We start from the raw sequence: 111353 nt of genomic DNA, 5'->3' as shown, positions 1-111353 counted from the left end.
AGTACGAGATCGACGCGGCCTTCAAGAAGGTGAAGGAGCTGAAGGCTAATTTGCTGAACGTCTATACCAACGCACCGCAGGCCATCAACCTGATGGAGCAGGGCGAAGCCTGGATGATCGGCGGACAGTTTTCCGCCTATACGCTGATCCGCAAGGCCGAGGGCTCGCCCGTCGATCTCGCCGTGCCGCAGGATGGCGGTTTTGCCATGCCCTCCGGCATCGCGAGGGTGGCTGGCGGACCGGCCGGCGATCTTGCCGACGCGGTGATCGACTTCTTCCTCAGCCCGGAAGCGCAGACCATCCTCGCCGACAAGGCTTTTGTCGCACCGACCAACAAGGGCACACCGACGCCCGCGGGTTTCCCCGATCCCGCCTCGCTGTTCGCGCCGGACTGGGCGTTCGTTGCCAAGAACCGTGCCGCGTGGGTCGACCGCTGGAGCAAGGAGATGACATGAGCGAGAGCAGCCCGCATCTCGTCGTCCGCGGCGTCTCCAAGCGGTATGGACCGACCAATGTCCTCGATCATATCGATTTGACCATCCGCCGCGGCGAGCTGGTGACGCTGCTCGGCCCCTCCGGCTGCGGCAAGACCACGTTGCTGCGCGCCATCGCGGGGCTGGCGCAACCCGACGCCGGCAAGGTTGAGCTCGCCGGCCGCGACATCACCAACGTGCCGCCGCACAAGCGCAATGTCGGCGTCGTGTTTCAGAGCTACGCGCTGTTTCCGCATCTCACCGTCGCCGGCAATGTCGCGTTCGGGCTGAAGGTGCGCGGCATGGCCAAGCGCGAGATCGACACCGCGGTCGAACGCGCGCTGTCGCTGGTCCAGCTCGGCCATCTCGCGAGCAGGCGCATCTCGGCGCTGTCGGGCGGACAGCAGCAGCGCGTGGCGCTGGCGCGTGCCATCGCGGTCGAGCCCGATGTGCTGCTGTTCGACGAGGCGCTCTCGGCACTCGATCGCAAGCTGCGCGAGGAGATGCAGGTCGAGCTGCGCCGCCTGCTCCAGGAGGTCAAGGCGACCGCGATCTTCGTGACGCACGACCAGGACGAGGCGTTGACCATGTCCGACCGCGTCGCGGTCATGAACAAGGGGCGGATCGAGCAGCTCGCCGAGCCGCGTGAGCTGTATCTGCGCCCCGCAAGCCTGTTCGCGCTCAATTTCGTCGGGCTGTCGACACGCATCGCCGGCACCGTGCTTGCCGCTGACAGGGGCAAGGTCGATGTGCAGACCAAGATCGGCCGCCTCTCCGCGCTCGGCAATTTCCAGGCCGGCTCCCCCGTCATCGTCGCGGCGCGGCCCGAGCAGCTTCGGATCAGTGAACGGGGCGAGGCCAACTCCGCGGCCGGCCGCGTCCGCTCCGTGGTGTTCCAGGGTTCGCGCACGCTGGTCGAGGTCGATGCCGGCGCCGGTGAAAGCCTGCTCGCCGAACTCTCCGGGCGTGACGGCACGATCCCGCGCGTGCATGACGAGATCCGCCTGAGTTGGCCTGTTACCGAGACCTTTGCGTTTCCGATGGAGGCGCAGGCATGACCGAGGCGGCCCTTCCTGCGCCCATGGCGGCGCCCCCGGTCGATCGCGAGCGGCTGGCGGCGATCGGATTCGTGCTTCCCTCGTTCCTGATCATCGCCGGCGTGTTCGCGCTGCCGCTGGTGCTGCTGCTCGGCGTCAGCATCGTCGATGCCAGCGGCCTGACCTTGGCGCACTACAAGCGCCTGCTTGGCACGCCCTATTATCTCTGGGTAATCTGGAATTCGCTGCGACTGGGGCTACTGACCACGCTGATCGCGTTTGTGATCAGCTATCCCGCCGCCTTCGCTCTGGCGCGCGCCCGCGGGCCCTTGCGCTCGCTGCTGCTCGCCACGCTGTTCCTGCCGCTGGCGGCCAGCGTCATCGTCAAGGCGTTTGCCTGGACGATCCTGCTGCGCAGTGACGGCATCGTCAACGAGACGCTGATCGCACTCGGCGTCATCGAAGACCCGATCCGGATGATCTTCACTGAGAGCGCGCTGATCGTCGGTGCCGTCAACATCTTCCTGCCCTTCATGATCCTGCCGATCTACGCGATCGTCGCGCAACTCGATCCGCGCTATGCGGAGGCGGCTGCGACGCTCGGCGCCTCGCCGGTCGGGACGTTCTTCCGCGTGATCCTGCCGCTGACGCTGCCCGGCATCATCGCGGGCGTCGCGCTGGTATTCTCGTTGTCCGTTTCCGCCTATGTGGTGCCGACGCTCCTGATCGGCGAGAGATATCCGACGCTCGCGACCACGATCGCAAAGGCCTATCTGCTGGCGCGGGAGCCAGGCTTCGGCGCTGCGGCCGGTGTCGTGCTGCTCGCCATCGCCATTGCCGTGGTGGCGTTGAGCGCGCGGCTGTCGCGGGAGCCGAAATGATGACGCGCGCCGCAATCGTTGTCTGCTGGGTGATGGCCATCGCGCTGGCCCTGTTCCTGCTCGCGCCGCTGCTGGTGATCGCCGCTGCTAGCTTCTCGCCGACGCCCGTGTTCGACCTGCCGCTCACGGGCGCATCGACGCGCTGGTACGGCAAGATCGGCCGGCTTGACGGCTTCTGGCCGTCGCTGTTGCTGTCGCTTCAGATCGCGCTGCTGTCGACCGCGATCTCGCTGGTCTCAGGCACGCTGGCCGCCATCGCGATCGCGCGCGGAAAGCTGCCTGGCGCAGGTGTCTTTGCCACCGCGCTGGTTTCGCCGCTGATGATGCCCGGCCTCGTGCTCGGCATCGCACTGCTGCAAGGCTTTCGCGCCGTCGGTTTCACCGCGCCGTGGGCGACGCTGCTGGTCGCGCATCTCGTCATCACGCTGCCCTACGTCGCCCGCACGATGATCTCGGGGCTCGCGCGGTTCGACTTCACGCTGATCGAGGCGGCGCGCACGCTCGGCTGCACCTATCCCGGCAGCGTGCTGCGGGTGATGGTGCCGGCGCTGGCGCCCTCGTTTCTGATCGCCGGGATCTTCTCGTTCCTGGCGTCGTTCGACAATTATCCGGTGTCGATCTTCCTCGCCGATGTCCGCACCAAAACGCTGCCGATCCGGATGCTGCAATATATCGAGGAAGCGCCCGATCCAACGCTCGCCGCACTCTCCACCCTCATCCTCGCCGGCACTGTCATCCTGCTGTTCGTCAGCGACCGAGTCGTCGGCTTGCACCGCATGGCCGGAACTTCGGACTGATCCATGAGCGAAGCAAAACAACAACCCGTCTCTCATCGCGACTTCGCTGGTTATCGTGGCAAGCCGCCGAACCCGCATTGGCCGAACGGCGCCCGCGTCGCGGTGTCGCTGGTGGTGAATTTCGAGGAGGGCTCGGAATTCTCCGTCAATGACGGCGACGCCGGCAACGAGGCGATCTACGAGGTCGTGCACCGGCTCGACGGCCCGGACTCCTGCATCGACAGCCATTTTGAATACGGCACGCGCGCGGCGTGGTGGCGCATCATGGACCTGTTCGACGCGCATGGCGTCAAGGCCACCGTGAGCGCCTGCGGCCGCGCGGTCGAGCGCTCGCCGGAACTGGCGCGCGATGCCGTCGCGCGAGGACATGAGGTCTCTGCCCATGGCTGGCGCTGGCAGAGCCATGCCGAGATGGACGAGGCCAGCGAGCGCGAGGTCATCGCCAAAACGGTGGCGGCGATCGCGCGCGTCACCGGGCAGCGCCCAGTCGGCTGGCACACGCGTTCGGCGACCTCGCCGAATACGCGGCGACTGCTGGCCGAGGACGGCGGCTTCCTCTACGACAGCGACGCTTACAACGACGACCTGCCTTATTGTCTGGACATCGCCGGCAAGCAGCACCTCGTGCTGCCCTACGCCTTCGACACCAACGACATGCAATATTACAACGCCTCGCGCTTCAACGGCGCCGACTTCGCCGAGTACGTCATCGACGCCTTCGAATGGCTCAAGCGCGAGGGGGAGACGGCGCCGAAGATGATGTCGATCGGCCTGCATTTGCGCATGATCGGCCGCCCGGGGCGGATCGGTGCGCTGGATCGGATTTTGGCGCACATCACCGGGAGTGGCGCGGCGTGGGTCGCGCCGCGGGCCGCGATTGCGCGGCATTGGCGGGAAGTGGTGCCAGCGGGGAAGTGATCGACATCCTCGTCGTCCCGTCGAAGGCCGGGATCCATACCGCGAGGTCCATCTCTGGGGCACCGCGCCAATCCCGAACGACCAATCCTCGCCAAACTACTCCCTGTGGCTATGGGTCCCGGCTTTCGCCGGGACGACATTGGGGAAGCGTATCGCCTCGACAAACTCGCACGGGCCAGGACGACACCGGGACTAAACCCCCGCTACCGACGACCACAGCTCCGCAAGCTTGCGCCGCAGCGCCTGCGTGCGCGTCAATGGCGCGGGCGTTTCCTCGTCTTCCGGCAGACGCAGGCCGACGAGGTTGACCCGGCCGCCGGAGATGCTGCGGGCGACGAGCACGATCGGATCCAGCGCAAGCTCCGCGCCCTCTTTCGGCGCGCGGTCGAGGTGGACGTCGAAATAGTCGGCCAGGGTCAGCTTGCTCTCGTCTTCGCCGGCCTTCACGCCATAGATCTCGGCGAGCTCGGCGAGCGTGTGCTCGCCGGAGACCATGAAATCGCCGAGCAGATGCGGATCCGGCGCCGAGCTCGGCTGCATGTCGACGAAGAAGCGGTCGAGCGATTCGGCCTTTTCCGGCGGCGCCAGCAGATAGATGTAGTCGCCCGGCGCGATCGGCTCGGCTTCCGCGGGCGTCAGGATGCTCTCTTTGCGGATCACCAGCGTCGGCTTGGACCAGGACGGGATCAAGCCGCGGCGGAAATACAGGCTCTTGGGCCGCACCGGATAGCCGACGAGTTGCTGCTCGAGCTGGCCGGGCAGATCGAGCTCGACGCGGCGCGGGCCGCGCTCGGCGCGCGGCAGCGCCACATGCAGCTTGCGCGCGGCCGGCGCCAGGGTCCAGCCCTGCAGCAGCAGCGAGATGATGACGACGACAAAGGCGACGTCGAAATAAAGATAGGCCTTCGACAGGCCGACCAGCATCGGGATCGAGGCCAGGAAGATCGCGACCGCGCCGCGCAGGCCGGTCCAGGCGATGAAGATCTTTTCGCGCCAGTTGAAGCGGAACGGCGCCAGGCACACGAACACCGCGATCGGACGCGCCACCAGCATCAGCACGAAGGCGACACCAACCGCCGGCAGCACGCTGGCGCCAAGCCGGCTCGGCGAGACCAGCAGGCCCAGCAGCACGAACATCACGATCTGCGCCAGCCAGGTCGCGGCGTCCAGGAAGGCCACCACCGAATTATGCGCGCGCGTCGGCCGGTTGCCGATGATGATGCCGGCGAGATAGACCGCAAGAAAACCCGAAGCGTGCATGATCTGCGAGCCGCCGAAGATCACGAGGGCGGCCGTCGTCACGAAGGGCGCATGCAGGCCCTGCGGCAGCGCCACCTGGTTGAGGGCGATGACCACGAGACGTCCGCCGATCACGCCGACGACGGCACCCAGCACCGCCTCCTGGATGAACTCCATCAGCACATGGCCGGGCGAGCTCGTTCCCAGCGAGATGTATTCGACCAGCATGAGCGTGAGAAAGATCGCGAAGGGGTCGTTGGTGCCGGATTCCGCTTCCAGCGTCGCGCCGACACGCGGGCGCAGGCGCAGTCCCTGGGTGTGCACCAGCAGGAACACCGCGGCCGCGTCGGTCGAGGCGACGACGGCGCCGACCAGCAGCGACTCCGTCCAGTTGAGGTCGAGTGCGTATTTCGCGAACGGCGCCGTGATCAGCGCGGTGAGCAGCACGCCGACGGTCGCGAGTACCACGGAGGGCGCGAGCACGGTGCGAATGCTGGCAAAACGGGTCCTTAAGCCGCCGTCGAACAGGATCAGTGCGAGCGCGACGGACCCGACCAGATAGGTGGTGCGGACGTCGTCGAACTGGAGCTGTCCGGGACCGGAATCGCCGGCCAGCATGCCGATCGCAAGGAAGACGAGCAGCAAGGGCGCGCCGAAGCGTAGCGCAAGCAGGCTTGACAGGATCCCCGCCAACACCAGGACGGCGCCGAGCAATATGGCGAGGCTGACAGAGTCGAGGGAGGCCATCCACCTTCCGGGTACAAATCGCTGGAATTGCATCCTTATCGTCGGCGGACTCCCACGCCAACCCATTTTCTCCCGGTCGCGGCAATCTGGCCGTATTTTGCGGCCTTAACGCGCTTCACTTCGCGGTGTATCGGTGGTCGGGCCGCGCCCTTTGTGGGATTCTGCGGCGCCCTCGAATCAAATCCTCCCACCCGCTTTCCCGACGAGACCAATGGACATGGACCTCAAGGACTTCATGGAGTTCGTGCAAACGACCGCGCGAAGCGTCGGGGCGGAGATCTCCTCGCCATGGTTCTACCTGCAATTTGGCCTCATTCTGGCCGCGGCCGGCATCGCCTATGCCGCGGAGGCCGCCGTCCGCAGCCGCGTCGACATGACCTCGCTGGCGATGCGCTGGCCGCTGCCGCTCCGGCACTTCGTCCGGGTGATGGTCTCCAGCGCCTCGACGGCGGCGTTCACCCTGCTCGTCATCGTCTCGCGCGTGGTGATGTACCACGCGACCTGGCCGAGCCGCAGCTATCTGCTGATGGTCGCTGCCAAGCTGGGACTGGCCTGGCTCGCGGTCCGGCTGCTGACCTCTGTGCTGCGCAACGCCTTCATCGTCAAGCTGGTGTCGATCACGGCCTGGTTCGTCGCGGCGCTCTCCATCCTCGGCCAGCTCGATGCGACGGTCGACCTGCTGGATTCGTTCGCCATCGTGCTCGGCGGCCTGCGGCTGACGCCGCTGCTGGTGATCAAGGCGGGCGCGCTCCTGCTCATCGCGCTCTGGCTCACCAACATCGCCAGCAATTTCGCCGAGAGCCGGATCAACGCGACCACCGATCTGACGCCGTCGGTGCAGGTGCTGCTGGTCAAGATCATCCGCATCGGGCTTCTGGCCATCGCAATCGTCATCGCGCTCGGCTCGGTCGGCATCGATCTCTCGGCACTCGCGGTGTTCTCCGGCGCGGTCGGCGTCGGCATCGGCATCGGCCTGCAGAAGATCGTCGCCAATTTCATCTCGGGGATCATCCTGCTCGCCGACAAATCGGTGAAGCCCGGCGATCTCGTCACCATCGGCGACAACACCGGGCGGATCAGCGCGATGAAGACGCGCTATATTTCGGTCGCCGCCGGCGATGGCCGCGAATTCCTGGTGCCGAACGAGGATCTGGTGACGCAGAAGGTCGTCAACTGGACCTACACCGACAAGAACACGCTGGTGAAGATCGCCTTCGGCACCAATTACGACGCCGACCCGCGCCTGGTCTGCAAGCTCGCCGCAGAGACCGCAGCCGCCCATCCTCGCGCGCAGAAGGGCAAGCCGCCGAACTCGATCCTGACCGAGTTCGCGGAAGCCGGGATGAAGTTCTCGCTGACCTTCTGGATCGCGGACCCCGACGGCATGGACAACGTCAAGAGCGACGTGATGCTGTCGCTGTGGGACGCCTTCAAGCGCGAGGGCATCCGGGTTCCCTACCCCGTCCGCGAAATCCGCATCCGCGGCGGCGCCCTGCCGGTGGAAACCACCGTGGAAGTCCCGAATTAGGCCCGTTTACGGGCGCAGGGCAGGCACGCTTAACTTGCAAGAAAGCCCGCGATCATTAGATTGGGGCCTGAAATCAAGCCTTTCCACCGATATCGAGCCCACCTCAGAAGATAGCGACCGCATGAGCTACGTCGAAGCCTCCGATACCTCCCTGCGCAAGACCGGACAGATCAAGCTGCATGGGCCGAGCGCCTTTGCCGGCATGCGCAAGGCGGGAGCGCTGGTGGCGAAGTGCCTCGACGAGCTCACCGACATCGTCGGGCCCGGCGTTCCGACCGAGCGCATCGACCAGTTCGTCCGCGACTTCGCCTTCAGCCACAACGCCTATCCGGCGACGCTGATGTATCGCGGTTATCGCTATTCGACCTGCACCTCGCTCAACCACGTGGTCTGCCACGGCATGCCCGGCGACCGCCCGCTGAAAGAGGGTGACATCGTCAACATCGACGTCACCTTCATCGTCGACGGCTGGTACGGAGATTCCAGCCGGATGTATGCGGTCGGCCCGATCGCGCGCAAGGCCGAGCGACTGATCGAGGTGACGTATGAAGCGATGATGCGCGGTATCGCTGCCGTCAAACCCGGCGCCACCACCGGCGACATCGGCCACGCCATCCAGAGCTTCGTCGAGCCGCAGGCCATGAGCGTGGTGCGCGATTTCTGCGGCCACGGCCTCGGACGCATGTTCCACGACGAGCCGAACATTATCCATATCGGCCGGCCCGGCGAGGGCGTTCCGCTCAAGCCCGGCATGTTCTTCACCATCGAGCCGATGATCAATCTCGGCAAGCCGCATGTGAAAATCCTCTCCGACGGCTGGACCGCCGTCACCCGCGACCGCTCGCTGTCGGCGCAGTTCGAGCACTCGGTGGGCGTGACTGCAACGGGCGTCGAGATCTTCACGCTGTCGGAGCGGCACGGCGAGAAACAGATCGGGTAGTCTTTCGCTTCGACAGGCCGTCGGTCGAAGATGCCCGTTGGGCGGTCCTTTGGACCGCCCATTGCGATGACCCTCACAATCCTCTGCCAAGATCAGGCATGGTTGACCTCGACGACCTCGCACAGGATCGTCTCGGCCTTCGCCAGCGCTGCAAGGCTTTGGACGTACGGCACAAATCTCGGATCATTGCGAAAATCGTCGATGTCCCTCGAACTTCGCCATTGCGAATAGTTGATCGCGTGCCGGCCCTCCTTGCTCGTGTGGACGCTGGACGAGATGAATCCGGGCTGCTTGCTGAAGAAGGACTCGGTGCCCTCCTTCAGGAGCTGAACCAGCTTGTGCTGGTTTTCCGGTTCGACCGTGAAGACGTTGACAAGGGTCGTGATGTCGCCGCCGACGCGGATGGTGGCTTGCATTTTCGAACTCCCGTTCTGGCTATGGGACGGGCTCGCCTGAGCGGCGAGCAGAGCGCCGGCTCCGGCACCAGTGGCAACGAAGGCGCGACGCGATAATTCGGGTTTGGTCTCGCACATCAATCATCTCCATTATGAAATCGTGGCTGGCCGCGCGAGGCGGGCCCATGCTGAGACGAACGAGGCGGGGCAATCGAGACAGCCGCTGAGATTTTTTTTCGCGGAGTGCACCGAGGATGCCGGGCCCGGCTCTACCGCCGGCGGCGGAATGACGACGGCGCCCGCCTGTAGGTGGCGGCGAAGGCATCGTTGAACCGGCGCACGCTGCCGAAGCCGGCCGCAAACGCAATCTCCGCCAAGCTCATGTCGGTCTGGTCGATCAGGCGCTTCGCCTCCTGAACGCGCCGGGTCGCTGCGATCTCGCTCGGGCTCGCGCCGGCGTGGCGCATGAACAGACGCAGCAGATGGCGCGGCCCGACGCCAAGCGCTTCCGCAAGCTCCGCCATCGATGCCCGATCCAGAAAGCCGTCATGGATCAGACGCATGCCGCGCGCCACGGTGGTCGCCGTTCCCATCCAGGCCGGCGAGCCCGGCGCCGTTTCCGGACGGCAGCGCAGGCACGGACGGAAGCCGGCGCGCTCTGCGGCGGCCGCGGTCGCATAGAAGGTGACGTTCTCGGAGCGGGCGGGGCGGACGGGACAGACCGGCCGGCAATAGATGCGCGTCGAGCGAACACCGGAGAAGAACAATCCGTCGAAAGTGCGCGCACGCGCCAGCCGCGCCCGATCGCAGGTTTGCCAGTCGAGATGCGGTGGCAGCGTTTGCCGATGCGCCGAGCCTGTCGCCATGGCGAAATCATAGTTTCAACGCGACACGCCGAGTAGCTGAAATCGGACTCGGTCGGGCGATGAGGTCCGAATTCAGCCAGCCTCTCCCTGCGCTCCCGATCATGGTGTCGATCGCTTCAGGAGCAAATCGCATGAGCACACAGGCGCAACAAACGACGTCAGGAAAAACCGGTCTCGCATTCGAGATCGGGCTCCTGCTGCTGCTCTCGCTGATCTGGGGCAGCTCGTTCACGCTGATCAAGATCGCGATCCCGACGATTCCACCCCTCACGATGGTCGCCGCACGGGTGACGATCGCGGCCATCCTTCTGGTCCTGGTCGCTCACGCGCAGGGACACGCCCTTCCCCACCGAGGATCGGTGTGGGCGGCTTTCTTCGTACAGGGGCTGCTGCAAAGCGCGCTGCCCTTCACCCTGATCAGTTGGGGCGAGGCGCATATCGCAAGCGGACTCGCCGGCGTGCTCAATGCAACGCCTCCGATGTTCGTGCTCGCGATAGCGATGATGACCGGGCGCGGGCGGCAGGCCATCAACGGCCGGAAGACCATTGGTGTCGGCCTCGGCCTCGCGGGTGTCGCCGTGACCATCGGTGCCGACGCGCTCTTGGGGATCGGCACGGCCGCTCCGCTGGCCCAAGCGGCCGTGCTGTCCGCGAGCCTCTGCTACGCACTCGCACCGATATGGGGGCAGCGCTTCTCGGGCCTTCCGGCGATCGTCACGGCGGCTGGGGCAATGAGCTGCGCCGCAGTGCTGATGCTCCCCGCGGCAGCCGCCCTCGAGCAGCCATGGACATTGCCACCAGCATCCGCGGCGGCGACAACAGCGGTCATCATGCTTGCGGTCGTCTGCACCGCCTTTGCGATGGTGATCTATTTCCGATTGATTCACACGCTCGGCCCGCTTGGCACGACCAGCGGAAGCTATTTGCGCGCGGGCTTTGCCGTGGTGCTCGGCACCGCGTGGCTCGGCGAGCGCTTTACCTGGTCCAGCCTTGCCGGGATGGTGCTCATTCTCGCCGGTGTGGTGGCGGTCACGATGCCTCTGCCCGCGCGGAACAGAACGCATCCGGCCTGATGACCGGCCCCGGCGTTGCCGATGCGAGCGATCCTTGCTATTCAGACCCCGCCGAAAAAGGCATGGCCGGATTGGTAAGCCCGGCCTGTTCCTGATTTTCAGGAATTCTGCCACCGTCTCCACGGTAGGACCCACGGCCGGACAGAGTGACGCGATCGTCACGCTGCTCGGCGGGTCGTGTCATCGTGTGTTTTCGGCCGCCGCCGGTGTGAGATGCCGCTCTGTCCGTTCCTTCATCCTGAACGGAGAGCCTACATGCGACTGCAACATCTCAATCTTACCACATCGGACGTGTCCGCCCTTGCCGCCTTCTTCGAGCGATTCTTCGGCTTCGAGCCCTATGCGGCTCGCGGCGATGCGCTCGTCGTGCTGCGCAATGGGCACGATTTCATCCTGACCGTGATGCGCGGCAAGACAGGCGAGCCAGCCGACTATCCCGCCAATTTTCACATCGGCTTCTATTACGACGAGGCGATCGAGGTGGAGGCCAAGCACGCCGAGCTGTCGGCCGCCGGCCTGAGCCCGAACAAGATCGCCTTCATGGACCGCGGCGGAGGCGCGCGCATCCCGCATTTCTATTGCGCCGCGCCGGGTAACGTTCTGATCGAGGTCTGCACCCCGCCGGGCGGCCTCGCGCCGTAGGCAGGTGACGAAGACCCGGCGGCCACGCGAACGAGCGAGCCGCCGGGGCCAGACACTTCTCGGTTGCAAAACGCGCCCGGTGCGGCATGGTTGTGGCCGATGCCCGCCAAAACCGACCATGACAAGAGCAAGCCGGAAGACGCGCCGCACTATCTCGGCCATCGCGAGCGGCTGCGCGAGCGCTTCTACAGCGCGGGGGCGGATGCGCTCAGCGACTACGAGCTGCTGGAGATGGCGCTGTTTCCGGCATTGCCCCGGCGCGACACCAAGCCGCTGGCGAAGACGCTGATCAAGATTTTTGGCTCGTTTGCCGAGGTCGTGCACGCGCCGGTGGCGCGCCTGCGCGAGGTCGAAGGGGTGGGCGAGGCCGCGATCCACCAGCTCAAGCTGATCGCGGCGGCGGCGCATCGCATCGCCAAGGGCGAGGTCAACAGCCGCAACGCGCTGTCGTCATGGAACGAGGTGATCGACTATTGTCGCACCAGCATGGCGTTTGCCGACAAGGAGCAATTCCGCCTGCTGTTCCTCGACAAGCGCAACCAGCTCATCGCCGACGAGGTGCAGCAGACCGGCACCGTCGACCACACCCCGGTCTATCCGCGCGAGGTGATCAAGCGCGCGCTCGAGCTGTCGGCAACCGCGCTGATCCTGGTGCACAACCACCCCTCCGGCGATCCCTCGCCCTCGCAGGCCGACATCCAGATGACGAAAGCGATCATCGACATCGCAAAACCGCTCGGCATTTCCGTGCACGACCACATCATCGTCGGCAAGAGCGGGCATGCGAGCCTGCGCGGGATGCGGTTGATCTAGGGCGTCGAATCACACGACAAGGACAGCATGAGCGACTGGCTGCACAACCTTCCGGTGTCCGTGATGGCGCTGGTGATCTTCGGCTTCACCTACCTGGTCGCGATAGCCATCTTCGCGGCCGTCGCGCTGGTCGCGACGGGGGAGCGCGCGAAATCGCTGAAGGCGATCTCGCCGGGCATGCTGCCGGTGCTCGGCATCATTTTCGGCCTGTTCGTCGCCTTCACCGCCGCACAAGTCTGGGGCGACAGCGACCGCGCCGGCGCCGCGGTGAGCCGCGAGGCCAGCGCACTGCGCAGCTCCGTGCTGCTGGCCGCCGGCCTGCCGGCGGAGCAGGAGACAAGGCTGCGCGGCCTGGTGCGCGACTATGTCGGGCAGGCCGTCGCGGTGGAATGGCCGATGATGGCGCATCGGGAGGTGTCGCTGAAGGTCACGCCGCCCGCGCTCGCCGAAGCCCTGCAGCTCGTCGTCACGTTGACGCCGCAAGGCACGGGTCAGGCGAATGTGCAGCGCGAGCTCATCGCCGCGCTGGAGCAGGCGCTGGATGCGCGGCGGCAGCGGATCATCGTCAGCCTCGCCGCGGTGAATCCGGTCAAATGGTGGTGCCTGTATCTCCAGGCGGCTTGCGCGCTCCTGGTGATCGGCCTCGTTCATTGCGACAACCGCCTGGGATCGGCGATCGCGATGGGCCTGTTCGCCACCGGCGTCGCCACCTCGGTCCTGCTCATCGCCGCGCACGACCGGCCGTTCTCCGGCCAGATCTCGATCCAGCCCGAGCCGCTGCTCCAGATCATGCCGGCGGCGGCAGCGAAAAGCTGAGACGCGACGGCTCGTCTCGATCTCAGTAACAATATCGCGGATCGACCGGGACGTAGGAGCCGTCCCGGCGCTGCAGGTAGCAGCCGCGCTGATACGCATAGTATCCGGAGCGGCGGCGTTCGCCCTCGGAGGCGATGGCCGCACCCGTGCCCGCTCCGACGACCGCGCCGATGGCGGCACCGCGGCCTCCGCCGAGCGCGCCGCCGAGGATCGCCCCGCCGACACCGCCGATGATCGCGCCGCCGACGGCATCCTGCGCCGCCGCCTCACGGACCGGCATCGCCATCGCAACCGCAACCGCAACCGCCAGACAGGCCGCGATTCCAAAACTTCCAATGCGAAGACCTCGAAGCATCGTCCGCCCCTCCCTGTGGTGAGGTAAGTGTTAGCGCCGGACATGGATTCGAGCCAGACAAATTGCGGCCGCCGCGGCTCACCACGTCATGCGATGGCGTCGGAAGCGGAGCGCGACGGCGGCTTAACCATGCCGCTTGCGATGCGCGGACCGGCTCTCGTCGCGCAGAGCTGCCGTGCCGGCGTCCACGACGGCATCGGGATCGATCAGGCAATTCGCGACGTCGTAACCCTCGCGGATGGGGCGCCCGGCGCCGATCCTGCCGCTGATTTTCCCGCCGAAGCTGTAACCCACTTCACACGCGGCGAGCCGGCGGCCTGCCAGATTTGCGGGATCACGCTGGCGTCACGGCCTGATCACGGCACCTGGTTCACCCTGACTGACACGGAGTTGCGATAATTCATTCATTGCGGGAGCGGAAAATGGTCTCATTCGAGAGTCTGAAAAGCGAGTACGAGCGGAATTGGGCCAATCTCGAGATCCGGCCTTCACGCCTCTCCGACGCGAACGCGGTCGCACGCAAGGCCATCAACGGCAAGGCGACCTACCAGCAGATCGAGCGGTTGACCGGCGTCCCCTGGTATTTTGCTGCCCTTTGCCACTACCGCGAGTCCAATTTCGATTTCGACACCTATCTCGGCAACGGAGAAACGCTTCATCGCACCACGACCGTCGTTCCGAAAGGGCGCGGCCCGTTTGCCACGTTCGTGGACGGCGCCGTGGACGCGTTCAGAATCGAGAACTTCGTCGGCGCTCACGACTGGGGTATCGCGCGGATTCTGTTCCGGCTCGAGGCGTTCAACGGCTTCGGCTATCACGCCAAGGGCTGCAACTCGCCCTATCTCTATGGTGGCTCGACACTGTACGGCCCGCCCGAGGCCAGAGCCGGCAAGTTCGTCCGCGACCATGTGTTCGATTCGAACCACGTCGATTCCCAACTTGGCACCGCGGTGATCCTGCACGCGATGATGTCGCTCGATTCCTCGATCACCCTCGACGGCAGCCCGCAATTCGCGAGCCGCATCGAACCGGAGGACGACGCGGCTTCGACGATCGTTCTCATGCAGCAGGCGCTCAACAGGCTCGGGGCCAATCCGCCGCTCGACGAGGACGGCATCAGCGGACCCAAGACCAAGACCGCGATCTCGCAGTTTCAGCAGCAGAATGGCCTGAGGGATACCGGACTTCTCGACGGCGCCACGGTCGCGGCCCTCACGCGCGCGGCACAGTCGGGCCCCACCGGGCAGCCCGGTGATCTCACCCAGATCCTCAAGCGGCTGGAAGACCTTGGGCAGCTGCTGCATCCACCGGCCGGCAGCGTGATTCCGGCAACGACGACACCTGGCAACACGCTGCCCGTCACCAACGATCCGATCAGCCTGTTCGAACGGCTCTTTTCCCTCGTCAACAAGACAGCCCCCATGCCAGGACCCGTCAGCCCGATCAGCCCTGCGCCCGTCGATCAATTGAAGCAGGTCGTCGACCTGCTCGGCACCCTGCTCAACAAGGGCGACAAGCCCGTGCTCGGCCAGGTCAATGGCGCGCTCGGCGACACCATCGGCAAGATGCTCGACGGCAAGAAGACCGCCCTCGGCATCGGCGGCTCGCTGATCACCGCGCTGCTCTCGTCGGTGACCGCGAGCCCCAACGCAGGCGGTATCGCCGGACTGCTCGGGACGATCGTGTCGGCGGTGCCGGGCCTCGGCCAGTTCGCGATGCCGATCTCCCTCGCACTCACGGCCTGGGGCGTGCTCGGCAAGCTGGAGAAGTGGGCGCAAGGCACCGCGCCGCCGCCGAAGCCGACGACGTAATTCGGATCTCCGCGGCCAAAGTGGCGGCGCCTATTGACGCAGCATGATCAGGGGATCGGCGGTGTCGGGGATGCGCCGCCATTGCGCGTTGTCGTCGGCCTCGAACTGCCAGGCCTCACCGGCCTTCGACATCAAAATGATCTGGCCGCGCTCGAGCCGCCATTGCGTCGGGTTGAACTGCGCGATGGCCGCATCGCATTTCGGCTTGAGGAAGACCTGGAAATTGTCGGGCCCGGCTTCCGTGTTGGTCAGCGTCAGTCCGCACACCGGCTGGCCGTTGCCGCGCACGATCGACCAGTCGCCGATCATCTGGTCCATCGACTTCGCCATCGAGCGGGCGGCGGCGAGATCCTGCAGGATGTAGACGCCCTCGCCCTGCCGCAGGCCCTCGAAGATGCCGGCCTCGACCTCGGTGAAGTCGATCACGGACTCACCGCTCGCATCCTGCAAGCGGACGATGTCGAGACCCCTGACGCTCCAGGCGACGATGTCCTTGGTGAATGGCAATGCGGCCTTGCAGGCCGGCTCCAGCTCCAGCTTGAAGCCCTGGCCTGCGGCATCGCTCTTCATCGTGACGACGCAGGTCTTGCTGCGCTCGGTGGTCGAGAGCTCCCACTGCCCGACCATCTCCTTCTTCAGGGTCGTCGCATCCTGCGCACGCGCAATGCCGATCGCGGCCAAGCAGGCCGCGACGGCGAATGCAACGACCCGAAGAACTGGCATCAGCGCCCCTTGAACGGCGTTTCGGCGACCGGCGTCAACGGCGCCTTGCCGGCGAACCAGGACTTGAGGTTGTCGACCACGAGCTGGTCCATCGCGTTGCGCGTCACCACCGAGGCCGAGCCGATATGCGGCAGCAGCACGACGTTCTGCATGGTCTTGAGCTCGTCCGGCACGTTCGGCTCGGCCGCGAACACGTCGAGACCGGCAGCGAGGATGGTGCCTGATTTCAGCGCCTGGACCAGCGCCTGCTCGTCGACGACAGAGCCGCGCGCGACGTTGACCAGCACGCCGCGCGGGCCGAGCGCCTTGAGCACCTCGGCATCGACCATCTTTTCGGTAGCGGCGCCGCCGGGCACGATCACCATCAGCGTATCCACGGCCTTCGCCATCTCGATCAGGTCAGGGTAGTGCTTGTAGGAGACGTCCTTGGACGGATTGCGCGTGTGATAGACCACCGGCACCAGCGATGCGTCGAGCCGGCGCGCGATCGCCTGGCCGATCCGGCCCATGCCGACGATGCCGACCTTGCGGTCGCGCAGCGAGCCGACGCTGAGCGGATAGTTCTGGGTCTGCCAGAGGCCGGAGCGCACATAACGGTCGGCCTTGATGAACTCGCGCACGGTGGAGATCAGAAGGCCCATCGCAACGTCGGCGACCTCCTCGGTCAGCACGTCGGGCGTGTTGGTGACGATGATATTGTGCTCGGCGGCGTATTTGGCGTCGACATGGTCGTAACCGACGCCGAAGCTTGCGACCATCTCGATCTTGGGCAATTGCGACAGCAAATCCTTGTCGGCACGCACCATGTGGTAGGTCACCGCCATGCCGCGGATCTTTTCGCGGATGGCCGGCGTCAAACGCTCGAGGTCGCCTCGGGTCTCGGCCTTGTGCACGACGAAATGATCGGAAAAACCGTTCTCGAGGATCGGCCGGACCGGCCCATAAATCAAAAGGTCGATCTTTTCGGACGAAATCGAACCGGTGGTCATCAGTTGTCCTTTCCAAGCGCGCTCTCGTGCCAGCGCCGTAAAACGAGGTGGGAAACTAGCGCCAGCACCCCATAGATGACAATCCCGGCCAGCGACAACAACAGCAGCGCCGCGAACATGCGGGGTATGTTCAATCGATAGCCGGATTCGGCGATCCTGTAGGCCAGCCCGGAGCCCGCGCCCGCCGTTCCCGCCGCGATCTCGGCCACGACCGCGCCGATCAGCGACAGGCCGCCGGCAATGCGCAGGCCGCCGAGAATATAGGGTAGCGCCGCCGGCAGCTTGAGAAAGCGCAGCGTCTGCTGTGGCGAGGCGCCATAGAGCTGGAACAGGCCTGAAAGGTTGCGATCGACCGAGTTGAGCCCGAGCGTGGTGTTGGACAGCACCGGGAAAAAAGCGACGATGAAGGCGCAGATGACGACCGCGGTCTGCTGCTCCAGATAGATCAGCAGCAGCGGCGCGATCGCGATGACAGGCGTGACCTGAAGCACCACGGCATAGGGGAATAGCGACGCTTCGACCCATCTGGACTGGTTGAACAGCAGCGCCAGCGCGATGCCGCCGACGCTGGCTGCGACAAAACCTTCAAGCGTGGTCAGCAGCGTCGCGGCGAGCGATTGTGACAGCACCGCCCAGTCCTTGATCAGCGTCAGGAATATGATTGAGGGCGCCGGCAGCACGTAAGGCGGGATGTCCTTGATGCGGACCACGAGTTCCCAGGCGAGAAGTCCCGCCGCGAATACGATGACGGGCAGCACGAAGCGCAATGCGCGTTGTGCGCCGGACGGTTTTGCGCTGACGGCAGCTTGCGCGTTCATAGCGTCGACTGCCCCGAATAAGATGGCGCCAGCGCCGCTGAGACCCTGCGGCAATAGTCGGAATAGGCGGCAGAGGTGCGAAACTCCTCGGCCCGCGGCTCGACCGTCTCGATGCGGATGTCGGCCTGGATGCGGCCGGGCCGCGCCGTCATGACCACCACGCGCTGCGACAGATAGACGGATTCGAACACCGAATGAGTGACGAAGATGACGGTCTTGCGAAGGCTGCGCCACAGCGCCAGCAGATCGTTGTTGAGACGGAACCGCGTGATCTCGTCGAGCGCCGCGAACGGCTCGTCCATCAGGAGGATATCGGGATCTGTGACCAGCGCGCGCGCCAGCGACACCCGCATCTTCATGCCGCCGGAGAGCTCCCGCGGGAAAGCCTCGGCGAAATCGGCAAGCCCGACGCTGGCCAGCGCCGCATCGGCGCGCGCGCGCGACTCGGCCTTGGGCACGTGCGCAAGCTTCAGCGGCAGCCGCACATTCTCGCGCACGCTGGTCCAGGGCATCAGGGTCGGCTCCTGAAACACGAAGCCGATGCCGTGACCTGGCTGCTCGGGTCCCTGATGGCGTGCCACCCGCACAGCGCCCGATGACGGCGCACTGAGCTCGGCGATGATGCGCAGCGCGGTGGACTTGCCGCAACCGGACGGACCCAGCAGCGAGATGAACTCGCCCTTGCGCACCGCAAGATCGAGCGGGCCGAGCGCCATCACGCCGTTATCATAGGTCTTCGTCACGCCGCGCAGGCTGACGGCCAGGGCGGTCAGGCCGGACTCGACCCCGGGCGAAGTTTTGCGCTCTACCATTGATCGTTGGCTGTTGCGGGGCTCGGTCGCGACGCCGCCGCATCTCGGATAAATCTCGGCATGCGTTACGGCTTGCTCGGGCGCAGCTCGACGCCGACGCCCTTGTTGACGAAGCGCAGCGTGTAGGATTTGCGGAAGTCGAGATCGCCCTTCACGACGCCGGCCTTCACCATCTTGTTGAAGAAGGAGGTGTAGCGCTCGTCGCTCATCGCGCCGATGCCGTTCTTCAAGCTGTCGCCGGAATCGACGATTCCGTATTCCTTCATCTTGGCGACGGAATAGGCGAGCAGATCGTCGGTCATCTCCGGATTGAGTTTCTTGATCATGGCATTGCCCGCGGAATTGTCGCGGTAGATGTAATTGTACCAGCCGACCATGGAGGCATCGACGAAGCGCTGCACCAGATCCGGCTTCTTCTCGACCACGTCGCGGCGGGTCTCGATCAGGGTCGAATAGGTGTTGAAGCCGGAATCGGCGAGCAAAAGCACGTTGGGCTTGAAGCCGGCGGCTTTCTCGACCGCGAAGGGCTCGGAGGTGACGTAACCCTGCATCGCGCTCTTGGGATTGGCGATGAAGGGCTGTGGATTGAAATTGTAGGGCCGGACGTTCTTCTCGCTGAAACCGTATTCGGACTTCAGCCACTGGAAATAGCTGGTCATGCCCTCCTTGGAGACGAACAGCGTCAGCGGCTTGAGGTCCTCGATCTTGCCGACCTTCGCATCCGGCTGCGTCAGCATCACCTGCGGATCCTTCTGGAAGACCGCGGCGATCGTGACGACCGGAACGTTGTTGGCGACCGCGTCGAACGACATCAGCGTGTTCGCGGCCATGAAGAAATCGATCTTGCCGGCGATCAGCAGCATCCGGTTGTTCTCGTTCGGACCGCCGGGGACGATGGTGACGTCGAGCCCGTATTTCTTGTAGGTGCCGTCGGCGACGGCCTGGAAGAAGCCGCCATGCTCGGCCTCGGCGACCCAATTGGTGCCGAAGGTGACCTTGTCCAGCGTCTCGGCACGCGCCGGGGCCACCGAGACGAAAGCGGCCATCAAGCCCGCCGTTAACGCTCGCCGCAGATGGGAGGGGCTCATGATGGGACTCCGTCGATCACTTCTAGCCGATGCCAAGCCAACGCGATAAAACCGCAAGATATCAGGGGACGCGAGCCGGCCTGGCCCGCGTCCCCTGGTAACCCCAAAATACGTGACAAATTCGGGCAAAGAAACCTCGATGATGCCTTCTCGCGACTGGACCGAGATCCGCTGGGCCGCGACGGCCCCCTCGGAACCGTCGCGCTGGATCGCGGTGCTGCCGCTGGCGGCGACCGAGCAACACGGCCCGCATCTGCCGCTCACAACCGACGTGCTGATCGCGGACGTCTATCTCGCGCGCGTGCGCGAGCTGTTGCCCGCGGACGTCCCGGCGATCTTCCTGCCCGTTGAACCGGTCGGGATTTCCACCGAGCATATCGACTATCCCGGCACGCAGACGCTGCCGACTGACATCGCGCTGAAGCGATGGACCGCAATCGGCGAGGACGTCGCGCGGCGCGGATTGAAGAAGCTCGTCATCATCACCAGCCATGGCGGCAACAGCGCGGCGATGATGCTGATCGCGCAGGATCTGCGCGCGCATCACAAGCTGTTCGTGGTGACGACGTCGTGGTCGCGCCTGTCGGGCGCGGACAAACTGTTTTCGGCCGATGAAGTCCGCCACGGCATCCATGGCGGCGCGGTCGAAACCTCGATCATGCTGGCGCGCTATCCCGATCAGGTGCGCGTTGATGCGATCGCGGATTTTCCCGCGAGCAGCATCGCGATGGAAAAGGAATATCGCTGGCTGTCGACGCAGCGGCCCGCACCGTTCGCCTGGCAGGCCCAGGATCTCCACGCCAGCGGCGCCGTCGGCAACGCGACGCTGGCCGTCGCCGAGAAGGGCGAGCAGCTGATCGACCAGGGCGCCCACGCCTTCTGCGAGCTGCTGAGTGAAGTTGATAACTTCGACGTGAACAGGCTCGCCAAAGGCCCCCTCGGCTAGCTCCCATCCATCTGGAATCATTCGGGAAAGAGCCGGGCTCCACGAGCGGATTCGTGGCCTTCGAACCGGATTCGGGGAGCCTCCGTCCAACTGGGCACGCGGGCCACAACGGACCGCCTCAACCCGGATGGAGTTTCACATGTCGATCAAGATCAGGATTGCCGCCGTCGCTCTCGCTGCCCTCGCTGTCACCGGCAGCATCGTGTCCACCACCTCGCAGGCCGAAGCCAAGCCGCTGGGCTGGGGCGTCGGTGTCGGTCTGGGCATCGCCACCGCCGCCGTCGTCGGCAGCGCGATCGCGGCCAACAATGACCCCTATTACTACGGCTATCACCGCTGCGGCTGGGTCGCCCAGTACAACGCCTACGGCCAGTTCATCGGCCGCGTGCGCAGTTGCTACTGATCTAGGTACCTGAGGCCGATCTCACGTGGATCCTGCGTCCGACACGGGCGCCTCATCCACCCCGTGTCGTGCCCCCGACCCCGCCCGGCTGTCCCCCCGGGCGGGGTCATTCATTTTTGGGCCTCGGGAATTTGTTGCAGTCGCGTCACACCGAGATGCGAACCATCCTCTGCGGCAATCCGCGTCAGTTGCTATTGCGAATTAATCGCAATAAGGTTCGCAACAAGCTCAGGGGCTTGGGAAGAAACCGCGCCGGATCGAGATCATCTCGGCCGATCGCGGGCGCACCTGAGACCTGATGACAGGGTCGCCGCGAATCGGCAGGGATATCGCGGCGGGTGGGACACATCTGCGTTTGGGGGCGTGGGTTTTGACGTTGAGAGGTCACCGTTACAAGTATTTGCAGACGGCCGCGGCGATTGCCTCGGGCGTATTGGCTTTTCCGGCCGCCAGTCGCGCGGCTGATCTGCCGTTGAAGGCACCGGCGCTGAAGGCCGTCTATGACTGGACCGGCCTCTACATCGGTGCGCATGCCGGTTTCACCCGGGGCACGTCCTCGGCCACGCTGACCGATCCCACGGTCGCGACCGACAATCATGGATTCACCGGCGCGACCGGCGGCGTACAGACCGGCTACAACTGGCGGCTTAATTCGGGCTTCCTGCTCGGCGTCGAAGGCGACATCTCCTTTCCCAACTATCTGCCTTCCAACCATGTGGTGTCGTCGGCTGCGACCGCGCTGTCGAGCGCGGAGGAACGTTGGGACTATGTCGCGAGCCTGCGCGCGCGGCTCGGCTACACCAGCGGCGCCTTTCTGTTCTACGCGACCGGCGGCGCCGCTTTTGCAGGTGAGCGCTTCCTCTCGACACCTGCAGGCGGCAACGAGGAAAAGGTGTTGAACACGCGGTTCGGCTGGATCGCCGGCGGCGGCGTCGAATATGCCTTCGCGCCGCACTGGAGCGCCCGGCTGGAATATCTCTACAGCAAGTTCGAGAACGCCCACGTCACCTTCCCCTCCGGCGCGCAATATTCGTCCTCGATGGATTTCCAGAGCCTGCGGATCGGCCTCAATCGCAAGATCGACTGGCCGGGCGTGCCGACCTACAATCCGAAGTCGGATGTGACGGACACCGAGTCCAGCCGCTGGGAGATTCACGGCCAGTCGACGGTGCTGGGGCAGGGCTACCCCGCGTTCCACGCGCCCTATACCGGAACGAACAGCCTGCTCCCGTCGCCGGACTTCCAGCAGACCTGGAGCAACTCGCTCTATCTGAATGCGCGGCTGTGGGATGGGGGCGAGGTCTATTTCAATCCCGAGCTGCTGCAGGGTTTCGGCTTCAACAACACGACGGGCGCCGCGGGCTTCCCCAACGGCGAAGCGCAAAAATCCGGCTTCCCCTATCCGCATTTCAACCCCTCGCGACTGTTCGTGCGCCACACGTTTGGCTTCGGCGGCGAGCAGGAGGAGCTTGCCAGCGGCCAGTTTCAGCTGGCCGGCAAGGCCGACGTGTCGCGTCTGACTCTGCAGGTCGGAAAGCTCTCGGTGGTCGACGTGTTCGACGGCAATTCCTACGCGCACGACCCGCGCAAGGATTTCATGAACTGGTCGATCTGGGCCTCCGGTGCTTTCGACTATGCCGCCGACAAGCTCGGCCTCGGATACGGCGCCACCGCCGAATTGAACCAGAAGCAATGGGCTTTGCGCGCCGGCTACTTCCTGATGGACGCGGTATCCAACTCGAACAATTTCGACATGAACATCGGCCGCCGCGGAGAATATGTCGTGGAGCTCGAGACGCGTTACTCGCTGTTCGGCCAGCCCGGCAAGCTGCGCACGCTCGGCTTCGTCAACAGCGCCTATTCCGGCAGCTATCGCGACACGCTGGACAATCCGGCGTTCGGTGTCGACATCCGCCAGACCCGCCGCGGCCGCCTCAAATACGGCTACGCGCTCAATGTCGAACAGGCCGTCACCGACGACATCGGCGTGTTCGGCCGCTGGAGCTGGAACGACGGCCGCAACGAGATCATGGCCTTCACCGACATCGACCGCAGCCTGTCGCTGGGCGCCTCGGTCAAGGGCACCAGATGGGGCCGCCCCGACGACGTCGTCGGCATCGCCGGCGCCATCAATGCTCTGTCGCCGGACCATCGCGACTTCATCGCCGCCGGCGGCTTCGGGCCCTTGATTGGCGACGGCCAGCTCAACTACCGGCGCGAACGGGTGCTCGAGACCTATTACGCCTATGCGCTGAACAACGCGCTGACCTTCACCGCCGACTATCAGCTCATCACTAATCCCGCCTACAACGCTGATCGCGGCCCGGTGTCGGTATTCTCGGGACGGCTGCACGGCGAGTTCTGATCGGATCAGAACAGCAGCGCGACGCCCGAGATGAGCAGCAATGCGAGCACGATCTTCCGGAACGTGGTCTCGTCGATCCGGCCGAACAGCTTGAGCCCGAGCCACGTGCCGGCGAACAGGAACGGCAGGCCGAGCGCGAACAGCTTTGCCGTCTCGAACGTGATCGCCCCCTTGGCGCCCAGCAGCAGCGCCGCCACGGCGAACACCACGACCGCGACCGGCTGGAAGGTCGCACGCTGGACGTCCTTGGGCAGGCCACGCAGATTGCACCAGATGGTAATGATGATGCCGCCAAGGCCGGTCAGCCCGCCGACCAGGCCGTTGACGAAACCCACGGCCATATCGGCAGCAGGCGGCACGACGGACGAGATCTTGAGCTGCGGGCGCAGCAGCGCATAGAGGCTGAACGCGATCAGGATCGTCCCGACCGCGATGCGGACGCTTTTGGGGTCGGCCCAGGTGAGAAGCGACACCCCGGCTGGCACGCCGAGGACGGCACCAGCCATGAACGGCCATAGCCGGCGCCAGTCGAGCGCGCTGCGCAGCTTCCAGACCGAGTAGCCCTGCACCAGGAGGCCGAAGCCGACGATCAGGCTGGCGCTCTGAAGCGGCGTCAGCACGTAAAGCCACAGCGATGCCGCGACGAGGCCGAAGGCAAAACCGGAGAGGCCGGCGACGAAGGCGCCGGCGAAGGTGGCTAACAGGAAAAGCGGTAGTTCGATTGTGATCCCGTCCATTGCTCGCTCCAAACGTCAGCGAGCAGCGCTTGCGTGGGATCACCACTTTACGGGGAGGCTGCGACATCCCCGGTGCTGCGAGCCTAGGTGAAGCCGCTTCCCTCGACAATGACCTTCTTAGGCGGCCCGGATCGCGTCCAGAAATTTCCCGACCTCGACCTTGAGGCGGCTGCTCTCGCCGGACAGTGACCTCGCAGACGCAAGCACGTTGGAGGACGCCGATCCGGTCTGGCTCGCACCGCGCTGCACATCGACGATGCTGGCGGAGACCCGCTGGGTGCCGTGCGCCGCCTGTTGCACGTTGCGGGAAATCTCCCGCGTCGCCGCGCCCTGCTCCTCGACCGCCGAGGCGATCGCCGATGCGATCTCGGACATGCGGGTGATGGTGTCGCCGATCGACTTGATGGCGCCGACCGAATCCTCCGTCGCCGTCTGGATCCCGGTAATCTGCAGGCTGATCTCGCCGGTGGCCTTGGCGGTCTGCTCGGCCAGCGCCTTAACCTCGGAGGCGACCACGGCAAAGCCGCGCCCGGCCTCGCCGGCGCGCGCCGCCTCGATGGTGGCATTGAGCGCCAGAAGATTGGTCTGGCCCGCGATCTGGCTGATGAGTTCGACCACGTCGCCGATCCGGCCGGCGGCCTTGGCGAGCTCGCCGACATAGGCGTTGGTTCGCCCCGCCTGCTGCACCGCTTCGCCGGCAACGCGCGCCGAGTCCTGGACTTGCCGGCTGATCTCGTCGACCGAGGACGCCATCTCCTCGGCCGCCGCAGCAACGGTCTGCACGTTGGTGGAGGCCTGTTCGGAGGCGGCCGCGACGGTCGCGGTGACCTTTTCCGATTGATCGGCCGTGCTCGTCAGCGTTCCCGCCGACACTTCCAGCTCCGAGGATGCCACCGACACGGTGTTGATCACGTCGCCGATCATGGCTTCGAACTCGCGCGCGATCTGGTCCATGCGCTGGCTGCGCCGGAGCTTCGCCTCGGCTTCGACCGCGGCCGCCTCATCGGCGGCCTTCTTGGCGACCAGCGAATCCTTGAAGTGCCGGAGCGAGCCCGACACCTGGCCGATCTCGTCATTGCGGCCCGTCGCGGGAATCTCGACCTCGTGCTGTCCGGCGGCGAGCGTTCCGATCACATCCGCGAGCCTGCTGAGCGGCGTCACCACGCGGCTGCGCAGCATCATGGTCACCCCACCGAGCGTCCCCAGCAGCGCCAGCACCGCGACGCCCGCAAGCGCGAGCATCGCCAGCGCGCCATCGCGCGAGGCCGAGGCGCGCTCGGCAGCTTCCCCAAGCGCGGCGTCGCGCACGCCGTAGAACATCTGGATGGCCGGCACGATCACGCGCGCCAGCTCGTCGGCGTTGATTGCGTATTTGCCGTCAGCCCGTGCGGCGGGCATCTCCTTGTCCACGGCGAGCGCGGCTTTTCCGAAATACGATTCGGTCGCCGCCTTCAGCGTGGTGACGAGGCGGGGCGGGCTGCCGAGCTGGTCGATACCGGCCTCGATGCGCTCGCGGTCGGCCTCGACACGCCCCTGCATGCGATCCATCAGCGACAATTCGGCCGCGTTGAGCGGCCGGCGTGCGCTCAGCGCCGGCGAGAGGCTGGCGGCGCGGCTGCCGGCCGAGACGCGCAGATCCTGTGCCGTCCGCGCCAGGCCCAACAGCGCCGCAAGCGAGGAATCGGAATTGATGACCTTCGCTTCGAGCCGGTTCATGATCGGCTCGATATTGCCGATGACCTCGGCAACGCCCGGAAGGAAGCCCTTGATCACGGCGCTGTCGCGCGCCGCCAGCGGAACGCTCATCGCGCGATCTGCCGCCGTGGTGATGTCTTTGAGCCGCCGCGCGGCGCGGTCCAGGTTTTCGAGCATCGGACCGGAATCATCCAGCACCATGATTGCGCGCCTTGCCCCCTCGACGGCGGTATCGGCCGCCTTCGCAGCCTTCGCGGCAGCTTCGATCTGGGCCGGTGTCGCGGGGTCGTCCTGGAAAATCGGGGAGATGTAGGGGGCGCGCAGGCCTGCGACATGCTGGCTGACCATCAAGGTCGTACCGAAAGCCTCGACCGTCTTGATCGCGTCGGAGCGGTTCGTGAAGATTCGCGTCTGGGGTACGAGCACCTCGGCGCCAAGGACGACTGCAAAAACCGTCACCGTCAGCATCGACAGCGCGAAGAGTTTCCCGATCCGCATTCTGGTCCCCAATACATTCCTGCAAATGTCGAAACTTAGCTGGCCGCCACTAAGGGCCGGTTAAGCAACGGCATGCCCGTAGTTCCGCGGGGTGGCATGGTCGGGCCTTCGGAAAGTGTCGCCTTGGGGTTCCCTGGCGGGGCCGGATGCGACAGAATCGTCGGCAATTCTCCCCGAATACCTATATCAATACCTGTGCCGCCATCTGGCCACACTCCCTTACCTCGGAACGTCAATGCTCTCCGTCGAACTCGCTATCGTCGTCGTCCTGATCGTCATCAACGGCTTGCTGTCCATGTCCGAGCTGGCCGTGGTCTCGTCACGCCCCGCGCGGCTGTCGATGCTCGCCGCCAAGGGCGTCCGCGGCGCCGAGCAGGCGCTGACGCTCGCGGCCGATCCCGGAAAATTCCTCTCGACGGTGCAGATCGGCATCACGCTGGTCGGCGTGCTCTCCGGCGCGTTTTCGGGCGCGACGCTGGGGCAGCGGCTGACGCTATGGCTGCTCGAGCTTGGCCTGTCCGCAGGGATCGCCGACGTCGTCGGCGTCGGCATCGTGGTCACGCTCATCACCTACGCCACCTTGATCGTCGGCGAGCTGGTGCCGAAGCAGGTGGCGCTGCGCGACCCCGAGAGCATCGCGGTCAAGGTCGCCCCCGCGATGCACGTTCTGGCGCGGGTCTCGCTGCCGCTCGTTTTCCTGCTCGATCTCTCCGGCAAGCTGATCCTCTCGCTGCTCGGTCGCGGCGGCAAGGCCGAGGAGAAAGTCTCGGAAGACGAGATCCATCATCTCGTCAGCGAGGCCGAGAGCGCCGGCGTGCTGGAGTCGGGCGAAAAGGAGATGATCGCAGGCGTGATGCGGCTCGGCGACCGGCCGGTCGGCGCGATCATGACGCCACGAACGGAGGTCAAGGAGATCGACCTGCGCGATGCATCTGAGAGCATTCAGGCGATCATCGCCAAGAGTCCGCATTCGCGCTTTCCCGTATCCGACGGCGATCGCGACAAGCCGATCGGCGTGCTCCAGGCCAAGGACCTGCTGGTCGCCTACATGAACGAGCGCACGCCGGATTTGCGCGCGCTGGTTCGCGAGGCGCCTGGCATCCCCGCGTCCGCGGATGCCCGCGACGTGCTGGCGATCCTGAAGGCCGCGCCGGTGCATGTCGGGCTCGTCTACGACGAATACGGCGCCTTCGAAGGCATCGTGACGACGGCTGACATTTTGGAATCGATCGTCGGCGCCTTCCATTCCGAGGAAGGCCCGCCGGAACCGGCCTTCGTCAAGCGCGCGGACGATTCATTTCTGATCTCGGGCTGGATGCCGGTCGACGAGTTCGGCGAGCTGCTCGGCATCGAAGTGCCGCCGCACCGCTACAACACAGTCGCGGGGCTCGTGCTGCAACAATTCAACGTGCTGCCCGATGTCGGCGACGCCTTCGACCTCGGCGGCTGGCACGTCGAGGTGGTCGATCTCGACGGGCGGAGGATCGACAAGATTCTGGCGAGCCGGCTGAGTGAGGTGGAGACGGGGTAGTTTGAGTGATAGAGCGAACCAAAACCACCGCTGTCGTCCCGGCCTAGTGCGCAATTGCGCACGGGGGCCGGGACGACAGTTGAGTTTGTTGCGCGAACTCCCTCAAACGCCAAGCCTCACCCGAACCTCACCCCGATCCGCTTTTCCTTGCGCCAGATCACGGTGCACGACAGATGCTTACCGTCGGCCTGGACGAAGAGGATGAAATGGTCGGGGATGCCGACGGGGCTGGTGACGTCGAGCGCGGCGCCGGTATCAGACAGGTTGCGAATGGTGCAGTCGATCGCGCCGCCGCCGAACTCGATCGTCCCGGCCTTCAGCACGCGATGCCTGGCTTTGTCGCGCCGCTCGTCCATCGGGACAATTTACACCCAAAGCTGACATTGACGTTAAGCCGCAACCGGGCCTGCCGGAGAATTTACATCCTGGCCGGGTGCGGCGGTATCATGCGGCGGCGATGCCTTACACCGCCGGCTCGAATGTCGTCGCCCGGGCCATCCGCCAGGCGTCGCCGAACCGCGGATCCTCCGTGCCTTCGAGCAGCTCGCCCGGGCGCAGCGAGGGATAGAGCTGTGCGAAGGATCTGACCTGGGTTGTCGAGGTCCGCTGGCTGAAGTGGACCGGGCGCAATTGCTGCGGATGCGTCAGGCCGGCGGCGGCGATCAGCTCGGTCAGCGAGTGCAGCGTGGCGTGGTGATAATTGTGCACGCGGTCGATCTTGAGCGGCACGTAGAGCGCCCGCGCACGCGTCGGGTCCTGCGTCGCGACGCCGGTCGGGCAGCGGTCGGTGTGGCAGCTCAGGGACTGGATGCAGCCCAGCGAGAACATGAAGCCGCGCGCTGAATTGCACCAATCGGCGCCGATCGCCATCGCGCGGGCCATGTCGAAGGCGGTGGCGATCTTGCCGGATGCGCCGAGCCTGATGCGGTCGCGCGCATTGATGCCGATCAGCGCGTTGTGCACGAAGTTGATGCCCTCGCGCATCGGCATGCCCAAATGGTCCATGAACTCCAGCGGCGCGGCACCCGTGCCGCCCTCATTGCCATCGACCACGATGAAATCAGGATAGATGCCGGTCTCCAGCATCGCCTTGCAGATCGCCAGAAACTCCCAGGGATGGCCGATGCAGAGCTTGAAGCCGGTGGGCTTGCCGCCGGAAAGCCTTCGCATTTCGGCGATGAACTGCATCATCCCGATCGGGGTGGAGAAGGCGCGGTGCGAAGCCGGCGAGATGCAGTCTTCGCCCATCGCGACGCCGCGGATCCTGGAAATCTCCTCCGAGACTTTTGCCGCCGGCAGCACGCCGCCATGGCCGGGCTTGGCGCCCTGGCTGATCTTGAGCTCGACCATCTTGATCTGGTCTTCGCCGGCGACGCGCGCGAAGGCCTCCGGATCGAACGTGCCGTCGCGATGGCGGCAGCCGAAATAGCCGGAGCCGATTTCCCAGATGATGTCGCCGCCCATTTCGGCGTGATAGGGGCTGAAGCCGCCCTCGCCGGTGTCATGCGCAAATCCGCCCTTCTTCGCGCCGGCGTTCAGCGCTCGCACGGCGTTCGGGCTCAGCGCGCCAAAGCTCATCGCGGAGATGTTGAACACCGAGGCCGAATAAGGCTTCTTGCAATCGGGGCCGCCGATGGTGATGCGAAACCTCTCCTCGGCATGCGCCTTGGGCGAGACCGAGTGATGCATCCACTCATAGCCCTCGCGGTAGACGTCCTCCTGGGTGCCGAACGGACGCTTGTCGAGCTGCATCTTGGCGCGCTGATAGACCACCGCGCGGATGTCGCGCGAGAACGGCATGCCGTCCTTCTCGCTCTCGAAGAAATACTGCCGCATCTCCGGGCGGATCTCTTCGAGCAGGAAGCGGATATGCGCCGAGATCGGGTAGTTGCGCAGGACCGCATGGCCCTTCTGCATGAGGTCGCGGACGCCAAGCAGCGTCAACGCGCCGAAGATCAGGATCGGGATCAGCAGGATGTCGAAGATCTTGCGGTCGGCAATGCCGATGCCGATCAGCAGCGCGGTGACGACCGCGCAGATCGTCAGGATGATGAAGCGCGGCGAGAATGGAAGCAGCAGGGTTTCCATGATCCCCTCTTCCGCCAGCGGCAGCCGTTTGGGCGATCCGTTGGGCGCTCCGTTGGACGATTCCTGCGTCTTAATCTCGTCGGCCACAATTCCCATCCTCTCGCCAGCATGAGGCGATACGATACGCCCGCGCCTGTCATACGGATATGACGCGGCCCGTGTTTCACGCTAGCGAATTCGGCGGGGACAAATCAATCAGCCCGATGGGCGGGCTGCTGCGGTGCAGCAGGGCCGGGCCGACGACCACACTCACCGCGGTCGTCCCGGCGAAGGCCGGGACCCATAGCCACAGGACACGGTTTGGCGAAGACTTTGGGGAACGGCAATTGTCCGCGAGTCGAGAAACCTCGCGGTATGGGTCCCGGCCTTCGCCGGGACGACCAGAGAGAGCGCCGATCAGCGTTCGACGAAGGCCTTCTCGATCACGAAATGGCCGGGCCTGTTGCCGGAGCCCTCGACGAAACCGCGGCCCTCGAACATCACTTTCAGCTCTTCGAGCATCCCCGGGCTGCCGCACATCATGATGCGGTCGGTGGCGATGTCGAGCGGGCCCTGGCCGATGTCGTTGAAGATCTGCTCGGAGCTGATGAGGTCGGTGATGCGGCCGCGGTTCTTGAACGGCTCGCGGGTCACGGTCGGGTAGTAGATGAGCTTGTCGGCGAGCAACTCCCCGAACAGCTCGTCCTCGCGAAGGCTGGCGACGAGCTTCTCGCCATAGGCGAGCTCGGAGACCTGGCGGCAGCCATGCACCAGCACGATGCTGTCGAACTGGTCGTAAACCTCGGGATCCTTGATCAGGCTGGCGAAGGGCGCCAGGCCCGTGCCGGTCGAGAGCAGCATCAGCCGCTTGCCGGGGATGAGGTTGTCGGTGATCAGCGTGCCGGTCGCCTTGCGGCCGACCAGGATGGTGTCGCCTTCCTTGATCTTCTGGAGACGCGAGGTCAGCGGACCGTCCTGAACCTTGATCGAGAAGAACTCGAGCTCTTCCTCGTGATTGGCGCTCGCCATGCTGTAGGCACGGAGCAGCGGGCGACCCTCAACCTCGAGGCCGATCATGGCGAACTGGCCGTTCTGGAAGCGGAAGCCGGAATCGCGGGTGGCGCGAAAGCTGAACAGGGTGTCGGTCCAATGCTGGACGGAAAGAACCTTCTCTCGGTAAAACGCGCTCATGATTTTCGATATTCCGAATAATTGCGGTTTTAAGGCAAAAGCATTGCCCAGCCCTGAAAGCGGGGCGCACACCATTGCCATGGCGGAGGATTTCTCGTGTGTGATCTACGCGATTGAGACCAATAATCAACCTCGTTCCGGATGCAATCGATGCCGGTCGAACCGGCATTTGCAGCGGAAATGGTCACATCATTGGTGAATCTGCTGCGGGACGCGCGCGGAGGGCAATTTCTTTTCCTTCCGAGGCTTCATTGCAGCACTTAATTTCCGTGGCGCTCGCGAGAATTTCATTAAGAATAGCTCTGGTTTTCACCCTGGTTGGCGCCGTTTCCCGCATCTTTGCGGCTTTTGGCGCCAGAAACGCTGAAACAGACGAAGCACATGACGGCGAGCGGCGAGCGGATCTTCGTCCAGGCGATCAGGCGCTATTGCGCTGAGCACGGCATTGCAGTCGACGTGCGTTCGGGTGGCTGGCTGATCGCGATGCGCGGGGGCGGGACGCGCCACTTCGCCTTCGGCTACGACATCGGCCTCAACAGCGCCATCGCGCATCGCCTGGCCAATGACAAATCGGCCACAGCCGAAGTGCTGGCGCTGGAGGGCGTGCCCTGCATTCCCCATCACCTCTTCCTCAACCCAAAGCTAGGCCTGAATGTTGTTGGCCCCACCTGGCGGGATGCAATGCTCAAGCTGCTTGCCGACCATCCGCAAGGCGTGGTGGTGAAGCCGAACGAGGGGACATCGGGACGTTCGGTGTTCAAGGTGACGACGGAGGCGGAGCTCGACCACGCGGCTGGCGAGGCTTTTTCGATGAGCGCAGGGCTCGTGATCTCGCCCTATGTCGCGATCGAGGAAGAGGTCCGTGTGGTGCTGCTCGATGACGTGCCCCTCGTCGTCTACAGCAAGCAGCGTGGCTCCGATTGGCGGCACAATCTCGATGCCGGCGCAAAGCCGGTGTTGCTGGAGGACGGCGAGGCGCGAACGGCTTGCGTGAAACTCGCGACCGACGCCGCGAGCGCCATCGGCATCGCCTTCGCCGCGATCGACGTGGTGCGCGTGGATGGCACGTGGCGGGTGCTCGAGATCAATTCCGGCGTGATGATGGAAGCGCTGGCGAAGCTCAATCCGGAGCTGGTGCAGGCGACGTATGACACTGCGCTGGATCGGGTGTTTGGGAAGACGCGCCGCGAGCCCTGATCCATCGCCGTCACCCTGAGGCGGCCGCTTCTTCAGCGGCCCTCGGAGGGCGAACGGCCCGGCTGCAGCAGTGCAGCCTTCATCCTTCGAGGCTCGACCCGCGATGCATTCGCATTGCGGGCCTCGCACCTCAGGATGACGGAATTTACACCGCCAACCCTTCGACGAAGAGCGTTGTCTAATTGTTCGCGCTCGCGGAATCGTCCATCGCCTTGAAGGCTTCCTCCAGCTGCAGCGAGATCGGCACGTTCATTTTTTCGCCGGTCGGCATACGCGCGATGAACCATTTGTTGTAGAGCGGCACGAGGTCATGGTTGGAGCCGAGCTTGCGGAAGGTGCGATCGACCACGGCTGTCAGTTGCGGCTCGCCTTTTCTGAACATGATGCCGTAGGGATCGTAGGACAAATAATCGCCGGTGACGCGAAACTTGTCCTGCGCCTTGTGGCGCACGATCAGGCCGGAGAGCAGGATGTCGTCGGTCGCGAACGCATCGGCCTTGCCGTCCAAGAGCATCTGGTACGATTGCTCGTGATCGGCGCCCACGGCGATCTTCAACCCCAGCGAGAGCTTCTTGTCGGCCGCCTGGATCGCCTGCTCGTTGGTGGTGCCCTTCGTCACCACGATGGTCTTGCCCTTCAGATCGGTCAGCGACTGGACGCTGGACGCCTTCGGCACCATCAGCTTGGTGCCGGCGACGAACATCAGCGGCGAGAAGGCGACACGCTTGCCGCGCTCCGCATTGGCCGTGGTCGAACCGCATTCCAGGTCGATCTTGTTCTGGAGCACCGCATCGATGCGATCGTCCGAGGTGACCTTGACGTAGTCGATCTTCAGATTGGGATCGTCGACCTCGACGCCGATCTCCTCGACGATGGCCTCGCACAATTCGAGGCTATAGCCGATCGGGCGTCCCGACTGGTCGAGGAAGGAGAACGGCGGGGAGCTTTCGCGATAGCCGAGCCGCACGGTGTGCGCAGTCTTGATGGCTGACAGCGTCGGGCTAAGCCCTTCGCTGCCGCCGGTCTGGGCGGAGGCACCCGTGGCCAGCAGGCACGCTGCCAACAACAGGCCGCCCGATATCGCCATTGAAAGGCGCATGTTGCACTCCGATCAATGGCCGGCCATCGCAGGCACTTCGCCGGGGATCATGTCCCCCGGCACGGCGTCGCTCGGGCCAAGCTCGTGCTCGGGCCCGAGCTCGCCTTCCCACTTGGCCACGACCGAGGTCGCCAGCGTGTTGCCGATCACGTTGGTGGCGCTGCGGCCCATGTCGAGGAAGGTGTCGATGCCCATGATCATCAGCAGGCCCGCCTCGGGGATGCCGAACTGCGACAGCGTCGAGGCGATCACGACGAGGGAGGCGCGCGGCACGCCGGCGACGCCCTTCGAGGTGATCATCAGGGTTGCCAGCATCGCAAGCTGCGTCGAGAGCGACATCTCGATGTGATAGGTCTGCGCGATGAAGATGCTGGCGAAGGTGCAGTACATCATCGTGCCGTCGAGATTGAAGGAATAGCCGAGCGGCAGCACGAAGCTCGAGATCCGCGACGAGGCGCCGAACTTGTTCAGTCCCTCCAGCGTCTTCGGGTAGGCCGCTTCAGAACTCGCGGTGGAGAACGCGATCATCAGCGGCTCGCGGATCAGCTTCAACAGATGGCTGTAGCGCGGCCCTATCACGACGAAGCCCACGACCACCAGGATAGCCCACAGGATCATGAGCGAGAGATAGAAGCCGCCCATGAAGACGATCAGCTTCCAGAGCACCAGCAGGCCGTTCTTGGCCACGGTCGCGGTGATGGCGGCCCACACTGCGATCGGCGCGAACAGCATCACATAGCTGGTCACCTTGAGCATGATGTGGCCGATATCGTCGATCAGCGCCAGGATCGGCTTGGAGCGCTCGGGCATCGAGCCCATCGCCACCGAGAAGAACACGGCGAAGATCACGATCTGCAAAATCTCATTCTGCGCCATCGCGTCCGCGATCGAGGTCGGGATCAGATGGGTCAGGAATTTCTCGATCGAGAAGGCCGACACCGGCAGGCCGGTCGACTGCCCCGCCGCAGGCAGCGTGCCCGGGAAGTTCGCGCCGGGCTGGAGCAAATTGACCATCACGAGGCCGAGCAGCAGCGAGACGAAGGACGCGCTGATGAACCAGCCCATGGTCTTGGCGAAGATGCGGCCGAGCTTGGAGCCCGAACCCATATGGGCGATACCGCCGACCAGGGTTGCAAACACCAGTGGCGCGATGATCATCTTGATCAGGCGCAGGAATATCACGGCGATCAGGTTGATGGACGAGGCCCAGTCTCCGCGCGTATCGGGCATGAAGTTGTAGATCGCGGAGCCCATGATGATGCCGAGCACCATCGCGGCCAGAATGTATTGCGTAAACCTGTTCGACATTGAAGACCCCCCACACCACCGACCGCTTCATGATGTCGCAGATATGACGAGTACGCAACACGCATTGCGTGCGCCCGCTTGGACGGATGTTCCCGTTGCGAAACCGACGCCCGCGATCTAGCCTTCACGCAGCGCACAACGGATGCGGGTTGCACGTTTTCTTTGCGACGGCTGCATCAATAATCGTCAAACAACGGAGGAGGAAACGCCATGAGCGGCAGCATCAATCGTCAGATTCTTCTGGTAGAAAAGCCCAGCGGCAAGCTCGGTCCCGAGCACTTCAAGATGGTCGAGGGTGCGATGCCGGAGCCGAAGGACGGCGAGGCCTTGCTGCGCGTGCGTTACATCTCGCTCGATGCCGCCAACCGCGCCTGGATGCACGGGGCGACCTATCGATCCGCCGTCGAGGCCAACAGCGTGATGGCCGGCGGCGCCATTGCCGAGGTCGTCAGTTCGAAGGCGCCGGAGCTTGCGCCCGGCGACATCGTGTTCGGCGACACCGGCTGGCAGGAATATGCCGCAGTGCCGGCAAGACATCTCACGAAGATGCCGAAGCTCGAACCCATGACGCATCTGCTCAGCGTGTTCGGCATCGCCGGCCTCACCGCCTATTTCGGCCTGCTGGAGATCGGCAAGCCCCGGGAGGGCGAGACGGTCGTCGTGTCCGCAGCCGCAGGTTCGGTCGGCTCGATCGTCGGGCAGATCGCCAAGATCAAAGGATGCCGCGTGATCGGCATCGCCGGCGGCGCCGACAAGTGCAACTGGCTGACCGCCGAGCTCGGCTTCGACGCGGCCGTGGACTACAAGGACGGTGCGGTATTCAAGGCGCTGCGCGCGGCCGCCCCGAAGGGCATCGACGTCTATTTCGACAATGTCGGCGGCGACATTCTGGAAGCCTGCCTGCCGCAGATGAACAATTACGGACGCATCGCCTGTTGCGGCGCGATCTCGCAATATGACGGCGCTCCCTCCGCGCACGGCCCGCGCGGCGTGCCGGGGCTGATCGTGGTGAAGCGGCTCGTCATGCAGGGTTTTATCGTGATGGACTACATGAAGGACAGTGCGCGCGCACTCGCCGACCTCCAAGGCTGGGTCAAGTCCGGCAAGTTGAAGGTGCAGGAAGACATCATCGATGGATTGCAAAACACGCCCAAAGCGCTGATCGGATTGCTTGCGGGCGAGAACCGCGGCAAGCGCATGGTCCGGCTCTGACGACGTAGTTACGTCGCAATTACCAAGGCATAATCTACTTGCGGTTGAGGTCGAAGCGGCCAATGATGCCGCGCGCGGCATCACCCGCGACGATTGTTTGCATCACATTTAAAATATCGTCGGCATTACCGACAGGGCAGGAATTCATTCAGATGTTCAACACGTTGAAACATGTATCAACGCGCTCGGCGTTGCTGGCGGCAACTCTGTTCGCAACTGCAACAGGCGCGTTCGCGCAAGCCCCCACCGAGGCGCAGAAGAGCGCCATCCGCTCCGCATGCCGCTCGGACTTCATGGCGCACTGCTCGAGCGTCACGCCCGGTGGTGTGGAGGCGTATCAATGCCTGCAGAAGAACATGTCCAGCCTGTCATCGGGATGCCAGACCGCGGTGCGCGCGGTCGAGCCCGCTGCGGCGCCGAAGACTGAAGCGGCACCCGCCAAATCCGAACCGGCAAAGACGGAAGCTGAGCCGAAGCCGGCGGCCGCAACCGCTCCGAAAGCCGCCGCCGCAAAGCAGCCGAGCAGCGCGCAGGTCGCTGCGGTCAAGAGCGCGTGCCGCGCCGATTATCCAAAAGTGTGCGCCAGCGTGCCGCCGGGCGGCGCCCCCGCCCTCGAATGCCTCGAGAAGAACAAGGCGAAGGTTTCGCCGGCCTGCGAGAAGGCCGTGAGCGCCGCGGCGGGCGGTGGCAACGCAGCAGCAACGGCAGCGCCTGCGGGCGCAGCTCCGGCGGCTGCCGCACCGGCGGCTGCGCCCACCGTGATCGTTCTGCGCCCGCTGCGGCCGCGCGAAGAGCTGTTCATCGTGCGGTCCGCCTGCGGCGCCGACATCCGCACGCTCTGCGCCGGCGTCGCACCCGGCGGCGGTCGTATCGTGCAATGCGTCGCCAGCAATGCGGCGGCGCTGTCGCCCGCCTGCAAAGACGTGCTGGCACCGTTCGCGGCGCGTTAGGGCAGCACGCAACTCACGCGCCATCGCGCGCTTCGAAATTCGGCGGCGCGCGTAGATGAATTTTCGCGCGGCCTGCAACGACAGACCTTTTGCGATATCCGATTTCAATCACGACAAGACCGGAGAACGACATGCGCGCCTTCCTGCTTATCGCTTCTGCTCTCTTCGCCTTCGCGGCCACCATGACGTTTGAGACCACCGATGCCAATGCGGTGGTGTGCGCCCGCGGCGTCTATCGCGCCGGCTGTGCCGGGCCGAACGGGGCCGTCGTTGTCCGCAAGCCGGTTCCTGTGGTCCGCTGTACCAGGGTGTTGGTGAACGGCGTCTACGTGAAGCGCTGCGTCTGACGGTGCGGATGGCCAAGCCCGCGTGGTTTGGCTATGCTTCGCAATGTCACTGCTTCGGACACGCGCCAAACGCGTGTCCGAACGTGAGTTTCGGCGCGCCTGGCGCTGGCGATAATTCCGCTGGCGCGGCAGGCCGGAGCACATTAGGCTACCCCTAGATAGTAAGTATACTGTCAATTAGGGAGGCAGAATTTGCGGATCGCCGTGATTGGCGGGGGGCCCGGTGGGCTCTACTTCGCCTATCTCTGGAAGAAGCGTCACCCCGAGGATCAGGTCGACCTGTTCGAACAGAACCCGGCCGACGCGACCTGGGGCTTTGGCGTCGTGTTCTCCGACCAGGCGCTGGAATTCCTGCGCGCGGACGACCCCGAGACGGTCGATGCGATCGCGCCGCATATGGAGAGCTGGGAGAACATCACGCTGAGCCTGGGCGGCGACAGCGTCGCCATCGATGGCGTCGGCTTCTCCTCGATCGGGCGGCTCGAGCTCTTGCAGTTCCTGCAGCAGCGCGCGCTCGATGCCGGCGTCACGCCGCGCTTCGACACGCAGATCCATGCGATCGACCAGCTCAATGGCCACGATTTGATCGTCGCCGCCGACGGGCTGAACTCACCGGTGCGGCGTGCCTTCGAAGGCGATTTCGGGACGTCGCTGTCCTACTCCTCCAACAAGTTCGTCTGGTACGGCACCTCGAAGCGCTTCGACACGCTGTCGCAGACCTTCGTCAAGACCGACCGCGGTGTCTTCAACGCCCATCACTACCGCTACTCGCCGACCATGAGCACCTTCCTGGTCGAATGCGATCATGCGACGTGGCAGGCCTACGGTTTCGCCTACAAGGACGTGGAGCAGTCCAAAGGTGTCTGCGAGGAGGTGTTCGCCGACACGCTCGGCGGCCGCTCGCTGGTCTCCAACAAATCGGTCTGGCGCAATTTTCCCTGGGTCTGGAACGAGCACTGGTCGTTCAAGAACATGGTGCTGCTCGGCGATGCCCTGCACTCGGCGCATTTCTCGATCGGCTCGGGCACGCGGCTCGCGATCGAGGACGCCATCGCGCTGGTCAAGGCGCTGGAATCGGACGCGCATCTTTCGACGGCCCTGCATCGCTACCAGGCCGCGCGAAAGCCGGTGGTGCAGAAGCTCGTCAACGCCGCGCGGACCAGCGCTTTCTGGTACGAGCACTTTGCTCAGCACATGCAGCAGGGCCTGATGGACTTTGCCTATAGCTACATCACCCGCTCCGGCCGCATCGACGACTCCCGCCTGCGCGCGATGTCGCCGGCCTTCATGGCGCGCTACGAAGCCGCCAAGAACGGGGGAGATGAGGCGTGAGCGACCAGATTCACGACCAGGTGCCCGCCGACTGCGCGGGCGCGCGCGAGATCGGCTTTTCCGTTCCGCAGGTCTACAACGCCAGCCGCGCGCTGTTCGACAATCTGGGCAAAGGCCGCGGCGATAAGCTCGCGCTCATCGGTCCCGCGGGCACGCGGACCTATGCCGAAATCTGCGCGGAAGCTTGCCGCTGGGGGAACGGTTTTGCCTCGCTCGGCCTGAAGCGCGGCGATCGCGTGCTCTTGTTCCTCGACGACACGCCGGCCTATCCGGCCGCGTTCTTCGGCGCGGTGCGCGCGGGCTTCGTGCCGCTGCTGATCAACACGCTGACGCCGCCGGATTTGCTGCAGTTCTATCTCGCCGATTCCGGCGCGGCTGTTGCGGTGACCGAGTCCGAATTCTGCCCTCGCTTCAATGCGGAGGCCTGCAGGGACACCGGCTTGTGCACGCTGATCGTCGTCAATGGCGCGGTGGGCGATCACGCTGCGCCGAACGCCCTCTCTGCCGCCGGCTGGCTCCCGCAATTTCCGACCGAGCTCGCGGAGGCCGCCACGCACCGCAACGAATTGGCGTTCTGGATGTACTCGTCCGGATCGACCGGCCGACCGAAGGGCATCGTGCATCTCCAGCACGACATGGCCTATAGCGAGGTCGCATTCGCGCAGAACGTCTTGAAGCTGACGCCGGATGACATCTGCTTCTCGGTGCCAAAAATCTTCTTCGCCTATGGCTTTGGCAACTCGATCACCTTCCCGTTCTCGGCCGGCGCGACGACGCTGCTGTTGCCGGGCCAGCCGAAGCCCGCGGCGATCTTCGCGGCGACCGAGCAGTACAAGCCGACGGTCTTCTTCGGCCTGCCGACGCTCTACACGTCGCTGACCAAGGCCGGGGGAGCCGACAAAACCGACTTCTCGTCGCTGCGCATGGCGCTCTCTGCCGCCGAGGTGCTCTCGGCCGAAGTCTTCAACGGCTGGAAGACGCTCACCGGGCTCGAGATCGTCGAAGGCCTCGGCTCGACCGAGGTGCTGCACATCTATCTCTCCAACCGCCCCGAGCGGAAGAAGCTCGGCGCCGCCGGCTTGCGCGTGCCCGGCTACGAGGTGGCGCTGCGCGACAAGGACGGCCGCGACGTCGCCGATGAGGAGGAAGGCATCTTGTGGGTGCGCGGCGATTCCAACACGCCGCTGTACTGGAACCGGCCGGACAAATCCGCCGAGACGATTCGGCAGGGCGGCTGGATCTATACCGGCGACCGCTTCGTCCGCGATGCCGACGGCTTCCACTTCTTCCGCGGCCGCGCCGACGATCTCATCAAGATCTCCGGCCAGTGGGTCTACCCGCTCGAGGTCGAGCTGTGCCTCGCCGACCACCCCGATATCCGCGAATGCGCGGTGTTCGCGGCCGAGCTGCCGGATCGCCGTATGACGCTGAAGGCGGTGGTGGTGATGAACAGCCGCACGGCCGACCAGGGCGAAGCGACGCGGCGGCTACAGGACTACGTCAAGGGCAAGCTGCTGCCCTACAAATATCCGCGCGAGGTGATCTTCATCGACGAGCTGCCGAAGACGGGGACGGGGAAGATCGATCGGCAGGCGTTGTTGCGGATGTGAGGGGACGGCGTAGCTGCATTCTCCGTGTCGTCCCGGCGGAGGCCGGGACCCATAACCACAGAATTAAGTTTGGCGAAGATTGGTCATGACCATCTCGCACCACAATTCCCACCCGGCGTATGGGTCCCGGCCTTCGCCGGGACGACGGCGGAGCTTTTGGGTGCAAACTGCCAAGCCCCCTCAGCCGGCCTTCCCCAGATGCTCCAGCGCGTCCTCCGCCCGCAACGGCACCCGTGACGCCTCGTTGTTGAGATCGACGAGCTGCACCAGCAACCCCATCAGCGCCTTGCGGTCGGCCCGCTTGAGCGGCTCCAGCATCCGCGCCTGGGCCCGTTCGACGGCCGGGATGATGTCGCGCAGGATCGCCGCGCCCGACTTGGTCAGGTACAGCAGCTTGATCCGCTTGTCCTCGAGCGCCGGCCTGCGCTCGACAAAATCCTTGGCCTGAAGCCGCTCGATCACGCTGCCGAGCGTGGAGCGGTCGAAGGCGATCACCGCCGACAACCGGGTCGCGTCGATGCCGGGATGGGTGTGGATCGCAATTAGTGCCGCGTACTGCACCGGCGTGAGGTCGAACGCCTTGCACTCCTCCATGAAGATCGAGACCGCGATCTGCTGCATGCGCCGGAACAGATAGCCCGGCGCGGCATAGACCGCGTCGATCGTGATCGGCGCAGGCTTACTCGGCATCGGGCTGCTTCTCCGGTGCAGCATTGGCAAATGCCGGCAGCGCCTTGGCGGCGGCTTCCGCCCCAAGCAGGCGCGGATAGGCCGAGACGTCGACGCCGAAGCGGCGCGCATTGGCGAGCTGCGGCACCAGGCAGAGATCGGCGAGCGTCGGCATATCGCCGAAGCAGAACGGGCCCGCCTCGTCCCAGATCAGCGTTTCGCAGGCCGAAAGCCCCTCGCGATTGACCCAAGCCGCCCAGTCCTGAACTTTCTCTTCGGCAAGGCCAAGCTCCCGCAGCCGCGCCAGCACCTTCAAATTCTGCACCGGGTGGGTGTCGCAGGCAATCGCCAGCGCGAACGCCCTCACCTTAGCGCGCTGTAACGCATCCTTCGGCAGCAGCGGCGGGTTAGGACAGATTTCCTCGAGCCATTCGATGATCGCGACCGATTGGGTCAGCACTACGCCTGCATCGTTCTCCAGCGCGGGCACCAACCCCTGCGGATTGATGGCGAGATAGGCGGGCGCGCATTGCTCGCCCTTGCGAAGATGATGCGGCAAATGCTCGGCGCCGAGGCCCTTAAGGTTCAGCGCAATCCGCACCCGGTAGGCGGCGCTGGAGCGGAAATAGCCGTGCAGCTTCATCAAGACCTCCCGTTTTCGTTGTTGTTCGCGACATTGACGCTACCTAGATCGTAAGTATACTGTCAATCAACAAAACGAACGGGAGCCGCACCATGGAAGCCGTGACCAAGACGCCGGAACGCGAGGCGTTCTACAAAAAGATCGACGGCGAGAACCTCACCGCGCTGTGGACGGTGATGAGCGACCTGATCACGCCGGAGCCAAAGAGCGCCTGCCGGCCGCATCTGTGGAAATTCGAAATCATCCGCGACTACATGACCGAAGCAGGCAAGCTGATCACCGCGAAGGAAGCCGAGCGGCGTGTGCTGGTGCTGGAGAACCCGGGCCTGCGCGGGCAGTCGAAAATCACCACCTCGCTGTATGCCGGCGTGCAGATGGTGGTGCCGGGCGACGTCGCACCCGCCCACCGGCACAGCCAATCGGCGCTGCGCTTCGTGCTCGAAGGCAAGGGTGCCCACACCGCTGTCGACGGCGAGCGCACCGCGATGGAGCCCGGCGATTTCATCATCACGCCGTCGATGACCTGGCACGATCATTCCAACGAGACAGACCAGCCGATGTTCTGGCTCGACGGCCTCGACATTCCGCTGGTGCAGTTCTTCGACTGCTCGTTTGCGGAAGGCTCCAAGGAAGACCAGCAGAAGATCACGAGACCGGCCGGCGACAGCTTCGCGCGCTACGGCCACAATCTCCTGCCGGTCGACGTGAAACGGAGCTCGAAGACCTCGCCGATCTTCAGCTATCCCTATGCCTACACGCGCGAGGCACTGGAGAAGGCTCGCACGAGCCAGGAGTGGGACGCATGTCACGGGCTGAAGCTGAAGTTCAGCAACCCCGAGACCGGCGATTTTGCGATGCCGACCATCGGCACCTTCATCCAGTTGCTGCCGAAGGGTTTCAAGACCGCGCGCTATCGGTCAACCGATGCGACCGTGTTCTGCCCGATCGAAGGCCACGGCCGCAGCCGCATCGGCGATGCAACGTTCGAATGGGGCCCGCGCGATCTGTTTGTGGTGCCGAGCTGGCAATGGGTGACGCACGAGGCCGACATGGATGCGGTGCTGTTCAGCTTCTCTGATCGACCCGTGCAGCAGAAGCTGGATTTGTTCCGCGAGGATCGCGGGAACGCGTGAAGCCGAACTATTGGCCGCACTCTCCGCTGTCGTCCCGGCGAAGGCCGGGACCCATAATCACAGGGAGAAGTTTGGCGAAGGCTCTTAGTTGTTCTTTGGTACGAACACTGCGATCCCTCGATAGATCACGCGGTATGGGTCCCGGCCTTCGCCGGGACGACGGCGGAGTAAACTTCACCGCCAGTGCAATAGCCGCGTCTCCAGCCAATTGATCACCCTGCCCACCGCCAGCCCAAACACCGACAGGATCACCACGCCCGCGAGCAGCTGATCCGTCTGCATCAAATTGCCGGCCTGCAACACGAACGCGCCGATGCCGTACTGGGCGCCGATCATCTCGGCGCTGACGACGAGCAGCAGCGCCACCGAGGCGGTGATGCGGAAGCCGGCGAGGATCGCGGGCAGCGCGCCGGGCCAGATCACCTTGCGCACGATGGTGGCGAACGGCACGTTGAAGCTCTGCGCCATGCGGATGAGGTTGCGCGGCACCGCATCGACGCCGCTATAGACCGAGATCGCGGTCGAGAAGAACACCCCTAACGCAATGGTCGCGATCTTCGGCTCTTCGCCGATGCCGAGCCAGAGGATCAACAGCGGTAGCAGCGCGATCTTCGGGATCGGAAACAGCGCCGAGATGAAGGTGATGCCGACGCTGCGCGCCAGCCGCGACAGGCCGATGGCAAAGCCGACGGCCACGCCGGCCGCCGTGCCGAGCAGCCAGCCGACGCCGATGCGCAGGAGCGAAGCCGACAGATGCTGCCAGAGCGCGCCGGAGGCGGCGAGCTCGTAGAGCGCGCGTACAATCGCGAGGGGTGCAGGCAGGAACAGCGGATTGACGACGCCGGCGCTGCCGGCCGCCTGCCAGATCGCGATGACCAGCGCCAGCGCGATCCAGCCGCCGAAACGGCTGCTCGCCGGCACGAAGCCGGCGCCGCGAAAGAGGACGCGCCGCGTCGCTTTATCCTTCGCAGTTTCAGGTGCCGCGCGGTCAAGCATGCTGAACCTCGCGCTCGGCATCGATCGCCTCGTTGCGGATCAGCGACCAGATCTGGTTCTGAAGCGCGAGCAGCTTTTCGCGCGCCGCCGTCTCGCCGCGCTCAGTGCGCGTCATCGGCACGGTCACGACCTCGCGAATGCGGCCGGGACGCCGCGACAGCACCACGATGCGGTCGGCGAGCCGTGCCGCCTCTTCGAGATTGTGCGTGACGTAGACCGCCCCCATGCCGCCATCGGCGAGCAGCCGGACGAAATCCTCCATCAACAACTCCCGCGTCTGCGAGTCCAGCGCGGAGAGCGGTTCGTCCATCAGGAGAATGGCGGGGCGCACCGCGAGCGCGCGCGAAATGCCGACACGCTGGCGCATGCCGCCGGAAAGCTGTTTTGGATAGGCCTTGCGAAAATCGGTCAGACCGGTGCGGCGCAAGGCATCGTCGACCAGCGCGCGGCGCTGCACGGCCGAGAGCTGCGTGTGCAGCAGCGGGAATTCGACGTTCTCCTCCACATTGGCCCAGGGCAATAGCGCAAAATCCTGGAACACGAAGGTAAGCGGATTGAGGCTGTCCGCCGGCGGCGCCCCGCGCAACTCGGGCGCGCCGGAGGTCGGCAGCAACAGCCCGCCCAGAATCGACAACAGCGTGCTCTTGCCACAACCGGAGGGACCGACGATCGCCACCACCTCGCCGGCCCTGACGGTGAAGGAGACATCGTCGAGCACGGCGAGATCGCCGAAGCGATGGCTGATGTGGTTGGCGATCAGGTCCATGTCACGGCCTCAGTGTCGTCCCGGCGAACGCCGGGACCCATACGCCGATTGGCAGTTGTGGCGCAAAATGGTCATTGCTTGTCTTCGCCAAATTCAATTCGGTGGTTATGGGTCCCGGCCTTCGCCGGGACGACACTGAGGGCTTGGCAACAGTGACGGCCCCGCTACATCCTGGCCGCTCATCCTTCGAGGCTCGCTTCGCGAGCACCTCAGGATGACGGTAATAGAGAAGAGCGCGCATCATCAATCCGCCTTCACAAAGTCCTTGGCGATGATCGCATTGGCGTCAAACCCCTTGTCGGCAAAGCCCTGCTCCTGCAGCCATTTGATCTGGTTGTCGACGTTCTTCACATCCAGCTTGCCGTCCGGATCGACATAGGCGCAGTTGCCGACCACCTGCTCGAGCGGCAGGTTGGTGTATTTTGCGATGATCTCCAAAAGCGGTTTTGTCTGTTCGTTGATCGGCGCGACGCCGTCCTTCATCGCGGCGAGGATGACGTCGTGATATTCGCGATCGGCTTTTGCCAATACGCCGAGCAGTTTCGTCACCAGCATCTTGTTGGTCAGCGTCTTCGGCGAGGCGAACACCGCGCCCAATTGCCAGGGCGTCTCGTCGCCGACCCAGCCCAGAAACTTCGCGCCGCCCTCGTCCATCAGTTTTCGCGCGGTGGAGATGGGAAGGAGCGCCGCCTCCACAGTCTCGCCCTTCAGCGCGGCGGCCGCGTTCGACAGCGATTGCAGCGGGATGATCTTCACGTCGGCGAGCTTGAAGCCGTATTTGTCGGCAAGCAACCCCAGCGAATAATGAAAGGAGGAGCCGACCTGCGTCACCGCCACGCGCTTGCCCGCGAGGTCCTTCGGCGTCTTCAAGCCGGCGGCGTAGGCCTTGTTGCTGGCGAAATAACCGATCAGCGGATAGCCGGCCTTCTCGCGGCTCATGCCGCCGATCACCTTCAGCACGCCCTTGCCGGCGAGATTGTAGAGGCCGGCCGTGAAGGCGGTGACGCCGAAATCGATGTCGCCGGAGGTGGTGGCGACCGCGATCGGCTGCGCCGCGTCAAAGAATTTCAGCTCGACCTCGAGGCCGGCCTCGCGAAAATAGCCCTTGTCCTGCGCGATGAAGACAGGCGCGGAGGACGACAACCTGAGCACGCCGATTTTCGCCTTCAGCGCATCCTCGGCTTGCGCCGGGCCAATCGCCATGAGCGCCACCAAGCTCGCCAAAGCGAACCGCGCAACCGCACCCATCCGGCTTCCTCCGTCTCGTTGTCTTTACATGCCCTCAGGCACGGTCTGGTCCCGTCCGATGAAGGCACCTTGTTGTGTCAACGTTTCCTGCAATGTTTCAACGGGGATGTCACGCGGGATTCGGTTGCCGGACAGCGCCAGCGCCGCGGCGGAACCGGCCGCCTCCCCCATCACGAAACAGGCACCGGAGACCCGCGCGGCCGACTGGCCCTCATGGGTCATGGAGGCGCAGCGGCCGGCGACCAGCAGATTGTCGACGCCTTCGGGCACCAGCATCCGGTAGGGCAGCTCGTTATAGCCGCGCGATTCCGGGATCGGCGGGAAGGTGAAGACGACGTCGCCGGAAACATGGGCCTCGATCGGCCAGCCATTGACCCCGATCGAGTCCGCGAACGACGCGCAGCCGAGCACGTCCTCGCCGCTGAGCTGGTAGCCGCCAGTGATGCGGCGGGTCTCGCGGATGCCGAGCTGCGGCGGCAAATCGACGATGTAGGATTTTTCAAAGCCCGGCACGGTGCGCAGGAATTCGAACGCGGCCAGCGCCTGCTTGCGGCCCTCGATCTCGCCGCGGGTGAGATCATCAGGCTCGATGCCGTTGATGGCGTGGCCATCCTCGCGCGCCACCTGCGTGAAATTCACGCGCCATTCGATGCCGGACTTTTGCGGCCGCACGATCGCACTTTTGCGCGGGAATGTGTGGGTGCCGGCGGCGAGCGCCTTTTCCATCAATTGCGGGATGGTCCGCCAGGCATCGCCAGCCTTCTCCGGATCGATGCCGTTGAGACGGAGCATCATCGAGGGGTACATCGGATGGCCGTGCTCATCGCCGATCTCGAAAGGTGCACCCGCCCACACCGCGAGATCGCCGTCACCGGAGCAATCGATGAAGATCTCTGATCGCACCGCCTGCCGGCCGGCCTTGGTCTCGACCATCAGCGCGTCGATACGGCTGTTATCGCCCATCACGACGCCGGCGCCGAGCGCATGGAAGAGGATGTGCACCTTGTGGCTGGCGAGGAGCTCGTCGGCCGCGATCTTGTAGGCCGCGGTGTCATAGGCTTGGGCAAAGACCTTGCCGAGGATCAGATGCGGCGCGTTGAGGCCGTTCAAGCGATCGATCCGCGCCAAGAGCTCGGACGCCATGCCCTGCACCAGCCGGTGCGCCTGGCCGTAGACATTGCCGTGCAGGCCACAGAAATTGGTGACGCCGGCCGCGGTGCCCATGCCGCCGAGGAAACCATAACGCTCGATCAGCAGCGTCTTCCGGCCCCCGCGCGCGGCAGAGGCCGCCGCGATAATGCCGGCCGGTCCGCCGCCGAGCACGACGACTTCATATTCGCCATAGAGCGGCACCTGGCGCGCCGGTTCGTCGATCGTCGTGGCCCGCATGGCGCGTCCTATCCCTGAAATCTCTTGCTTGGGCCGGACTATGAATTAACGCGGGCCGGGCTACAATCCACCAAAATACGCGATCAGCTTGCGCGAATCGAGAAAGGTCGACATGGACATCCTCGTGAACCTGCAGGCCTTCCTCGCCGCCGCGGATGCGGCCGGCTTCTCCGCCGCCGCGCGAAAGCTCAACGTCTCGACCTCGGTCGTGGCCAAGCGCGTCACGCAGTTGGAGGCGCGGATCGGTACGCCGCTGTTTCACCGCTCGACGCGTCAATTGCGCCTGACCGCGGCTGGCCAGGAATATGTCCACCGGGCGCGGAGCGTGGTCGCCGATGTCGGCGATCTGCTGTCGCGCATGGGCGAGAAGGGCCATGATCTTATCGATCATCTGCGGATCAAGGCACCGACATCGCTGACCATCGCCCGGCTTGCCGATGTGTTCAGCGCGTTCCAGACCCAAAACCCGAAGCTGAAACTCGAAATCGTCCTGATCGACCGTCCCGTCGATCCGGTGACGGAAGGCTTCGATATCGCCATCGGCGCGTTCCCGCATTCGTTCGGCGGCGTGGTCGACGAACCCCTATGCCGATTGAAGCGCTTGTTGTGCGCGTCGCCGGCCTATCTCAATGCGCGCGGCATGCCAAGACACCCGCGCGATCTCGTCGATCATCGTTGCCTGAGTTTTCTTCCCACCGGCCCGGACTGGGTGTTCGATGGGCCGCGCGACCGCATCACGGTTCAAGTGCGCCCGCTGTTGAGTTCGAATGAGGGCCACGTGCTTGTGAAGAGCGCGATCGCCGGCAACGGCATCGCCTTCATCTCGCACTACCTTGCGGAAGAAGCACTCCGCCAAGGCAAATTGCAAATCGTGCTGCCGGATTTTCCAATCCCCGATTTATGGGTCAAGGCAACCATTCCCGAGCGACGGGTCCAGGCTGCAGCGGTTCAGGCGCTCTTGCGCGAATTGAAGAGCTCGCTGTTGCCGGTGCTGTAAGGCCCGCGGCGTTTGCACCCGCGGCGCCGCCGATTTCTCCGGTAATTCAGGCCGCCGAGCGGATGGTGTGGAGGAAATCGTCGACGTTCGACTTCATGGAATCCGCCTGCTGCTTCAGGGCCGCCGCGACCGAAAGGGCGGCTTCGGCACCGGCGTCGGTCTCGCCCGCCACCGCGCGCACCTGACCGATTTCCTGCGTCACCGCCGTGGTGCCGTTGGCCGCCTCTTCGACATTGCGCGCGATTTCGCCCGTTGCCGCGCCCTGCTGTTCGACCGCCGCGGCGATCGCGGTGGCGATGTCGGCCATTTCCTTGACGGTGGTACCGAACTGCCTGATCGCCTGGACCGATTGGCCGGTCGCACTCTGGATCGTCGCGATCTGGCTGGCGATCTGCTCGGTCGCCTGCGCTGTCTGGGTCGCGAGACTCTTGACCTCGCTGGCGACGATCGCGAAGCCCCGGCCGGCGTCACCGGCGCGCGCCGCTTCGATGGTCGCGTTCAGCGCCAGCAGATTGGTCTGACTGGCGATGGCCTGAATCAATTGAATGATGGTGCCGATCTTTTCAGCCGCATCCGACAGCCCATGGATCAAATCGGAGGTGCGGTTGGTCTCGTCGGTCGCCCGGTTCGAGACCGCGACGGAGCGGTGCACCTGGCTCGAGATTTCGCGGATCGATGCCGCGAGTTGCTGGGTGGCGGAGGCGACGGTCTGCACGTTCATCGATGCCTGCTCGGCGCGGGTCGCGACCGCTTCGGCGAGCCCGCGACCACGCTCGGCGACCTTTGCCAACTCCTCGGCGCTGCGCCCCATGTCGTCGGCGCGGCCACCGACACCGGCAATCACCCCCTGCATGCCCTGCTCGAAGCGGCCGGCAAGATCCGACATCATGCGGGCACGATCGGCCTCGGCGGCTTCGCGCTGCGCCGTAGCCTCGCCTTCCATGCGACGAACCGCCAGTGCGTTTTCGCGGAACACCTCGACGGCGCGCGCCATGCGGCCGATTTCGTCGCGCGAGTCGCCGCCCGGAATCGGCTCATCGAGCTCGCCCGCCGCCAGCGATTGCATCCGGTCCGTCATGCCGCGAATCGGGCCGGATACGCTGGCTCCGATCAGCCATGCCAGCACCGCTCCCAGCAGCAGCGCACCGGCCGCGGTCGCGATAACGGTCTGCTTGGTTTGATCGACCGCTGCCGAGGTCTTGTCACCCTGCTCGGCACGCACGGTGCCGAGCTTCGCGTTGATCTTGTTGACCTGGTCGTCGATCGCCGCACTCGCCTTCTTCAATTCGGCCTGCCTGGCGCGCAGATCGGCGGCGACCTTGATGACCTCTTCGAGCGCCGTCGTGTCGGCGGCGATCGCGGTTTTGAGTGCTGCGACCAGCGTCTTCAATTTGGGAGCGTCCGCTACCGCCAGCTCAGCCTCGGTGTCTGCGATCGCCAGCTGGGCGTAGGACAACGCCTGCTTGGCGTCGTCAGCATCGCTCGTCGACAAAGTGGATCCATAGCGCATCACGGTGACGCGCAGCGCATCGACGACGCCGGCCAGGCGCATCGGGTTGACAAGCCGTTCCGCATCATCCGAGCGATTGGCGAGCGCAACCTGAATGCCGCTGACATTGAGGCCCGCGGCCGCGCCCTGGGCGTCGGTCTTCGTGGTGGCGGCGCGCAGCCGATCCGCGGCATCCGCCGCCGCGGTGAACGACGAACGATAGGTTTCCAGCGCGGTCTTGACCGGGCCGATGCCTTCCGCGATCGCTTGCAGTTTGCCGAATTGCCGGTCGGCCTGATCGGCGAGTTTGCCGACGCCGTCGATCGCCTTGGCTGCGGCATCCTTGTCGCCGACATTCCAGGTTCGGATGAATTTCTCGACCGCCGAGTTCGCTTCCAAGAGCGCGGCGCGCGCCTGTGACATGCCGGCGTCGCCAGCAGCGCTGGTCACGAGCTCGTTGACCGTTCCGCCGATCCGCTCGACCTGGACCACGGCGAAGCCCGCGAGCAGGACCAGAAAGCTGAGAACCAGCGCGAAACCACCAAACACGCGCGGACGAACACCGATCCGGGACATCATGTGCGATAATTTCATGGGGATTCCGAAATTCTTACTGAGTGGACCGGATGGTGGCGAGCAGTTCCTTGCCGAACCGCTTCTCGAATTCCTGATCGAGCGGCTTGACCGCATCGACGAAGGGTTGACGATCGAATTTCTCGATCACGTCCATGCCGCCGCTGCGCACCTGCTCGAGCGACGCGGCATCGAGCTTTGCCTGCCATGTCGCTTCCGCCCCCACCTTTGCCTGCGCGATCAGCGTTGCCTGGTCGGCCGGAGTGAGCTGCTCGAACATGGCGCGGTTGGCGATGAACACGACCGGCGCGAAGAAGTGGCCGGTCAATGTGAGGTATTTCTGGACTTCATAGAGACGGGAGCCGGCAATGGTCGGCACCGGGTTTTCCTGCCCATCGAGCCGGCCGTCCTTGAGCGCGGTATAGACCAGCGGAAATTCCATCGGGACCACTTCGGCACCGAGCGCCTTGAACGTCATCTGATAGATCGGATTCGGGATGACGCGGATCTTCAAACCCTTGATATCCTCGGGCGTGCGCACCGGCCGTTTGGAATTCGTGACGTTGCGGAAGCCCTGCCGGCCAATCGCCAGCAAGGTCAGCCCCTTGTCGCCGAACTTGGCGGCGATTGCCGCGCCGGCCGGACCTTGCGCCACGGCCTTGGCGTGAGCCGTATCGCGGAACAGGAAGGGGATGTCGAACACGCCGAGTTCGGGGACGACCGCACTGACCACCGAGCCCGACAGCACCGCCATATCGACGGCGCCCGCCTGGGTCGCCGCGAGAATGGCGTTCTCGCTACCGAGTGCGTTGGTGGCGCGCTGGTCGATCACGATGGGCTTGCCGGGCAATGCCACCAGCTTCTGGCGAAATTCATCGGCCCCGATCTGCTGCGGGCTCCCGAGTTGGGAATTGAACGCCAGAGAGACCAGCCGAGGTGAAGCGGCAACCGGATGCAGGACCAGCAGCGTTGCCGCTGCGACAATCGATCCGGCCTTCCAAAATCCCAGAACTTCTCTGCGCATTCGACACCATGGCCTGACAATTGTCGTAACCATAATGGCCGGGAATGATTGAACTCTTAAGGAAACCCCCGCGGAATTACGGGGATTCGAATCGATCCCGCGCCGGCGAAATTTGGAGATGGTGCACGGTGCTGATCGTATCGGCTTGCTGCTGAGCGGCGCGCGCTCAGGCTTTGCCGCCACTCCAATTTCCCGCCCGCTTCTCCGCGAACGACGCCAGCCCTTCCGCCGCCTCGGCGCTCTGGCGCTTGAGCGAGTGCAGGTGCACGAGCCGCGTGTAAGCCGCATCGTCCACCGCCATCCCGCCGAACGAGCTCTCCAGCGCCAGCCGCTTGGTCTCGGCCATGGCCTCCGGTCCGTTGGCGAGCAACTGCTCGACCACCTTGGCGCCGGCGGCTTCGAGATCGGCGAGCGGCACCACTTCATGGACGAGGCCGATGCGGCGGGCATCTTCGGCGCCGAAACGTTCGCCGGTGAGCGCATAGCGACGGACTTGCCGCACGCCGATGGCATCACAGAGTTGCGGGATGATGATCGCCGCCGTAAGGCCCCAACGCACCTCGGTGATCGAGAACAGGGCGTTGTCCGCCGCGATCACGACGTCGCAGGCCGCAATCACGCCGGTGCCGCCACCGAAGCAGCCGCCCTGTACCAGCGCGAGCGTCGGGATCGGCAGCGTGTTGAGCCGCTGCACGGCCTCGAACGTCGCCCGCGACGCGGCCTCGTTGGCCTCGGTCGATTGCGGCCGCACGCCGTTGATCCATTTGAGATCGGCGCCGGCCTGGAAATGCTTGCCATTGCCCCTGAGCACGACGACGCGCAGGTTCGGCTTCTTAGCCAGCTCGTCCACGGCCGCGAGCACCCCGGCGATCAAGGCGCCGTCATAGGCGTTGTTCACTTCCGGCCGGTTCAACGTGACGGTCGCAACCCCACGCTCATCGAGGGTCCACAGGACGGGGCTGACGGTCATTGGCGATCCTCCGGTCGTTTGTTTGGCGCGCACTATGGCTGAGGCCGCTCGTCCTGATCCATATCTTTCCGGCGTAGGGCGGCCGCGTCCATCGCATGGCGGCTTGTGTCATGGTGCTGCCGGGCGGCATCTAAGGGATCAGGGACGGGACATCACACCATGCGCATCTGCATTTTCGGCGCGGGCGCCGTCGGCAGCCACATTGCGGTTCGGCTGGCGCGCGCCGGCCATGAGATCTCGTGCGTGATGCGGGGGGCGCATCTGGAGGCGGTGCGGGCCAACGGCCTCAAGCTGCGCGTCGGCGATTCCGAGCTCAGCGCCAAGGTGAACGCCACGGGCGATCCGGCCCAGCTCGGTCCGCAGGATGTGGTGATCTCTACGCTGAAGGCCACCGCGCTTCAGGGCCTGGTCGCCAGCCTCAAGCCACTGCTCGGCAGCGACACCGCGATCGTGTTCGCGCAGAACGGCATTCCCTGGTGGTACGGTATCGGCCTGCCGCCGCGGCACCCGACCCCGCCTGACATTTCCTTCCTCGACCCCGGCGGGCGCTTGCGCGCCTGCATCCCGAAGGAGCGGATCGTCGGCGGCATCGTCTTCTCTTCCAACGAGGTAATCGCGCCCGGATTGGTGCAAAACCTCACGCCAGACCGCAACCGCCTGCTGATCGGCGAATGCGACGACCGCAATTGCGAGCGCATCACAAAGCTTCGTAGCGTGCTGAACGAGGCGCGACTGGACTCACCGCCGGTCGCCGATATTCGCGAAGCGATCTGGTCAAAGCTGCTGACCAACATGTCGCTGTCGGTGCTGTGCCTGCTCACCGGTCAGACCGCGCGCGGCGTGCGCGACGATCCGGCCTTCGCCGAGGTCATTCCGCGGATGCTGAACGAGGCCAACGAGATCGCCCAGCACTTCATTCCCGAGGTCAAACGGGTGTCACGGAGCGGTCCCGCCCCCAACCACAAGCCGTCGTTGCTGCAGGATTACGAGCTCGGCCGCGCCATGGAGATCGACGTGCTGGTGAGGGCGCCGGCCGCTTTCGCGCGCACGGCCGGCCTGTCGACGCCGACGCTCGACCTCATCGCGGCGCTGGCGATCCAGAAGGCGCGCGACAAAGGGCTTTATTCGGCGTGACCTTCAGACGAGTTCGTCGATCCAGGCCACCAGCGTATCAAGCACCTCCGTCAGCGCTTCTTCATTGGTGCGACCGGACTTTTTCAACACCGCGAAGGAGTGATCGCCGCCTTCGACCTCATGCAGCTTCGCCTTCGGCCCAAGCCTCTCGATGAGCGGTTTGAGAAGGCCGAGATCGGCGAGCCCGTCGCGCGTGCCTTGCAGGAACAGCATGGGGATGTCGATATGGGCGAGATGCTCGGCGCGCTCCGTCGACGGCTTCTTGTCAGCGTGCAGGGGAAAGGCGAGGAAAGCGAGCCCTTCGACATCAGGCAGTGGAGTCTTCGACTGCGCCTGCGACGTCATACGCCCGCCGAAGGATTTTCCGCCCGCAACGAGCATCACACCGGGGCAGAGCCGCGCGGCTTCCTCGACTGCCGCGCGGATCGTGGCGTGGGCGACCGCCGGCTGGTCGGGACGGCCCTGCTTCTTCTCCATGTAAGGAAAATTGAAGCGGAACGTCGTGATGCCGCGATCGGCAAGGCCTTCCGCAATCTTGTCCATGGATGAATGCCGCATCCCGGCGCCCGCACCATGCGCCAGCACGTAACAGGCGCGCGCCTTGTCCGGCTGCGTCAGGATCGCCGAGACCGTGCCGATGCGCTCGATGTCGAGCTTGAGCTCTTGAGTTTTGACAGCCACAATCAGACATCCCGACAGACGCTGGTCCGGCCTCCTTGGTAGCGTCACCGGCGCAGCCTGAAAACACAATAATTGCCGCGGTCGACTGGCCTACCAAGCCGGAAGCCGCACCAACTGAGGTGACCATGCCCTACCGCTCCTCCTGGATGACCGAAGAGCTCGAAATCTTCCGCGACCAGTTCCGGAAATATCTGGCCAAGGACCTGGCACCGCATGCCGAAAAATGGCGCGAGCAGAAGATGGTCGACCGTTTCGCCTGGCGCGGGCTCGGCGAGATGGGCGCGCTGCTGGCGAGCGTCCCGGAGGAATATGGCGGCCTGGGTGCCACCTTCGCCTATGATGCCGCCGTGCTCGACGACCTCGAAAGCACGGTGCCGGAGCTGACGACCGGCGTCTCCGTGCACAGCGCCATCGTCGCGCACTACATCCTCAATTACGGCTCGGAGGAGCAGAAGAAGCGCTGGCTGCCGAAGATGGCGTCCGGCGAGATGATCGGCGCCATCGCCATGACCGAGCCCGGCACCGGCTCGGATTTGCAAGCCGTGAAGACCACGGCCAGGAAACAGGGCAATTCCTACGTCATCAACGGCCAGAAAACGTTCATCACCAACGGCCAGGCCGCCGATCTCGTCATCGTGGTCGCACGCACCGGCGACGTCGGCGCCAAGGGCATCTCGCTGCTCGTGGTCGAGACATCAGGCGCGGACGGCTACAAGCGCGGTCGCAACCTCGACAAGATCGGCCTGCATGCCTCCGACACATCAGAGCTGTTCTTCGACAATGTCACGGTCGCCCCGGAAAACCTGCTCGGCGGCGAAGAAGGCCAGGGCTTTGTCCAGCTCATGCAGCAGCTGCCGCAGGAGCGCCTCGCGCTCGCGGTCGGCGCGGTCGCCGCGATGGAGCGCGCGATCAAACTCACCGTCGACTACACCAAGGAGCGGAAAGCCTTCGGCAAGCCGCTGATGGATTTCCAGAACACCGCCTTCACGCTCGCCGAGCGCAAGACCGAAGCGATGATCGCGCGCGTCTTCGTCGACTGGTGTATCGAGCAGTTGATCGCCGGGGATCTCGACACCGTCACGGCGTCGATGGCGAAATACTGGTGCTCGGACAAGCAAGTCCAGACCGCCGACGAATGCCTGCAGCTGTTCGGCGGCTACGGCTACATGCAGGAATACCCGATCTCGCGCATCTTCATCGATTCCCGCATCCAGAAGATCTATGGCGGTACCAACGAGATCATGAAGCTGCTGATCGCCAGGTCGCTGTAGTCGGGTCGGCTCGCTGCACTCAGGCCGCTGCGAGAGGCTATTTCATCCGCTTGTCGGCCACGACGAAGTCGATGAAGGTTCTCACTTTGGCGGAGAGATATTTGCGGCTCGGATAGACCGCGAACAGCTTTCCTTCGAAGACGACGTGCCCGGGCATGACGTGCTCGAGGCGGCCGGCGGCGATGTCCTCGGCGACCAGCCATTTCGGCAGGAAGGCGAGACCCATGCCTGCGAGCGCCGCCATGTGCAGCAGCGTTTCGTTGCCGCTGCGCAGCACCGGATTGAGCTTGACGATTTCGGTGCCGTGCTCGCCTTCAAAGGAGAAGCTCTCGCCCGGATAGAGCGCGTAGTGCAACAAGGCCTGGCCCGCGAGGTCGGCCAATTGGGCCGGGCGTCCCGCCCGGTCGAGATAGGCGCGTGCCGCGACCATGTAGAATGGCACCTGGGTGATGGGCCGCGCGATCAGCGCCTCGTCAGGCGCGCCGGTCGCGCGAAGTGCGAGATCGAATCCTTCCTCGACCAGATTGACCAGCCGTCCACTGAGATCGACGTCGAGGCGCACGTCCGGATAACGCGCCTGGTAGTCCGCCAGCACGCCCGCGAACATCGCGTTCGCCATCCACACCGGCGCGGTCAGCCGCAGCGTGCCGCGCGGAACGACGGTCGCGTTGCTGACGGCGGCTTCGACCTCGTCGAGCGAGTCGAGCATCTGCCGCGCCTGCTCGAAATAGAGCGCCCCGCTCTCGCTCAGGCTGACGCGCCGGCTGGTGCGATTGAGCAGCCGCGTCCCCAGCCGCTTCTCGAGCTGCATCACGTGCTTGCTCGCCATGGCGGGCGAGATGCGCAGACGCTGCGCAGCGGTCGCGAAGCTTTTCAGCTCGGCGACCAGGCAGAACACCCTCATGCTGACCAGAGAATCCATGGAATCATCAACACCCAGGAAACCCACTAATCCTGAATCCTATAATGATCAAATATGAGGAAACTATCAAATGGTGGCAACGCTTACATTTTGGAGAACCACCATGTCCACCACCACCTACGAGACCGCCGCCCCCGGCCGCGCCTTTCGCATCGGCCTTTGGGCCGCACAGCTCGTCCTCGCCTTCGTCTTCGTCTCGGCCGGGCTGGTCAAGCTCCTCACGCCGATTCCTCAGCTTGCCGCGATGATGCCCTGGGCCGGCCAGCATTCCGAAACGTTCGTCCGCTTCATCGGGCTGGTCGATCTCGCGGGCGGGATCGGCATCCTGCTGCCGGCCCTGACGCGGATCCTGCCGCGGCTGACGGTGCTGGCCGCGCTCGGCTGTTCCGTGTTGCAGGTGTTCGCGCTCGTCTTCCATGTCTCGCGCGGCGAAGCCCCGGTGACGCCGCTCAATGTCGTCCTGCTCGCGCTCAGCCTGTTCGTGCTGTGGGGACGCAACAGCAAGGCGCCGATCGCGCCGCGTCAATTCTGACCGGCAGGATCGCCCCGGCCATGATCTCAGCCAATGGATGGTCCCGCAGGGGCCTGCTCTTGGGCACCGCGATCCTCACCGCCGGCGGCACCGCCGCGGCCAAGGAGGATCGTCTCACTGACGGCGTCGTGATCCTGATCGACAGCAACGAGCCCTATGTCATGGGTCATGCGATCAGCTACTCTGCCAACCTCTCCAGGCATTTTGCCGACAGAGGCGCGAGAATGATGATCGAGGTCGTCGCCAACGGCAAGGGCATCGACGTCTTCCGGGCGGACAAGACCCCGCTCGTCGAGCCGCTGGCGACGCTGCGGCAGTCGCTGCCCAACCTCGCCTACAGCATGTGCGCGTCGTCAAAAGCGATCGCGGAAGCCAAGGAGCAGACCTCCATTCCGCTGATATCGGGCGCGAGCCTGGTCCCGTTCGGGATCGGGCGCGTGGTCGATCTGCAACTCAAGGGTTGGGCCTATATCCATGCGTGAGAGACCTCGCGTGCCCGGAGCGGCGCTGTCCCGGCGATCGCTCCTGATGGCTGCGCCGGCGCTCATTGCCTCCTTGCGCGCTGGCCGCGCGCAAGGCGGCGACCCGTCCTGGCCGCCCGTGTTCGAGACCGGCCGCAGCCAGTTCACGGTCGTGCGGCCTCGTGCGCCGATGGCTCCGCTCCGGCTTCAGGATCTCAATGGCAGGGACATCGTTACGACGGCAAAGCCGGGACGCATCACGCTCGTCAATTTCTGGGCGACGTGGTGCGCGGCCTGCCGGCTCGATCTTCCCGCGCTCGCAAGCCTCGCAGGATCGCGGCCGGACCGGCTCGACGTTCTCGCGATCTGCACCGATACGAAGGACTTGCGAAAGATCCGCGCATTCCTCGGCGGCCTGGCCGTGCAAAACCTCGCCTGCTACGTCGACACGCACGACGCAACCGCGGAATCATCGGCCGGGAATTTCAGGCTTGTCGGCATGCCCGTCACCTATCTGGTCGGAACGAGCAATCACATCGAGGGCTATATCGCAGGCGCACCCGACTGGCTCTCGCCCGCCGGCGCGCGGCTGCTGCAATTCTACCGCGAGCAGACCTAGGACGAAGCGGCCTGCCGTCGCGTCGCCGGCTATGGCGGGCCTTGGTCGATCGCAAAGGAATGAGATTTACGACACAACCCGTCATTGCAAGGTGCGCCGACAGACCCTACGCTGCCTGTCACCGGCAGCCGCCGTCAGGTCTCGTTTGCATCGGGGGAATTGCGAATGGCTCAAGTCTCGCGACGAAAACTGCTTCAGCTCGCGGTTATTGCAGCATCGGCGCTTACCGCTGCCTGGACCTCGGTTGCGTCTGCCGCGACCGGAAAGAAAATCCTGACTGCGGTGATGCAATCGGACCTTCGCGTCACCGATCCCGGCTTCACGACAGCGATCATCACCCGCGACCATGGCTATATGGTCTACGACACGCTGCTCGGCATCGACACCAGCTTCAAGGTACGTCCGCAGATGGCCGACTGGGCGGTGTCCGCGGACAAGCTGACCTATACCTTCACCTTGCGCGACGGCCTGATTTGGCACGACGGAGGGCCGGTGACGGCGGAGGATTGCGTCGCCTCGCTGAAGCGCTGGGGCACGAGCGTCGACGGCATGGCGCGCAAGTTGATGGACTTCACCTCGGGTATCGAGGCAACCGACGCCAAGACGATCGTGCTCAGGCTGAAGGAGCCCTATGGCCTGGTGCTGGAGACGATCGCCAAGCCGTCGGCCGTTGTCGCCTTCATGATGCCGAAGCGGTTGGCCGAGACCCCGATCACCAAGCAGATTCCGGAGCAGATCGGCTCCGGCCCATTCAAGTTCGTCGCGGGCGAATTCCAGCCTGGCGTGAAAGCCATCTACGAAAAGAACACCGACTATGTGCCGCGCAAGGAGCCGGCCGAATGGACGTCGGGCGGCAAGGTGGTCAAGGTCGACCGTGTCGAGTGGATCACGATGCCGGATGCGCAGACCGCGCTCAACGCGCTGCAGTCCGGCGATGTCGATTTCGTTGAAACGCCGCCGTTCGACATGCTGCCCGCGCTCGAGTCCAATCCGGACATCACTGTTTCGATCCTGAACAAATTCGGCTTCCAGTCGTTCGGCCGGATGAACTTCCTGCATCCGCCGTTCGACAATGTGAAGATCCGCCGCGCCGCGATGCTCGCGATCAACCAGAAGGACGTGCTCGACGCCCAGATCGGCAATCCCAAATACTATAAGTTCTGCGGCGCATTCTTCATCTGCGATACGCCGCTGGCGAGCGACGCCGGCGGCGAGACCCTGATCAAGGGCAAAAGCATGGCGGACGCGAAGAAGGCGTTGGCCGAGTCCGGCTATGACGGCACGCCCGTGGTGATCCTGGCGCCGGGCGACCAGATCCTGCTGAAAGCGCAGCCGATCGTGGTCGCACAACTGCTGCGCGAGGCCGGTTTCAAGGTCGACCTTCAGGCGATGGACTGGCAGACCTTGGTCACCCGCCGCGCCAACCAGAAGTCGCCGAAGGAAGGCGGCTGGAACATGTTCTTCACCTACCAGGGCGCCGCGGACTCCTTGAACCCGCTGGTCAACGTCCCGATGGGCGGCAAGGGCACGAGTGGCGGCTGGTACGGCTGGTCCGAGGACGCCAAGCTCGAGGAGTTGCGCGACGCCTTTGCCCGCGCCACCTCACCGGAAGAGCAGAAGAGGATCGCCCTCGAGGTGCAAAAGGAAGCCTATGATCAGGTGATCTACATCCCGCTCGGCCAGTTCCAGGCGCCGAGCGCATGGCGCAAATCACTGACCGGCGTGATCGACGGGCCGGCAACGCCGATGTTCTGGAATGTGGAAAAGAACGAGTAGGCTCGCGCCCTCACCAAGCTCTAGTTCGGATGCCACCAGCGGCCGCCAATGACGACGCCTTCGGAGACGATCTTGCGATCACCGATCAGGTGCTCGCCGACGACGTCCTCATAGTCGAATTGGCCTTGTTTCACCGAGATCAGCGTGGCGTCGCCGACGCTGCCCGGCTTGAGGCTGCCGAGTTCGGGCCGCCGCAGCGCCATCGCGGCATTGACTGTCGAGCCCGCAATGACATCCGGCAGATCCATGCCCATGCACAGGAACTTCGACATGGTCGTGACCTGGTCGAAGGCGGGACCGTCGATGCAGAGCTGATGAATGTCGGACGAGATGGTGTCCGGATAGAAGCCGTTGGCGAGCATGGCGCGCGCGGTCTTGAACGCGAACGAGCCCTTGCCGTGGCCGATATCGAACAGAACGCCGCGCTCGCGTGCGTCGAGCACCGCCCGCTTCACCGTGCCCTGCGCGGTCGCGGGCGTGTTGGGGAAGGGCCGGAACGCATGGGTGAGCACGTCGCCGGGACGCAGGCGCGCCAGCACCTCCTCGTAGCTCGGCGGCGGATGGTCGATATGCGCCATCAGGGGCATGCCGACTTCGTTCGCGACCTCGAGCGCGATGTCGAGCGGCACGACACCCGACGTGCCCGATGAGTGCAGGCCCACGCGCACCTTGATGCCGACGATGAGGTCGCGGTTGGCGTCGGCCACCTTGGCCGCCTCGATCGGATTCATCAGCCGCAATTCCTCGCTCTCGCCGACCATGATCCGGTGCGAGAAGCCGAAGATGCCGGCATGCGAGACGTGCAGATAAGCGAGGATGCGGACTTGGCTCGGCTCGATCACGTGCTTGCGGAAGCCCGCGAAATTGCCGGGCCCCGCGCTGCCGGTATCGACCGCGGTGGTGACGCCGGAGAGGCGGCAGAATTCCTCGGCATCGATGCCGAGCGAGGTGCCGCCCCAATAGACATGGGTGTGGAGATCGATCAGCCCAGGGGTGACGATGTACTTGGAAACGTCGCGCACGTCCGTGCCCGGATCCGCCTTGAGCCCGCTGCCCACCGCGGCGACCTTGCCGCCGGCAAAGGCGACATCGGCCACAGCGTCGAGCTTCTGGGACGGGTCGACCACACGGCCGCCGCGCAGGATCAAGTCGAAAGGCATTGTGGTCTCCGGATGGGGCAGCGGGGCGGGGCGACAGTCAGCCTGGGCCGGGAAGGAAGGAAGCTTCGCGCTTCTAGCAATTTTTGCGCCGACGAGCGTGGCAAACGCAGCTATTGCTCACTGAAAAACTGGCGATCCCGGCATGACTCGAACATGCGACCTACGGTTTAGGAAACCGTCGCTCTATCCGGCTGAGCTACGGGACCGCGGAACCCGCAAAGCGAGTTACTGGCGCCGTTCATATCAAAGCGGGGGCAGGACCGGAAGCCTTCACTTCGCGAAACGTACAGGCCTCAATGCCCCCTCACGCCCTGATATTGTTGTCTTTCACGACCTTGCCCCAATAGGCCACCTGCTTGTCGAAGAAGGTCTTGAAGGCGGGGCCGTCCTCGAGCAGCAGCGTCATCTGCTGGGTCTCCTTGAGCTGGGCGGCGGTGGCGGGTTCGCTGAGGATCTCCTTGGACGCCGTCGCGAGGCCTGCGACGATGTCAGGCGGCGTCCCCGTGGGCGCGAAGATGCCCCACCAGGCCAGCGTCTCGAAATCCGGAAAGCCGGCCTCGATCGCGGTCGGCGTATCCGGCAGGCCCGGCAGCCGCTCGCGGCCGAGCTGCAGGATCGGTCGCAGCATGTTGGTGCCGAGCTGGGCTGAGACCAGCGCCGCCGATCCCGCGATCAGATCGACATGGCCGCCGAGCACGTCGTTCATCGCGGGTCCGCCGCCGCGATAGGGCACGTGCATGATCTCGACGCCGGCCTTGTTGCCGAGCACGGTCATGGCGAGATGGCCGAGCGTGCCGATGCCGACGGAGGCATATTTCACCGCGCCCGGCGCTGCCTTGCAGGCCGCCACCACGTCGGCGAAGCTCTTGTAGGGACGGCCGGCGCCGGCCGCGATCACGTAGGGCGCGGTACCGACCAGCAACACCGGCATCAGCTCGCGCTCGACGTCGACGGGCGGCTTGTCGAGGATCGATGGGATCACCGCGTGGGAATCGAAGGTGACCAGGAACGTGGTGCCGTCAGCCGGGCTCTTGGCGACCTGCGCCGCGCCGAGCGCGCCGGCGGCGCCCGACTTGTTCTCGACAATGACAATGCGGTTGAGCTTGGTCTGCAGATGGCTCTGGAGCAGCCGCGCCATCGCGTCGGTCGATCCGCCCGGCGGGAACGGCACCACCAGCGTGATTTTTGAAGCCTGTGCGCTTGCCGATGCCATCGCGAGGATGGCGGGCGCGGCCAGCAGCGCCCGTCGTGTGATCGTCATGTCGTCCTCCCTCTTTGTTTTTGCGCCTGGCTTTTTGCTCTTTGGCGCTTAGGCATGATCCGGAAAAGTGTGCAGCGGTTTTCCGAAAAGATCATGCTCAGATGATAACCTAAAGCGCGAAGCGCTTTAGGTAGCTCCGAAACCGGATCCCGCTTTTCTGTATTCCGGCCGCGGCGGACTGAAGATGTCCAGCACGCGGGCGCCGTCGGGGCCGGCGCGCATGGTGTGCGGCACATTGCCCGGCGTGCGCCAGAAATCGCCCTTATTCACGGCTATCTCTTCGTCGCCCTGGACGCGGATGGCGGAGCCGTCGAGCAGCACACCCCATTGCTCCTCGGGATGATGGTGCAGCGTGCCCTGCGCATGCGGCGCCAGCGTCACCACCGACAGCATCGCCTGCTCGCCGGAAAAAATGCGTGTGGTCACCCCTGTCGCGAGCTCGCGAAACAGCCCGGCGCCGGTATCGTCGAGATTGTGGAATTCGTCCTTCTGGCTCACGCCATCCTCCCTTCTAGTTTTGTTTTGCAGCAGACTGGCTTATGGCGGCCAAGAGCCGGTCTTTGAACTCGCCCCTCAGGGTCACGTGCACGCTGGACCAATGCCGGCTCTTGAACTCGCAGCCGCCTCGCGGACAATATTCTTTATCGTGATAGTCGCCGTTGAGAACGCCGAACAGAGTCATTCGATTGCCGCGCATGCGAAACAGGGCGCTACCGGACGCCCCAACTTCAAACTCGCAGTTCGTTTCAAATATCGACCAGTCCGAGGTCGCGCACCTGACACTCCTGCATCGTCTTGTTGAACTGCCCGTATTTGTCCTTCTTTCCCGTAGCTTCGATATCATAACCAACGACCGCCAGGACACGCTCCAGCTCGACCAATATTTCGGTCCCTTCATAGACCTCGTAAGGCGTCACCTCCGCGGGAAATTCGAGCTTTGCGACTGCCCAATCATTAGTAGCCGCTTTTGGCACACTATCAACGCATGTGCCCAGCCATAGGGTCGCCGACAAAGGAACGGTTCGCTTCTCTACTCCCAGATAGCACTCGAACTTGCACTTGTCAGATGGCGTACGGAGCTTGCAAAGGTCCCGAAACGCGTGAGCCGCGGTCGTGATCACGTCGCGCGCTCCCGTCACTTGAGCACTGCTAGCTACACCAGGGCATCGCAAGACTCCGCTTGCGGCAAAGCGCTTTTCCACCTCACCTGGGGAGAGACTGTTTGCCTTTGCGTACGCCTCTTCCGTCATTCGCCGGTCTGTATCCGCCAAAGCGATGGTGACGATCGGCGGCATGAAATGACTGATGATGGCCTCGTGCATCTCCCACGAACCAGCCTCGTTGTTTCCAGAGACGAGCAGAAGGATAACACCAGACAGAACGAACGCGCAGTTTCTCATCATTTAAAGCAACCTCAGCATCAAAAAGCATGAGAGAATTTTGACCGAAACAAAACGTCTTGAAATCGCTTTCGAGAATAGCAATGGCCGACTTCGGCTTGCGCCCGACACGGCCATTGCTCTGACTTACGCCTCGCGCCCCGGTCAGGATTTGCCGTACGAGCCCTGGTAGCGGCCCTCGCGGATCGCCTTCAGCGTCTCCTCCTCGCGCGCGACCTGGGCCCGCACGGCTTCCAGCAGCGCGGCCGCGCCCGCGGCGGGAAACGACACCACGCCATCCTCGTCGCCAACGACGATGTCGCCGGGCGAGATCACGCTGCCGCCGATGGAGACCGGAATGTTGATCTCGCCGGGACCGTTCTTGTAGGGGCCGCGATGGATCACCGCGCGGGCGTAGCAGGGAAAGTCGTCAGCCGCGAAGGCCGCGACATCGCGGATCGCGCCATCGATCACATAGCCTTCCGCTTTGCGCCACTGCGCGATGTTCTTCATGATCTCGCCGACCAGCGCGCGGGTCTCATCACCGCCGCCATCGACCACGATGACGTCGCCCGGGCCGACCAGCTCGAGCGCGCGGTGGATGGCGAGATTGTCGCCGGGACGGGTGCGCACCGTGAAGGCCGTCCCAACCAGCTTGCCGCCGCGATGATAGGGTTTGAGCCCCACCGCGCCCGGCAGCCGGGCGAGATTGTCCGAGATGACCGAGGTCGGCGCACCGCGAAAACCCTCGATGATCTCGGCCGGCGGCTTCGGCACACTGTTCGCAGCGATCGTGATGGTCATCTTATGAAGTCCTTTTCGTGAATTTCTTATTCGGCGTGCGCCCGCGCCTTCGAAGGCCAGATCCGGAAGGCCCGCCCTTCCTTCATCCACGCCGCGCGCTCGTCGCGCAACAGCGTACGGCGAACTTTTCCGGAATCATCGCGTGGCGGGGCGGTGACAATCTCAAAACTCTCCGGATGCTTGTAGCGGCTCAGCCTGTCCTTCAAGAAGTCCGCCATGCCGTCGGCGATCGTCTGGCCATCCGCGTCGCCCTCCGGCTCGATGATGGCGTGCACGCGCTGGCCCAGTTCCGGTTCGGGCAATCCCACCACCACGCAGGACCGCACGCCTGGGGACTCAGAGACGGCAGCCTCGACCTCGGCCGGATAGATGTTGGCGCCGCCGCGCAGCACCATGTCGGCGAGGCGGTCGCCGAGATAGAGGTAGCCTTCCGCATCCAGCCGGCCGATATCGCCGAGCGATTCCCAGCCGTCGGCGCGGCGCTTCGGCTCGGCGCCGAGATAGTGATAGGTGGCGTCCTTGCCGTCATTGTTGAGGAAATAGATCTCGCCGGTCTCGCCCGGCGCGACGTCGTTGCCGTCCTCGCCGATGATGCGCAAGCGCGCCATCTCCCCGATCTTGCCGACCGAGCCCTTGTGCGTCAGCCATTCCGTGCCGGAGATGATGCAGGAGCCCTGGCGTTCGGTGCCGCCATAAAGCTCCCAGATCCGCTCCGGCCCGAGCCAGGCGATCCAGTTCTCCTTCAGCCAGGGCGGCATCGGAGCTGCCATGTGGAACACGGTCTGCAGGCTCGACACATCGTAGGAATTGCGCACGTGCTCCGGCAGCGCCCAGATCCGGTGCATCATGGTCGGCACGAAATTGACCCATTGCACACGCTCGCGCGCGATCTGGCGCAGCGCCTCCTCGGCGTCGAACTTGACGAGGCCGGTGAGCTGACCGCCGCTGAAGAGCGCATAGTGCGACACGATGAACGGCGCATTGTGGTAGAGCGGACCGGGATTGAGCAGCGAGACCCCGAAGGGAATGTTGAGCGGCGGCGCGGCGACCGTGTCGGTGACCGCCGGCTGGTGATCGAGGATCACTTTCGGCCGGCCGGTCGAGCCGCCGCTGGTCATGGCCTTCCAATAGCGCGCCACCGGCGGATTGAGCGGCTCGTCCGAAAATCCTTCCGGCACGAAATCCGCGGGCAGACGGTTCGGCGCGTTCCAGTCAGCCTCGCCGCCGACCACCAGCGCCGGCTTGAGGATGTCGAGCACCGCGGCGGCTTCGCCGCGCGGCAGCCGCCACGACAGCGAGGTCGGCGTCGCCCCGCATTTCCACACCGCAAAGGAGGTCTCAAAGAACGCGTTGCCGTTGGGCAATCCGATCGCGACGAAGTCCCCGGGCTTGACGCCCTTGGCCGCGAACGCACGCGCGCGCCGGTTGGCGCCGCGCTCGAGCGCGTCCCATGTCAGCGTGTCCTGCCCGTGACGGACGGCGATCGTGTCTTGCGGTTTGCGCTCGGCGTACCAGCGCGGCACATCGGACAGAGGCAGCAGCATCAGGCGTTTCCATTTCGTCTTCTTGGCGTCACCTCACGATAAGTCGCATCGCAAGACGAAGTGTAGCAGCCGGAGCCAAGCCTTCAAGATGTCAACGCTCCGCCCCGCAGCCCGGAATATCGAACAGCGCCGCGAGCCCGCATTTCGAGGTTAGCATCTTGTCGCCGTCATGCCCGACGCCGGCGACGTCCCAGACCCTATGATTGGGCGTGCCGTGGTCGCGCTTGGCCATCGCATCGACATAGGCATGGCCGCGGGCGTAGCGATAGGGTCCTTGCGCCTTGGCCATGCAGCTCTTGTCGAGTGCGGAATGCTCGGGATTGGTGTCGAGGGTGCCGAGCAGATAGATCACGTCGCGCTCGACATAGCGCTGTTCCAGCGCGGACGGCGTTGCGTCCGCAAAATAGGGCGGGCGCCCGTCCATGCCGTATTTCCAATTGTTGTAGCCCGGGCAGGATGCGGCGACGGCCGGCAGGGGCCGCGTGTTGCTGAAATAGGCGTAGGACGAAGGATTGGCGACGACGTAGCGGACATCGATGTGCTGACGCGACAGCGCCGCCTCGCCCCTGCCGGCGATGGCATAGCGTTGCGCGACCTGGCCGCCGCCGGAATGGCCGGCGACCACGACCTGCTTCAAATTCGGGAAGAAGCGCCGGTCGGAGAGTTTTACCAGAATCGCATCGAGCGCCTCGAAGGAAGACACCGGGCTCGGCGCGAGCGCCGCATCGCCGCCCTCCCATCCCTCCAGCGACCAGCGCAGCGTGTCCGCGGGCAGCTTGTGCGCCTCGATATCGATCTCCGCCAAAAACTGCGGCACGATCATGAGCGCGCTCCTGCCGTCGTCGCCCGCTGCGACCTGCGCAGTATGGGCCGATATATAATATTCATCGGCATTGCGCAGGCGTCCGTGCAGCACGATGATGGCGCGCGAGATCGCCGGCAGCGGCATCGACCAGTCGCTGGAGAGATAGAGCGGCAGCACGCCCTGGCCGGCGACCGGGAGCCGCGCGTCGGCAATCGCCCTCACCGGCTTACGATTCGGCGCATCCTCGTCCGTGGCGAAGGCATGGCCGCAAATCAGTGCCAACGCGATTGTGGAGAGACAGACCAGCGCCCTCATGCGGACATTACCCTTCGAATTCAAACCGATAAAAGTCTAAGCGCATCCTGTGGCGCGCGGCTGTGACTGCCGGGCCACGTCAAGCAAAAAATGTCAGCATTGCAGCCATGAAATTCCCGGGTTCCACGGGTGACAAGCCAGCGATAAAGGGGCAAAAATCCGGCTCGACTCAGTTCGGGTTGAGTTTTGCAAGGAATGCTCTCGTAGAATGTCGGTCGTGTTTGCATCGCGTCGTGCGGCGCTTCTCGTTGCCGCAGCAGGATTTTTTCTGCTGACGCCGTCGCATGCCCAGGCGCAATGGTGGAAGCGCGCGCCTGTTGACTTCGAGGAATGCGCCGACGCCGCCGAGAAAGCCGCAACCAAGAGCGAGAAGACATCAGCGCTGGCCAACTGCAACGCCAAATTCGCCGGCCGGCGCAAGGCAGGCGGCGGCTATTCCTACTACGACTTCCTCCAGGACCGCACCTTCGACATCGCCGGACCGAATCCGACGCCGGAGGAGCAGAAGAAGATCGACGAATTCTATACCGTCTACCTCGCCAATCAGCGCCGCAGCAACGAGGCGGCCCAGGCCGCCATGCGCCAGCAGCGCGAGCAGCAGGAACAACAGGCGCAGCAGCTCCAGCAGGTCGCGCTGCGAACCGAAGTCGAGCGGGTGCCTATCCCGGTCGAGCGGCCGAAAACCCTGCAAGCCCTGGGCCCGAGGCCGAAGGGCGCGCCCTGCGCCAAGGGCTCGTTCTCCTGCGAATGGCCGCGCCTGTCGGAAAGCCTGAACGACCTGAAGAAGCTGTTCAACCCGGCGCCGAGCAAGCCGGCGAAGAAGGGCTGAGCTGCGGCGACACCCTCCGCGTCGTCCCGGACAGGCACAGCGAAGCGGAGCGCTGATCCGGGACGACGGCGAAGAGTGTGGCGTCAGTTCGTCTGCTTCTTCTTGCTGCGCTTCGGTTTGGCCACCGGCGCGTTCGCCGGCGCAGTTGCCGTCGGTGAACTGCCCAACGCCTTGCGGCTTTCCTGCAAGCGCGCGTCATAGCCGGGAGAGTTCATCACCGTGGGCGGCCTGGCCTCCGCGAATGTGGAAGCGCCGCAGAGCGCGGCCAGCGCGAGCCCGATCATCAAACAACGCCTCATCGCACACCTCCATCGCACTCGAGCGCTAGCCACGAATCTGCGGCGGCGTCAGCCCGGGCGGGCCCTTGCCCGCGCTCTCGGCATCCTTGATCAGCGCAACAATGCGGCGCATCAGCGGCACGTCGACATTGTTCTGTTCGGCAAGCGCGATGACGGCGCCCTGGAGATAATCGATCTCGGTCTTGCGGCCCTGCTTCAGATCTTGCCACATCGAGGAACGCGCCTCGGGATCGATCTTCATCGTACGTCCCAGGATCGCGTTGAAGATCATGTCGGGCAGCCTCAGCAAGGTCGGCGTCCACTTCATTGGGATCGGCGTCGCCGACACCGGTGTGATGCCGGCGGCCTTCAGTGCGGCCAGGCCTTCGGCCATCTGATCGGCGAACAGCCTTCGCCAGTCGCGGCTCGCCAGTTGCGCGGCGAGCGGCATGTCGGACAACGCGCTGAGCGCGTTGTTCAGATTGATGATCAGCTTGCCCCATTGCACGCCGGTGATGTCAGGGCTCGCGCGCATGGTGAGACCGGGTACCGAGAGCGCCGCGGCCGTATTCGCCTCGTCCTCCTCGACATGGATGTCGCCGGAGGTCGAGCGGTGGAAACGGCCCTCGCCCATCCCGATCACGTTGAAAGGCACCATCCCCGCGAGCACGCGCCGGCCTCCGAGGCGCTCGCGCAAGGTGGCGACATTGCCAACGCCGTTTTGCAGCGAGATGATGACGGCATCCTGCGGCGCATGCTGCGCGATCTGGTCCGCCATGTCGGCGGTGTCGGCGCTCTTCACCGTGACCAGCACCATGCCGGCGCTGTGGAAGATCGCGGGCCCCTCCGACAGCGCGAGCTGGCCTGACCCCAACTTCTTCTGGGAGCCGTCGAAATCAGTCAGAAGCAGACCGAACCGCTCGATCTCGGCCTTCACCCGCGGCCGCACCAGGAGCGCGACGCGGCGGCCTGAGGCCGCCAGGGTGCCTCCGACAAAACAGCCGATGGCGCCCGCGCCGGCCACCACGATCGGTCGATCCGTAACCACTTCGCCTTGCTCCCCGAATGTCCGGCCTTCGATATCAGAGGCGAGGCCGGCTGCCCATCGCGACGCATCCGCCTTGTAACCGTCATGAGAGCCCCATATGTTTTTGCCCGGGGGCAGTCAGCGGCGAGCGCTCGCCGACGAGAACGCCAAAGGAGAACGCCATGGGTCTACTCGACGTCCTCAACGGCATGCAGAACGGCCCTCGTGGCCCGAGCACGCCAAGCTCCGAGAAGTCCTCGGGCGGCATGTCGCCGATGACCATGGCGCTGCTTGGCCTGCTCGCCTGGAAGGCGTTCAAGCACATGACCGCAAACCAGTCCGGCACGGCGCCGCAGCCGTCACCGACGCCCGCCCCTCCGCCGGTGAATACCGCGGACAGCGGTGGTATCGGCGGTCTCGGAGGCCTGCTCAAGGGTGGCCTCGGCGGCCTGCTCGCGGGCGGCGCGGCCGGCACGGTGCTGAGCGGCGGCCTCGGCGATCTCCTCAACCAGCTCCAGCAGGGCGGTCACGGCGAGGCCGCGAATAGCTGGGTCGGCAAGGGCGAGAACAAGGCCATCGCACCGGGCGATCTCGCCAACGCGCTCGGCGCCGACCAGATCGAGAGCCTGTCCGCCCAGAGCGGCCTGTCGCGCGACGAGCTGCTTTCCGGCCTCAGCCAGTATCTGCCGAAGGTGGTCGACCATCTGACGCCGGACGGACGGCTGCCGACCGAGAACGAGATCTCGGGCCGAATCTGATTTTAGTCAAAGCGAGGGGAGCATTGTCATGAGCATGGGCGGCTTGTTGTGGATCATCGTCATCGGCTTCGTCGCCGGCCTTATTGCGCGCTGGTTGGCGCCGGGACCGAACAACCCGAGCGGCTTCATCCTCACCACCATTCTCGGAATCGTCGGCGCGTTTCTCGCAACCTTCATCGGCCAGGCCATCGGCCACTACGGTCCTGACCAGGGTGCGGGCTTCATCATGGCCACGCTGGGCGCGGTGGTGGTGCTGTTCATCTGGCACCGGCTGGTGGCGAGCGGCGTGATCAAGGGGTAGGTCGCCACCGCTTTGTGGTGTGACTTATCGACAAACTACGTGTCGTCCTGGCCTAGTGCGCAATTGCGCACGGGGGGCCGGGACCCATAACCACCGAATTCAGTTTGGCGAAGACTCGGAGTTGCCAGTTCGCGTCACAACTGCGCCCTGTGGCTATGGGTCCCGGGCCCCCGTGCGCAATTGCGCACTAGGCCGGGACGACGATAGCGTTTGCCGCGCTCGCAATGACGACCTCACGTCACCAAATGCATCCCGGCATCCATGCGCACGACCTCGCCGGTCATGTTGCTGGACGCCGGCATCGCCAGGAAGCAGACGAGCTGCGCGATGTCTTCCGCTGATGATGCGACCTTCAGCGGCACCTTCGCCACGACGCTGTCGCGCACCTGCTTTGCGCCGGCCTCGCCCCGGCCCTTGGTGAACCAGGGTGTGTCGATATAGCCGGGACACACCGTGTTGACGCGGATCAGCGGCGCCAGCGCACGCGACAGCGACAAGGTCATGGTGTTGAGCGCGCCCTTGCTCGCGGCGTACGCGATCGACGAGCCGACGCCGCTGATGCCGGCAACCGAGGACACGTTGACCACGGCCGACGGCCGCTCCGAGGCCTTCGCGCCGGCCTCGAGCAGGCCGCGCGCCGCGCGCACCATCTGGAACGGGCCGATGGTGTTGACGCCGTAGAGACGCTGGAAATCTTCCGCCGACAATCCGTCGAGATCGGCATGGGCAACATGCTTGGTGGTGCCGGCATTGTTGACGAGGATGTCGAGCCGGCCCCAGCCGCTGGCTGCCGCGACGATCCTGCGGCAATCCTCATCCTTTGAGACGTCGCCCTGCGCGACCAGAACTTCCGCAGAGCCCGCCTTGCGGCAGACTTCCGCGGTCGCCTCCGCTTCCTTCTGGCTCGAGGAATAGTTGATGACGAGCCGCGCCCCGCTTCGTGCGAGAATTTCCGCGGTCGCAGCACCCAGGCCGGAGGCAGACCCCGTCACGATTGCGCACAAACTGTCTTTGGCCATCCGGATTTCCTTCCCCTGTATCTGGTGCAAGCTTAGTTAGCCGGCCCTGTTTAGCGAGTTTGCCGCGCCCTGCAAATCGAGCAAACTCCGCTAAGCGGAATTAGCCTCCTGCTGCCCCGTGCGCCCATGCCGGCGCCGCAGGTTGACCTGCGATCAACGCTTGTCAGGGCCATGGCTTTTTCGGATCATCGGGCGCAAGAAGAACCTGCGCGCCGCACCTGCCGGGCGGAACGCGCCAATGGCAAAACACGGGGAACGCTGTGGCGGAGAGTGACAATATCGTCGTCGAGACCGCGGAAAAAATCTTCGCCGATCTCGCCGATCCGCAAACCGTCAACAACGACAAGAAGGATTCGTGGCAGGCGCCGCTGTGGCAGGCGCTGAGCGAGGCCGGCCTGCCCTTGTCGTGGGTGCCGGACGATCTCGGCGGCTCCGGTGCGAGCTTGGCCGACGGCTTTGCGCTTCTGAACGCCGCCGGGCGATTTGCCGTCGCGGTTCCCTTGGCCGAGACCATGCTCGCGGGCTGGCTGCTCGCGCAGGCGAAGATCGCCTCGCCCGAGGGCGAGATGACGGTGCTGCCGGCTTCGCCGAGAGATCGCATCACGCACGACGCTGAAGGAGCGCTGTCCGGCCGCGCACGCGGTGTGCCGTTTGCGAAAGCGGCCAGGCATTTTGCGGTGCTGGCGCATGGCAAGGATGGCGCCTCCATTGCACTCGTTGATGCAGCCAAGGGCCGGATCGAGTCCGGCCTCAATGTCGGCTACGACCACAGCGACACCGTCACGCTCGACAAGGTCCAGCCCATCACCATCAAGCCAGCCCCGAAGGGGTTTGACCAGACCACGATGATGCTGATGGGCGGCGTCGCGCGCAGCCTTCAGATCGCCGGCGCGTTGGAAGCGATGCTCGACATCTCCGTGCGCTATTCCAACGAGCGCGTCGCCTTCGAGAAGAAGATCTCGAAATTCCAGGCGGTGCAGCACAATCTCGCGCGCCTCGCCGGCGAGTCGGCCGCGGCGCTGGCGGCCGCAACCTCGGCCGCCGACGCCATCGCCAATGCAAAGGCGTTCGACGATGCGGTCTACCTCGAAGCCGCCTCGGCAAAAATCCGCTGCGCCGAGGCCGCGGAAAAAGGCGGCGCCATCGCGCACCAGGTCCACGGCGCGATCGGCTTCACCCTGGAGCACATCCTGCATCGCTATTCGCTGCGGGCGCTGGCCTGGCGCGATGATTTCGGCTCGGAGAGCCATTGGGCCGTCGAGCTCGGCAAGCTGGTTGCCAACCGCGGCGCCGACGAATTGTGGCCGCTCGTGGCTTCGCGCTGATCAGGGACGAGACAACATGACCGCTGCCCTCCGTTTCGACCCGATCCGCCTGCCCGAGAAATGTGAGCAATTGCGCAAGGAAGTGCGCGCCTTCCTCGCCGAGGAAATCGCCGCCGGCACCTTCGATCCGCACAAGCCCAACCGCGAGGACACCGACGCGCCGGAATTTTCCCGCCGGGTCGGCGCCAAGGGCTGGCTCGGCATGACTTGGCCGAAGAAATATGGCGGCCAGGAGCGCTCGTTCCTCGAACGCTACGTGGTGACGGAGGAGATGCGCGTCGCCAACGCGCCGACGCGGCGGTTCTTCGTCGCCGACCGCCAGAGCGGGCCGGTGCTGATCAAGTACGCGCCTGAGCACATCAAGATGGACATCCTGCCGCGCATCTGCCGCGGCGAGATCTGCTTTGCGATCGGCATGAGCGAGCCGAACTCCGGCTCCGACCTGTTCGCCGCGAAGACGCGCGCGACCAAGACCGACGGCGGCTATCTCATCAACGGCACAAAAATCTGGACCTCTTCGGCGCATATCGCCGACTACATGATCGCGATCTTCCGGACCTCACAGCCGACCAAGGAAAATCGCCGTCACGGCCTGACGCAGTTTTTGGTCAAGATGAAGCAGCCGGGCATCCAGGTAAACCCGATCGGCCAGATCACCGGCCAGTACGAGTTCAACGAGGTCGTCTTCACCGACTTCTTCGTGCCTGACGATCACGTGCTCGGCGAGGTCGATGGCGCCTGGAAGCAGGCGACGAGCGAGCTCGCTTATGAGCGTTCGGGCCCCGAGCGTTTTCTGGAGACCTATTACGTGCTGACCGAGCTGGTTCGCGCGGTCGGTCCCAACCCGGACACGCGCAGCGCCGAAGGCATCGGCCGGCTGGTGGCGCAGCTCCACACCATGCGGCGCATGTCGGTCTCGGTCGCCGGCATGTTGCAGGCCGGCAAGGAGCCGGTGGTCGAGGCGTCCATCGTCAAGGACATCGGCACGGTCTGGGAGCAGCAGCTTCCGCACCGCGTGCGCGATCTCGCCGCCTTCGTCGAGGAGACCGCGACCAACCGCGAGACGCTGGAGCGGCAGCTCGACTTCGCCATCAAGACCGCGCCGAAACTCACCATCCAGGGCGGCACCACCGAGGTGCTGCGCGGCATCATCGCCCGCGGACTTGGCTTGCGCTAGGCGCGCGGGCCTGGTTTTGCGCTAACTCTTCGAGGACATCATGAGCACTTACAAAGATATCGGCGTCGAGAAGGTCGGGCATGTCGGAACCATCGAGATCCGCCGCCCGCCGCTGAACTTCTTCGACATCTCGCTGATCAACCAGATCGCGGACGCGCTCGACGAGTTCGATCGCGACATCGAGATCCGCGCCACGGTTCTGTCGGCGCAGGGCAAGGCGTTCTGCGCCGGCGCCAATTTCGGCGACCCCGCGCGGCAGGCGCAGGAGGCGCGCGAGGCTGAAAAGACGGCAAAGGGCGACCCGGCCGACAGCCTCGGCGCGATCAACCATCTCTACATCCAGGCGGTGCGCATCTTCCGCGCCAAGAAGCCGATCGTCGCCGCAGTGCAGGGCGCGGCCATCGGTGGCGGGTTGGGGCTCGCGGTCTCTGCTGATTTTCGCGTGACCTGCCCCGAGGCACGCTTCTCGGCGAACTTCACGAAACTCGGCTTCCATCCAGGCTTCGGCCTAACCACCACGCTGCCGGAGCTGATCGGCAAGAACAACGCCGAGCTGATGTTCTACACCAGCCGCCGCGTCACCGGCGAAGAGGCCGTCAAATGGGGCCTCGCCAATGTGCTGGTCCCGCAGGACCAGGTGAAGGCGGAGGCACTGAAGCTCGCCGGCGAGATCGCCGAATGCTCTCCGCTCGGCCTTATCTCCACCCGCGCGACGATGCGCGCAGGATTGGCCGACCGCGTCATGGCCGCGACCAACCACGAGCTCCAGGAGCAGACCAGGCTGCGGGCGACGGAAGATTTCAAGGAGGGCGTGAAGGCCACGGAAGAGCGGCGCGCGGCGAATTTTAAGGGAAGGTGATCTTTCACCCGAAGAACTCCGCGCTCGATCTCGACCCGTCTTCGCTGCGCGAGCGCGTTGTGCTCGTCGCGGGAAGCGCTCGCGCAGCGAGCCTTGATGCGACCGCCTCAGGGAGACGGATGCTTCAGCCTACGCGGAACGTCACCCCGCCTAGCAGGAACTCGTTGCCGGCCACCGCAAGCCCCCTTGCCTTGGCGGCATGCAGCACCTGGGCGACATCAGCTACCCGAAACTCCAGTACGCTCATGATCTCGCTGGCGCCCTTCACGAAGCGGAAGGTGGCGTTGGGCAGTTTCAGTTCGGAGCAATCGGCCGCAACCCCGATGATCTTGCCCCAATGCTCCGCCAGCTCCTCCGGGTCCGGGCTCTGCATCTCCACACAAGTCAGCGCCTGCGTCACGTCCGTGCGAATGAACTTTTGCCAGTCAGGCCCCGCCGGCGGATACGGGCCCAAAATGTCGTCGCTGCCTTCGGTGTGATTGAACTCGATGAAGGCGGCGCGGCAGTCGCGGGGGTGGAGCTGGACCCCGTGATAGGGCTCGTGATCAATCACGTTGGCGGTGCGCACGCCCATGGCATTGGCATTACGGCCGCGCTCGTCGGGATCGTTGCAGCAGAAGATCGCCATGTAGCCGCCGCGGCCGCCGCTCTTCTCGATGAAGCGGCTCGCCGTGGTGCCGTCCTTGAACGGCGCGACCACCTCCAGCAAGATCGTGTCGACCGGGAGCAGCGCGTTCTCCAGGCCGTATTTCGCGACATTGCCGTCGCGGTAGCAGACGGCGAGGCCCATGATCTCCGCGATGTCGGAAACGACAGGCGCGAGCTGCGGCGCGACCAGGCAGATCTGCCGCAGCCGCATATAGGGCGCCATCGTCATGCACCCTTGAAGGTCGGCTTGCGCTTCTCGACGAAGGCCTTTGCGGCCTCCTTGTGGTCTTCGGTATCGCTGCAGCGGGTGTGGTGGATGGCTTCACCGTCGAAGCAATCCTCCAGCGCGAGATGCTCGGCATTGTTGATGTTGCGCTTGATGAAGCCGAGCGCGATTGAGGGCCCTTGCGCCAGCGACAGCGCGAGCTCGTGCGCGGCGGTGTCAATCTCGGAATCGGGCACGACCTTCGTCACCATGCCGATCGCATGCGCTTCCTTCGCCGAGAGCACCGGCGACATCAGATAGAGCTCGCGCGCCCGCGCACTTCCAAGAATCTGGGTGAGGAAATAGGTGCCGCCGTAATCGCCGGAGAAGCCGACTTTCGCGAAGGCGGTGGTGATCTTGCAGGATTCGGAGGCGATGCGGAGATCACAGGACAGCGCCATCGACAGACCCGCGCCCGCCGCCGCGCCATCGAGCTGCGCCACCACCGGTTTCGGCATCTGGTGCAGGATGCGCGACACCTCCATACCGCGGCGCAGGTTCGCCATCTTCACTTCGAACGGCAGCGGCGCCCGGCCCTCCGCCATCGACTTGACATCGCCGCCGACACAGAAGGAGCCGCCGGCGCCCTTGAACAAGACCGCCCGCACCGCCGGATCGTCGGCAGCGCGCCGCGCCGCCTCGACCAGCCCGGCGACCATGTCCGGATTGAGCGCGTTCTTCCGCTCGGGCCGGTTCATGGTGATGGTGAGCAGCCCGCCTTCGAGCTTTTGCAGGACCATGTCGTTCATGGGACGTCTCCCTTGTTGTTTCTTTCGTCATTCCGGGGCGCGCCTCTTGGCGCGAGCCGGAATCCATTTTTCGTCGGTCAATGCGGCCCGAGGGATCCCGGGCTCGCCTCGCGCCCCGGGATGACGCTTCGCGTCATTTCTTCACCAGCGGACAGCGCGACTGCTCCAGCGACTGGAACGCCTCGCTGCCGGGCACGGTGGCGAGCAGCTTGTAGTCGTCCCAGCGGCCCTTGGACTCCGACGGCTTCTTGACCTCGAACAAGTACATGTCGTGGAGCATGCGGCCGTCCTCGCGAATCTTGCCACCCTTGGCGAAGAAGTCGTTGATCGGCGTTTCCTTCATCACCTTCATCACGGTAGCGGAGTCCGTCGTGCCCGCAGCCTTCACGGCCTTCAGGTAATGCGTGACGGAGGAATAGACGCCGGCTTGCGCCGAGGTCGGCGGCCGCTTCATGCGCTCCTGGAAGCGCTTCGAGAACGCACGGGTGTCGTCGTTGAGATCCCAGTAGAAGGCTTCCGCGAGCAACAGACCCTGCGCGGTCTCGAGCCCGATCGAGTCGATGTCGGTCACGAAGGCGAGCAGCGGCGAGACCTTCTGGCCGCCCTTGGTGATGCCGAACTCGGCCGCCTGCTTGATGGCGTTGACGGTGTCGCCGCCGGCATTCGCGAGCCCGATCACCTTGGCTTTCGAGGCCTGCGCCTGCAGCAGGAACGACGAAAAATCCGAGGTGTTGAGCGGATGGCGCACGCTGCCCAGTACCTTGCCGCCGGTCTTGGTGACGACGGCGCTGGTGTCCTTCTCCAGATCCTGGCCGAAGGCGTAGTCGGCGGTCAGGAAGAACCAGCTGTCGAGGCCCGACTTCACGGCCGCAAGGCCGGTGACGTTGGCCTGGCCGTAGGTGTCGAACACGTAGTGGATGGTGTAGGGACCGCAGGCCTCGTTGGTGAGACGGATCGAGCCCGGACCGTTGAACATGATGATCTTGTTGCGCGCTTTGGCGATCTCGCCGGCGGCCAGCGCGGTCGCGGAAGCCGCGACGTCGTAGATCATCTCGACGCCTTGGTTGTCGAGCATGTCGCGGGCGATGTTGCCGGAGAGGTCGGCCTTGTTTTGATGATCGGCGGCCAGCACCTGGATCTTGCGCCCCAGCACCTCGCCGCCAAAATCCTCCACCGCCATCTTGGCCGCGGTCTCGCTGCCGGGACCGGTGATGTCGGCATAGAGGCTCGACATGTCGAGGATGCCGCCGATCTTGAGTGGCGGCTTGTCCTGCGCCTGCACGGCGCTCGCACTCAGCGCCAACGCAGCGGCAAAAATGCCCGACAAAACATGCTTCATCGAAAAAGACCTCCCTTATCGCGCCGTACTCTGATGGCGGCTTTCGTTATTGCTGTTGCCGCAATCATGCCGCATGCGCTGGAGGGCAGCAAGCGCGCGGAACGTTGCGAGCGCATATTGCCGCGCATGTTTTCCGCAAAGCGGAATGGTGGGATCGGCCGCGCTGCTCCAACGCCGCCATTGCGAGCGCAGCGAAGCAATCCAGTCTGCCTGCGCGGAGACGGTCTGGATTGCTTCGTCGCAAGAGCTCCTCACAATGACGGAGTGTGAGGAGGCCTCTTCGCGACCCGCCACGCTTGAGTTAGGATGGAAACGCAACGCAACCTCTCCGGGTCTCGTGACGCAACGGCCTCACCTCATCCTTGTCGCATTTCTCCTCGTCGCGGGTCACAGCGCATTCGCGAACCCGTGCCAGTTCGAGTTGCAAGGTGAAGGCCGCGTCGCGGCAATCGTCGACGCACGCAGTGTGCGTCTCGATGACGGCCGCGAAGTCCGCCTCACCGGCATTGAGGCCACGGCGACGACGAAGCAGGCGCTGACCTCGCTGCTCGTCGGCCGCGACGTGATTCTGCGGAGCGCTGACGGCACGCCCGACCGCTACGGCCGGCAAGGCGCGCTGGTCTTTGTCGGCGAGAGTGACATCTCCGTGCAGGCGACTCTGCTCGCCCAGGGCGAGGCCATCGTCTCCGCCGAGATCGCCGACAAGGATTGCGCGGCCGCCCTGATGACGTCGGAGGCCGAGGCGCGGCGCGAAAAAAAGGGCAACTGGGCTGACCCGTCGGCCATAAAAAACGCGGAAAGTCCGGACGATATTTTGGCGGGGATCGGGCGTTTTGTGGTGGTCGAGGGCAAAGTCCTGTCGGTCCGGCAAGCTGGGGCAATGACCTACCTCAACTTCGGACGGAACTGGACACGCGGCTTTGCCGTGACTATTTCAAAGCGCATGGTACCCGCGTTCGAAAGCGCCGGGATCGCCCTTAAGTCTCTGGAAAATAAACGTATTCGTGTCCGGGGCTGGGCTGAGGGGAATGCGGGGCCGCGTATCGATTTACGCCTCGTGGGACAAATCGAGTTGCTGGGCGCAAACGAGCCGACAGGGGTAAGGCCCTAAAAGGGGCCAGGCACGGGTTAAGCGACGTGAATGGGGTGCTAGAACGGCACGGACGAGATGAACGCCGCCGCCTGCGGGCTGCGCCGGCCGTGCTTTGCCTTGTGCTGGGATCAGCCCTTGCCGGCTGCGGTGACATGAACCGATTCCAGACCGCGGCGGCCCCGCCGACCGTCGCGATGCCCAAGCCGAAGCCGGCCGTCGCACAGACCCCCGCCACCGAGAAGGAGCACGAGCGCATCCTGGCGAGCTATGGCGGCACCTATGACGATCCCAGGCTCGAATCGCTCGTCACCAAGACCGTCGACCGGCTGGTCGCGGCGTCCGACCGTCCCGACCAGGGCTACAGGGTCACCATCCTCAATTCCGGCGCGGTCAACGCCTTCGCGCTGCCGAACGGCCAGCTCTATGTCACGCGCGGACTTCTTGCGCTTGCGAGCGACACCTCGGAATTGTCCTCCGTGCTCAGCCACGAGATGGCGCATGTGCTGTCCAAGCACGCCGCGATGCGCGAGGACCAGGCTCGCCAGGCCGCGATCGTCACCCGCGTCGTCACCGACATGAGCAACGATCCCGATCTCACGGCGCTCGCGCTCGCCAAGACCAAGCTCACCATGGCGAGCTTTTCGCGCAACCAGGAATTCGAGGCCGACGGCATCGGCGTCGGCATCTCCGCCAAGGCGCATTTCGATCCCTATGGTGCGGCACGCTTCCTCTCCGCGATGGAGCGGAATGCCGAGCTGAAGGCCGGCAAGACCTCGCTCGATCCGCGCGCGCAGGATTTCACCTCGTCGCATCCGGCAACGCCCGAGCGCGTGCAGAATGCGCAGACCATCGCGCGGCAATATGCTGCGCCCGAGGGCGCCGAGCGCGACCGCGAGACCTATCTCGCCGCGATCGACAACCTCGTCTACGGCGAAGATCCCAGCGAAGGTTTTGTGCGCGGCCGCCGTTTCCTGCACCCAAAACTCGGCTTCACCTTCCAGGCGCCGGACAATTTTACGCTCGACAACACCGCGCAGGCCGTGATCGGCGTGCGCGACGGCGGCTCGCAGGCGATGCGCTTCGACGTCGTGCGGGTGCCGGCCGAGCAGTCGCTCGGCGACTACCTGAATTCGGGCTGGATGGAGGGCGTCGAGAAGGCCTCCACCGAGGACGTCACCATCAACGGTTTTCCCGCGGCGTCCGCCACCGCCAAGGGCGACCAGTGGCAGTTCAAGGTCTATGCGCTGCGCTTCGGCAGCGACGTCTACCGCTTCATCTTTGCGACACGGCAGAAATCGACCGAGAGCGAGCGCAATGCGCGGGAGACCGTCAGTTCATTCCGCCGCCTGACGCTCGACGAGATCCAGGCCGCGCGCCCGCTGCGGATCAAGGTCATCACCGTGCAGCCGGGCGATACCGTGGAATCGCTTTCCCACCGCATGGCCGGCGTCGATCACCCCGCCGAACGCTTTCGCGTGCTCAACGGCCTCGATCGCAACGCACAGGTGAAAGTGCGGGATCGCGTGAAGGTCGTGGCGGATTGAGGCTGCGCTGGCTCCTCAAATTCCCCTGTCGTCCCGGCGAAGGCCGGGACCCATAGCCACAGGCTTTGGTTTGGCGAAGATCCGTGGTTGCCAGTGTGCGCCGCAACCCTCCTTGGGGTTATGGGTCCCGGCCTTCGCCGGGACGACACCTGTTTTGAAGCCGCAACTCGACCCTAATTAGCCGCCCGCGTCCATATCACCCGCCTCGCGCTGGCCGCTGAGCCAGAGCGCAAGCAGGGTCCAGAACGCACCCGACAGCAGATACGCACCTGAGGCGATGACGCCGAGATTGGTCGCGAGCAGCAGAGCCACCAGCGGCGCGAAGCCGGCGCCGAACAACCAGGCCATGTCGGAGGTCAGCGCCGAGGCCGTGTAGCGATACGCCTGCTTGAAGTTCGAGGCGATCGCGCCCGAGGACTGGCCGAAGGAGAGACCGAGCAGGATGAAGCCGATCACCATGTAGATGGTCTCGCCGAACGCGCCGGCGTCGAGGAGCTGCGGGGCAAAACCGCTGTAGATCGCGATCGCGATCGCCGATCCCATCAGCAGCGACTTGCGACCGACGCGGTCGGCGATGATGCCGGAGAGCACGATCGCGCCGACACCGAACACGGCGGCGACGATCTCGATGATCAGGAAGCGCACCGGGCTTTCGCGGGTGAACAGAAAGACCCAGGACAGCGGAAACACCGTGACCATGTGGAACAGTGCGAAGCTCGCCAGCGGCGCGAATGCGCCGAGCATGATGTTCTGGCCTTCGCGCGCCACAGTCTCGGGGATGCGCGAGGGCTGCAATTCGCGGGTCTCGAACAGCGTGGCATATTCTTCCGTCGTCACCATGCGCAGGCGCGCGAACAGCGCCACGACGTTGATGGCAAACGCGACGAAGAACGGATAGCGCCAGCCCCAATCGAAGAAATCGTCAGCCGAGAGATTGCCGGCGAAATAGGCGAACAACCCGCTCGCCACGATCAACCCGAGCGGCGCGCCGAGCTGCGGCACCATCGCGTACCAGCCGCGCTGGGAGGGCGGTGCATTCAGCGCCAGCAGCGAGGCCATGCCGTCCCAGGCGCCTCCCCAGGCCAGACCCTGCGCGATACGCGCCAGCGCCAGCAGCCAGATCGCGGCGACGCCGATGTCGTGATAGCCGGGCAGGAATGCGAGCGCCACGGTGGCGGTGCCGAGCAGGAACAGCGCCGAGATCAGCTTGGCCGTCTTGCCGTACTCGCGGTCCACCGTCATGAAAATGACGGTGCCGATCGGCCGGGCGATGAAGGCCAGCGCGAAGATCATGAAGGAATAGAGGGTGCCGGTCAGCTCGCTGGTGAACGGGAACACGAGGCGCGGAAACACGATCACCGAGGCGATCGCGTAGACGAAGAAGTCGAAGAATTCCGAGGTGCGGCCGATGATGACGCCGATGGCGATCTCGCCGGGACTGGCCTGGTCGTGGCCGTGCTCGCCCGAGTGGATGTCTGCCATTGCGGGGGTCTGTGCCGTCGCCATTCGCGCGCCCTTAACGTCCTGGAAACCAAAGCCGACCACCCGGCGGGAGCGCCAGGCAGTCTGGCCCTGTCTGGCGCAACATTCCGCAGTGCAACATTGGACAAATTGTCCAATGTCCGGATTGCTGCGTCGCAGCTACCCGTTGGTCTCGCAAAAGAAACTCATTCCCAAAGGCTCGGCCCGTGTCCCGTCTCAAGATCCTGGCGCTGCTACCCCTGGCGGTCGCGCTCAGCGGCTGCAACTACGTCGTGCTGGCGCCAGCCGGCGATATCGCTGCGCAACAGCGCGACCTCGTCATCATCTCCACTGTCCTCATGCTCCTGATCGTCGTCCCCGTGATGGCGCTGACGGTGCTGTTCGCCTGGCGCTACCGCCAGTCCAACACCGAGGCCCGCTACGAGCCGGAATGGGACCACTCGACCAGCCTCGAGCTGGTGATCTGGTCGGCGCCGCTTTTGATCATCGTCTGCCTCGGCGCGCTGACCTGGATGGGCACGCATCTGCTCGACCCCTATCGCACGCTCGGCCGCATCCATGCCGACCGCGCCGTGGACCAGTCCAAGGCCCCGCTCGAGGTCGACGTCGTCGCGCTGGACTGGAAGTGGCTGTTTATCTATCCGGACTACGGCATCGCCACCGTCAACGATCTGGCAGCTCCGGTCGATCGCCCGATCCATTTCCGCATCACCGCGTCCTCGGTGATGAACTCGTTCTACATTCCCGCGCTCGCCGGCCAGATCTACGCGATGCCGGGAATGGAGACCAAGCTCCACGCCGTCGTGAATCATTCCGGCACCTACCGCGGCTTCTCCGCGAACTACAGCGGTGCGGGCTTCTCCGGCATGCACTTCGACTTCCAGGGCCTCGACGACAAGGGCTTTGACGCCTGGATCGCCAGTGCCAAATCCGCCGGCGGCTCGCTCGGTCGCGCCGAATATCTGCAGCTCGAAAAGCCCAGTCAGAACGAGCCGGTGCGGCGCTACGGCAGCATCGATTCCGATCTCTACCGCCTGATCCTCAACATGTGCGTCGAGACCGGCAAGATGTGCCAGAGCGAGATGATGGCGATCGACGCCAAGGGCGGCCTCGGCCATGAGGGCCTGAACAACACGCTGCCGCTGGCCTACGACAAATATGCCCGCCGCGGCACCGCGCTGGGGCCGGAGCCGACCTTCGTCGCCGGCACCTGCACGCCCGATGCGCCGCAGGGCAAGACCACCGCCTCCATCACGGCACCCGTCGACACCGCGCCGCTGCTCGGCGCCGGCCTGAAGCGGCCGAATTTCACGCCGCTGAAGTCCTCGTCCTTCTTCCTCGGACAACGTCCGAAGTCAGACTCCTAAAGAGAGATCGCATGTCTCCTGATTTTCTCAAGCTCATCTTCGGGCGCCTCACCATCGAATCCTTGCCGCTGCACGAGCCGATCGTCGTCGGCACCTTCGCGGTGGTGGCAACCGGTGGTCTCGTCATGTTCGCCGGGCTGACCTATTTCCGCCTCTGGAGCTATCTCTGGCGCGAATGGTTCACCAGCGTCGACCACAAGCGCATCGGCATCATGTACATGATCCTCGGCATCGTGATGCTGTTGCGCGGCTTCGCGGACGCACTGATGATGCGGTTGCAGCAGGCCCTCGCCTTTGGCGGCTCCGAGGGCTACCTCAACTCCCATCACTACGACCAGGTCTTCACCGCCCACGGCGTCATCATGATCTTTTTCGTGGCGATGCCGCTGGTCACCGGCTTGATGAACTTCGTCGTGCCGCTCCAGATCGGCGCGCGCGACGTGTCGTTCCCGTTCCTGAACAATTTCAGCTTCTGGATGACGGTCGGCGGCGCGGTGCTGGTGATGGCATCGCTGTTCATCGGCGAATTCGCCCGCACCGGCTGGCTGGCTTATCCGCCACTGTCGAACATCGGCTACAGTCCCGACGTCGGTGTCGACTATTACATATGGGGATTGCAGGTTGCCGGCGTCGGCACGACGCTGTCCGGCATCAACCTGATCTGCACCATCGTCAAGCTGCGTTGCCCCGGCATGACCATGATGAAGATGCCGGTGTTCACCTGGACCTCGCTCTGCACCAACGTGCTGATCGTGGCGTCCTTCCCCGTGCTGACCGTCGTGCTCGCGCTGCTCTCGCTCGACCGCTATGTCGGCACCAACTTCTTCACCAACGATTTCGGCGGCAGCCCGATGATGTACGTGAACCTGATCTGGATCTGGGGTCATCCCGAGGTCTACATCCTGGTTCTGCCTGCCTTCGGCATCTTCTCGGAAGTCACATCGACCTTCTCCGGCAAGCGGTTGTTCGGCTACACCTCGATGGTCTACGCCACGGTGGTCATCACCATCCTGTCGTACCTGGTCTGGCTGCACCATTTCTTCACGATGGGCTCCGGCGCCAGCGTCAATTCGTTCTTCGGCATTACCACGATGATCATCTCGATCCCCACGGGCGCGAAGATGTTCAACTGGTTGTTCACGATGTATCGCGGCCGTATCCGCTACGAGCTGCCGATGCTGTGGACCATTGCCTTCATGCTGACCTTCGTGCTCGGCGGCATGACCGGCGTGCTGCTGGCGGTGCCGCCGGCCGACTTCGTCCTGCACAACAGCCTGTTCCTGATCGCGCACTTCCACAACGTGATCATCGGCGGCGTAGTGTTCGGTGCGTTCGCCGGCATCAACTACTGGTTCCCGAAAGCGTTCGGCTTCAAGCTCGATCCGTTCTGGGGCAAGCTGTCGTTCTGGTTCTGGGTCACCGGCTTCTACCTCGCCTTCATGCCGCTCTACGTCCTCGGCCTGATGGGCGTGACCCGGCGGCTGCGCGTGTTCGACGATCCGTCCCTGCAGATCTGGTTCGTCATCGCCGGCATCGGCGCCTTCCTGGTCTTCCTCGGCATCCTCTCGATGCTGATGCAGTTCGCGGTCAGCTTCCTCAGGCGCGAGCAGCTCAAGGACGTCACCGGCGATCCCTGGGACGCGCGCACGCTGGAATGGGCGACCTCCTCGCCCCCGCCGGACTACAACTTCGCCTTCACCCCCGTCGTTCACGACAATGACGCGTGGTGGGACATGAAGCGCCGCGGCTACCTGCGTCCGCTCACCGGGTTCAAGCCGATCCACATGCCCAGCAGCACCGGCACCGGCATCATCCTCGCCGGCTTCGCCACCGCGATGGGATTCGGCCTGATCTGGTACATCTGGTGGCTTGCCGCCGCGAGCTTCATCGCGATGCTCGCCGTCGGCATCGGTCACACCTTCAACTATCACCGCGACTTCGACATTTCGGCCGACGACGTCATCCGGGCCGAAGACGCGCGCACCAAACTGCTCGCCGGAGCCAAGTAAATGACTGTCGCTGTCAATCCCACCCAAACCGGCGAGCCGGTGTTCTACCTCGCCGACGAGCATCCGCATCCGGAAGGCTACAGCACCTCGCTCGGCTTCTGGATCTATCTGATGAGCGACTGTCTCATCTTTGCGATCCTGTTCGCCACCTTCGGCGTGCTCGGCGGCAACTACGCCGCCGGTCCCGCGCCGAAGGATTTGTTCGAGCTGCCGCTGGTCGCGGTCAACACCTCGATGCTGCTGCTGTCGTCGATCACATATGGTTTTGCGATGCTGACGATGCAGCAGAACAAGATCGCGCAGACGCAGATGTGGCTGGCGATCACCGGCCTGTTCGGTCTCGCCTTCATCGGCATCGAGCTCTCGGAGTTCGCCCACATGATCCATGAAGGCGCCACGCCGCAGCGCAGCGCCTTCCTGTCCGCCTTCTTCACCCTGGTCGGCACCCACGGCCTGCACGTCTCCTGTGGCCTGATCTGGCTGGTGACGCTGATGGTGCAGGTCCAGAAGTTCGGCCTGATCGAAGCCAACCGCCGCCGCCTGATGTGCCTGTCGATGTTCTGGCACTTCCTCGACGTGGTCTGGATCGGCGTCTTCACCTTCGTCTATCTCCTGGGAGTTCTGCGATGAACACCGATAGCCACGCCGCTCACGCGGACGATCATCATCACGGCGACAGCCATTCCCACGGCACGTTCTCGACCTATATGCTCGGCTTCGTGCTCTCGGTCGTGCTGACCGCGATCCCGTTCTGGCTGGTGATGAGCGGCGCGCTGCCGAGCAAGCAGATCACCGCGCTGGTCATCATGGCCTTCGCGGTCGTGCAGATCGTCGTGCACATGGTCTACTTCCTGCACATGAGCCCCAAGTCGGAGAACGGCTGGAGCATGATGGCGCTGATCTTCACCATCGTCATGGTGGTGATCGCACTATCGGGTTCGCTGTGGGTGATGAACCACCTCAACAGCAACATGATGCCGATCCACCAAATGACCGGGATGAAGTGAGCGAGCCTCTGTATTGAGCAAGATCCGGACCGTGACAGGCAGGGCAAAGGGCGCGCGCCGCAAGGCTGCGCGTCCGTCCCCGTGGCTCACAATCCTCTCGCTCGCGGCCTTCGTGCTTCTGATCGCGCTGGGCGTCTGGCAGGTCGAACGCCGCGCCTGGAAGCTGGCGCTGATCGACCGCGTCGAGCAGCGTGTTCATGCCGCGGCCCGGCCGATCCCCGCGCCTGCGGCATGGCCGGCCGTCTCGGCCGCGAATGACGAATACAGGCACGTCAGCGTGACAGGCCGCTTCCTGCATGACCGCGAGACGCTGGTTCAGGCCGTCACCGAGGAAGGTCCCGGCTATTGGGTGCTGACGCCGCTTCAGCGCGACGACGGCACACTGGTCCTGGTCAACCGCGGCTTCGTGCCGTCCGAGCGGCGCGACGCATCGGCGCGCCGGGACGGCAATCCGGCCGGCCAGGTCGAGATCACCGGCCTGTTGCGTATCACGGAGCCGAAAGGCGGATTCCTCAGGAATAACGTGCCCCAGCACAACCGCTGGTATTCGCGGGACGTGGCCGCGATTGCCGCGGCGCGCGGCCTCGGCGATGTCGCGCCCTTCTTCGTCGATGCCGACGTCGGATCACAAACCGGCGGTGGCCCAATCGGCGGATTGACCGTGGTCCGCTTTCCCAATAACCACCTGATCTACGCGCTGACGTGGTTTACCCTGGCTTTCATGCTGGCCGGCACACTTTTCGTCACGTTCGGCGGCGGGCTATTCCGCCGCAAGAAACCCTGGAGCGGCTTCGTCCAGGAACCGGCCGGCGATACCGTCGCCCGCAGGACGGGATCAGATGCTGGAACGATCGTCGAGCCAACCTGACGACGGAAGAACGCATGGCGCCGTCACGCTGCAATCGCAGGCGGACGCGCGCAGCGAGCTGATCGGCGCTGCGCCCACCGACGACGAGACCAACCGCAAGAACATGGCGCTGCTGATCCAGTTGCGCTGGACTGCAGTGGTCGGCCAGATCGTGACCATCGGCGGCGTGCATTTCTGGCTCGGCATTCCGCTGCCCCTCAACCGCATGGGGGCGGTGATCGGCGCGCTGGTCTTTCTCAACGTCTCCAGCCTGGTCTGGGTGCGCCATCGCGCCGCGATCACCAATAACGAGCTGCTGGTCGCCTTGATGCTGGACGTCGCCGCGCTGACCGCGCAGCTCTACCTCAGCGGAGGCGCCACCAATCCCTTCACCTCGCTGTTCCTGCTCCAGGTGACGCTGGGCGCGGTGCTACTCGACGGTCGCTCGACCTGGTCGCTGGTCGCACTGACCTGCGCGAGCTTCGTCTGGCTGACGCTGGCCTACCGTCCGCTCGACCTGCCGCCGAATCCGCTGAGCGAGACCTACACGCTCACCGTGGCCGGCATGCTGCTGGGCTTCGTGCTCAACGCCGTGCTGCTGGTGGTGTTCGTCACCCGGATCAACAGGAATCTGCGCCAACGCGATGCGCATCTGGCGGCGCTGCGCCAGCACGCGGCCGAGCAGGATCATATCGTGCGCATGGGCCTGCTCGCCTCCGGCGCGGCGCACGAGCTCGGCACCCCGCTGGCCTCGCTCTCGGTCATTCTCAGCGACTGGCGCCGCATGCCCGATCTCGCCGCCGATCAGGAGCTGGCCGAAGATCTCGCGGAGATGGAAACCTCGCTGCAACGCTGCAAGACCATCGTGACCGGCATCCTGGTCTCGGCCGGCGAAGCACGCGGCGAAGGCTCGTCGCCGACGACGGTGACGGCCTTCGTCACCGCGCTGGTGGAAGAGTGGCGCGACGCGCGCTCGGCGCGCACGCTCTATTTCGTCAACACGTTCGGCGAGGACGTCGCGATCGTCTCGGACGTCGCGCTGAAGCAGGTGATCTTCAACGTGCTCGACAACGCCTACGAGGTCTCGCGCGACTGGGTCGAGCTCGTGGCCGAGCGCGAGGGCGACAATCTCGTTCTGTCGATCAGCGACCGCGGTCCCGGCTTTGCGCCAGAGATGCTGGTGCAGCTCGGAAAACCCTACCAGTCGAGCAAGGGCCGCGCCGGCGGCGGGCTCGGCCTGTTCCTGGTGGTGAACGTGGTGCGCAAGCTCGGCGGCAGCGTGACCGCCGAGAATCACAGGAAGCGCGGCGCCACCGTCCGTCTCACGCTGCCGCTCGCAACACTCGCGATCGGAGGCAGCTTTGACGCCTGACCGTTCGCTCATCGTCGTCGAGGACGACGAGGGCTTCGCGCGCACGCTGAAGCGCTCTTTCGAGCGCCGCGGCTACGACGTCGTCCTGGCCGCCTCGATCGAAGAGGTCCGCAAAGGTCTGGAGGAGCGATCGTTCAGCCATGCCGTGGTCGACCTCAAGCTCGGCGGCGCCTCGGGCCTCGCCTGTGTCGAGCTTTTGCATATGCACGACCCTGATATGCTGATCGTGGTGCTGACAGGCTTTGCCAGCATCTCCACCGCCGTCGAGGCGATCAAGTTGGGGGCATGTCATTATCTGGCGAAGCCGTCGAATACCGACGACATCGAAGCCGCCTTCAACAAGGCCGAGGGCAACACCGAGGTCGCGCTGGACGCCCGGCCGACCTCGATCAAGACGCTGGAATGGGAGCGCATCCACCAGACCCTGATCGAGACGGATTTTAATATTTCGGAAGCTGCGCGAAGGCTGGGGATGCACCGGCGGACGCTGGCGCGAAAGCTCGAGAAGCGGCCGGTGAAATGAGCGAAAAGCCACTCCCTTCGTCGTCCCGTCATTCGCCGGGACGACACCGCATTTGTTGAGAGATGGCACACGCACAACAAAAAGCCCGGCCAAACGGCCGGGCTTTTGATCTGTTGCGATGAACGCTGCGAGACGCTTACGCGGCTTCGTCGGCGACCGTGGTACCGCCGCCCTCGGTCTCGTCGGTATCGCCCTCGGCATCTGCCTCGCCCTCGCCTTCGGCGGCTTCGGACTTGGCGCCGGTGCGGCGCGGGCTCTTGGCGAGCTGGGCCTCGATCTCCTTGACCGCTTCGGTCTCGGTCGAGTGCTGCACCACCGCGATCTCGCGGGAGAGACGGTCGAGCGCGGCTTCATAGAGCTGGCGTTCGCTGTAGGACTGCTCGGGCTGCGACTCGGAGCGATAGAGGTCGCGCACGACTTCCGCGATCGCGACGATGTCGCCCGAATTGATCTTCGCTTCGTATTCCTGCGCGCGGCGCGACCACATGGTGCGCTTGACGCGGGCACGGCCCTTGAGGGTCTCCAGCGCCTTCTTCACCAGCGTGGGCTCGGACAGCTTGCGCATGCCAACATTGGCGACCTTGGCGGTCGGCACGCGCAGCGTCATCTTGTCCTTGATGAAGTTGATGACGAACAGCTCGAGCTTCGCGCCGGCGATCTCCTGCTCCTCGATGGCGAGGATCTGGCCGACGCCGTGAGCGGGATAGACGACGAATTCGTTGGCTTTGAAGCCCTGGCGCTGGGTCACGACCTTCTTTTCCTCGATCTTCGGCGCGGGCGCAGCGGGCTTCACGGCCGGCTTGGCGGCAACGACAGGAGCCTTGGCAGGCGCAGCAGCAACAGGAGCCTTCGGCGCGGCGGGCTTGGTAGCGGGAGCCTTGGCAGCGGGTGCCTTGGCGACAGCAGGCTTGACAGCAACAGGCTTGGCGACGGCAGGCTTGGCGACGGCAGGCTTGGCAGCAACAGGCTTGGCAGCGGTCGCTTTCGCGGCCGGTTTGGCAGTCTTGTGAGGCATTGCGCTTCTTTTGTTCTTCGAGGACTTTGCAGCCGGCGCCTTCGTCGCGGTCCGACCCTTGGATGCGCTACGGCTGGCCGCGGCGACTTTTTTGGCCTCCTTATGGGAAGCCCTCGCTGAAGTACTCTTTTTACGCGTTTTCTGTGACACAGCCTGCGCGCGGAAACTGCCACGCCCCTGTTCGACATTTGGTTTCACGGGAACCCAACGGGCCAACTGGGCTGACGGGGGGTTCAGCTTAATGTGCCCAATATAGCACATTTCCCGCAAAAATCAATGATTTAGGGGTCGTAAGGGCTGGTTTTCGGCGGCAACGCCGCTATTAGGGTTAAGTTTGAGCCCGAATTAGTCGCCGGAGCCGGGGTTCGAGGAGAAATACTTGTCGAACTTGCCTTCCACGCCGTCGAATTCCTTGGCGTCGGCAGGTGATTCTTTCTTCTGGGTGATGTTCGGCCAGCTCTTGGCGTAGTCGGCGTTGACGGTGAGCCACTTTTCCAGGCCCGGTTCCGTGTCCGGCTTGATGGCGTCGGCGGGGCATTCCGGCTCGCACACGCCGCAATCGATGCACTCGTCAGGATGGATGACGAGCATGTTCTCGCCCTCGTAGAAACAGTCGACCGGGCAGACCTCGACGCAGTCGGTGTACTTGCACTTGATGCAGGCTTCAGTGACGACGTAAGTCATCCAACGCTCCGAAAAGCTCTTTTAAAACTCGCGGCTTGCGTAGCGCGGATGGCCCGGCGCCGCAAGGTCGGGAACGGCCGATCATGACGGCTTTATGTGCTTGATCGACCAAGAAATGAATTCAATGCGCAATTAATTGCGCTGAGAATTTGGACGGCCTTCACTGAGCTCCTCGTAGAGCACGCGCGCCGAGTCAGCATCGCCGCGGCGCTCGTTGAAGGCTGTCACTTTCAAGACGCGAACAGTGCGATCGAGCGCGACGGTGAGCACGTCCCCGATCTTGATCGCATGTCCCGGCGATTTCTCGCGCGCGCCGTTGATGCGGACGTGTCCGGACTCGACGAGCTCAGCCGCCGACGTGCGCGCCTTCACCACCCGCGCATGCCACAGCCATTTGTCGAGGCGCTGCCGCTCGGTCGTCGTGGGACTACTCCTTGCGCCCCGAAAGCTGCTCTTTCAACGCGGCGAGCTTTGCGAAGGGCGAGTTCGGATCGACCGGACGATCGCGCTCGCGCGGGGTCGCGCTCGAGGCGTAGGGGCGCAGCGACGGACCGCCTTGGCGATCGCGGCCCTTGTCGCGGTCGCGGCCACGGTTGTCGCGGCCCTTGTCGCGATCGCCGCCGAACTTGCCCTTGTTGCGGTCCTTGTTGTCGCGGTCCTTGTTGTCGCGGTCCTTGTTGCCGCCATTCTTGCCCTCGAAGCGGCGATTCTTGTCGTCGCGTCCCTCGGGACGCGGCGCGGCTTCGGCGCCAGCTTCGCGCGGCTTGCGGAAATCCCTGCCGCCATCCCGGCCAGAATCCCTGCGATGGCCGCCACCGTGGCGATGCCGCTGCTCACCGCGCTTCTCGCCGTCGGCCGCCTGCGCTGCTTCGCCTTCGGCAGGCGTGCTGCCGGCTTCAGCACCGGCCTGCGAACGCGGCTGGTTGTTGTGACGCTGATGGCGATGGCGCTCGTGGCGCGGCTTGCGATCCTCGTGACGGCCGCCGGGACGCCAGACCTCGATGAGCTCGGGCTCGGTGGGCGTAGCCGCGGGCTCCGCAGGCGCAGCCGCATCGGCCGACGCAGCGGCTTCCGTTGCCGCGGCTTCGGCGGGAGCGGCATCGGCAGGAGCGGCTTCGACAGCCTCGGTGGACGCAACAGTCTCTTCCGCAGGCGGCGCGATGCCGGGAGCGTCTTCCGGCGTGACGGGGACCTCAGGGGAAGCTTCGAGCGCCGGCTCTTCGTGCGCGGGCTCGTCGTGCGGCTCCATTCCGGGCGCGTCTTCGACGGTGACAGGCTCGGCGGCGGCTTCGATCGCGGAATCCGCCGGCGCTGCGGCGTCCTCGACCGGCGTTTCGGTTGCGGACGTCTCTTCGCTGGAGGCGTCAGCAGCAGCCGCGTCAGCAACAGCCGGCTCAGCAACAGTTGCGGCGGGCTTCGCCGGCAGCGGCGGGCGCTTGTCCATGCGATAGCCGAGCGCACGCAGCACGGATGCGAAGTCCTCGCCGGCCGAGCCGGTGAGCGACGTCATCGCCTGCGTCACGACAAAACTGCGGCCGTCGAACGCGCCGGCGGGCTTTTCGCCGGACGCGTTCTCGCGCCAGGCCAACGCCGGGCGGATCAGATCGGCAAGGCGCTCCAGAATATCGACGCGCACGGCGCGCTCGCCAGCCTGCTTGTAGCCGAGCACGCGATAGGCATCGCGCGGCAGCTGCTTGTCGACCGGAAACGAGGTGCGGCCCGAAGATGCCAGATGCTGCGCGCCCGACAGCGCGGAAGGATCGACATTGTCCTGCTTCAGCGCCCAGAGCAGCGCGGCCAGCGCGCGCCCGGCCGGCTTGAGCAGGCCGGGGAAATAGATGTGATAGGCGCCGAAGCGGACGCCGTATTTGCGCAGGACGGCGCGCGAGGGCTGGTCGAGGTCCTTCAGCTCGTTGGCGATCTTCTGCCGCTCCAGCACGCCGAGCGCCTCGACGAGCTGATAGGCGATGCCGCGGGCGATGCCGGTGACGTCCTCGGCCTTCGACAGCTCGAACATCGGCCCGAGCAGCTTTTCGATATGGGTCTTGAGCCAGAGGTCGAGCCGGGCCTGCACCTTGTCGCGCGGCGCACCCGTGAGACGCTCGTCCGAGATGATGCGGATGCGCGGATGCAGCGCGTCATCTGCGGCAGACAGCCGCGCCACGGCGTCGCCGGTCCAGCGGATGATGCCTTCCGAGGTCAGCACGAACTGCTCGTCCGGCGCGTTGCCCAGCTTTTCGGCGCGCGCGTTGATCTCGCCGGCGAGCACGGCCTGCGCTGCAGCCTGCAACGCTTTCGCATCGGAGCCGGCTTCCGCCGCATCCGGTGCAAAGGTGAAGCCATCGAGGCGGCCGATGACATGGCCTTCGACGATGACTTCGCCGGTCTTGCCGATTTCCGTATTCAAGCTCGTGTTCTCCCGCAGGCGGCGCATCAATACACTGGTCCGGCGATCAACGAAACGCTCAGTCAAGCGTTCATGGAGCGCATCCGATAATTTATTTTCGACGTCGCGGGCGATCCCCTGCCAGCGTTCGGGGTCTTTCAGCCAGTCCGGACGGTTGGCGACGAAGGTCCAGGTGCGAATCTGCGCGATCCGGGCCGACAGCGTGTCGATGTCGCCGTCGACGCGGTCGGCCTGGACAATCTGGGCCGCGAACCAGGAATCGGGGATACATCCCTTCCGCATCAGGAACCCGTACAGCGTCGTGACCAGCTCGGCATGGGCGGCGGGCGACAGCTTTCGGTAGTCCGGGACCTGGCAGGTCTCCCACAGCCGCTCCACCGCCGCCTTGCCATGCGCGATATCGCGCACCTCGGCGTCGCGGGCGGCATGGTCGAGCACGCGCATGTCCTCGGCAACAGGCGCGCGCGTCAGCGCCTCAGGGCCGGGCGACTGGTTCAGCGACACCTGGAGCGCGCCGAGGGAGGCGAAATCCAGCTTCGAATTGCGCCATTGCAAAACCTTCACGGGGTCGAAGGTGTGGTTCTGCAGCGCATTGACGAGCTCGGGCTCGAATGGCGCGCAGCGGCCGGTGGTGCCGAAGGTGCCGTTGCGGGTGGCGCGGCCGGCGCGGCCGGCGATCTGCGCGAATTCCGACGGCGTCAGGCGGCGGAACTGGTAGCCGTCGAACTTGCGGTCGGAGGCGAAGGCGACGTGGTCGACGTCGAGATTGAGGCCCATGCCGACGGCATCGGTGGCGACGAGATAGTCGACGTCGCCGTTCTGGAACATCGCCACTTGTGCGTTCCGGGTGCGCGGCGACAGCGAGCCCAGCACCACGGCGGCGCCGCCATGCTGGCGGCGGATCAGCTCGGCGACGGCGTAGACCTCGTCAGCGGAGAAGGCGACGATGGCGGTGCGGCGCGGCTGGCGCGTGATCTTGCGGTCGCCGGCGAATTCGAGCTGCGACATGCGCGGCCGCGTGATCATGGAGACGCCGGGCAACAGCCGCTCGATGATCGGGCGCATGGTGGCCGCACCCAGCAGCAGCGTCTCGTCGCGGCCGCGGCGGTTGAGGATGCGGTCGGTGAAGACGTGGCCGCGCTCGAGGTCGGAGGCGATCTGGACTTCGTCGACGGCGAGGAAGGAGACGTCGAGATCCCGCGGCATCGCCTCGACGGTCGAGACCCAGTAGCGCGGCGATTTCGGCTTGATCTTCTCCTCGCCGGTGATCAGCGCGACGGCATCGCTGCCGACCCGCGCGGCGATCTTGTTGTAGACCTCGCGCGCGAGCAGGCGCAGCGGCAGCCCGATCATGCCGGAGGGATGCGCGAGCATCCGCTCGATGGCGAGATGGGTCTTGCCGGTGTTGGTCGGCCCGAGCACCGCAGTGACGCCGGCGCCGGGGAGCCGCTCGGAAGCGAAGGGGGAGGAGGAAAAAGGCATCTGCGGGATTAGGTAATGGCGATTTGGGCGAATGTCAGTGCCGGATGGGGCGTGACGGGGGCTGGGATCTGTCGGTCATATCTCCGAACGCGGCCCTCGCTTCGCTGTCATGCCCCGGCTTGACCGGGGCATCCAGTACGCCGCGGCTCCTCGGCTCAACCACAACCGTCTCGGCGTACTGGATCGCCCGGTCAAGCCGGGCGATGACACCGAGTGGGTGCGAGCGCTCTCCCCAGATCTCGCGCAACTGTCTCACTTTGCGACGCTTTTCCCGCTCAACTTAAGCTTCGGAACGACTCCAGAACGAATCGCGGCCGAATCGCTGACTCGCCTCGGAGTCCCGTTCCGTTCTCGCAACATGTCGCGGGACTCGCGTGAGTTGTGCACTAGATGGAGTTTTGCCCTGCCGCACAAGCGGCGTTTCGATGACGACTTCCTTAAAATTGGGGACAGCGCGGAGTCGAATCAGAATCGGGGAGGAGTCAAATGGATTCCCTACCCAGCGGCCCCTCCAATCAAAAAACGCGAAAACAACCCCATGCACAGTAGGGATGTCATTGAAATCACGTGTCTTTGTATCTGGCTTGGAACCGCAGGCAAGGGGGAAGCGCGGCCTATTGCGTCTTCGCGACCCGCGGGGGCTGGGCTGAGGTGATGAAGCTGGTGGCTTCCAGCATCGCCGGCCCCAGGGGCGTCGGCACTTTCAGCCAGAACGGGACCAGGATGCGCGTTCCGGCGATCGGCGCGAACGCGACCTCGATGTTGCGCTGGGCGGCGAGGTATTTGATCACGGGGCGATCGGGGATGTAGCCGGCGACGGGCACGAAAAACAGCGAGCAGACCACGACCGGGCCCTTGTAGCCTTTCTCCGCCTTCACCGTTTCCATGCGCTTGAAATCGAGCTTGAGCTCGTAGCGCATGCGGCCGTCGAACACGGCCGCGCTGCCGTGGCAGGCGTCCGCCGACAGCACGTCGCCGGTGCCGGATACGCGCACCAGCGAGGCCGTCATCGGGTCCCAGACGCCGCGGCGATGCGCATCGGTGACGACGATGCGGTCGGGATCGACCGGAGGCTCCGGCACGATGGCAAAATCCTTCACATTGCCCTTGTCGAGCGTGATGCGGATCTCTTCGGTCTTCTTCGAGGTGGTGGTGGAAGCCTGGTAGCCGGTCGCGACCAGCGCGCCGTTGACCACGCGGCCTTGCGAGGCGCCGGTGCCCGACCCGCCCGCGAACGATTTCAGCAGCCCCGAGGTGCCGCCGGAGGCCGCGGCCGCGAACACGTCGTCGCCGATCTCGATGTTCCAGGCGCCCTTGCCGACCGGAATGCCTGACAGCGAGGCCTCATATTGCGCCTCGAGCTTGCCTTGCGCCGCCGCAGGCTCCGCCGCCCACGCCAAAACCATCCCGCACAGGGCCGCCATGGCCAGCCGGCCGGCAGAGCGCGGCAACGCTGGCAAGATCGGCAACAAGGCCGGCAAGGCTGCGCGCGGCTCGATTGAGCGCAGGCCGGGCGCAGAATGAGGCGTTGTGAGCACGAAACAATCCAATCGGGGCGCGAACGGTTGTTACTTAAGCAAAAAACCGCGGCAAACAATGTGTCCGGGCATGTCAGCCCCGGAACTCCACCGGACTTTTCGGGCGCGAATACGCCCTTTATGTGATGGTAAGGCGCGACAAACATTGCCGTTTTGGTGATCGGACGTGTGTCAGGAGCGCGCAGCTCGCCCGACCCACTCCGCTGTCATGCCCCGCGAAGGCGGGGCATCCAGTACGCCGCGGCCCCTCGACTCCAGCCGCGCTGTCGGTGGAATACTGGATCGCCCGCCTGCGCGGGCGATGACACCAGGTGTGGGCATGAAACCCGCGCTCCCAACGCCCCAAAACCTTGACGTCCCGTCCCTTCCCCCCTATACGTCCGCCGCTCCCTGCAAGGACGAAAGAATTTGCCCCCGTGGCGCCCCGGATGGCGGCCGCACTCGTTGGGGGCTCAGACCGAAGGATTTTGAGATGTCTCGCCGCTGCGAACTGACGGCCAAGGGCCCCCTCGTCGGGAACAAGGTCAGCCACTCCAACATCAAGACCAAGCGCCGCTTCCTGCCGAACCTGGTCAACGTGACCTTCATCAGCGAAGCCCTGGGCCGCAACGTGCGCCTGCGCGTCTCCACCAACGCGGTCAAGAGCGTCGACCACAATGGCGGCCTCGACCCCTTCCTGCTCAAGGCCAAGTCCGACCTGCTGTCGCCGCGCGCCCTCGAGCTGAAGCGCGCCATCCAGAAGAAGGTCGGCCCGACGCCCGCGCCGGCGAAGAAGGCGAGCTAAGCAGGTTTTCGAATTTGACGGAGGCTAGGTTGCGTCGCGTGCCGTAGGCTTAGTTGGATCAAGTTTTGCGTGACGGCCGGATCGGAAGATCCGGCCGTTTTTGTTTCTAGTAACATCGCGCCCCGCGTGCAGGGGATACTAAGGTCTCCCAGCGGACCCACTTGCAACTGCGGGTTTTATGATAGGCTTTTGCTTGGAAAACGCGCAGGGAGCGACAGCGACATGGGGAGAACTGCGTTCGGCAAGATGGCTGACGCAATTAGAGGCGAACAAAGCCCCGCGACTGCGCAAGGTTATCTTCGGCCGATTGACACCTCTGCTATCGCAAAGAGGCTAGATCTGGATGGCGTAGCGTCGGAGCGCGCCGTGAAAGAGCTTCCTTCTTCGGATGCGAAGACATTGGACTCCATCGAACAGCAGATTACGCACACGATTGAAAGTGAATGGACTTGGCACGGCAGCGAGCTGCTTAACAACCTCAGGGCCTATGCCCAGCGTTTGGCAGAATTTTCTGTCCAGACCGAACTAGCAAACATTCAGCTCCTCTCGCGAAACACTCTCACGCAGCTTCGAGATGCCAACCATCGCGCGGAAGCAGAATTAGGTCCTCTCCGAGAGACGTATATTGCCTTTCGGGATGAACTCCGTGAATTTCAAACAAGGAATAATCTTAGAAGGGCAGCCCGAGATCCATCCAACCGCCTGACTACAATGGGCTTGTTGGTTTTGCTGATTAGCGTCGAAGCAGGAATGAACGGCGTGTTTTTCTCCAAGGGCTCAGAGTTTGGGCTTCTTGGAGGAATCGTTACCGCTGTCGGCATCTCATTTGCAAACGTCCTCATTGCCTATAGCATTGGGCTCTTTCCAATGCGGTGGATCAATCACAAAAACATCTTCATCAAATTTGTCGGTTTGATTTTCTCGCTCGCAGGGCTCACTGCTCTTATCGGCCTGCATGGCTTTGCCGCACACTATCGAGACGTAATCGGCACTGTAGGCGAAGAGAATGCACTTCCCGCCGCCATCAACACTCTCTTGCGGCATCCTATCGAGCTTGCAGATGTCAATTCATACTACCTGTTCGGACTTGGCGCAGTGTTAGCCTCAACTGCAATATGGAAGGGCTATACCAATGATGATCCCTATCCTCGCTATGGCGCGTACTACCGCCGCGCCGTTCACGCTCGAAAGAACTATAGCGATGAACACGCGGATCTATTCGACGAACTCGATGAGATAAAAGAAAGGACAGTCACCGCCATCAAGGCGGGAACTCAACGCATTCCCCTCTTCCCCCAGCAGGCGGTGCAAGTCCGCGCCGAGCGCAACGCCGCTTTAGAGGCCTTCGCTGCATATGAGAACAGCGTCGAAGCAGCGATCAATCAACTCCTGTCGCGTTACCGCGACGCAAATATTTCAAAGCGGAAGAGCCCTGCTCCTAGCTATTTCGACGTGGCTTGGCGACTCCCACGAAGCTTCCTCAATGAGGCCGCCGTACATGCCGCCATCGCGGAACCGCCGACACCACAATTGGACGCGAACGCAGCGTTGTACCATCTGCAGCGACTAAGTAGCGCCGTCCTGGAAGAATATGAGGCGCTTCTCGTCAAATATCCGCACCCGACTGGGATGCAATCCCAATGACGAGCGGTCGACGACGCTCCCGCGGCAATTCAGACGCGGCCAAAGGAGTACTTCTTGCAGCACTTGGCGTGGCCGTCCTGGCGGCTCTCCTAGGCGGCTTCTTCTACATCAAGCAAACACGTCCGCAACTCGATGCCGAGACCAATTGTCCAAAGACAGGCCCGACTGCAATCCATGTCCTTCTCTTTGATCGTAGCGATCCGATCACAGATCAACAGGCGCAACGGATTCGTCAAACCGTGGAAAAGCTCAAAGAAGCTGCCCCGTTCGGGATGCGCTTCGATATCTATACGTTTCAGGGAGACAGCACTCACGTCCTCCAGCCGAAGTTGCGGCTGTGCGCATTAGGAAAACCATCAGAAGCAAACCAATGGATAGAAAATCCCGAGCGTATGCGGCAACGTTATGAGGGGCGGTTTTCATCTGTACTTGATCAGACCGTCTCAGAGCTGCTCCGCGCATCAAAAGAAAATAGCTCCCCTATCGTGGAAAGCTTGAGGGCCGCTGCGATCAGTTCGTTTGGCTCCATTGAGCGCGGCCAAGTTCCGCTTCGCTTAACAATGATATCTGACATGATTCAGCACACCACCCTGTATTCTCAATTTCAAGCCGAACCCAATTTTCAGCAGCTGGCTCGAATGCCAGCATGGTCGACGCTGCAACCACAACTCAAAGGCGCAGACGTCGATATTCTTTACTTATTGCGCCTCTCGGCAACACGGAAAGGCACCCCGATCCAGAACCGGGGGCACCAGCTATTTTGGGAACAACTAATCTCCGATTCTAGCGGACATCTTACAGGCATTGAAACCCTATGATTTAACGGCGAACACATGAATGGCGAAGAAGGCGTAAACGGGAGCAAACCGAGCGTCGAAAATCGATTGGATCGAGCAGAGCAACTTCTGCCGCGACGCCGCTTCTTTGATGACATGCCCGACAAGGGTCTCTTCGCGCTAGTTGCAATACTCGGCTTTGCCGCAATCCTCTTTTTTAAGCTGCAAGACTACAATGGCAGTTTTGTCGCTATCGGCGCAGTCACGCTGATGATCGCTTACGGAATTATTGCTTTCCGATTTCGTCGTGTTCGCATGCGGCCTGATCGGCTAGGCGACAACTTCTACTATCTTGGCTTTATATTCACGCTGGCCAGCCTCTCTGCGGCTCTTCTGCAGATTCAGATCCGCAAGGTCGCCTCGGTCGACGACCTTCTGGGCAACTTTGGAATAGCATTGTTCACAACAATTATAGGTGTAGCTGGCCGCGTCCTATTTGTGCAGATGCGAGGCGATCTCGATGATGTTGAAGATGAAGTACGAAGAAACTTGTTGGCCGCTTCGGCAGACCTTCGCGCCCAACTGAGTCTTGCGCTAGCTGAGTTCGAGACCTTCCACACTGGCGTAAAGCAAGCCGCGGCAAAGACAGCCGAAGAATCCAATTCGGTCGCTCAAGAGGCAATCTCGAGCATCAGAACTACCGCACAATCTGCAGCTCAGACTATTGGTCGGGCCTTCGCAAATGAAGGCGATCGGGTCCACGAATTGGATGAAGGCATTACTCGAATCGAGCGTAGCCTGAAGCAATTGACGACCGACTTGAATGATAGGCTCTTGGATTTTAGCGATCGCGTGCAGGAGATGGTGAATCAGCTTGCCGCGACCATTGATCTATTGGGGCGGAGGAAACGTCGCTGGTATTGGCCTTTTCGGCGCCAATAGTACGGAGGGTTTATGAGCGCACGCATTTCAGACGAACGTGAACACCGGCGCGGCTTGGTCCTCGGATTAACGCTGGCAGAAATCCTCCTGCTGCTCCTGTTCTTACTCCTGCTTGCTCTCGCCAGCCAACTTCAACATTGGCAGTCATTGGCAAAAGCAGCTGAGACGCGCTTCGAGGTGTTGAGCCGTAGCCTTGACCAGCTGAAACCTCTGCAGGAAGCTCTCATGTCGGGAGGCGCTAACGGAATAGCCAGCGTCGAACAGCTCATTCAACGCTTTCAGACGCTTACCGAACTAGAGAGACAACTTGCCGTCCAGAAGGAAGAGAACACCAAGCTCCTAGAACAATCATCGCTGGTTAGGTCACTAGATTTGAGTGAAGACAAACTAAGAGCATTGGTTGCCACGATGCGCCGCGCCGCAGAAATTGATCCGAGCGATCCGCCTGCGACGCTTCACCGTGCAGTCGAAGTGCTGGCCCGATTGGGAAAATCAACAGAACCCGAGCAAGTTCGGCCCCTTTCTGAGATGCTTCCTCCAAATGAGCTGTCATCAAAAGTTTTAACTCTTGAAGTCAGTAATGAGAAACTGCGGAGAGAGAAGGACAATCTAATGATCAGCGGAAAAGGATTATCCTATCCATCTTGCTGGATAAACAGCGCAGGCCAGACCGAGTTCATCTTTGATGTTACGTTTCTCGACTCCGGCGTTCGGGTAAGCGATGCCACGTCATCCCGCGCGCAAGACCCTGCATGGGCCGCGGTAAGTAATTTTCCTCGCAACTCCGAGATAAACGAACGCTCGTTCCTTAGCGCGACAAATAGACTTGCTTCATGGAGTCGCGAGCAGAAATGCCGATTTTATACTCGGAATATAGACGGGACTTCACCTACTAACAAAGATCGATACAAGTCTCTGCAGAGACAGGTGGAACAGAATTTCTATCCCTATTATGTCACCGCCGGCACGGCGAGGAGCACTCAACGACCGGGAACCCCTAAATCAATTACCCCCGCAACCCAAACTACACCTGTCGAACAAAATAGCAGCCAGTAGGCCCTTTCTCACGATCCCTGCATGCGCAAGGCGGAAAAGACGCAGTCGCGGCAGATGATGTTTTATAATTCGAGGTCGGCAGGGTAACAGAGCTGGCGACGTCGGCACCGGCTCAAGGCCAACGTTAATCCGGAGCTGGGCTCGCACCCGCAATTGGCCGAACCACAAATTCCTCACGATCGCCGTCTAAAGATTGAATGCTTGCTGAGTTCGGTTTGCTTTCTTCAAACGATCGGGGAGCGGAGTTTTTCGATCAAGATCGTTCAGCGTTTCACCGTCGCAACGGCTCAGAAGATTGACCAACTCGTTCTCGCTCCTGAAGTTGTAGAACTTCTTCTCGGGAGCGAAGTGGACGACGACTGTCTTCTTTCGCGCCAGGAGCCACAGCATGTTCTGGACCGAGCCGGAACTCTTTCCATCCCATAGAACGAACCCGAGATCGGCGACCTCCGCCAATTCCCGTCCTCTCGCGCGTAGAATTCCCGTCCTTGCAGCTTCGCGTCGACAACAACGTTTCGGGTTGGCCAGCTTCCGACATTGTTCCGCGGTGCTGTTCCAACGAAATACACCGTCACATCGGAGTAGCCCAGTTCGTGCAGGCAGGACTGAATCGCCTTAGCCGCACCGGGAGCCGGAGAAAAACGGTGGCCATCGATTCCTACCCCCGAAAATCAATGCTCCGCAGCACGATCCCCGGCGGCGTGCCTTCGAACTCCGTCGCCTGATATTTGCGTCCGGTGCAGGCTTCGATGCGCTCGCGCAGGCGCGTGAACTGCTCTTCGCGCTCGCTGGGCCTGGCGCGCGGGCCGCGCTCGAGGTCGTCCATGGCGGAGGTCGAGATCGCGCAGGCGATCTCCTTACTGCCGTCCTGCATCGAGAACTGGACGATGCCGCGGTCCTGGTCGTGGGCGATGAAGCGGCTGCTGGTGAGCGTCATGGGCTGGTCCTTTACGCGATGGCTTCCGGTGCGCTCCCTCTCCCGCTTGCGGGGGAGGGTTGGGGTGGGGGTGTCGCCGCGAGCGAGAACCCCCGTGTGGAGAGAACCCTCACCCGGCGCGCGGGACGATGCTTCGCATCGCCCGGACGCGCCGACCTCTCCCGCAAGCGGGAGAGGCGCTGCAGCGCGCCCGCGGCCTACAGCTTGCTTCAACTCTCGGCCGAGAGCCTGACAAAATCGTCGAACAGGGCCGTCACCAGCGCCCGGTGGCGGGTGTCCTCGGCGGGCAGGCTGGCGGCATAGAGGTTGAGCAGATGACGCGCCTTCACCGCGGCCTCCGGCCACGACATCGCGGGCGCCGTCATCATGCGGTTTTCGAGCTCGGCCTCGCGCTCGCGCAGCTCCCTGACCTGGGCCTCGACATCGGCCAGCGCGCGGCGCAGATCGGTTGCCTTCTGGGCGGCCATGCCGCGATGGGCGTCGAGATCGACCGGGATGTCAGTCATTTCAGGCACTCGCGTCGATACGTTGGGCATCCGCCAGGTCGACCGAGCCGATCGAAAGCATCTCCGTCGCACCGCGCACGCCTTCGGAGGGCACCGTGATCATGGTGGCGATGCGGCGCCAGGCCGGGAACGACAGTCCCTCGATCGTCTCCTCGTCGGTGACGACCTCATAGGCGCCCGCCGGCAATTCGCGCACGATGCCGCGGATGTGGAACGGATGCCTGAAGGTGATGGTTTCGCGCCGCGAACGGATGGTCATGCGCGCCTGCCTTTCGCAAAGAGGAGCCCCAACCGACGCCGACTGCGGCGAGCATGCACTTGTTGCAGGGCAATAGCCAGCACTATCGCCCCCAGCCCGCGTGCACCGCGGCCGCAGGCAGCGCGCGCTCGTGGCCGGCGCTTTTGTCCTCGCAATCGGCGTGGTGCACGCGTACGCTTCATCGTGTCAGCGCAGCTCACGCAATTGCCGCAGCTCGCTTGCGCTGCACCTTTCGCGTATCGTATGCGCGGCACCGCGTGCCACTCTCGTCGCCGCGTGCCTCGCGTATACAGTAGCGTCATTCTCGCAATCGGACGAACCGAGCGAATTCAAAACCCCAGAGGAGACCGACATCATGGCCAAGGGACAGCAACGCAGCAACCGCGAGACCAAGAAGCCGAAGAAGGACAAGGTCAAGACAAGCGCCGCCGCACCGAGCCGCAAGGATGCCGCCTGGCAGCCGGAGATCGGGTCGGGGAAGAAGAAGTAGGGGCAGAGGGAGAAGCGCCGCCGTCGTCTCTTCTACGTCGCGCTTTTCAGCTATACTCGCCCCGGTAGCATCACCGGGAGGGGCTGACCTGTGGAGTACGAACCCAAAACCGACCACCACACCACACCGAAGAACCTCGTCATCTGCTGTGACGGCACCGGCAACGAGATCTCGGAGAACATCTCCAACGTCCTGAAGCTCTATCGCTGCCTGCGCAAGACCGACAGGACGTCGCCGCGGCAGGTGGTGTTTTACGATCCGGGCGTCGGCACGGTGACGGAGCCGTCGACGTGGCACCGGCTCAAGGCCAATATCAATCTGGTGCTGGGGCTAGCCACCGGCTACGGGCTCGATGACAACGTGCTCTCGGCCTATTGCTTCCTGGTCGAGCACTACGCGCCCGGCGACAAGATCTATCTGTTCGGTTTTTCGCGCGGTGCCTACACGGTTCGCGTGCTGGCGGGGCTGATCCACAAAATTGGGCTGATCTCGCCGGAGCAGGCCAACCTCGCGGGCAGTGGCCTCGTCGCCTACAAGCAATATTCCGGCACCGGGCGCGGCAACGACATCGAGGACCTCAAGGACATCGCCGTCGACGAGCAGGGGCCGCTGCCGAAAGACCAATTCGATCTCGCCGCCCAGTTCGCGCGCATCACCTCGACGCGCTGGCCGACCATCCACTTCATCGGCGTCTGGGACACGGTGGCGAGCGTGATCGTGCCGCGGCGCGACGTCTTCTTCCTCGTCTTCAGCCTGGAGGAGCTCGCCTTCACGCTGCGCAATCCCAGCGTCAACATCTTCCGCCAGGCGATCGCGATCGACGAGCAGCGCTGCATGTTTCGCCTCAAAGAGTATGAGCAGCCGCAGGACTATTGGCGCAACCGCTACGTGCCCGACGAGAAGAAGGAGCCGCAGGACATCTTGCAGGTGTGGTTCGCCGGCGTGCATTGCGACGTCGGCGGCGGTTATCCCGAGGCCGAGAGCGGCGAGTCCAAATATCCGCTGATCTGGATGATCGAGGAGGCGGCGAAGGCGGGGCTGAACTTCAACCCGCGCACGGTGAACCAGCTCGCCTGGGGCGTCCAGCGCAAGAACTCGCCGTTCCAGTATGTGCCGCCCGAATACACCGGCAAGGTGGGCGAGCTGCACAATTCGATGACGGCGCTCTGGCGCGTGCTGGAGTATCTGCCGAAGCGCGCGACATACAAGGAATGGCCGGAGCGGAAGGTGTTTTTGGGCTTTTACATCCCCGATTGCGAACCGCGCCTCATCCCCGAAGGCGCGCATGTGCATGAGAGCGTGGTGAAGCGGATGGCGGTGGAGCCGGACTACCGGCCGGTGAATTTGCCGAAGGATTATGTGACGGTGCCGATGCCGGTGCGGCCGGGTGTGGCGGCGGAGACGGAGGAGATCGTGGCGGGGTGAGATGGTGGCCGGCCTCGTCATTGCGAGGAGCCCTTGTGACGACGCAATCCAGGAGTCTTTCCGCGGAGGCAGTCTTGATTGCTTCGCTGCGCTCGCAATGACGAAGCGCCGCCTCACCCCGCTACCGCCGCTTTTCTCCATTCGCCGACACTTTTCATTAAAATTCTCAGGCCCGCCTTAGCCGGATCGAATCTTCTCCTTTGCATGATCGCGTCCCTGACCACCGCGCCGTCCGCGGAATTGGAGGAGAGTGCCAATGCATCCGCGCCGACATGCCCGTGTGAAGCCCGCAGGCCTGGTGTCCCGCCAGGCCAAGATCATCACCGACCCGCGCGCGCCTGTGATCGTCTGCACGCTGATCGACTATTCGGCCGGCGGGGCCTGCGTCGATCTCGGCGGGCAGGTGAAGATTCCCGACAGGTTCGAGCTGCTGCACGTCAACACGAAAAAGCGCTGCCGCATCGCGTGGAAGCGCGGGACGCGGGTGGGCGTGGTGTTTTAGGCACCTGTCGCTTTCGTCGTCCTGGCCTAGTGCGCAATTGCGCACTAGGCCAGGACGACGGCGGAATTTAACGCACGGCCGTGCACCCCTCACCCGAACCTACTTCCGCATCCTGGCTTTCGCGCCCGCGACGATCTGCATCGCGACGCCGGCGATCCAGCCGAACAAAGCGAACCAGCTCCAGGCGATATGCGGCTCGAGGCGCAATACGATGATGGCGACGGAGGCGAATGCGGTGAGCGTGGCGCAGAGCGTGCCGGCGGCGCTCAGCAGTTCCGCAGCATCGATGGCGCTGTGCGCCTCGTCGAAGGGAAGCTGCGGCGTGTCGATGCCGAGATAGAAGCCGACGAAGCCCAGCACCATCATCAGCAGCAGGAACCCCTCCGTGGTGAGCGCGGGGATGGCAGATCCGACATAGGCGCCGACGAACAGGCCGCACGCCGCGCCTGCCATCGCCAGACCCACGCGCTCGATGACGTGGGCAGCCTTCCGGACACGAAACCGCATGACGGGCCTCCGCGAGGAGTTGGATGCGCGCGAGGTTAGGCCAGATTTGCCTGAGGTGGAAGGTGAGGAGAGTTACGGATGCGTGAGGGAGAGTTGACGAAAAAGCGCACCACTCGCAGGCCCCCCCTCACCTCGCCCCGAACGTGGTCTTGCCGAACAGCGCCTTCTGCGTCGAGGGCTGCGAGCGCCAGAATTGCGGCGGGGCTTCGACCTCGCCGCCGAGTTCGGCTGCGGCGTGCCAGGCCCAGCGCGGGTCGTAGAGCATGCCGCGGGCGAGCGCGACCATGTCGGCCTTGCCCGATGCGACGATCTCTTCGGCCTGCTTGCCCTCCGTGATCAGGCCGACGGCGATGGTCGGCAAGCCGGTCTCGCGCTTGATGGCCTCGGCGAACTGCACCTGATAGCCGGGGCCAAGCGTGATCTTCTGCAGCGGCGACACGCCGCCGGAGGAGGCGTCGATCCAGTCGATGCCGCGCGCCTTCAGCGCGTTGGCGAATGCGATGGTCTGCGCTAGGTCCCAGCCGCCCTCGACCCAGTCGGTCGACGACACCCGCATGCCCACCGGTTTTTCGCGCGGGAATACCGCCCGGACAGCGTCGTAGATTTCGAGCGGAAAGCGCATGCGGTTCTCGAGCGAGCCGCCATATTCGTCGGTGCGCTTGTTGGAGATCGGCGACAGGAACTGGTGCAGGAGATAGCCGTGCGCGCCATGCAGCTCGATGGCGTCGATGCCGATGCGATCGGCGCGTTTCGCAGAGTCGACGAAGGCGTCGCGGATGCGCTTGAGGCCGGCGGCGTCGAGCGCCAGCGGCGCGGCCTCGCCCTCCTTGTGCGGCAGCGCCGACGGCGCCACCGTCCGCCAGCCGCCCTGGTCAACTGGAATGAGCTGTCCACCGTCCCAGGGGCGCGCGCTGGAGGCCTTGCGGCCGGCATGCGCGAGCTGCATCGCGACCGCGGTGGAGGAATGCTTGCGCACCGAGGTGAGGATCTGCTTCAGCGCGGCTTCGGCGGCATCGCTGTAGAGCCCGAGACAGCCCGGCGTGATGCGGCCGATCGCCTCGACATGGGTCGCCTCGATGCAGAACATCGCAGCCCCCGACAGGCTGAGATTGTTGATGTGGGTGAAGTGCCAGTCGGTGGGAACGCCGTCGTCGGCCGAATACTGGCACATCGGCGACACCACGATGCGGTTCTTCAATGTCAGGCCGCGCAGCTTGATCGGAGAAAACAGGGCGCTCATGCGGGGAGTTCCGAAAGGGATGGAGGGGATGGAAGCAATTGCATGAAGTGTAGTGGGCGGATGTGAGAATGCCACCTGCGCGGCGGGAATGGCCGCGCGCGGGGCCATGCATTTCGCGCGCACATGATCAGCGGCACATGATCACAAGAGCGCGAAGGCCGGGACGACACGGAGCATGTGGCGCCGCCTACCACCCCTCACTTGTACACAAACGCCCCGTCATCGAGATCCGTCTTCGGGATCTCGTCCTTCTCGGTCCAGTAATCCTGGCTGTGCTGCCATTCCGGCTTGTCGCCGCGCTTGGGCAGCAGGTTGATGTCGCGCATGATGTAACCGGGGTTGAAATTCTCCGGATCGATCCAGGGCAGGATCGGCATGTTGTGGTCTTCGGGACGCAACGCCACCTCGACCTTCTTCGCGCCCTTGGTCTTCATATGGGCGAGCAGACGGCAGACGAAATCGGCGACGAGATCGACGCGCAGCGTCCAGCTGGCGCGGAAATAGCCGAACACCCAGACCAAGTTCGGCACGCCCGTGAACATCATGCCGCGATAGGTGACGGTGTCGCCGAAGGCCAGCGGCTTGCCGTCGATCTCAAAGCCGATATCGCCGAGGGCCGCGAGATGGAAACCGGTCGCGGTGACGATGATATCGGCCTCCAGCCGCTTGCCGGATTTGAGCTGGATGCCGTTCTCGACAAAGCATTCGATCTCGTCGGTGACGACGGAAGCCTTGCCGCTGGCGATGCCCTTGAACAGGTCGGCGTCGGGCACGAAGGCGATGCGCTGCCGCCACGGCCGGTAGCTCGGCGTGAAGTGCGTCTCGACATCGTAGTCCGGACCGAGCACCGCGCTGATCTGGCCGATCAGCTCCTTCTTCACCTGCTCCGGCTTGGAGATGCAGAGCTTGGTGAACGCATCCTGCTCGAACAGGATCTTGCGGCGGACGATCTCGTGGATCCATTCCTCGTCGACCTGAAGCCGGCGCAGCTCCTCCGCGATCTCGATGGCATTGCGGCCGAGGCGGAAGTAGGTCGGCGAGCGCTGCAGCATGGTGACATGTGCGCATTTGTCCGCGATGTTCGGCACCAGCGTTGCCGCCGTCGCGCCCGAGCCGATCACGACCACCTTCTTGTTCGCGAGGTCGATATCATCGGGCCAGGTCTGCGGATGAACGATGCGGCCCTTGAAGCTATCAGTGCCTTTCCATTCCGGCGTGTAGCCTTCCGAATGTCGGTAGTAGCCCTGGCACATCCAGAGGAAATTGGCGGTGAAGGTTTTCGGCTCGCCGGTGTCGGTCGTCACGGCGTCGATGGTCCAGAGATTCTGCTCGCTCGACCAGCTCGCGGAATTGATCTTGTGCTTGTAGCGGATGTGGCGGGCGATATCGTTGTCGTCGATCACCTCGTTCATGTAGGTGAGGATTTCCTCGGCGGTCGCGATCGGCGGACCGACCCAGGGCTTGAAGCTATAGCCGAAAGTGTGGAGGTCGCTGTCGGAGCGGATGCCGGGATAACGATGCGTGGTCCAGGTGCCGCCGAACGTCGCCTGCGTCTCCAGGATGACGAAGCTCGCGCCGGGAAGCTGCTTTGTCATGTGATAGGCGCTGCCGATGCCGGAGATGCCGGCACCGACGATCAGCACGTCGAAATGTTCAGAGGCCTGTTTGGCCGAGGCGTGACTGCGAACAGCGACATTCATTGGTGCTTCTTGCCTTGCTTGTTTTTATGGCCGCCCTTGATTGGGCGACGCGTTTCCTCCGCGACGGGCATGGGTGCCCATCGCGCTTCCGCACTAAAATGACACAGATCGAGCCGCGATCAAATCACAGCGCAGCACCCCAGCTCCGCGCGGTCTGCAAGATCCAGTCGCGATAGAGCGTGAGCGGCGTGACCCCGGTCAATCCGCCGCAGCCGGCGGCACCGTTCGGCCCGGTCGACCAGCTGATGACGCCGACAAGCACGGCACCGTTCGGCTTGTCCTCGAACACGGGACCGCCGGAATCGCCGGTGCAGGCGCCGATTCCGTCGCGAACACCGTTGGTTACGGGATCGACCAACCGGATCTGGAGCGTGCCGGGCTGACCTGTCGCAACGAGGCCGGCAACACGCGTCGCCCCGCCGCTCTTGCCGTCGCCGCGCACGGTGACACCGATGCCGGCAATGACGAAGCGGCTGCCGACCTGGATTGGAATGTTTGGTGCGCCGACCGGCACCGTCGATTTTCCCTTGAGTGGAATTTCCAGTTGCAGCAATGCCACGTCGGCGGTGGCGCGGTGCGCCTGCATCGCCTGCATGTTGAAGTTCGGATGGATCGCGACGGTGCGGACATTGAGCAATTGAGGCGCACCGTCAGCACCACGATCGACGATCTTGTACTCCGCGCCAGGCTGCACGCAGTGAGCAACCGTCAGCACGAGTTTTGGTGCGATCAGGCTGCCGGTGCAGAAATTGCCGCGCGAGCCGACGATGGTGACGACGACGCGCGCAACGCCGTCGGCCTGCGGCGTGCCGCCGCCGACGATGGCACGGGCGGGAGCGGCAAGCAGCAACATGGCGATGAGAGTTGCAAGCTTCTTCATGGGAACACGCTTTGGCATCAGCATCGGTGAGGGCTGGAGATTGCGTCGGACTGGCCCTTGCCGATATCGCATGCTAGCCCTCTTGGAAAGGCATTGACGAGGGCAGGACAGTGGCGATCGAAGCTGTGATCTTTGATTTTGGCGGCGTGCTGACGAGCTCACCGTTCGAGGCGTTCGCGCGGTACGAGACCGAGCGCGGCCTGCCCGTCGATCTCATCCGGCGCACCAATGCCGCCAATCATCTGGAAAATGCCTGGGCCAAGTTCGAGCGCGCCGAGGTCGATATCGACGCGTTCGATCATTTGTTCGCCGAGGAATCGCGCGCGCTCGGCGCGGAGGTGCGCGGCCGCGATGTGCTGCCGCTGCTTCAGGGCGATTTGCGCCCCGAGATGGTCGAAGCGCTGAAGCGCATCAAGGCGCAGTTCAAGACCGGCTGCATCACCAACAATCTGCCGGCCAACGCGATCGGCAGCATGACCGGGCGCTCGCTCTACGTCGCCGAGGTGATGGTGCTGTTCGACCATGTCATCGAGTCCGCCAAGATCGGCCTGCGCAAGCCGGACCCGCGCATTTACCAACTGATGGTCGAGACGCTGAAGGTCGATCCCAACAATTGCGTCTATCTCGACGATCTCGGCGTCAACCTCAAGCCCGCGCGCGAGATGGGGATGACGACGATCAAGGTCACCAGCGGCGCGCAGGCGATCGCCGCGCTCGAGACGGCGACGGGATTGAAGCTGAGCTAGCCCATCATTCTCCGTCAAACGTCCTACTCCGCCGCGGCAACGATCCGCTCCGGGAAGGCGGCAGCGAGCGAGGCGCGATCCGGCTTCAGCACGCCGCGCTCGGTGATGAGCCCTGTGACGAGGCGTGCCGGGGTCACGTCGAACGCGTAGTTCGCGACTGGCGAGCCCTCGGGCACGATACGCACCGTCTCAAGCCTACCATCGGCCGTGCGGCCGGTCATGTCGGTGACCTCCGTGCCACTGCGCTGCTCGATCGGGATGTCGCGAATGCCGTCATCGACGGCGAAGTCGATCGTCGGCGACGGCAGTGCGACATAGAACGGCACGCCATTATCGTACGCGGCGAGCGCTTTCAAATAGGTGCCGATCTTGTTGCAGACGTCGCCATTGGCGGCAACGCGATCGGTGCCGACGATAGCGAGATCGACCATGCCGTGCTGCATCAGATGACCGCCGGTGTTATCGGGGATCACGGTGTGAGGCACGCCGTGATGACCGAGCTCCCAGGCCGTGAGCGAGGCGCCCTGGTTGCGCGGACGTGTCTCGTCGACCCAGACATGGACCTTGATGCCGCGCTCATGCGCGAGATAGATCGGCGCCGTGGCGGTGCCCCAATCGACGGTGGCAAGCCATCCGGCATTGCAATGGGTCAGCAAATTGACCGTCTCGCCCGGCTTCTTCGCCGCGATCGCCTCGATCAGCTTCAGGCCGTTGGCGGCGATGCCGCGGTTGATCTCGACGTCCTGCTCGACGATCTCGTCGGCGCGCGCATAGGCAGCTTCCGCCCGTTCAACCGGATCAACCGGCGCGAGCGTCGCGCGCATCTCGTCGAGCGCCCATTTCAGATTGATCGCTGTCGGCCGCGCCACAATCATCGTCTCGTAGGCGTGCTTCAGCCCAGCGTCGGAACTGTCCTCGCGCATCGCGAGCGCCATGCCATAGGCTGCGGTCGCGCCGATCAGCGGCGCACCGCGCACCAGCATGTCGCGGATCGCAACCGCTGCGGCTTCACATGATTTCAGACTTGCGATGACGAATTCATGCGGCAGCCGGCGCTGGTCGATCGCGCCGACCGACCAGCCGTCGCGCTCGCGCCAGATGCTGCGAAAATGCTTGCCGTCGACATTCATGGCATTCTGCCTTTCGTATCACGCCCGCAGGATGCGCCCGGCCACCGCATCGAGCTTCTTGAGAAGCTCGGGATC

General features: G+C 64.2%; 109 protein-coding genes, 1 tRNA gene and 1 pseudogene (1 of these 111 running past the window's edge). 55 read left to right on the top strand and 56 right to left on the bottom strand.

All coding sequences use genetic code 11. The features are described from left to right. The 5 genes in view from IVB31_RS31910 to IVB31_RS31890 are tightly spaced (at most 3 nt apart) and all read left to right on the top strand, a layout consistent with a single transcriptional unit that may run on beyond the window. On the top strand, positions 1 to 455 hold the 3' end of the coding sequence (locus IVB31_RS31910; protein WP_247331999.1) for an extracellular solute-binding protein. It extends 580 nt beyond the left edge of the window; only the last 455 of its 1035 coding nucleotides appear in the window; its start codon lies off the left edge, out of view; it ends in the stop codon at positions 453 to 455. Continuing rightward, positions 452 to 1531: an ABC transporter ATP-binding protein gene (locus tag IVB31_RS31905; RefSeq protein WP_247331998.1), complete on the top strand. Its 1080-nt coding sequence runs from the start codon at positions 452 to 454 to the stop codon at positions 1529 to 1531. The genes IVB31_RS31910 and IVB31_RS31905 overlap by 4 nt, the downstream gene beginning before the upstream one ends. Next, a complete protein-coding gene (locus tag IVB31_RS31900) occupies positions 1528 to 2391 on the top strand; it encodes an ABC transporter permease (protein ID WP_247331997.1) in 864 nt (287 codons plus the stop codon). The genes IVB31_RS31905 and IVB31_RS31900 overlap by 4 nt, the downstream gene beginning before the upstream one ends. Then, a complete protein-coding gene (locus IVB31_RS31895) occupies positions 2388 to 3188 on the top strand; it encodes an ABC transporter permease subunit (RefSeq protein ID WP_247331996.1) in 801 nt (266 codons plus the stop codon). The genes IVB31_RS31900 and IVB31_RS31895 overlap by 4 nt, the downstream gene beginning before the upstream one ends. 3 nt (positions 3189 to 3191) lie before the next feature. Continuing rightward, on the top strand, positions 3192 to 4106 hold the full coding sequence (locus IVB31_RS31890; RefSeq protein WP_247331995.1) for a polysaccharide deacetylase family protein: 915 nt from the start codon (positions 3192 to 3194) through the stop codon (positions 4104 to 4106). A 192-nt stretch (positions 4107 to 4298) separates the two neighbouring features. Here the strand turns inward: IVB31_RS31890 and IVB31_RS31885 are convergent, their stop codons facing one another. Beyond that, positions 4299 to 6092, bottom strand: a complete 1794-nt coding sequence (locus IVB31_RS31885) for a potassium/proton antiporter (RefSeq protein WP_247331994.1) — start codon at positions 6090 to 6092, stop codon at positions 4299 to 4301. Positions 6093 to 6303: 211 nt separating this feature from the next. On the opposite strand from IVB31_RS31885, the gene IVB31_RS31880 reads away from it, so the two are divergent. Both IVB31_RS31880 and map read left to right on the top strand, forming a co-directional pair. After that, complete coding sequence (locus tag IVB31_RS31880; RefSeq protein WP_247331993.1) at positions 6304 to 7620, top strand: mechanosensitive ion channel domain-containing protein; 1317 nt, start codon at positions 6304 to 6306, stop codon at positions 7618 to 7620. Positions 7621 to 7741: 121 nt separating this feature from the next. Beyond that, positions 7742 to 8560 carry a type I methionyl aminopeptidase gene (map, locus tag IVB31_RS31875; RefSeq protein WP_247331992.1) on the top strand — a complete coding sequence of 273 codons (819 nt, stop codon included), beginning with the start codon at positions 7742 to 7744 and terminating at the stop codon, positions 8558 to 8560. Positions 8561 to 8652: 92 nt separating this feature from the next. Here the strand turns inward: map and IVB31_RS31870 are convergent, their stop codons facing one another. Both IVB31_RS31870 and IVB31_RS31865 read right to left on the bottom strand, forming a co-directional pair. Beyond that, positions 8653 to 8976: an antibiotic biosynthesis monooxygenase family protein gene (locus IVB31_RS31870; protein WP_247331991.1), complete on the bottom strand. Its 324-nt coding sequence runs from the start codon at positions 8974 to 8976 to the stop codon at positions 8653 to 8655. Between the two features lie 248 nt (positions 8977 to 9224). Beyond that, complete coding sequence (locus IVB31_RS31865) at positions 9225 to 9821, bottom strand: Ada metal-binding domain-containing protein (RefSeq protein WP_247331990.1); 597 nt, start codon at positions 9819 to 9821, stop codon at positions 9225 to 9227. 131 nt (positions 9822 to 9952) lie between these two features. Here IVB31_RS31865 and IVB31_RS31860 point away from each other — a divergent pair, with 131 nt between their 5' ends. From IVB31_RS31860 to IVB31_RS31845, 4 genes are all read left to right on the top strand, one after another. Then, positions 9953 to 10894 (top strand): EamA family transporter, encoded by a 942-nt coding sequence (locus tag IVB31_RS31860; protein WP_247331989.1) that lies wholly within the window; start codon positions 9953 to 9955, stop codon positions 10892 to 10894. 255 nt (positions 10895 to 11149) lie between these two features. After that, positions 11150 to 11536, top strand: coding sequence for a VOC family protein (locus IVB31_RS31855; RefSeq protein ID WP_247331988.1), 387 nt, complete (start codon positions 11150 to 11152; stop codon positions 11534 to 11536). 99 nt (positions 11537 to 11635) lie between these two features. Continuing rightward, complete coding sequence (radC, locus tag IVB31_RS31850; protein WP_247331987.1) at positions 11636 to 12349, top strand: DNA repair protein RadC; 714 nt, start codon at positions 11636 to 11638, stop codon at positions 12347 to 12349. A gap of 27 nt (positions 12350 to 12376) precedes the next feature. Then, complete coding sequence (locus tag IVB31_RS31845) at positions 12377 to 13165, top strand: DUF4239 domain-containing protein (RefSeq protein WP_247331986.1); 789 nt, start codon at positions 12377 to 12379, stop codon at positions 13163 to 13165. A 22-nt stretch (positions 13166 to 13187) separates the two neighbouring features. Here the strand turns inward: IVB31_RS31845 and IVB31_RS31840 are convergent, their stop codons facing one another. Beyond that, positions 13188 to 13520, bottom strand: a complete 333-nt coding sequence (locus tag IVB31_RS31840) for a hypothetical protein (RefSeq protein ID WP_247331985.1) — start codon at positions 13518 to 13520, stop codon at positions 13188 to 13190. 93 nt (positions 13521 to 13613) lie between these two features. On the opposite strand from IVB31_RS31840, the gene IVB31_RS31835 reads away from it, so the two are divergent. Then, entirely contained in the window at positions 13614 to 13919 is a 306-nt protein-coding gene (locus IVB31_RS31835) for a hypothetical protein (protein ID WP_247331984.1), read from the top strand. 23 nt (positions 13920 to 13942) lie between these two features. Further along, entirely contained in the window at positions 13943 to 15331 is a 1389-nt protein-coding gene (locus tag IVB31_RS31830) for a peptidoglycan-binding protein (protein WP_247331983.1), read from the top strand. 30 nt (positions 15332 to 15361) lie between these two features. Here the strand turns inward: IVB31_RS31830 and IVB31_RS31825 are convergent, their stop codons facing one another. From IVB31_RS31825 to IVB31_RS31805, 5 genes are all read right to left on the bottom strand, one after another. Continuing rightward, complete coding sequence (locus IVB31_RS31825; protein ID WP_247331982.1) at positions 15362 to 16054, bottom strand: protease inhibitor Inh/omp19 family protein; 693 nt, start codon at positions 16052 to 16054, stop codon at positions 15362 to 15364. Further along, positions 16054 to 17043 carry a 2-hydroxyacid dehydrogenase gene (locus IVB31_RS31820; protein ID WP_247331981.1) on the bottom strand — a complete coding sequence of 330 codons (990 nt, stop codon included), beginning with the start codon at positions 17041 to 17043 and terminating at the stop codon, positions 16054 to 16056. The genes IVB31_RS31825 and IVB31_RS31820 overlap by 1 nt, the downstream gene beginning before the upstream one ends. Beyond that, entirely contained in the window at positions 17043 to 17861 is an 819-nt protein-coding gene (locus IVB31_RS31815; protein ID WP_247331978.1) for an ABC transporter permease, read from the bottom strand. The genes IVB31_RS31820 and IVB31_RS31815 overlap by 1 nt, the downstream gene beginning before the upstream one ends. Continuing rightward, the gene (locus tag IVB31_RS31810) at positions 17858 to 18673 is read right to left on the bottom strand and encodes an ABC transporter ATP-binding protein (RefSeq protein WP_247331977.1); all 816 of its coding nucleotides are present in this window, start codon (positions 18671 to 18673) and stop codon (positions 17858 to 17860) included. Before IVB31_RS31810 ends, IVB31_RS31815 begins: the two co-directional genes overlap by 4 nt. Positions 18674 to 18738: 65 nt before the next feature. Beyond that, positions 18739 to 19761 (bottom strand): ABC transporter substrate-binding protein, encoded by a 1023-nt coding sequence (locus IVB31_RS31805; protein WP_247331976.1) that lies wholly within the window; start codon positions 19759 to 19761, stop codon positions 18739 to 18741. 139 nt (positions 19762 to 19900) lie between these two features. On the opposite strand from IVB31_RS31805, the gene IVB31_RS31800 reads away from it, so the two are divergent. The 3 genes from IVB31_RS31800 (at position 19901) to IVB31_RS31790 (ending at position 23475) form a co-directional block, all read left to right on the top strand. Next, a complete protein-coding gene (locus IVB31_RS31800) occupies positions 19901 to 20707 on the top strand; it encodes a creatininase family protein (protein ID WP_247331975.1) in 807 nt (268 codons plus the stop codon). 139 nt (positions 20708 to 20846) lie between these two features. Further along, entirely contained in the window at positions 20847 to 21110 is a 264-nt protein-coding gene (locus tag IVB31_RS31795; RefSeq protein WP_247331974.1) for a hypothetical protein, read from the top strand. Between the two features lie 400 nt (positions 21111 to 21510). Continuing rightward, the gene (locus tag IVB31_RS31790) at positions 21511 to 23475 is read left to right on the top strand and encodes a carbohydrate porin (protein WP_247332358.1); all 1965 of its coding nucleotides are present in this window, start codon (positions 21511 to 21513) and stop codon (positions 23473 to 23475) included. Positions 23476 to 23480: 5 nt separating this feature from the next. On the opposite strand, the gene IVB31_RS31785 is transcribed toward IVB31_RS31790, so the two are convergent. Both IVB31_RS31785 and IVB31_RS31780 read right to left on the bottom strand, forming a co-directional pair. Beyond that, positions 23481 to 24212 (bottom strand): sulfite exporter TauE/SafE family protein, encoded by a 732-nt coding sequence (locus IVB31_RS31785; protein ID WP_247331973.1) that lies wholly within the window; start codon positions 24210 to 24212, stop codon positions 23481 to 23483. Between the two features lie 117 nt (positions 24213 to 24329). Then, entirely contained in the window at positions 24330 to 26405 is a 2076-nt protein-coding gene (locus IVB31_RS31780) for a HAMP domain-containing methyl-accepting chemotaxis protein (RefSeq protein WP_247331972.1), read from the bottom strand. Positions 26406 to 26640: 235 nt separating this feature from the next. Here IVB31_RS31780 and IVB31_RS31775 point away from each other — a divergent pair, with 235 nt between their 5' ends. Continuing rightward, positions 26641 to 27936 carry a hemolysin family protein gene (locus IVB31_RS31775; protein ID WP_247331971.1) on the top strand — a complete coding sequence of 432 codons (1296 nt, stop codon included), beginning with the start codon at positions 26641 to 26643 and terminating at the stop codon, positions 27934 to 27936. 116 nt (positions 27937 to 28052) lie between these two features. Here IVB31_RS31775 and IVB31_RS31770 read toward each other — a convergent pair whose 3' ends face one another. The 3 genes from IVB31_RS31770 to IVB31_RS31760 form a co-directional block, all read right to left on the bottom strand. Further along, positions 28053 to 28292 (bottom strand): PilZ domain-containing protein, encoded by a 240-nt coding sequence (locus IVB31_RS31770; protein ID WP_247331970.1) that lies wholly within the window; start codon positions 28290 to 28292, stop codon positions 28053 to 28055. A 106-nt stretch (positions 28293 to 28398) separates the two neighbouring features. Then, positions 28399 to 30120 carry an FMN-binding glutamate synthase family protein gene (locus IVB31_RS31765; protein WP_247331969.1) on the bottom strand — a complete coding sequence of 574 codons (1722 nt, stop codon included), beginning with the start codon at positions 30118 to 30120 and terminating at the stop codon, positions 28399 to 28401. 300 nt (positions 30121 to 30420) lie between these two features. After that, positions 30421 to 31194, bottom strand: a complete 774-nt coding sequence (locus tag IVB31_RS31760; protein ID WP_247331967.1) for a ferredoxin--NADP reductase — start codon at positions 31192 to 31194, stop codon at positions 30421 to 30423. A 381-nt stretch (positions 31195 to 31575) separates the two neighbouring features. Here IVB31_RS31760 and IVB31_RS31755 point away from each other — a divergent pair, with 381 nt between their 5' ends. Further along, entirely contained in the window at positions 31576 to 32391 is an 816-nt protein-coding gene (locus IVB31_RS31755) for a RimK-like protein (RefSeq protein WP_247331965.1), read from the top strand. A 178-nt stretch (positions 32392 to 32569) separates the two neighbouring features. On the opposite strand, the gene IVB31_RS31750 is transcribed toward IVB31_RS31755, so the two are convergent. Next, positions 32570 to 33490 carry an amino acid ABC transporter substrate-binding protein gene (locus IVB31_RS31750; protein ID WP_247331963.1) on the bottom strand — a complete coding sequence of 307 codons (921 nt, stop codon included), beginning with the start codon at positions 33488 to 33490 and terminating at the stop codon, positions 32570 to 32572. Positions 33491 to 33502: 12 nt separating this feature from the next. After that, a complete protein-coding gene (locus IVB31_RS31745; protein ID WP_247331961.1) occupies positions 33503 to 34798 on the bottom strand; it encodes a dicarboxylate/amino acid:cation symporter in 1296 nt (431 codons plus the stop codon). Positions 34799 to 35008: 210 nt separating this feature from the next. Between IVB31_RS31745 and IVB31_RS31740 the strand changes: the two genes are divergently transcribed. The 5 genes from IVB31_RS31740 (at position 35009) to IVB31_RS31720 (ending at position 40249) form a co-directional block, all read left to right on the top strand. Then, on the top strand, positions 35009 to 36010 hold the full coding sequence (locus IVB31_RS31740; protein ID WP_247331959.1) for an NADP-dependent oxidoreductase: 1002 nt from the start codon (positions 35009 to 35011) through the stop codon (positions 36008 to 36010). Between the two features lie 152 nt (positions 36011 to 36162). Further along, complete coding sequence (locus IVB31_RS31735; RefSeq protein ID WP_247331957.1) at positions 36163 to 36960, top strand: cysteine rich repeat-containing protein; 798 nt, start codon at positions 36163 to 36165, stop codon at positions 36958 to 36960. 131 nt (positions 36961 to 37091) lie between these two features. Further along, a complete protein-coding gene (locus IVB31_RS31730; protein ID WP_247331954.1) occupies positions 37092 to 37307 on the top strand; it encodes a hypothetical protein in 216 nt (71 codons plus the stop codon). Between the two features lie 192 nt (positions 37308 to 37499). Further along, on the top strand, positions 37500 to 38639 hold the full coding sequence (locus IVB31_RS31725; protein ID WP_247331952.1) for an FAD-dependent monooxygenase: 1140 nt from the start codon (positions 37500 to 37502) through the stop codon (positions 38637 to 38639). Then, positions 38636 to 40249, top strand: coding sequence for a benzoate-CoA ligase family protein (locus tag IVB31_RS31720; RefSeq protein WP_247331950.1), 1614 nt, complete (start codon positions 38636 to 38638; stop codon positions 40247 to 40249). The genes IVB31_RS31725 and IVB31_RS31720 overlap by 4 nt, the downstream gene beginning before the upstream one ends. Before the next feature lie 180 nt (positions 40250 to 40429). Here IVB31_RS31720 and IVB31_RS31715 read toward each other — a convergent pair whose 3' ends face one another. Together IVB31_RS31715 and maiA are read right to left on the bottom strand one after the other, a co-directional pair. After that, positions 40430 to 40939, bottom strand: a complete 510-nt coding sequence (locus IVB31_RS31715) for a MarR family transcriptional regulator (protein WP_247331947.1) — start codon at positions 40937 to 40939, stop codon at positions 40430 to 40432. Next, positions 40929 to 41561 carry a maleylacetoacetate isomerase gene (gene maiA / locus IVB31_RS31710; RefSeq protein ID WP_247331945.1) on the bottom strand — a complete coding sequence of 211 codons (633 nt, stop codon included), beginning with the start codon at positions 41559 to 41561 and terminating at the stop codon, positions 40929 to 40931. The genes IVB31_RS31715 and maiA overlap by 11 nt, the downstream gene beginning before the upstream one ends. Before the next feature lie 92 nt (positions 41562 to 41653). Here maiA and gtdA point away from each other — a divergent pair, with 92 nt between their 5' ends. Then, positions 41654 to 42694, top strand: a complete 1041-nt coding sequence (gtdA, locus tag IVB31_RS31705; RefSeq protein ID WP_247331944.1) for a gentisate 1,2-dioxygenase — start codon at positions 41654 to 41656, stop codon at positions 42692 to 42694. Between the two features lie 174 nt (positions 42695 to 42868). Here gtdA and IVB31_RS31700 read toward each other — a convergent pair whose 3' ends face one another. From IVB31_RS31700 to IVB31_RS31685, 4 genes are all read right to left on the bottom strand, one after another. Continuing rightward, positions 42869 to 43690, bottom strand: a complete 822-nt coding sequence (locus IVB31_RS31700) for an ABC transporter permease (RefSeq protein WP_247331942.1) — start codon at positions 43688 to 43690, stop codon at positions 42869 to 42871. Next, positions 43683 to 44456 (bottom strand): ABC transporter ATP-binding protein, encoded by a 774-nt coding sequence (locus IVB31_RS31695; RefSeq protein ID WP_247331941.1) that lies wholly within the window; start codon positions 44454 to 44456, stop codon positions 43683 to 43685. Before IVB31_RS31695 ends, IVB31_RS31700 begins: the two co-directional genes overlap by 8 nt. A gap of 243 nt (positions 44457 to 44699) precedes the next feature. After that, positions 44700 to 45704, bottom strand: a complete 1005-nt coding sequence (locus IVB31_RS31690) for an ABC transporter substrate-binding protein (protein WP_247331940.1) — start codon at positions 45702 to 45704, stop codon at positions 44700 to 44702. Between the two features lie 24 nt (positions 45705 to 45728). Continuing rightward, a complete protein-coding gene (locus IVB31_RS31685) occupies positions 45729 to 47093 on the bottom strand; it encodes an FAD-dependent oxidoreductase (protein ID WP_247331939.1) in 1365 nt (454 codons plus the stop codon). A gap of 112 nt (positions 47094 to 47205) precedes the next feature. Between IVB31_RS31685 and IVB31_RS31680 the strand changes: the two genes are divergently transcribed. Next, entirely contained in the window at positions 47206 to 48090 is an 885-nt protein-coding gene (locus tag IVB31_RS31680; RefSeq protein WP_247331938.1) for a LysR family transcriptional regulator, read from the top strand. 46 nt (positions 48091 to 48136) lie between these two features. Here the strand turns inward: IVB31_RS31680 and IVB31_RS31675 are convergent, their stop codons facing one another. From IVB31_RS31675 to IVB31_RS31665, 3 genes are all read right to left on the bottom strand, one after another. Beyond that, entirely contained in the window at positions 48137 to 50173 is a 2037-nt protein-coding gene (locus tag IVB31_RS31675) for a HAMP domain-containing methyl-accepting chemotaxis protein (protein ID WP_247331937.1), read from the bottom strand. A gap of 16 nt (positions 50174 to 50189) precedes the next feature. Then, positions 50190 to 51176 carry a TRAP transporter substrate-binding protein gene (locus IVB31_RS31670; RefSeq protein WP_247332354.1) on the bottom strand — a complete coding sequence of 329 codons (987 nt, stop codon included), beginning with the start codon at positions 51174 to 51176 and terminating at the stop codon, positions 50190 to 50192. 166 nt (positions 51177 to 51342) lie between these two features. After that, a complete protein-coding gene (locus IVB31_RS31665; RefSeq protein ID WP_247331936.1) occupies positions 51343 to 52146 on the bottom strand; it encodes an enoyl-CoA hydratase-related protein in 804 nt (267 codons plus the stop codon). Positions 52147 to 52305: 159 nt separating this feature from the next. Here IVB31_RS31665 and IVB31_RS31660 point away from each other — a divergent pair, with 159 nt between their 5' ends. Further along, positions 52306 to 53280, top strand: coding sequence for a ketopantoate reductase family protein (locus IVB31_RS31660; RefSeq protein WP_247331934.1), 975 nt, complete (start codon positions 52306 to 52308; stop codon positions 53278 to 53280). Between the two features lie 3 nt (positions 53281 to 53283). Here IVB31_RS31660 and IVB31_RS31655 read toward each other — a convergent pair whose 3' ends face one another. After that, on the bottom strand, positions 53284 to 53961 hold the full coding sequence (locus IVB31_RS31655; RefSeq protein WP_247331932.1) for an alpha/beta family hydrolase: 678 nt from the start codon (positions 53959 to 53961) through the stop codon (positions 53284 to 53286). A 125-nt stretch (positions 53962 to 54086) separates the two neighbouring features. Here IVB31_RS31655 and IVB31_RS31650 point away from each other — a divergent pair, with 125 nt between their 5' ends. After that, positions 54087 to 55232, top strand: a complete 1146-nt coding sequence (locus IVB31_RS31650) for an acyl-CoA dehydrogenase family protein (protein WP_247331930.1) — start codon at positions 54087 to 54089, stop codon at positions 55230 to 55232. Between the two features lie 37 nt (positions 55233 to 55269). Here the strand turns inward: IVB31_RS31650 and IVB31_RS31645 are convergent, their stop codons facing one another. Continuing rightward, positions 55270 to 56154 carry a LysR family transcriptional regulator gene (locus tag IVB31_RS31645; RefSeq protein WP_247331927.1) on the bottom strand — a complete coding sequence of 295 codons (885 nt, stop codon included), beginning with the start codon at positions 56152 to 56154 and terminating at the stop codon, positions 55270 to 55272. A 103-nt stretch (positions 56155 to 56257) separates the two neighbouring features. On the opposite strand from IVB31_RS31645, the gene IVB31_RS31640 reads away from it, so the two are divergent. The 4 genes from IVB31_RS31640 to IVB31_RS31625 all read left to right on the top strand — a co-directional run bounded on the left by IVB31_RS31640 (position 56258) and on the right by IVB31_RS31625 (position 59542). Next, positions 56258 to 56686, top strand: a complete 429-nt coding sequence (locus IVB31_RS31640; protein ID WP_247331925.1) for a DoxX family protein — start codon at positions 56258 to 56260, stop codon at positions 56684 to 56686. Positions 56687 to 56706: 20 nt separating this feature from the next. After that, positions 56707 to 57168: a DsrE family protein gene (locus IVB31_RS31635; RefSeq protein WP_247331923.1), complete on the top strand. Its 462-nt coding sequence runs from the start codon at positions 56707 to 56709 to the stop codon at positions 57166 to 57168. Further along, entirely contained in the window at positions 57161 to 57766 is a 606-nt protein-coding gene (locus IVB31_RS31630) for a TlpA disulfide reductase family protein (protein WP_247331921.1), read from the top strand. The genes IVB31_RS31635 and IVB31_RS31630 overlap by 8 nt, the downstream gene beginning before the upstream one ends. Before the next feature lie 165 nt (positions 57767 to 57931). Then, a complete protein-coding gene (locus IVB31_RS31625; protein WP_247331920.1) occupies positions 57932 to 59542 on the top strand; it encodes an ABC transporter substrate-binding protein in 1611 nt (536 codons plus the stop codon). Positions 59543 to 59562: 20 nt separating this feature from the next. Here the strand turns inward: IVB31_RS31625 and IVB31_RS31620 are convergent, their stop codons facing one another. The 8 genes from IVB31_RS31620 to IVB31_RS31585 all read right to left on the bottom strand — a co-directional run bounded on the left by IVB31_RS31620 (position 59563) and on the right by IVB31_RS31585 (position 66810). After that, entirely contained in the window at positions 59563 to 60702 is a 1140-nt protein-coding gene (locus IVB31_RS31620; protein WP_247331919.1) for an amidohydrolase/deacetylase family metallohydrolase, read from the bottom strand. A gap of 129 nt (positions 60703 to 60831) precedes the next feature. Beyond that, a tRNA-Arg gene (locus tag IVB31_RS31615) sits at positions 60832 to 60908 on the bottom strand. Positions 60909 to 61006: 98 nt separating this feature from the next. Further along, positions 61007 to 61963, bottom strand: a complete 957-nt coding sequence (locus IVB31_RS31610) for a tripartite tricarboxylate transporter substrate-binding protein (RefSeq protein WP_247331918.1) — start codon at positions 61961 to 61963, stop codon at positions 61007 to 61009. Positions 61964 to 62089: 126 nt separating this feature from the next. Further along, positions 62090 to 62461 (bottom strand): cupin domain-containing protein, encoded by a 372-nt coding sequence (locus IVB31_RS31605; protein WP_247331917.1) that lies wholly within the window; start codon positions 62459 to 62461, stop codon positions 62090 to 62092. A 248-nt stretch (positions 62462 to 62709) separates the two neighbouring features. Further along, on the bottom strand, positions 62710 to 63366 hold the full coding sequence (locus tag IVB31_RS31600) for a hypothetical protein (RefSeq protein WP_247331916.1): 657 nt from the start codon (positions 63364 to 63366) through the stop codon (positions 62710 to 62712). Between the two features lie 141 nt (positions 63367 to 63507). Then, positions 63508 to 64146, bottom strand: a complete 639-nt coding sequence (locus tag IVB31_RS31595) for an RraA family protein (protein WP_247331915.1) — start codon at positions 64144 to 64146, stop codon at positions 63508 to 63510. Positions 64147 to 64172: 26 nt separating this feature from the next. Beyond that, positions 64173 to 65690, bottom strand: coding sequence for an AMP-binding protein (locus tag IVB31_RS31590; RefSeq protein WP_247331913.1), 1518 nt, complete (start codon positions 65688 to 65690; stop codon positions 64173 to 64175). A 91-nt stretch (positions 65691 to 65781) separates the two neighbouring features. Next, positions 65782 to 66810 carry an alpha/beta hydrolase gene (locus IVB31_RS31585; protein WP_247331912.1) on the bottom strand — a complete coding sequence of 343 codons (1029 nt, stop codon included), beginning with the start codon at positions 66808 to 66810 and terminating at the stop codon, positions 65782 to 65784. Positions 66811 to 67018: 208 nt separating this feature from the next. On the opposite strand from IVB31_RS31585, the gene IVB31_RS31580 reads away from it, so the two are divergent. Next, positions 67019 to 67639: a hypothetical protein gene (locus IVB31_RS31580; RefSeq protein WP_247331911.1), complete on the top strand. Its 621-nt coding sequence runs from the start codon at positions 67019 to 67021 to the stop codon at positions 67637 to 67639. Between the two features lie 83 nt (positions 67640 to 67722). Here IVB31_RS31580 and IVB31_RS31575 read toward each other — a convergent pair whose 3' ends face one another. After that, entirely contained in the window at positions 67723 to 67938 is a 216-nt protein-coding gene (locus tag IVB31_RS31575; RefSeq protein WP_247331910.1) for a hypothetical protein, read from the bottom strand. Positions 67939 to 67963: 25 nt separating this feature from the next. Next, on the bottom strand, positions 67964 to 68965 hold the full coding sequence (locus IVB31_RS31570; RefSeq protein ID WP_247331909.1) for a 2-dehydropantoate 2-reductase: 1002 nt from the start codon (positions 68963 to 68965) through the stop codon (positions 67964 to 67966). Positions 68966 to 69126: 161 nt separating this feature from the next. On the opposite strand from IVB31_RS31570, the gene IVB31_RS31565 reads away from it, so the two are divergent. Both IVB31_RS31565 and IVB31_RS31560 read left to right on the top strand, forming a co-directional pair. Then, positions 69127 to 69702, top strand: coding sequence for a YidB family protein (locus IVB31_RS31565; protein ID WP_247331908.1), 576 nt, complete (start codon positions 69127 to 69129; stop codon positions 69700 to 69702). A 28-nt stretch (positions 69703 to 69730) separates the two neighbouring features. Then, positions 69731 to 70003 (top strand): GlsB/YeaQ/YmgE family stress response membrane protein, encoded by a 273-nt coding sequence (locus tag IVB31_RS31560; protein ID WP_247331907.1) that lies wholly within the window; start codon positions 69731 to 69733, stop codon positions 70001 to 70003. A 233-nt stretch (positions 70004 to 70236) separates the two neighbouring features. Here IVB31_RS31560 and IVB31_RS31555 read toward each other — a convergent pair whose 3' ends face one another. Next, complete coding sequence (locus tag IVB31_RS31555; RefSeq protein ID WP_247331906.1) at positions 70237 to 71022, bottom strand: SDR family oxidoreductase; 786 nt, start codon at positions 71020 to 71022, stop codon at positions 70237 to 70239. A gap of 260 nt (positions 71023 to 71282) precedes the next feature. On the opposite strand from IVB31_RS31555, the gene IVB31_RS31550 reads away from it, so the two are divergent. The 3 genes from IVB31_RS31550 to IVB31_RS31540 are packed head-to-tail and all read left to right on the top strand — an operon-like array spanning position 71283 to position 74383. Further along, on the top strand, positions 71283 to 72347 hold the full coding sequence (locus IVB31_RS31550; protein ID WP_247331905.1) for an acyl-CoA dehydrogenase family protein: 1065 nt from the start codon (positions 71283 to 71285) through the stop codon (positions 72345 to 72347). A gap of 16 nt (positions 72348 to 72363) precedes the next feature. Next, positions 72364 to 73524, top strand: coding sequence for an acyl-CoA dehydrogenase family protein (locus IVB31_RS31545; RefSeq protein WP_008133127.1), 1161 nt, complete (start codon positions 72364 to 72366; stop codon positions 73522 to 73524). Between the two features lie 40 nt (positions 73525 to 73564). Further along, a complete protein-coding gene (locus IVB31_RS31540; protein ID WP_247331903.1) occupies positions 73565 to 74383 on the top strand; it encodes an enoyl-CoA hydratase/isomerase family protein in 819 nt (272 codons plus the stop codon). Between the two features lie 124 nt (positions 74384 to 74507). Here IVB31_RS31540 and IVB31_RS31535 read toward each other — a convergent pair whose 3' ends face one another. The 3 genes from IVB31_RS31535 to IVB31_RS31525 form a co-directional block, all read right to left on the bottom strand. Then, complete coding sequence (locus tag IVB31_RS31535; RefSeq protein WP_247331901.1) at positions 74508 to 75254, bottom strand: hypothetical protein; 747 nt, start codon at positions 75252 to 75254, stop codon at positions 74508 to 74510. A gap of 2 nt (positions 75255 to 75256) precedes the next feature. After that, positions 75257 to 76045: an enoyl-CoA hydratase gene (locus tag IVB31_RS31530; RefSeq protein ID WP_247331899.1), complete on the bottom strand. Its 789-nt coding sequence runs from the start codon at positions 76043 to 76045 to the stop codon at positions 75257 to 75259. 133 nt (positions 76046 to 76178) lie between these two features. Continuing rightward, on the bottom strand, positions 76179 to 77384 hold the full coding sequence (locus IVB31_RS31525) for an ABC transporter substrate-binding protein (RefSeq protein WP_247331896.1): 1206 nt from the start codon (positions 77382 to 77384) through the stop codon (positions 76179 to 76181). A 256-nt stretch (positions 77385 to 77640) separates the two neighbouring features. Between IVB31_RS31525 and IVB31_RS31520 the strand changes: the two genes are divergently transcribed. Then, positions 77641 to 78495, top strand: coding sequence for a thermonuclease family protein (locus tag IVB31_RS31520; protein WP_247332351.1), 855 nt, complete (start codon positions 77641 to 77643; stop codon positions 78493 to 78495). A 134-nt stretch (positions 78496 to 78629) separates the two neighbouring features. Continuing rightward, positions 78630 to 80021, top strand: coding sequence for a M48 family metalloprotease (locus tag IVB31_RS31515; RefSeq protein WP_247331894.1), 1392 nt, complete (start codon positions 78630 to 78632; stop codon positions 80019 to 80021). A 177-nt stretch (positions 80022 to 80198) separates the two neighbouring features. On the opposite strand, the gene IVB31_RS31510 is transcribed toward IVB31_RS31515, so the two are convergent. Next, entirely contained in the window at positions 80199 to 81527 is a 1329-nt protein-coding gene (locus tag IVB31_RS31510; RefSeq protein ID WP_247331892.1) for an MFS transporter, read from the bottom strand. A gap of 182 nt (positions 81528 to 81709) precedes the next feature. Between IVB31_RS31510 and cyoA the strand changes: the two genes are divergently transcribed. From cyoA to IVB31_RS31475, 7 genes are read left to right on the top strand one after another with little or no spacing between them, the layout of a single operon-like run. Further along, the gene (gene cyoA / locus IVB31_RS31505; RefSeq protein WP_247331890.1) at positions 81710 to 82870 is read left to right on the top strand and encodes a ubiquinol oxidase subunit II; all 1161 of its coding nucleotides are present in this window, start codon (positions 81710 to 81712) and stop codon (positions 82868 to 82870) included. 11 nt (positions 82871 to 82881) lie between these two features. Further along, positions 82882 to 84879: a cytochrome o ubiquinol oxidase subunit I gene (cyoB, locus tag IVB31_RS31500; RefSeq protein ID WP_247331888.1), complete on the top strand. Its 1998-nt coding sequence runs from the start codon at positions 82882 to 82884 to the stop codon at positions 84877 to 84879. Continuing rightward, positions 84880 to 85509, top strand: a complete 630-nt coding sequence (gene cyoC / locus IVB31_RS31495; RefSeq protein WP_247331886.1) for a cytochrome o ubiquinol oxidase subunit III — start codon at positions 84880 to 84882, stop codon at positions 85507 to 85509. Then, positions 85506 to 85886: a cytochrome o ubiquinol oxidase subunit IV gene (gene cyoD / locus IVB31_RS31490; protein WP_247331884.1), complete on the top strand. Its 381-nt coding sequence runs from the start codon at positions 85506 to 85508 to the stop codon at positions 85884 to 85886. Before cyoC ends, cyoD begins: the two co-directional genes overlap by 4 nt. Positions 85887 to 85899: 13 nt before the next feature. Next, on the top strand, positions 85900 to 86754 hold the full coding sequence (locus IVB31_RS31485) for an SURF1 family protein (protein WP_247331882.1): 855 nt from the start codon (positions 85900 to 85902) through the stop codon (positions 86752 to 86754). Continuing rightward, complete coding sequence (locus IVB31_RS31480; RefSeq protein WP_247331880.1) at positions 86726 to 88105, top strand: ATP-binding protein; 1380 nt, start codon at positions 86726 to 86728, stop codon at positions 88103 to 88105. The genes IVB31_RS31485 and IVB31_RS31480 overlap by 29 nt, the downstream gene beginning before the upstream one ends. Continuing rightward, the gene (locus IVB31_RS31475; protein ID WP_247331879.1) at positions 88095 to 88628 is read left to right on the top strand and encodes a response regulator transcription factor; all 534 of its coding nucleotides are present in this window, start codon (positions 88095 to 88097) and stop codon (positions 88626 to 88628) included. Before IVB31_RS31480 ends, IVB31_RS31475 begins: the two co-directional genes overlap by 11 nt. A gap of 136 nt (positions 88629 to 88764) precedes the next feature. Here IVB31_RS31475 and IVB31_RS31470 read toward each other — a convergent pair whose 3' ends face one another. The 5 genes and pseudogenes from IVB31_RS31470 to IVB31_RS31450 form a co-directional block, all read right to left on the bottom strand. Beyond that, positions 88765 to 89643: a CarD family transcriptional regulator gene (locus IVB31_RS31470; protein WP_247331878.1), complete on the bottom strand. Its 879-nt coding sequence runs from the start codon at positions 89641 to 89643 to the stop codon at positions 88765 to 88767. Between the two features lie 345 nt (positions 89644 to 89988). Beyond that, the gene (fdxA, locus tag IVB31_RS31465; protein ID WP_211400087.1) at positions 89989 to 90327 is read right to left on the bottom strand and encodes a ferredoxin FdxA; all 339 of its coding nucleotides are present in this window, start codon (positions 90325 to 90327) and stop codon (positions 89989 to 89991) included. 132 nt (positions 90328 to 90459) lie between these two features. Then, positions 90460 to 90741, bottom strand: a pseudogene (locus IVB31_RS31460) (RNA-binding S4 domain-containing protein); the annotation flags it as partial. A 13-nt stretch (positions 90742 to 90754) separates the two neighbouring features. Beyond that, positions 90755 to 94216, bottom strand: a complete 3462-nt coding sequence (locus IVB31_RS31455) for a helicase-related protein (protein WP_247331876.1) — start codon at positions 94214 to 94216, stop codon at positions 90755 to 90757. A gap of 614 nt (positions 94217 to 94830) precedes the next feature. Beyond that, positions 94831 to 95640 carry a DUF3108 domain-containing protein gene (locus IVB31_RS31450; RefSeq protein WP_247332345.1) on the bottom strand — a complete coding sequence of 270 codons (810 nt, stop codon included), beginning with the start codon at positions 95638 to 95640 and terminating at the stop codon, positions 94831 to 94833. 586 nt (positions 95641 to 96226) lie between these two features. On the opposite strand from IVB31_RS31450, the gene rpmB reads away from it, so the two are divergent. The 5 genes from rpmB (at position 96227) to IVB31_RS31425 (ending at position 100956) form a co-directional block, all read left to right on the top strand. Then, complete coding sequence (gene rpmB, locus IVB31_RS31445; protein ID WP_247331875.1) at positions 96227 to 96538, top strand: 50S ribosomal protein L28; 312 nt, start codon at positions 96227 to 96229, stop codon at positions 96536 to 96538. 366 nt (positions 96539 to 96904) lie between these two features. Next, positions 96905 to 98182, top strand: coding sequence for a hypothetical protein (locus tag IVB31_RS31440; protein ID WP_247331874.1), 1278 nt, complete (start codon positions 96905 to 96907; stop codon positions 98180 to 98182). After that, entirely contained in the window at positions 98179 to 99000 is an 822-nt protein-coding gene (locus IVB31_RS31435) for a hypothetical protein (protein WP_247331873.1), read from the top strand. Before IVB31_RS31440 ends, IVB31_RS31435 begins: the two co-directional genes overlap by 4 nt. Before the next feature lie 15 nt (positions 99001 to 99015). Beyond that, on the top strand, positions 99016 to 99900 hold the full coding sequence (locus IVB31_RS31430) for a hypothetical protein (RefSeq protein WP_247331871.1): 885 nt from the start codon (positions 99016 to 99018) through the stop codon (positions 99898 to 99900). Between the two features lie 12 nt (positions 99901 to 99912). Beyond that, positions 99913 to 100956, top strand: coding sequence for a hypothetical protein (locus IVB31_RS31425; protein WP_247331868.1), 1044 nt, complete (start codon positions 99913 to 99915; stop codon positions 100954 to 100956). A 186-nt stretch (positions 100957 to 101142) separates the two neighbouring features. Here IVB31_RS31425 and IVB31_RS31420 read toward each other — a convergent pair whose 3' ends face one another. From IVB31_RS31420 to IVB31_RS31405, 4 genes are all read right to left on the bottom strand, one after another. Further along, the gene (locus IVB31_RS31420; RefSeq protein WP_247331866.1) at positions 101143 to 101412 is read right to left on the bottom strand and encodes a hypothetical protein; all 270 of its coding nucleotides are present in this window, start codon (positions 101410 to 101412) and stop codon (positions 101143 to 101145) included. Between the two features lie 202 nt (positions 101413 to 101614). Then, entirely contained in the window at positions 101615 to 101893 is a 279-nt protein-coding gene (locus IVB31_RS31415) for a DUF1488 family protein (RefSeq protein WP_007604598.1), read from the bottom strand. A 209-nt stretch (positions 101894 to 102102) separates the two neighbouring features. After that, a complete protein-coding gene (locus IVB31_RS31410; RefSeq protein ID WP_247331863.1) occupies positions 102103 to 102399 on the bottom strand; it encodes a hypothetical protein in 297 nt (98 codons plus the stop codon). Position 102400: 1 nt separating this feature from the next. Further along, positions 102401 to 102658, bottom strand: coding sequence for a hypothetical protein (locus IVB31_RS31405; RefSeq protein ID WP_247331861.1), 258 nt, complete (start codon positions 102656 to 102658; stop codon positions 102401 to 102403). Positions 102659 to 103013: 355 nt separating this feature from the next. Between IVB31_RS31405 and IVB31_RS33595 the strand changes: the two genes are divergently transcribed. The 3 genes from IVB31_RS33595 (at position 103014) to IVB31_RS31395 (ending at position 105075) form a co-directional block, all read left to right on the top strand. Further along, a complete protein-coding gene (locus IVB31_RS33595; RefSeq protein ID WP_256464362.1) occupies positions 103014 to 103148 on the top strand; it encodes a hypothetical protein in 135 nt (44 codons plus the stop codon). A gap of 90 nt (positions 103149 to 103238) precedes the next feature. Next, positions 103239 to 104573 carry a DUF2235 domain-containing protein gene (locus IVB31_RS31400; RefSeq protein ID WP_247331858.1) on the top strand — a complete coding sequence of 445 codons (1335 nt, stop codon included), beginning with the start codon at positions 103239 to 103241 and terminating at the stop codon, positions 104571 to 104573. Between the two features lie 256 nt (positions 104574 to 104829). After that, positions 104830 to 105075, top strand: a complete 246-nt coding sequence (locus IVB31_RS31395) for a PilZ domain-containing protein (protein WP_247331856.1) — start codon at positions 104830 to 104832, stop codon at positions 105073 to 105075. A 99-nt stretch (positions 105076 to 105174) separates the two neighbouring features. Here IVB31_RS31395 and IVB31_RS31390 read toward each other — a convergent pair whose 3' ends face one another. From IVB31_RS31390 to IVB31_RS31375, 4 genes are all read right to left on the bottom strand, one after another. Next, entirely contained in the window at positions 105175 to 105582 is a 408-nt protein-coding gene (locus tag IVB31_RS31390; RefSeq protein ID WP_247331854.1) for a hypothetical protein, read from the bottom strand. A gap of 127 nt (positions 105583 to 105709) precedes the next feature. Next, complete coding sequence (locus tag IVB31_RS31385) at positions 105710 to 106822, bottom strand: NADH:flavin oxidoreductase/NADH oxidase (RefSeq protein WP_247331852.1); 1113 nt, start codon at positions 106820 to 106822, stop codon at positions 105710 to 105712. A 197-nt stretch (positions 106823 to 107019) separates the two neighbouring features. Then, positions 107020 to 108522: an NAD(P)/FAD-dependent oxidoreductase gene (locus IVB31_RS31380; RefSeq protein WP_247331850.1), complete on the bottom strand. Its 1503-nt coding sequence runs from the start codon at positions 108520 to 108522 to the stop codon at positions 107020 to 107022. A gap of 124 nt (positions 108523 to 108646) precedes the next feature. Further along, positions 108647 to 109402: a trypsin-like serine protease gene (locus tag IVB31_RS31375; protein WP_247331848.1), complete on the bottom strand. Its 756-nt coding sequence runs from the start codon at positions 109400 to 109402 to the stop codon at positions 108647 to 108649. A gap of 110 nt (positions 109403 to 109512) precedes the next feature. Here IVB31_RS31375 and IVB31_RS31370 point away from each other — a divergent pair, with 110 nt between their 5' ends. Continuing rightward, a complete protein-coding gene (locus IVB31_RS31370) occupies positions 109513 to 110148 on the top strand; it encodes an HAD-IA family hydrolase (protein ID WP_247331846.1) in 636 nt (211 codons plus the stop codon). Positions 110149 to 110171: 23 nt separating this feature from the next. Here IVB31_RS31370 and mtnA read toward each other — a convergent pair whose 3' ends face one another. Continuing rightward, positions 110172 to 111278: an S-methyl-5-thioribose-1-phosphate isomerase gene (gene mtnA / locus IVB31_RS31365; protein ID WP_247331844.1), complete on the bottom strand. Its 1107-nt coding sequence runs from the start codon at positions 111276 to 111278 to the stop codon at positions 110172 to 110174. Positions 111279 to 111353: the final 75 nt, after the last annotated feature.

Origin of the sequence: Bradyrhizobium sp. 21, assembly GCF_023073335.1 — a bacterium.
Lineage (GTDB): Bacteria > Pseudomonadota > Alphaproteobacteria > Rhizobiales > Xanthobacteraceae > Bradyrhizobium.
The sequence above is the reverse complement of the archived record's forward strand: the minus strand, read 5'-3'. Positions and strand labels throughout refer to the sequence as shown.

Excerpts from the sequence above, each read along its gene's own strand:
- IVB31_RS31905 (WP_247331998.1), top strand. The coding sequence starts at position 452 with ATGAGCGAGAGCAGCCCGCATCTCGTCGTCCGCGGCGTCTCCAAGCGG.
- IVB31_RS31900 (WP_247331997.1), top strand. The coding sequence starts at position 1,528 with ATGACCGAGGCGGCCCTTCCTGCGCCCATGGCGGCGCCCCCGGTCGAT.
- IVB31_RS31895 (WP_247331996.1), top strand. The coding sequence starts at position 2,388 with ATGATGACGCGCGCCGCAATCGTTGTCTGCTGGGTGATGGCCATCGCG.
- IVB31_RS31890 (WP_247331995.1), top strand. The coding sequence starts at position 3,192 with ATGAGCGAAGCAAAACAACAACCCGTCTCTCATCGCGACTTCGCTGGT.
- IVB31_RS31885 (WP_247331994.1), bottom strand. The coding sequence starts at position 6,092 with ATGGCCTCCCTCGACTCTGTCAGCCTCGCCATATTGCTCGGCGCCGTC.
- IVB31_RS31880 (WP_247331993.1), top strand. The coding sequence starts at position 6,304 with ATGGACATGGACCTCAAGGACTTCATGGAGTTCGTGCAAACGACCGCG.
- map (WP_247331992.1), top strand. The coding sequence starts at position 7,742 with ATGAGCTACGTCGAAGCCTCCGATACCTCCCTGCGCAAGACCGGACAG.
- IVB31_RS31870 (WP_247331991.1), bottom strand. The coding sequence starts at position 8,976 with ATGCAAGCCACCATCCGCGTCGGCGGCGACATCACGACCCTTGTCAAC.
- IVB31_RS31865 (WP_247331990.1), bottom strand. The coding sequence starts at position 9,821 with ATGGCGACAGGCTCGGCGCATCGGCAAACGCTGCCACCGCATCTCGAC.
- IVB31_RS31860 (WP_247331989.1), top strand. The coding sequence starts at position 9,953 with ATGAGCACACAGGCGCAACAAACGACGTCAGGAAAAACCGGTCTCGCA.
- IVB31_RS31855 (WP_247331988.1), top strand. The coding sequence starts at position 11,150 with ATGCGACTGCAACATCTCAATCTTACCACATCGGACGTGTCCGCCCTT.
- radC (WP_247331987.1), top strand. The coding sequence starts at position 11,636 with ATGCCCGCCAAAACCGACCATGACAAGAGCAAGCCGGAAGACGCGCCG.
- IVB31_RS31845 (WP_247331986.1), top strand. The coding sequence starts at position 12,377 with ATGAGCGACTGGCTGCACAACCTTCCGGTGTCCGTGATGGCGCTGGTG.
- IVB31_RS31840 (WP_247331985.1), bottom strand. The coding sequence starts at position 13,520 with ATGCTTCGAGGTCTTCGCATTGGAAGTTTTGGAATCGCGGCCTGTCTG.
- IVB31_RS31835 (WP_247331984.1), top strand. The coding sequence starts at position 13,614 with ATGGCGTCGGAAGCGGAGCGCGACGGCGGCTTAACCATGCCGCTTGCG.
- IVB31_RS31830 (WP_247331983.1), top strand. The coding sequence starts at position 13,943 with ATGGTCTCATTCGAGAGTCTGAAAAGCGAGTACGAGCGGAATTGGGCC.
- IVB31_RS31825 (WP_247331982.1), bottom strand. The coding sequence starts at position 16,054 with ATGCCAGTTCTTCGGGTCGTTGCATTCGCCGTCGCGGCCTGCTTGGCC.
- IVB31_RS31820 (WP_247331981.1), bottom strand. The coding sequence starts at position 17,043 with ATGACCACCGGTTCGATTTCGTCCGAAAAGATCGACCTTTTGATTTAT.
- IVB31_RS31815 (WP_247331978.1), bottom strand. The coding sequence starts at position 17,861 with ATGAACGCGCAAGCTGCCGTCAGCGCAAAACCGTCCGGCGCACAACGC.
- IVB31_RS31810 (WP_247331977.1), bottom strand. The coding sequence starts at position 18,673 with ATGGTAGAGCGCAAAACTTCGCCCGGGGTCGAGTCCGGCCTGACCGCC.
- IVB31_RS31805 (WP_247331976.1), bottom strand. The coding sequence starts at position 19,761 with ATGAGCCCCTCCCATCTGCGGCGAGCGTTAACGGCGGGCTTGATGGCC.
- IVB31_RS31800 (WP_247331975.1), top strand. The coding sequence starts at position 19,901 with ATGATGCCTTCTCGCGACTGGACCGAGATCCGCTGGGCCGCGACGGCC.
- IVB31_RS31795 (WP_247331974.1), top strand. The coding sequence starts at position 20,847 with ATGTCGATCAAGATCAGGATTGCCGCCGTCGCTCTCGCTGCCCTCGCT.
- IVB31_RS31785 (WP_247331973.1), bottom strand. The coding sequence starts at position 24,212 with ATGGACGGGATCACAATCGAACTACCGCTTTTCCTGTTAGCCACCTTC.
- IVB31_RS31780 (WP_247331972.1), bottom strand. The coding sequence starts at position 26,405 with ATGCGGATCGGGAAACTCTTCGCGCTGTCGATGCTGACGGTGACGGTT.
- IVB31_RS31775 (WP_247331971.1), top strand. The coding sequence starts at position 26,641 with ATGCTCTCCGTCGAACTCGCTATCGTCGTCGTCCTGATCGTCATCAAC.
- IVB31_RS31770 (WP_247331970.1), bottom strand. The coding sequence starts at position 28,292 with ATGGACGAGCGGCGCGACAAAGCCAGGCATCGCGTGCTGAAGGCCGGG.
- IVB31_RS31765 (WP_247331969.1), bottom strand. The coding sequence starts at position 30,120 with ATGGGAATTGTGGCCGACGAGATTAAGACGCAGGAATCGTCCAACGGA.
- IVB31_RS31760 (WP_247331967.1), bottom strand. The coding sequence starts at position 31,194 with ATGAGCGCGTTTTACCGAGAGAAGGTTCTTTCCGTCCAGCATTGGACC.
- IVB31_RS31755 (WP_247331965.1), top strand. The coding sequence starts at position 31,576 with ATGACGGCGAGCGGCGAGCGGATCTTCGTCCAGGCGATCAGGCGCTAT.
- IVB31_RS31750 (WP_247331963.1), bottom strand. The coding sequence starts at position 33,490 with ATGCGCCTTTCAATGGCGATATCGGGCGGCCTGTTGTTGGCAGCGTGC.
- IVB31_RS31745 (WP_247331961.1), bottom strand. The coding sequence starts at position 34,798 with ATGTCGAACAGGTTTACGCAATACATTCTGGCCGCGATGGTGCTCGGC.
- IVB31_RS31740 (WP_247331959.1), top strand. The coding sequence starts at position 35,009 with ATGAGCGGCAGCATCAATCGTCAGATTCTTCTGGTAGAAAAGCCCAGC.
- IVB31_RS31735 (WP_247331957.1), top strand. The coding sequence starts at position 36,163 with ATGTTCAACACGTTGAAACATGTATCAACGCGCTCGGCGTTGCTGGCG.
- IVB31_RS31730 (WP_247331954.1), top strand. The coding sequence starts at position 37,092 with ATGCGCGCCTTCCTGCTTATCGCTTCTGCTCTCTTCGCCTTCGCGGCC.
- IVB31_RS31715 (WP_247331947.1), bottom strand. The coding sequence starts at position 40,939 with ATGCCGAGTAAGCCTGCGCCGATCACGATCGACGCGGTCTATGCCGCG.
- maiA (WP_247331945.1), bottom strand. The coding sequence starts at position 41,561 with ATGAAGCTGCACGGCTATTTCCGCTCCAGCGCCGCCTACCGGGTGCGG.
- gtdA (WP_247331944.1), top strand. The coding sequence starts at position 41,654 with ATGGAAGCCGTGACCAAGACGCCGGAACGCGAGGCGTTCTACAAAAAG.
- IVB31_RS31700 (WP_247331942.1), bottom strand. The coding sequence starts at position 43,690 with ATGCTTGACCGCGCGGCACCTGAAACTGCGAAGGATAAAGCGACGCGG.
- IVB31_RS31695 (WP_247331941.1), bottom strand. The coding sequence starts at position 44,456 with ATGGACCTGATCGCCAACCACATCAGCCATCGCTTCGGCGATCTCGCC.
- IVB31_RS31690 (WP_247331940.1), bottom strand. The coding sequence starts at position 45,704 with ATGGGTGCGGTTGCGCGGTTCGCTTTGGCGAGCTTGGTGGCGCTCATG.
- IVB31_RS31685 (WP_247331939.1), bottom strand. The coding sequence starts at position 47,093 with ATGCGGGCCACGACGATCGACGAACCGGCGCGCCAGGTGCCGCTCTAT.
- IVB31_RS31680 (WP_247331938.1), top strand. The coding sequence starts at position 47,206 with ATGGACATCCTCGTGAACCTGCAGGCCTTCCTCGCCGCCGCGGATGCG.
- IVB31_RS31675 (WP_247331937.1), bottom strand. The coding sequence starts at position 50,173 with ATGAAATTATCGCACATGATGTCCCGGATCGGTGTTCGTCCGCGCGTG.
- IVB31_RS31670 (WP_247332354.1), bottom strand. The coding sequence starts at position 51,176 with ATGCGCAGAGAAGTTCTGGGATTTTGGAAGGCCGGATCGATTGTCGCA.
- IVB31_RS31665 (WP_247331936.1), bottom strand. The coding sequence starts at position 52,146 with ATGACCGTCAGCCCCGTCCTGTGGACCCTCGATGAGCGTGGGGTTGCG.
- IVB31_RS31660 (WP_247331934.1), top strand. The coding sequence starts at position 52,306 with ATGCGCATCTGCATTTTCGGCGCGGGCGCCGTCGGCAGCCACATTGCG.
- IVB31_RS31650 (WP_247331930.1), top strand. The coding sequence starts at position 54,087 with ATGCCCTACCGCTCCTCCTGGATGACCGAAGAGCTCGAAATCTTCCGC.
- IVB31_RS31645 (WP_247331927.1), bottom strand. The coding sequence starts at position 56,154 with ATGGATTCTCTGGTCAGCATGAGGGTGTTCTGCCTGGTCGCCGAGCTG.
- IVB31_RS31640 (WP_247331925.1), top strand. The coding sequence starts at position 56,258 with ATGTCCACCACCACCTACGAGACCGCCGCCCCCGGCCGCGCCTTTCGC.
- IVB31_RS31635 (WP_247331923.1), top strand. The coding sequence starts at position 56,707 with ATGATCTCAGCCAATGGATGGTCCCGCAGGGGCCTGCTCTTGGGCACC.
- IVB31_RS31630 (WP_247331921.1), top strand. The coding sequence starts at position 57,161 with ATGCGTGAGAGACCTCGCGTGCCCGGAGCGGCGCTGTCCCGGCGATCG.
- IVB31_RS31625 (WP_247331920.1), top strand. The coding sequence starts at position 57,932 with ATGGCTCAAGTCTCGCGACGAAAACTGCTTCAGCTCGCGGTTATTGCA.
- IVB31_RS31620 (WP_247331919.1), bottom strand. The coding sequence starts at position 60,702 with ATGCCTTTCGACTTGATCCTGCGCGGCGGCCGTGTGGTCGACCCGTCC.
- IVB31_RS31610 (WP_247331918.1), bottom strand. The coding sequence starts at position 61,963 with ATGACGATCACACGACGGGCGCTGCTGGCCGCGCCCGCCATCCTCGCG.
- IVB31_RS31600 (WP_247331916.1), bottom strand. The coding sequence starts at position 63,366 with ATGATGAGAAACTGCGCGTTCGTTCTGTCTGGTGTTATCCTTCTGCTC.
- IVB31_RS31595 (WP_247331915.1), bottom strand. The coding sequence starts at position 64,146 with ATGACCATCACGATCGCTGCGAACAGTGTGCCGAAGCCGCCGGCCGAG.
- IVB31_RS31590 (WP_247331913.1), bottom strand. The coding sequence starts at position 65,690 with ATGCTGCTGCCTCTGTCCGATGTGCCGCGCTGGTACGCCGAGCGCAAA.
- IVB31_RS31585 (WP_247331912.1), bottom strand. The coding sequence starts at position 66,810 with ATGAGGGCGCTGGTCTGTCTCTCCACAATCGCGTTGGCACTGATTTGC.
- IVB31_RS31580 (WP_247331911.1), top strand. The coding sequence starts at position 67,019 with ATGTCGGTCGTGTTTGCATCGCGTCGTGCGGCGCTTCTCGTTGCCGCA.
- IVB31_RS31575 (WP_247331910.1), bottom strand. The coding sequence starts at position 67,938 with ATGAGGCGTTGTTTGATGATCGGGCTCGCGCTGGCCGCGCTCTGCGGC.
- IVB31_RS31565 (WP_247331908.1), top strand. The coding sequence starts at position 69,127 with ATGGGTCTACTCGACGTCCTCAACGGCATGCAGAACGGCCCTCGTGGC.
- IVB31_RS31560 (WP_247331907.1), top strand. The coding sequence starts at position 69,731 with ATGAGCATGGGCGGCTTGTTGTGGATCATCGTCATCGGCTTCGTCGCC.
- IVB31_RS31555 (WP_247331906.1), bottom strand. The coding sequence starts at position 71,022 with ATGGCCAAAGACAGTTTGTGCGCAATCGTGACGGGGTCTGCCTCCGGC.
- IVB31_RS31545 (WP_008133127.1), top strand. The coding sequence starts at position 72,364 with ATGACCGCTGCCCTCCGTTTCGACCCGATCCGCCTGCCCGAGAAATGT.
- IVB31_RS31540 (WP_247331903.1), top strand. The coding sequence starts at position 73,565 with ATGAGCACTTACAAAGATATCGGCGTCGAGAAGGTCGGGCATGTCGGA.
- IVB31_RS31535 (WP_247331901.1), bottom strand. The coding sequence starts at position 75,254 with ATGGCGCCCTATATGCGGCTGCGGCAGATCTGCCTGGTCGCGCCGCAG.
- IVB31_RS31530 (WP_247331899.1), bottom strand. The coding sequence starts at position 76,045 with ATGAACGACATGGTCCTGCAAAAGCTCGAAGGCGGGCTGCTCACCATC.
- IVB31_RS31525 (WP_247331896.1), bottom strand. The coding sequence starts at position 77,384 with ATGAAGCATGTTTTGTCGGGCATTTTTGCCGCTGCGTTGGCGCTGAGT.
- IVB31_RS31520 (WP_247332351.1), top strand. The coding sequence starts at position 77,641 with ATGACGGAGTGTGAGGAGGCCTCTTCGCGACCCGCCACGCTTGAGTTA.
- IVB31_RS31515 (WP_247331894.1), top strand. The coding sequence starts at position 78,630 with ATGAACCGATTCCAGACCGCGGCGGCCCCGCCGACCGTCGCGATGCCC.
- IVB31_RS31510 (WP_247331892.1), bottom strand. The coding sequence starts at position 81,527 with ATGGCGACGGCACAGACCCCCGCAATGGCAGACATCCACTCGGGCGAG.
- cyoB (WP_247331888.1), top strand. The coding sequence starts at position 82,882 with ATGTCTCCTGATTTTCTCAAGCTCATCTTCGGGCGCCTCACCATCGAA.
- cyoC (WP_247331886.1), top strand. The coding sequence starts at position 84,880 with ATGACTGTCGCTGTCAATCCCACCCAAACCGGCGAGCCGGTGTTCTAC.
- cyoD (WP_247331884.1), top strand. The coding sequence starts at position 85,506 with ATGAACACCGATAGCCACGCCGCTCACGCGGACGATCATCATCACGGC.
- IVB31_RS31480 (WP_247331880.1), top strand. The coding sequence starts at position 86,726 with ATGCTGGAACGATCGTCGAGCCAACCTGACGACGGAAGAACGCATGGC.
- IVB31_RS31470 (WP_247331878.1), bottom strand. The coding sequence starts at position 89,643 with ATGCCTCACAAGACTGCCAAACCGGCCGCGAAAGCGACCGCTGCCAAG.
- fdxA (WP_211400087.1), bottom strand. The coding sequence starts at position 90,327 with ATGACTTACGTCGTCACTGAAGCCTGCATCAAGTGCAAGTACACCGAC.
- IVB31_RS31455 (WP_247331876.1), bottom strand. The coding sequence starts at position 94,216 with ATGCCTTTTTCCTCCTCCCCCTTCGCTTCCGAGCGGCTCCCCGGCGCC.
- IVB31_RS31450 (WP_247332345.1), bottom strand. The coding sequence starts at position 95,640 with ATGGCGGCCCTGTGCGGGATGGTTTTGGCGTGGGCGGCGGAGCCTGCG.
- rpmB (WP_247331875.1), top strand. The coding sequence starts at position 96,227 with ATGTCTCGCCGCTGCGAACTGACGGCCAAGGGCCCCCTCGTCGGGAAC.
- IVB31_RS31435 (WP_247331873.1), top strand. The coding sequence starts at position 98,179 with ATGACGAGCGGTCGACGACGCTCCCGCGGCAATTCAGACGCGGCCAAA.
- IVB31_RS31430 (WP_247331871.1), top strand. The coding sequence starts at position 99,016 with ATGAATGGCGAAGAAGGCGTAAACGGGAGCAAACCGAGCGTCGAAAAT.
- IVB31_RS31425 (WP_247331868.1), top strand. The coding sequence starts at position 99,913 with ATGAGCGCACGCATTTCAGACGAACGTGAACACCGGCGCGGCTTGGTC.
- IVB31_RS31415 (WP_007604598.1), bottom strand. The coding sequence starts at position 101,893 with ATGACGCTCACCAGCAGCCGCTTCATCGCCCACGACCAGGACCGCGGC.
- IVB31_RS31410 (WP_247331863.1), bottom strand. The coding sequence starts at position 102,399 with ATGACTGACATCCCGGTCGATCTCGACGCCCATCGCGGCATGGCCGCC.
- IVB31_RS31405 (WP_247331861.1), bottom strand. The coding sequence starts at position 102,658 with ATGACCATCCGTTCGCGGCGCGAAACCATCACCTTCAGGCATCCGTTC.
- IVB31_RS33595 (WP_256464362.1), top strand. The coding sequence starts at position 103,014 with ATGGCCAAGGGACAGCAACGCAGCAACCGCGAGACCAAGAAGCCGAAG.
- IVB31_RS31395 (WP_247331856.1), top strand. The coding sequence starts at position 104,830 with ATGCATCCGCGCCGACATGCCCGTGTGAAGCCCGCAGGCCTGGTGTCC.
- IVB31_RS31390 (WP_247331854.1), bottom strand. The coding sequence starts at position 105,582 with ATGCGGTTTCGTGTCCGGAAGGCTGCCCACGTCATCGAGCGCGTGGGT.
- IVB31_RS31385 (WP_247331852.1), bottom strand. The coding sequence starts at position 106,822 with ATGAGCGCCCTGTTTTCTCCGATCAAGCTGCGCGGCCTGACATTGAAG.
- IVB31_RS31380 (WP_247331850.1), bottom strand. The coding sequence starts at position 108,522 with ATGAATGTCGCTGTTCGCAGTCACGCCTCGGCCAAACAGGCCTCTGAA.
- IVB31_RS31375 (WP_247331848.1), bottom strand. The coding sequence starts at position 109,402 with ATGAAGAAGCTTGCAACTCTCATCGCCATGTTGCTGCTTGCCGCTCCC.
- mtnA (WP_247331844.1), bottom strand. The coding sequence starts at position 111,278 with ATGAATGTCGACGGCAAGCATTTTCGCAGCATCTGGCGCGAGCGCGAC.